Raw genomic sequence first — 115,343 nt, 5'->3', positions numbered from 1 at the left:
ATCTTCTTCCGCGGCCAACACCACCTCGACGACCAGCAGCAGCTGGCCTTCGCCGGCTTGCTGGGCACGCCGATCGGCCACCCCGCCGCGGCCATGCCGGCCGCCGAGAACGCGCCGATCATCACCCCGATCAACTTCCGAATACGGCAAGGCCAACCGCTGGCACACCGACGTCACCTTCGCCGCCAACTTGCCCTCGGCTTCGGTGCTGCGCGCGGTCACGCTGCCCGGCTACGGCGGGTCGACGCTGTGGGCCAATACCGCATCGACGACTACGACGACCAGCACCGGCTGATGCACCGGGTCACCCTGATGGGCGACGTGCCCGTCGACGTGCACGGCCGGCGCAGCCGCGTGGTCAGCGGCGCGCCGCTGGCTCTGGCCGGCCGACGAGCCGGCTGATCAGCCCGTCTTGCTGACCGGATCGACCGGCAGCCACCGCAGCGCCCCCGGCGCGCCGGCGGGCACCACCGGGTGCTCGGGCTCGATGGGCTGCAGCCGGCGATAGGCATCCCCCTGCAGCGGCCGCTGGTCGTTTTGGCCCTTGTTCGGCCAGAGCGACGCGGCGCGCTCGGCCTGGGCGGCGATGGACAGCGACGGGTTCACACCGAGGTTCGCCGAGATCGCGGCACCGTCGACCACGAACAGTGTCGGATAGCCGTAGACCCGGTGATAGGGGTCGATGACGCCGTTCTCCGGGCTGTCCCCGATCACCGCGCCGCCGAGGAAGTGGGCCGTCAGCGGGATGTTGAACAGCTCACCCCAGGTGCCGCCGGCCACGCCGTCGATCTTGGCGGCGATGCGGCGAGTGACCTCGTTGCCGATCGGGATCCAGGTCGGGTTGGGCTGGCCGTGTCCCTGCTTGCTGGAGTACCAGCGGATGCCCAGCTTCCCCCGCTTGGTGAACGTGGTGATCGAATTGTCCAGGTGCTGCATCACCAGCGCGATCACGGTCCGTTCGCTCCACTGCCGGGGATTGAGCAGCCGGATCATCTTGCGCGGATTCTCCCCGGCTTGCACCAGCAGCTGCTTCCAGCGCGGCACTGCGCTGCCCTCGGGACCGGTACCGTCGGTCATCAACGTCTGCAGCAGGCCCATCGCGTTGGACCCCTTGCCGTAGCGGACCGGCTCGATATGGGTGTCCGGCGTCGGATGGATCGACGACGTGATCGCCACCCCGTGCGTCAGGTCCAGGTCCGGGGAAACCTTCAGCCGCGCGGCGCCGACGATCGACTCGGAGTTGGTCCGGGTCAACACGCCCAGGCGCTTGGAAATTCGGGGCAACTTGCCCTTGTCGCGCATCTTGAACAGCAGATGCTGAGTGCCCCAGGTGCCCGCGGCCAAGATCAGGTGCGTGGCGGTGAAGGTGCGCCGGTCGCGGCGCGCCCAACTACCGGTGCGGACGGTGCGAACCTCCCACAGCCCGTCGGCCCGCTGTTCGAAGCCCTTCACTGTCGTCATCGGAATCACTTGCGCCCCTGCCGATTCCGCCAGCCCGAGGTAGTTCTTCAGCAACGTGTTCTTGGCGCCGTGACGGCAGCCGGTCATGCACTCACCGCATTCGATGCAGCCGGTCCGGGCCGGCCCCGCGCCGCCGAAATAGGGGTCGGGCACGGTTTTGCCCGGCGCCTTGGTGCCGTCGGGTCCGAAGAACACCCCGACCGGGGTGGGCACCCAAGTGTCGCCGAACCCCATCTCGTCGGCGACCTCCTTGACGATGCGGTCCGCGTCGGTGAAGGTCGGGTTTTTCACCACGCCCAGCATCCGCTGCGCCTGCTCGTAGTGCGGCATCAGCTCGTCGCGCCAGTCGCTGATGTGCTGCCACTGCTGGTCTTTGAAGAACGGCTCCGGCGGTACGTACAACGTGTTGGCGTAGTTCAGCGACCCGCCGCCCACCCCGGCGCCGGCCAGGATCATCACGTTGCGCAGCGGGTGGATGCGCTGGATGCCATAGCAACCCAATCGGGGTGCCCACAGGAACTTACGCAGATCCCAGGACGTCTTGGCGAACTCCTCGTCGGAGAACCGGCGGCCCGCCTCCAGCACGCCTACCCGGTAGCCCTTCTCCGTCAGCCGCAGCGCGCTGACGCTGCCCCCAAAACCTGAACCGATAATCAGGACGTCGTAATCCGGTTTCATCGATGCAGTATGACCTTCTTTACATCGGCCCGTTAACCCCACCCTGGTAAGTGACGGCCACGACAGCCGCAGCGGTGCCGGGGCGTGATGCGTTGATGCGCTATCATCAACCGGTGCGAACGACGCTGGACATCGACGACGATGTGGTCGCCGCGGCCCGGGAACTTGCGGCCAGTCAGCGCCGGTCGCTGGGCGCGGTCATTTCCGAGTTGGCGCGCCGCGGCCTCACCCCCGCGCGTGTCGAGACCGACGACAAGTTGCCCGTGATCCGGGTCCCGGCCGGCACGCCGCCGATCACCCCCGAGATGGTTCGGCGCGCCCTCGACGAGGACTGACCCGGCCGTGGCGCTGCTCGACGTCAATGCCCTGGTCGCGCTGGCATGGGATTCGCACATCCACCATGTGCGTATCCGGGAGTGGTTCGCCGCCAACGCGTCCCGGGGCTGGGCTACCTGCCCGATCACCGAAAGCGGCTTCGTCCGGGTGTCGACGAACCCGAAGGTGCTGCCCAGCCCGGTCGGCATCGCCGACGCACGCCGGGTGCTGGCGGCGTTGCGGGCCGTCGATGGTCACCGCTTCCTGGTCGACGACGTGTCGCCCGTCGACGGCGACGTGCCGGCGATCGTCGGTTACCGCCAGGTGACCGACGCGCACCTGCTGACGCTGGCCCGCCGCCGGGGAGTTCGCCTGGTCACCTTTGATGCCGCCCTCGTCGCCATGGCGGAAGGGCGCGACGTCGAGTTACTGACGCCGCTGTAGACCAGCTGCGCCAGCGATCAGCTGCCGACCGTCAGGCCGACCTTCTGGAATTCCTTGAGATCGCAATACCCGGCCTTGGCCATCGACCGGCGTAACCCGCCGACCAGGTTGAGGGTGCCGAACGGGTCGTCGGACGGCCCGTTGAGCAGCCGTTCCAGCGGCGGCCGCTCACCCACCGCGATCTGCAGCAACGCCCCGCGCGGCAACGACGGGTGCGCCGCTGCGGCCGGCCAGAACCAGCCCTGGCCCAGCGCCTCGGCGGCCTCGGCCAACGGCGTGCCGAGCACCACCGCGTCGGCCCCGCAGGCGATGGCCTTGGCCAGTTCACCGGAGGTGTGGATGTCGCCGTCGGCCAGCACGTGCACGTAGCGGCCGCCGGTCTCGTCGAGGTATTCGCGCCGTGCGGCCGCGGCGTCGGCGATCGCGGTGGCCATCGGGACGCTGATGCCCAGCACCTCGTCGGTCGTGGTCACTCCCTGCGTGGAGCCGTAGCCCACGATCACGCCGGCGGCGCCGGTGCGCATCAGGTGCAGCGCCGTGAGGTGATCCTGCACGCCGCCCGCTACCACCGGAATGTCGAGCTCGGCGATGAAGGTCTTCAGGTTCAGCGGCTCCCCGTCTCGTTCCTTATCCAAAGCCACCCGCTCGGCCGAGACGATCGTGCCCTGGATGACCAGCAGATCGATCCCGGCCTGCAGCAGCACCGGGGTCAGCGACTGGGCGTTTTGCGGACTGACCCGCACCGCGGTGATCACCCCGGCTTCCCGGATGCGGGCCACGGCGGTGCCGAGCAGCTCGGGGTTCAACGGGGCCGCATGCAGCTCCTGCAGCAGCCGAATCGCCGCCGAGGATTCGGGTTCCTTCTCGGCAGCTTCTACGAGTTGGGCGATCCTGGTTTCGACGTCGGCGTGCCGGCCGATCAGTCCCTCGCCGTTGAGCACGGCCAGCCCGCCCAGCCGGCCCAGCTCGATCGCGAACTCCGGCGAAACCAGGGCATCCGTCGGGTGTGCCAGCAGGGGGATCTCGAACCGGTAGGCGTCGAGCTGCCATGCCGTGGACACGTCTTTCGACGAGCGGGTACGCCGCGACGGGACGATGCTGATGTCACTGAGTTCGTAGGTGCGCCGCGCCGTGCGGCCCATGCCGATCTCGACCATGATGCGCCGTCAGCGTGCGTAGTAGTTGGGCGCTTCGACAGTCATGGCGACGTCGTGCGGGTGGCTCTCTTTGAGACCGGCCGCCGTGATCCGGACGAACTGCGCCTGCTGCAGCACTTCGATGGTGGGTGAGCCGGTGTAGCCCATCGCCGCGCGCAGGCCGCCGGTCAGCTGGTGGATCACCGAATTCAGCGGACCGCGGAACGGCACCCGGCCCTCGATCCCCTCGGGCACCAACTTGTCCTCGGAGAGCGCGTCGTCGGCGAAGTAGCGGTCCTTGGAATAGGACTTCGCCGCCGAGCCAGAACCCCTGCCCGCCATGGCTCCCAGCGATCCCATGCCGCGGTAGCTCTTGTATTGCTTGCCGTTGACGAAAATCAGCTCACCGGGTGCTTCGGCGGTGCCGGCCAGCAGCGAACCGAGCATGGTCGTCGACGCGCCCGCGGCCAGCGCCTTGGCGATATCGCCGGAATACTGCAGTCCCCCGTCGGCGATCACCGGCACACCCGCCGGCCGGCACACCGCGACGGCTTCCAGGATCGCGGTGATCTGGGGTGCGCCGACGCCGGCCACCACCCGGGTCGTGCAGATCGAGCCCGGACCCACGCCCACCTTCACCGCGTCGGCACCGGCGTCGACCAGGGCCGCGGCCGCCGACCTGGTGGCGACGTTGCCGCCGACCACATCGACCCGGTCGCCCACCTCGGCCTTGAGCTTGCGGACCATATCGAGCACCAGCCGGTTGTGGGCGTGCGCGGTGTCGACGACCAGCACGTCGACCCCGGCGTCCACCAGCATCATGGCGCGGACCCACGCATCACCGCCGACCCCGACGGCGGCACCGACCAGCAGCCGGCCGTCGCTGTCCTTGGTGGCCAGCGGATGTTGCTCGGTCTTGACGAAATCCTTCACGGTGATCAGGCCGGTCAGCCGGCCCCGCCCGTCCACGACGGGCAGCTTCTCGATCTTGTGCCGGCGCAACAGGCCCAGCGCCGCCGACGCACTGACCCCCTCCTGCGCGGTGATCAGCGGGGCTTTGGTCATCACCTCGGCGACCTGCTTGGCCTGATCGACCTCGAAGCGCATGTCCCGATTGGTGATGATGCCGACCAACGCTCCGTCGTCGTCGACCACCGGCAACCCGGAGATCCGGAACCGGGCGCACAGCGCATCGACCTGGGCCAAGGTGTTGTCCGGTCGGCAGGTGACGGGATCGGTGACCATGCCGGCCTCGGAGCGCTTGACCATTTCGACCTGGCCGGCCTGTTCGGCGACCGGCAGGTTGCGGTGCAGCACGCCCATGCCGCCGGCCCGGGCCATCGCGATCGCCATCCGAGATTCGGTGACGGTGTCCATCGCCGAGCTGACCAGCGGCACCCTCAGCCTGATCTTCTTGGTGAGCTGGCTGGAGGTGTCGGCGGCGGCCGGCACCACATCGGAAGCCGCCGGTAGCAGCAGCACGTCGTCGAAGGTCAGCCCCAGCATGGCAACCTTGTGCGGGTCGTCGCCACCGGTCGGCACCGGGTCACCGGTCAGGCCACCGACATGCGCGTCGCGCACATACGGGCTGCCGACCAGGTCGGAGCTTTCTTCCAGGCGAGACATGCCACGGGACATCGTGGGCCCTCCATACGCATGCGGAGTGAGAAACCCATCCTATCGGCTCCCGCCCAGGTGACGACGCAGGCCGCGAGGCGGGTGAGATGGGGTTGCGGCGCGGCCGGGTCCGACCCGTACGGCGCGCCCACTGAATTTCTGGCGCGATGGCTGCCTGGCTGCGTAGTGTAGAGGGGTGCGCGACCACCTGCCGCCGGGTTTGCCGCCCGATCCGTTTGCCGACGACCCCTGTGACCCGTCGGCGGCGTTGGAGGCCGTCGAGCCCGGTCAGCCCCTCGATCAGCAGGAGCGGCTGGCGGTAGAGGCTGACCTGGCCGACCTCGCCGTCTACGAAGCTCTACTGGCGCACAAGGGGATTCGCGGCCTGGTGGTCTGTTGCGACGAGTGCCAGCAGGACCACTACCACGACTGGGACATGCTGCGCGCCAACCTGCTGCAGCTGCTGATCGACGGCACCGTCCGCCCGCACGAGCCGGCCTACGATCCCGAGCCGGACGCCTACGTCACGTGGGATTACTGCCGCGGATACGCCGATGCGTCGCTCAACGAAGCGACGTCAGACGCGGACGGCTTCCGCCGCCATCACTAGGTGGTCCGCCCGCTGTAGCTCCTTCTAGCCGGGTTCCCCGGCAGGCGCTGGGGATGAGCCGGGGTCTGTTGTGCCCGCAGCCGCAGACACCGGCGTGCTGGTGGGCGGCGGCGACGACGGACTGGTCATCGGCTTCGACGTTGGTGCCGGGCTACCGGTCGACATCTCGGACGTGACCGGACTGGTCGGCGCCGTCGATTCCGGTGCCCCTGATGTCGCTGCCGCCTCGGTGTCGGGAGCCGGCGGGGCCGACGAGGTCACCGGGGAGTCACTCGGGGCAAGGACCCGGGAAAGCACGGACCGGGGCGACGGGGTCGGCGGCAGAGTCGCGTTGGGATCGCGTTTTTCCACCTTGGTGTTCAGCTGGTTCAACTCGTTCAGCAGGTTCTGCCGTCGGCTGCCGTCATTGACGGCCTGCAAGGTGCTGCTGACCTCGGCCAGCTGGGTTTCGGCCTGGTCCCACTGCCCCTGGGCGATCAATTGCTCGACCTTGGCCAGGTCGGCCTTGGCGGACAACACAATCGGGTCGTCGCTGACCCGCGGCTCGTTGAACATCATCGCGTGCAGCCCGTAGAGGGCATCGCCGGGTCGGGCATCGGCGACCAGCGCACCGAACCCACTCAGCGCGAGCAGCGTCGCAGCCACCGATCCTGCCGCTGCCAGCGCGCGGCGAGAGCGCCGGCGCTGCGCGATTCCTTCGATCAGCGCCTCGACGGCCTCATCGGGCGACACCAGTGCACTGGCCGGTGGCCACCGCAAATCGTCGCGCCACTGTCCCAGCAGGGCGGCCAGCGTGTCTTCGTGTGGATCGTCGAGGGTGACGTCGGTGCGGCTGGCGAGCGCGTCGAGGAGTAGCTCGGTGCCGGCCAGTTCGTCCAGGCCGGGCCGATCGAAACCGGAATCACGCATAGTCACCTGCCGCGACAATTTCGTCTTTGAGCCGCTGAAGTGCGCGATGCTGGGCCACCCGGACCGCTCCCGTGGTGCTGCCGACGGCGGCCGCGGTCTCCTCGGCGGATAGGCCGACGACAACACGCAGGATGAGGATCTCCCGTTGCTTGGCCGGCAAGATCTCGAGCAATTCGTTCATCCGGGTCACCGAATCGGCCTCGATGGCAAGCTGTTCGGGGCCGGCGTCGGCCGATCGGCGGTCTGGAACCGCCTCGGCGGGATACGCAAGGTCGCGGCCGGCCGCACGATGAGCGTCCGCGACCTTGTGCGCCGCGATGCCGTAGAGGAAGGCCAGGAACGGGCGCCCTCGGTCCCGATAGCGCGGAAGCGCCGTTATGGTGGCCAAGCACACCTCCTGTGCCACATCGTCTGCTGAGAGGCCACTGCGCTCGATCGTGCCGACTCGCGCCCGGCAATATCGCACCACGATCGGACGGATGGTCTCCAGCACCTCCCGAAGTGCGTTCCGGTCTCCTGCCACGGCCTCCGCAACCACAGCGTCGAGACGTTCCCCTTCAATTGTCATTGACGGCGATATCTCCAACGTTACGAACCGGACACATCCCGGGCTAACTCACGAATTGACAATAACGGTCGAGCGGCGAATCAAGCGGGACGCCAGGTCCCACCGGCGCGCCGTATTTGATCTGCGCAGATATCACGAATTTCGCGCAACTGGCGCGTCGAAAACGTGACACTCCCGATATCGATCAGCAAGCAGGCCAACGCCCAGCGCAGCGGAATCAGATCCAGCCGGCCGGTAGTTGCCATCGCCTCCTCACCCACGCCGCGAGCCCGCTCGGCAGTGCCGGCACTGCACAGCGCCGCCGCCAGCACCACCTCACTTTTGACCTGGTGCCTGGCCGACCCGCCGGCCCGCGCCAACTCGGCCGCTTCCTGCGCGCAGTCCACGGCGGTCGCCGCCTCACCTGAGAACATCGCCAACTCCGCGGCCACCCAGCCACGGCGTACCGCCAGCCGGTTCGCCACGTCGGCCGGCAACCCGGCCGCATCGAGCACCGCGTCCGCACGCGTCAGCAACGTCGCCGAGACGGCGAAGCGGCCGATGCCCAGCGCGTCGGCCGCCAGCCCGATCAGCGCATCGGCGCGGGCCTCCGGATCTGCCTCGGCCAGTGCCATGGCGTGTCCGTCCCAGCCCCGCGCCAGGGTGTGCCAGCCGAGCTGGCGCAGAAAGGACCCGTGGGTGCTGTGCGCCAGCGACGCCAAACGGCCCGCCGGGACGCGGCGTCGCAGCAACTCCAGGTCGGTGTACGCCGAGCCGTAACGACCTTGCCCCCCGGCGGCCACGGCGCGCAGCCACAGCTGGCGTGGCGTCGTCGCCGTCGGCAGCGGCCAACTGCCCGGGCTACTTCCGAAGGCTGCATCGGCCAACCGCGACTCAATCGATTCAATCGCCATGTCGGTCGACGAAGCGTGTCGAGTTTCCTGCATGGTGATAGCTGCACCCTAACCCGAATCCGCTGCTGCAATTGCCACGAGTGTCTCGTGGAGACAGGAGCGGCACCTGCCGGGCCCACGGCGCCGTGGCCGGCGAAATCCCGTGGTGGGTGAATTGAGAATGGGCGCGCACCACGCGCCGGCCACCGATCGCGGAGCGCGACATTAGTGTTTCACTCACCGTGAGCGGTAAAAAGTTTGTGGTTTCTGTGTTACGTACACATTACTCACAGCCATCTCTCGGCAAATTACAGCATGCTCACAGCAGCCCGCTGAGCTGCAAAGATGAGATTTTGAACCGGTTTCGATAGCACGCTTGTCCGTCGCCAAATGCGTGACAGATGAACACCGAGTTAATTCTCGTCCAACGCACAGGTATTTGGTCGCTCCGGCGGGCTATTGACGGAAATTCGGCAGTCCCCCTAGCGTTTAGCGTTGTCTGGTAGTCATCGGTGACTCCTCTGAAGTATCAGTTGCACACCTCGCGCGTTCGCGAACCTAACCTCCACTTGGATGTGCCGTGCAGAGAGGGAATGAGCAATGCCACAGCCGGAGCAGCTACCTGGGCCCAACGCCGACATCTGGAACTGGCAGTTGCAGGGTTTGTGCCGCGGAGTCGACTCATCGATGTTCTTCCATCCCGACGGCGAGCGCGGCCGCGCCCGCATGCTGCGCGAGCAGCGCGCCAAGGAAATGTGCCGCCGCTGCCCGGTGATCGAGCAGTGCCGCTCCCACGCACTCGACGTGGCCGAGCCCTACGGCGTATGGGGCGGCTTGTCCGAATCAGAGCGCGACCTGCTGCTCAAGGGCGGCATTGGGCGCAGCCGGGGGATCCGCCGCTCCGCGTGATGGGCCGCCCGGCTCTGCGGCGGTGATCAGGCGGCGACCGGTCTCCGATAGATCGTGCGCCCCTCTTTGATCGTCTCGACGATCTTGATGTCTTTGATGTCCATCGGGTCGACGGTCAGTGGATTGCTGTCCAGGATCACCAGATCGGCCAGTTTGCCGACCGTGATCGAGCCCTTGGACTGCTCCTCGCGGTACTGATATGCGGCGTTGATGGTGATCGCTTTGAGCGCCTCGAGGGCCGTGACACGCTGATCGGCGCCGATGACTTCGCCGCTGCGGGAGACGCGATTGACCGCCGTCCACACCACGAACAGCTGGTCGAGTGGCGAGACGTTGAAGTCGGTGTGGTTGGTCGGGCGCAGGCCCATGTCGATCGCTGTCCGCATCGGGCTGAGGAAATGCGCCTGTTCCCTGCCGCGCAGCCGGACATGGGTGTCGCCGAAGTAGAACGCGTGCTCGGTGAACAGCGACGGGATCAGGTTGTATTCGACGTACTTGTCGAGCTGGTCGCGCCGCACGAACTGGGAATGGATGACCGTGGTGTGGCGGTCTTTGGAAAGGTCGTCGGCGCCGGCGTATTCGTGCGCCTTGAGCAGGACGTCGATGGCGGCGTCACCGTTGGCGTGGATGTTCAGCGGCACACCGAGGTCGTAGACACGTTTGAACCAGGAGTCGACGGTTTCCTGCGGGAACGGGAGTTCGCCGGTCCAGTTCTGCTGCCCGTCGGGCCCGTCGACGAGGTAGGGGGTGGTGAAGAACGCCGTCCGGCCCTGCGGCGAGCCGTCGAGGGTGACTTTGACGCCACCGAGCTTGACGCGGTTGTGGTAGGTCCCGAATGTGTCGGGCGGATTGTCCTGCAGAACCGCGTCGAGGTCGAGGATGAACGGATAGGCGACGATGTCGATGAGGGTGGCGCCGCCGGCAGCCGCCCGCTGCATCACAGCGATGTCCGCCGCGTGCGTCGCCCCCTCGTGGGCAGTCGTGATACCGGCTGCGGCGTAAAGCATTTGGCCGGCGATGCTCCACTGCACCTCTTGCTCGCGGGTGGGTTTGGGCAGCGAGGCGAAGATCGGCAGAAACGCGGTTTCCATGACCAGGCCGTCGGGTTCGTCCGAGCCGTCCTTGCGCACGATCACCCCGCCCGGCGGCGTGACGGTGCTCGCTGAAATGCCGTACCTGTCCATGGCCGCGGAATTGAGCACGGCGCCGTGCAACGACACGTGCCCAACCATCACCGGGTTGTTCGGGAACTCCTTGTCGAGGTCTTCTCGGTGCAGGGTGCGGCCCTCAGGCATGACCGTCTCGTCGTAGCCGTAGCCCATGATGAGTTCGCCCTCACCGATGTTGCGCGCGTCACGGAAGCGCTTCAGCTCCGCGACGATGGCGTCGACGTCGGCGCCGGGGCCTGCCGGTGGTGCGAACACATTGACCTGGTTGGCCACCGTGAGCGCATTGATGTAGTGACTGTGCGGGTCGATGAAGCCCGGCAGCAGTGTTTTGCCGGCGAGATCGACGGTGCGCGTTCGCGGGCCTTGGTGTTGTTGTACAACGTCGTCGCAAGCCCCGACGGCGACGATGCGACCGTCCTTGATGGCGACTGCTTCGGCCGTCGGCTGCCCGTCGTCAATCGTGACGATGTCACCGTTCAGATAGATGGCGTCAGCTTCGCCAATCATGTTGACCTCCTTCTGATCGTCAGCCATCTTAGTGCGGCATTCACCAATCCGCGCAACTCCGGTTGTCGATGCCGGCTACGCTGATCCGTGAATCATGTTGCGCCACAACATGTTAACTAGGTACTGGCGGCACGCCTGAACGCCGGGCCGGTCGAGCGACTCGGCCGAGGCGGTCTTGTCACCTGCTCCGATCAGCGAATCGCTCCGGTCTGAATTCTGCCAAAAAACCAATATTTGCGTTGCAGTCGGCGTAGCCTGCGTGGCGAGTTACTCGATCCCACGTCGGCACCAGGTCGCTTCGAGAGCTCCGCGTGATATTGACAGGGGGACTGTCGTGTCCAATTTCATGGTGTTGCCGCCGGAGATAAATTCTTTGCTGATGTTCACCGGTGCCGGGTCGGCGCCGATGCTGGACGCGGCAGCGGCCTGGGACGGGCTGGCCTCGGAGTTGGGAACGGCGTCGTCGTCATTCTCGTGGGTGACCTCAGGGTTAGCCATTGAGTCCTGGCAGGGTGCGGCCTCGGCGGCGATGGCGGCTGCGGCCGCCCCGTATGCGAAGCTGCTGAGCGCGGCCTCGGCCCAGGCCGCGGGGGCGGCCGAGCAGGCGCGGACGGTGGCCGGTGCGTTCGAGGCCGCGCGCGCGGCAACCATCCATCCGTTGGCGGTAGCGGCCAACCGCTCGGCGTTCTTACAGCTGATCCGGTCGAACTGGTTGGGGCTCAATGCGCCGGCGATCATGGCCGCCGAGGGCCAGTACGAGCAGATGTGGGCCGCGGATGTGGCCGCGATGGCCGGCTATCACACCGGGGCGTCGGCTGCGGCAGCGCAGTTGCCGAGCGGTCTACAGCAGTTCCTGCAGAACCTGCCCAATTTGGGCGTCGGCAACAAGGGCAACGCCAATGTCGGCAATGGCAACACCGGCAGCGGAAACATCGGCTTCGGAAACAGCGGCGTTGGAAACAGCCAGCTGGTCCCCCCGAAGCCGGGCAACAATAACATCGGCAGCGGAAACAACGGCAACAACAACGTCGGCGCCGGAAACAGCGGCAATGGAAACTTCGGCTTCGGTAACTTCGGCAACGGGAACATCGGCTTCGGAAACGGCGGACCGACCGACTTGTCCAATCCAAACCTGTTCACGTTCTCCCCCACGCCGGGCAACAACAACGTGGGCATGGGTAACACCGGCAACGGCAACTTCGGCTTGGGGAACCTGGGCGTCGGAAACATCGGCGGCGGGAACTACGGCGATCACAACATCGGGTTCGGGCTCAAAGGCAGCAATTTGGTCGGTGTCGGGGGTGCGTATTACGACCTGGCAGCTGGCCAGTTGCATCTTGACGGCCTGAACTCGGGCAGCGGCAACATTGGCTTGTTCAATTCAGGAAACAACAACATCGGCTTCTTCAACTCCGGCAACGGCAATATCGGCCTCTTCAGTGCCGGCACCAATACCGTTTATCCAGGCCACCTCAACAGCTTCGGCTTTGCGAACTCGGGCACCGGCAACCTCGGCTTCGGGAACGCGGGCAGCGGAAACAGCGGCTTCTGGAACTCGGGCCTGCTCAATACCGGCTTCGCGAACGCGGGCTCGATCAATACCGGCGGCTGGAACGGGAACAACCTCAACACCGGCTTTTTCAACTCGGGCTCGGCAAACACCGGCTTTGGCAACTCGGGCCACGTAAACACGGGCTTTTGGAATGCGGGCAATCTGAACACCGGCTTCGGGAGCGCCATAGACCAGGGTCCGGTCGGCTTCGCCGCCACTAGCAACTCGGGATTCTCTAACATCGGTGTCGGAGTCTCGGGGCTTGGAAACACGGCCGCTAACGGCGGTCACGGTATCTCGGGCTTCTTCAACTCGGCCTCCGGCGGCTCGCTTGTCACCGGCGTCAGCTCTGGCTTTTTCAACACCGGTGTCACCGACGTCATTGGCCCCTTCCCAAGCGGCATGGTCAGTGGGTTCAACTCGGGCTTCTTCAACACCGGTCTCGCCAATTCGGGCCTGCTGAGCCTCGGCCGGCTGATCATGTTGGCTACCTGAACGGGTTGGCCCCAATGGCGGGGTAGGCCATAACGCGGCGTGGTCGCCGCAGTCGCGGACCGCACCGTGATCTCGGGTCGTTCGGCGTTCGCTGCCGGGAACCGGGACATCAGTCGTGCACACTTTTGCACCATCCGTTCGCACGAATTGGGACATTGTGACCTTTGGCGAGCGGTGCTGCGGCCTCGATGATGGAGAACACTTCGAGCACCTCAGCTCATTGCGCCCGGCGCTGACGTCGAGGTCCGGCCGAAAGGATCCAGCCGAATGAACACCACGGCAAGCGACGGCAAGTCCAATCCCCGAGTCTTGATTTCCCGCGGGCTGGTTTTCGACGGCAGCGGCACGCCAGGGGTGATCCGCGACATCGCGATCGCCGACGGGGTGGTGATCAACGTGTCCGCGCAGCCGCTGAATCCCGGCAGCTTCGACGAAGTTATCGACGCCGCCGGAAAATGGGTGATGCCAGGCTTTCTGGAGATCCACTCGCACTACGACGCCGAAATTGTCACCGCCCCTGGGCTGCCCGAGTCGGTACGGCACGGGGTGACCACCGTGGTCACCGGTAACTGCTCGTTGAGCATGGTGACCGTGGATGCCGACGATTCGGCGGACCTGTTCGCCCGGGTGGAGGCCATCCCGCATTCGGGCATCAAGACGATTCTGCAGCAGAGCAAGACTTGGAGCACGCCAGGCGAATACCGGCAATGGCTTCAACAGCAGCCACTGGGCCCCAACGTCGCGGCCATGCTGGGTCACAGTGATCTGCGGGTCGGTGTGCTGGGTTTAGAAGCGGCCACGGACAAGCACTTTCAGCCGAGTGACACCCAGATGGCTTCAATGGAGCGCATTCTCGACGACGCTCTGGACGAAGGCTTCCTGGGGTTGTCGACGATGACCACTCGTCGCGACAAGCTGGCCGGTGACCGGGCCTGGGCAGAACCGTTGCCGTCGACGTTCGCGAGGTGGCGCGAATACCGCAGGCTGCACAAGCGGCTGCGCCGACGGGGCCGGATCCTGCAGAGCGCCCCCAACGCCGAGACTCAGGTGAACGTGCTGGCGTTCGCATTGACCGCGTCCGGCATCGGTCGTCGGCCGCTGCGCACCAGCCTGCTGACCGCAATGGACTTCAAGTCCAACCCGATGCTGCACCGGGTGTCGCGCCTGCTGGCGTGGCTGACCAACCGAATTCTTGGCGGCAACTTGCGTTTTCAGGCGCTGCCCGGCCCGATGACGATTTTCGTCGACGGCGTGGATTTCGCGGCCTTCGAGGAGTTCAGCAGCGGTATCGCGCTACGCAAGCTGCGCACCGCCGACGATCAGTACGCGCTGCTGACCGATCCGGAGTTCCGGGCCCAATTCATCAAGGACATGGGCGGATTCATGATGAACGGCCTGTGGAACCGGCGATTCGACGATGCCGTCATCATCGATTGCCCCGATGTCTCGGTGGTGGGTCGCACCTTCCAAGACCTCAGCCGCGAGCGCGGCCAGCACCCCGCCGAGGTATTCCTGGATCTGGCCGCCACCTGGCGGGAGAAGTTGCGATGGTACACCGTCGTGGGCAATCACCGTCCCGACATCGTGCTCGACTTGCTGGCCAGCCCCGGCACCCACATTGGATTCGCCGATTCCGGCGCGCACCTGCGCAGCCTGGCGAACTACAACTTCGGAGTGCGTGCCCTGACGATGGCCAAGCGGGCCGAACAATCGCCGCTCCCCAAGATTACCGTCGGCGAGATGGTGCGCAAGCTGACCTCGGATCTGGCCGACTGGTGGGGCGTCGAGGCCGGTCGCCTGCGCATCGGCGCCCGCGCCGACGTGGTGGTGGTCGACCCCGACGGGCTCACCGACCAGGTCTTCGAGATCACCGAGGCACCCGCCCCCGACGCCTTCGGACTGGACCGCGTGGTCAACCGCAACGACGACGCCGTGCACGCCGTGCTCATCAATGGGCGCACCGCTTACACCCAAACATCTGGGTATGCAACGGATCTCGGCCAGTCTCAGGACTACGGGACGTTTCTGCCGTCCACCCACACCGCACTCAGGTAACGCAGGCCCCACCAGAAGCGACCATAAAAGACCAGAAAAGAGACGTGAGTCCTACGTGGCCGGTTTGCCGCGCCATTGCAGGAGTTCGAGCGCGACGGCGACGTGAACGCTGCTGTGCTCCAGGGGCCGCGGCAGGAGTTGCTCAGCACGCTCGAGTCGACGCAGCAAGGTGTTGCGGTGTGTGTACAGAAGCTTCGTGGTGCGCCCGACGCTGCACTGCTCGTTGATGTAGGTCAGCACCGTCTTGTGCAGCTCGGGGCCGGCCGACTCAAAGTCCCCCAGCGTGTTTTTGATGAATTCCTCTGCGGCTTCCCGGTTTTGGGTGATCAATGCGATCAACTGGACATCGGCGAAAAACGCTACCCGCTGCTGGGATTGCAGCCCGGCCACCATGCGCTGTGTGGTGAGCGCCTCAAGGTGGCTGCGCCGGAAGCCTTCGATTCCCTTCGCGGTGGTGCCGATGGCGATTCGCGCACCGGGTGTGCCCTCGACCGCCCGCCGAACCAGCTCGACATCGAGGACGGACTCGGGCACCCACACCCAACGGGTAGCCGCGCTCGCGATCACCGTCAGTGGCCGCGCAAAACCGGCGGCATCGCCGAAGGCGTCAGCGACGCGATCGAGCTGGCTGAGGTCGCCGTCGGGTTCGTCGCTCCAGATGACCGCGCCGATGTGGGCGCGGTTCAGGGCGTAGCCCAATCGCGCTTCGGCGCGCTGGCGGCTGATCGGTGCGCCGTCGAGGATCAGCGCGGTGACTTCCCGGCGCTCGGCGTGGGTGCCGCGCGCCAATTCGTCGCGCTCCCGTTGCACCTGAGCGGCGATACCGGCAGCCGTGGCATCGATGAAATTGCTGACGGACCGGAAGGACACGTCGAGCAGCTCGCGCAGCTCGTCGGGGTCGGAGGCGAGCGTGAAGGCGATATCCATCCAGAGCCGCCAGCCCACGGTCAGTGCCGGGCGGAAAGTGAACGGCTCCAGGCCACGGCGTGCCATGTCCCGGGCGATACTCAGCGGCTCGGGGCCCACATTGGGCGGCACCGGAGCGCCCGGGTTGCTGACATTCGCCGCGGCCCAATGCATCAGGCTGGAGCGAATGCTTCGTCGGGCGGCCGCTGCCAGAACGGGATCGTCGGCTATCGACGGGTTGGCCGCCATAGTTTGCCGGTCATATTCGTCAAACCATTCCGGGGGAGCGTTGAGGACGATCCGCGCTCCCTGCCGGATCATCTCGCACACCTGCGGCGACGGACTTTGCCATACCACCCATACACCCTAGACCGGAATGCACACTTTTGCACCATTCATAGGCCGAATTGGGAGGTTTAGCCCTTGGACGGCAACGGCCCGATAACGATGATGGATCACAGATCGTCGGCAGCCATAGCCGTCTGCGGCGGTGGTGAGCAACTTGCCGGGCACCGGCGCGGCGACGAGCGCGCATTGTGTGATGGCGGCCGCTCCGCCACCGAGGTCATTCCGACCGCCGCCGAGTATTCCAATATGGGGAAACATGAAAACCACATCACTTCCGCTGCACCATTCTGGCGGTGCGACGAAATCGCCGGACCAAGCCAAGCTACTCGGCCGCGTCCTTCCGGCCGGCCCACTCGGATACGGCTGGATCGGACTGCATTATCCGGTTAACCCGTACCCGTTAGCACCGCACATTCAAAATGCGGTGATCGAAGCGGTCAGAACTCAAATCGCAGCCATCAACAACTATCCCGACAGTGACACGAGTGTATTACGAACGAAGTTGGCGGGATACGTTGCCGACCACGCACGCATCGCCGTGACTCATGAAAACATCTGGGTAGCCAATGGCTGTAACGAAGTATTAAGGCAGATCTTTCGCACATTCGCCGGGCCGGGGGGAACCGTACTCGGTCTGGAACCGTCGTACAGATATTTCCCGGTCATCGCGGAAGCCGCCGGCACACAATGGAGTAGCGTACCGACACGCACTTTCCCGCAGCGAGACATAGACGCGGCCCTCACCGCTATAGGAAAATGCCAGCCCGACGTCGTGGTCATCGCAAGCCCGAACAATCCCAGCGGCGACAGTTTCAGCATAGACATGTTCGAGGAAGTACTTCACCGGTTGCGCTCAGGAATACTGGTTATCGATGAAACATACATCGAAATGTCAACGAAAGACAGCGCGGTCCAACTGATACACCGGTACCCGGAGAAGGTGGTGCTCTGCCGGACCCTGAGCAAGGCGTTCACTTTCGCCGGCGGCAGGTTAGGCTACATGATAGCTGGTCCCCAGATTATTAATGCGCTGCGTGCAACACAGCTTCCGTATCACGTGTCATCCATAACACAAGCCGCGGCGGCTGTGATCATAGATCGCGCCGACGAGATCCTGGCTAAGGTCCCCGAACTCCTGCTGGAGTGTGAGCGGATGGTCGCCTATCTACAACGCGAAGGGTTCGACATTCCCCACAGCGACGCCCACTTCTTTCTCATGGGGAAATTCAAAGACGCGCACGCGGTCTGGGAAGCCTATGCAGACATCGGCATCGTGCTCGGCGACGTAGGTTTACCGCACTATCTACGCGTTTCCGCCGGTTTGCCGCACGAAAACGACCAGTTTCTGGAGGCAACCAGCAATTTGCTCGATCTCGGCAAGATCGCTTTGTAGTTAGGAAGATGTCGTGAACGCTCCACAGTTGTTATTGACCCGCGGACCGGGTGACTATCACGGCGGACCGCTGCCGGCCTATCGACGTCCGAATATCCCGGAAATACGGCCCACCGCCATATCGCGGCGGCCGTCCGTAGCAATAGTTATCCCAGCCTATAACGAGGAGCGAATTATCGGCAGATGCCTGGAATCGTGCATCGCCCAGACATCCGCGCCGGACGAAATCATCGTGGTCAACAACAAATCGACCGACGACACCCTGGCAGTGGTACGCCGATATCAAAGACACCACCGGCAGCTAAACATCCGCCTGCTCGAGCAGAATGAGCATCAAGGACTCATCCCGACGCGCAACCACGGATTCGACCATGCGTGCAGCGATGTCATCGGCCGCATCGACGCCGATACCTTCATCGCCACTGACTGGGTGGAGACAATTCGGCGCCGATTTACCGACCCCACCGTGGACGCGGCGACCGGTCCGGTTTTCTATCACGACATGCCCCTGCGAAGGCTGGCTTTCTGGGGAGACCACCGGATTCGCAGCTACTTGCGGCGCCACTCAACGGATCAGCGGTTTCTTCTGGGCGCCAACATGGCAATCCGGGGCTCGGCGTGGCGGGCGGTCCGTCAGCTGGCCCATCGGGATCTCGAGGATCAACTGCACGAAGATATCGATCTTGCTCTGACGCTGTTCAAGAATGACTTCGAGATTGCCTACGAGCCGGCAATGATCGCAGGCATATCGGGCCGGCGGTTGGAATCTCCGGTACGCGACTTTTACCGATATATCACGCGTTATACCAGGACAACAAAAGCTCATGGCGTCAAGAGCTGGACCGCGCTGCTGACGATGGTCATTCTGCTGCTGGTGTATTTGACGTTCCGGCCGGTGCGGTTTTTCTACGACGTCGAAAACAATCGATTCACATTATCGAAGCTGCGCGCCAAGCTTGGCCGGACAGCCACGACGCCGCCGTTCGGGCGCAGGGACGCAGCGACGGCAGGGCACACTGCGGAACAACGCGTGGCCGACAGTGTCGGGACCGGCATTTGGGCGGGGCCGATAGTCCTAAGCAAGCCAACATATTTGGGGTCCTTGCCATGAGACCTGGGTAGTGGCACGGACTCCGGCATGAACCGGAAATCACCCTAGCGCCGCGCGGTAGGCGACGTAGCGGTAATGAATCGCAGTGGGGCGCAACGGGTTGGTAGCCGCGGCCGGACAGGCCACATCGAGCGTGACAACGAAGTCCGAGGATTCCTGCAACCGGACCAGACACCGCAGGGGCGTGGGCACAGGCCTGCGGCATCCGCGGGCGGCGACCACGTCGGCGCCGATCGCGCGGTGTGCGCACACTTTTGCACCATCCGTCGACTTGGGTTGGGTCATTTCACCCTTGGGCGGCGGTGCTGTGGTCTCGATCATAGAGAGCACTTGGCCTGTACACGGCCAGTTCAGGGACCAGCTCACAGGTCAACTCAGAGGGAGGTAAGCGCATGTCTTTCGTGACCACTCAGCCACCGGCGCTGGTGGCCGCAGCAGCCGATTTGCTGGGTATCGGCTCGGCGATGAACGCGCACAACGCGGCCGCGACAGCCACGACCACCGCGGTCGTGCCACCCGCTGCCGACGAGGTTTCCGCGCTGATCGCCGCTCAGTTCGCCGCGCACGCCGTCCTGTACCAGGAGATCAGCGCCCACGCCGCGGCCATTCACGACCAGTTGGTGACCACGTTGGGCACCAGCGCCGCCTCGTACGGCGCCGCCGAAGCCGCCAACACCGCTGCGTTCGGCTGAGCGGGGGGGCCGCGATGGACTACGCAGTTTTGCCGCCGGAGATCAACTCCGCGCGCATGTATGCCGGAGTAGGTTCCGGGCCGCTACTGGCTGCGGCGGCGGCCTGGGATGGCCTGTCCGCCGAGTTATACTCCACCGCCGCTCGGTGCTGGTCGGTGATCTCGGGGCTTGTTGGCGGGCCCTGGCAGGGTGCGGCATCGGTGGCGATGGCGACCGCGACCGCCCCCTACCTGGCGTGGCTGAACGTCACGGCCGGGCAGGCCGAGGCGACCGCCGGGCAGGCCACCGCAGCCGCAGCCGCCTACCATGCGGCGTTCGCGATGACGGTGCCGCCGGCGGAGGTCGCGGCCAACCGCGCGCTGCTGATGGCGCTGGTAGCGACCAACGTCCTGGGCCAGAACACTCCGGCGATCGCGGCCACCGAGGCCCACTACGCCACGATGTGGGCCCAAGACGCCGCCGCGATGTACGGCTACGCCGCCGCCGCGGCGGCCGCAACCCGATTGACCCCGTTCGCCGTAGCGCCGGAGGTCGCCCACGCGGCCGGCCGGACGGCCAGTCAAGCGGTCGCCAGCAACGCGGTGAAGTTGTCACAGTTGATCACCGCCGTGCCGTCGCTGCTGAAGTGGTTTACCCTCCGTCCGCTGGTCGCCGGCGCGGTGACGGTTGAAGAAGGAATGCTGACCCCGGTCGAGGTCGTCATGGGCAGTACGTCGGCGACGATGTCCATCACGTCGGTCCTGAGGTCGTTCATGTCGATGGGGCAGGTCGCCGCACAGGCCGCGGGACCGCTGGCGCAGGCGGTCACCAGCTTTCCGATCAAGATGCCGGGTCTGGGCCGGGCCGGTATGGTGTCGGCGGGTATGGGCCGGGCCGGTTCGATCGGGGCATTGTCGGTACCACACAGTTGGGGCGCCGCAGCCCCGAACATCAGCCACGCCGCCACGGCATTGCCGAACACCGGGCTTGCGTCCACTTCCCAGATTGCACCGGATGCAGCAGCCCCCATGCTGGGCGGTCTGCCAGCGGCGGGCAGAACCGCCAACACGAGCAGCGCTAGCGCATCCCGATACGGCCTTGCGCAGCGCTTCGTGATCGTCGGCTCGCCCGCCGCCGGTTAACCCGACTCGCCCCACACGTCAAAACGGAGGAACCCCCATGGCTGCGCTCTACACGCAAACCCCGTCGGCCCAGGACAAGCTGACGTTCGCCCAATGGATGACCGTGCTGGCCATGGGTCTGGGCTTCGCCATCACCGGCGTCGACCCGGCTATCTTCTCCAGCAGCCTGGTGCCGGTGCGCGAGGGCCTGCATATGAGTACCGCCGCCGCCGGATTCACCGCGAGTCTGGCCACGCTGACTCTGGCCGCGACCATCCTCGGCGCCGGCACGCTGGGCGACATCTACGGCAAACGCCGGATGTATCTACTGGGCCTGGCCGGCGTGATCGTCAGCGGTCTGCTCGCTGCGCTCTCGCCCAACGCGGTGATCCTGATGATCACCCGTGCGCTGACCGGTGTGGGTTTCGCCTTTCTGCTGGGGCTTTCCCTGGCAATCATCAACGCCGTCTTCCCGCCCGCACAGCGAGGCAAGGCCATCAGCCTCTTCCTCGGAACCGCATTCCTGGCCGGGGCGCCGCTACCACTGATCGGCGACATCCTGGTCGAGTCGCTGGGGTGGCGCTGGGCTTTGGTCGTCGCCCCGGCCGCGGCGTTGATCACCATCCCCATCACGCTGCGCTTCGTCCCCGAGACATTCCGCATCCAGGGCCGCCGGATCGACTACCCCGGCATCGGCGCGGCCGGCCTCATGATGGTCAGCCTCGTTTACGGACTGTCCCGCCTCGCTCATGGCCCCGGCGCGGCCATGCCGCCGCTGCTGATCGGGCTGGCCGCCGGAGTCTTCTTCGTCTGGTGGGAGCAGCACACCGACCAGCCGGCTCTGAACCTGCGGATCTTCCGGGCCGGCCCCTTCAACGCCGCGGTCATCACCGGATTGGCCTTCAACTTCCTGCTGGCCGGCCGGGTGCTCCTGCTGGGCTACTACACCACGGTGGTCCGCGGGTTTTCACCGACGGTGCTGGGCCTACTGCTGGTGCTGGCCGCCGCGGTGCAAGCGCCCGCGGCCGTCCTGGGCGGTCGCATGATGATCCGGACTTCGCCACGTACCACCATGCTGTGGGGTCTCGGACTGCTCACCCTGGCCAGCTGCATGTTCGCCACCTTCGGGGTGAGCACATCCCTGCCGGTGATCGGCGTGGGGGTGGTGACATTGAGCGTCGGGGTTGCCATGGTTGAGCCCCCGCAAGCCAGCATCATGATGAGCTATGCCCCGCCGGGGCTGGAGGGTTCGGTGTCGGCGGTCAAACCGGGGGCCGGCCAATCCTTCTACTCCCTGGGTCCCACCGTTGTCACCCTGCTCACGACCACGTTCTACGCCGCACGAGCCCGGGAGCGGCTCGCCGGCACGGGTGTCTCTCCCGCTCAAGCCGCCAACGCCTTGGAAGCGTCGCGCTCGAACGGCGGGGGTCACCTCGGCGGCCTCGCAACTCTCAATCCGGATTTGGTGCATCGGGTTTTGGCAGACACCCAGGAGCTCATTGCCTCGGCATTGCGCACCACCAGCCTGGCCATGGCACTGATACCGCTGGCCGCGGCGGTCGCCGTCTGGGTGCTGCTCCCACGGAATCGAGCAGATCAGAACGCATGACGGGTGATGCGTTGGGCGCACCGGTCGAATTCCACACCCGCGAGCAGATCCTGGCGCGGTTCGGCCCGGAGGGGCTCACCTCGTATGCGCCCGCCTACGGCGGCGTCGGCATGGTTACCGACGACACTCAAATGACGCTGTTCACCGCCGAAGGACTGCTGCGGTACTGGGTTCGCGGAAGTAGGCGGGGCGTGTCGACGTATACCGGTGTCACGGCCAACGCCTATCTGCGGTGGCTGCACACCCAGGGTGGATCTCCCGTGCACCGAGTCGGGATCGGCGAGCCATTCGGTGAAGGGCAGCCGGGCTGGCTCTACCAGCAGCGCAGGTTGCACAGCCAACACGCGCCGGGCAATACCTGCGTCTCGGCGCTTCGCGGGATGCGCCGCCTCGGCGACCCCGCGAACAACCACAGTAAGGGCTGCGGCGGTGTCATGCGGGTGGCTCCGGTAGGGCTGTTTGTCTCGCGGCGGCCCGAAGCGACCCTGCACCAGGCGTTCCAGATCGGTACCGAACTTGCCGCCCTGACTCATGGTCCCCACGGGCTCGTTGTCGGCCGGGGTCTTCTCGGCACTCATCTACCAGCTGGTCCGCGGAATACCGCTGGCGGAGGCACTGCCGGAGGCCAAACGCATCCTCGCCGAGTTCGGTGACCACGCCGAAACCCTCACCGCGGTCGAGGCCGCCCAGGCTGCCGCCGGTCGGGGCGGGCCCCGCCATGCGGCCCATGAGGCCATTGCCGGGTTGGGGCAGGGTTGGGTGGCCGAGGAGGCGACTAGACCCCTTCCATCGCTTCGCCGAGTTCCTCTAGCGCCACGTGTCACCGGTAGGCGTCGCTGCGCTTGGCCACGTTGAATACCGTCACCTCACCGGCGACGTCGTCGATGGAGTACACCACGCGATATTGCCCGAAGCGAGCACGCCAATCACGCTGACTCCCAACGAGTTTCTTCGCGTTGACGGGTCGCGGATCGTGGGACAGACCGATTATCAGCTGCAGAGCTGTTTCCAATTCAGCACGCGCAAGCCGCTGCAACTGCTTGAGTACATCAGGGTGGAACGAAATTCTCATCCGGCCGCGAACGCGTCCGCGCCGACACCGAGCTCGTCGAGCATCTCTGCCAGAGGCACCGCACGAAACGGGTTGGCCCGTAGCTCGCGCAGCCTAAGGGCGTCGACGACATCAGCGTGCTCATGCAGCCGCTCATAGTCGGCCAAGCTGATGATCACGGCCACCTCGGTACCACTGTCGGTGATAATGGCTTCTTCGCCTGTCGAGGCCACCGCCCGCACAACCGCTCCCAGGCTTTTGCGAAGATCCCGCAAGCTATGAGTACTCATGTGTACATATGTTACACACTGCTCCAGAATGTGGCAGCGGCCCTGATCAATGGGCAAGGCACGCGCGTCGCCGAAAAACACCCCCGGTCTGTGAGGACCGGGGGCGCTCCGCATTGCTTACTCAGTGATGGTGGTGGTGGCCATGACCGTGGCCGTGGTCGTGCTCCTCCGCATTGGCGGGCTTGTCGACAATTGCGGTCTCGGTGGTGAGCACCATCCGGGCCACCGATGCGGCGTTGAGCACCGCGGAGCGGGTCACCTTGACCGGGTCGACGACACCGTCGGCGGCCAGGTCGCCATAGGTCAGCGTGCTGGCGTTCAACCCGTGTCCGGCGGGCAACTCGCTGACCTTGCTGACGGCGACCGCGCCGTCCAGCCCGGCGTTGGTAGCGATCCAGTACAGCGGCGCGGCGAGGGCCTCGGAGAACACGTCGACGCCGATCGCCTCGTCGCCGGACAGTGACGCGCGCAGGTCCTTCAGCGCCTGGCGGGCCTGGATCAGCGCGGAGCCGCCCCCGGCCACGATGCCCTCCTCGAGGGCAGCCTTGGCGGCAGCGACCGCGTCCTCGACGCTTTCCTTGCGTTCCTTGAGCTCCGTCTCGGTGGCGGCACCCACCTTGATGACGGCCACCCCGCCGGCCAACTTGGCCAGCCGCTCGCCCAACTTCTCGCGATCCCAATCGGAGTCGCTTCGCTCGATCTCGCCGCGCAGCAGATTGACCCGGGCCGCGACCGCTTCCGGAGCGCCGCCGCCGTCGACGATGATGGTCTGGTCCTTGCTGACCACCACCCGACGGGCCGAGCCCAACACCTCCAGGCCCACTTCCCGCAGCACCAGGCCGGCGTCGGGATTGACCACCTCGGCGCCCGTCACCGCCGCCAGATCCTGCAGGAACGCCTTGCGCCGGTCGCCGAAGTACGGCGACTTCACCGCGACCGCTCGCAGCGTCTTGCGGATGGAGTTGACGACCAGCGTCGCCAGCGCCTCGCCCTCGACGTCCTCGGCGATGATCACCAGCGGCTTGCCGGCTTCGGCGACCTTCTCCAGCAGCGGCAGCAGGTCCGGCAGCGAGCTGATCTTCTCCTGGTGCAACAGGATCACCGCGTCTTCGAGGACGGCCTCCTGCGAGTCGAAGTCGGTGACGAAGTACGCCGACAAAAAGCCCTTGTCAAAGCCGACACCCTCGGTGAACTCCAGCTCGGTGGTCAGCGTCGAGGATTCCTCGACGCTGACCACGCCGTCGGCGCCGACCTTGGTCATCGCCTCGCCCACCAGCTCACCGATCTGCTCGTCGCGCGAGGACACCGTGGCCACCTGCGCGATGGCGTCCTTGCCCGATACCGGCGTGGCCGCCGCGAGCAGCGCCTCGGACACCGCGTCGGCAGCCTTGCCGATGCCGGCGCCGAGCGCGATCGGGTTGACACCCGCAGCGACCAGCCGCAGGCCGGCCTTGAGCAGAGCTTGGGCCAGCACGGTGGCGGTGGTGGTGCCGTCGCCGGCCACGTCGTTGGTCTTGGTGGCCACAGATTTCACCAGCTGGGCGCCCAGGTTCTCGAAGGGGTCCGCCAGGTCGATCTCACGCGCGACGGTGACGCCGTCGTTGGTGATGGTGGGTCCGCCGAAGGACTTGGCCAACACCACGTGCCGACCACGCGGGCCCAACGTCACCCTTACCGTGTCGGCGAGCTTGTCCGCGCCCGCCTCCATGGCGCGACGCGCGATTTCGTCGTACTCAATAAGCTTGCTCATCAGGTTCCTTCCGCCGGGCAATGTCCACTACGGCGTCCACTAAGGCGTCCACTACGGTCTCGGCTGCTAACGCGAGCCGCCCCGGAAATCACCCGTGGCCGAGCACGGGGATCGCCGGGGCGGAACACGGTTCTGCTACTTGGAAACGACAGCCAGCACGTCGCGTGCCGACAGGATCAGGTATTCCTCGCCGTTGTACTTGATCTCGGTGCCGCCGTACTTGCTGTAGATGACGGTGTCGCCCTCGGCGACGTCCAGCGGGATTCGCTTCTCGCCATCCTCGTCCCACCGGCCGGGGCCGACAGCGACGACGGTGCCCTCCTGGGGCTTCTCCTTAGCGGTGTCGGGAATGACCAGACCGGATGCGGTCGTGGTCTCGGCCTCGTTGGCCTGCACGAGAATCTTGTCCTCGAGTGGCTTGATGTTCACCTTCGCCACGATTGGAGCCCTCCACTATTGGGTCGGGTCCGGGTTCAGCCCCGGACCGGAGTTGGCGGTCGGTCCGGGGCTTGCCCCGGAACCGTCCGAATTACCAGGTGATTCGGCATTCTTCCGTGCCCTCGCGCCGTCGTCGCGGGTGCCGGCAACAGGGGTCGTCCGACTGCCACCTAGCACTCTATACATGAGAGTGCTAGCACTCAAGGGCACCCCGGTGCTTCTGCGTGTTGGCGTCGTGGAGGCTGCCGACACCGAGATTGCCGCCATGGTTGTGATCGGCGCACCAACCCCAGCCATGACGGCAATTTGGTGAAAAAGGGCTAGCTCTGGGCTAGCTCACCTGCCCTATTACCACGGGTAGGCCGGGATCGGTCGCCGCTTCCAGCGGTGACGGCGGCGCCCCCGCGGCCACCAGGTGCGCGGCGAACGCGGCGATCATGGCGCCGTTGTCGGTGCACAGCCGGGGCCTGGGGATTCGCAGACTCAGCCCCACCTCGGCGCAGCGCTGGGTGGCCAGCTCGCGCAGCCGGGAGTTGGCGGCCACACCGCCCGCGATCAGCAGGGTCGACACCCCCAGGTCGGTGGCCGCGCGCACCGCCTTCCTGGTCAACACGTCGGCGACGGACTCCTGGAATCCGGCCGCGACGTCGGCGGGCCGGAAGTACGGATGGCTTTCCAGATAGCGGGCCACCGCGGTCTTGAGCCCGGAGAAGCTGAACGCGTAGGGATCATCCGGCCCGGTCATGCCGCGCGGGAACACGGGGATCTCCGCGGCCTCGCGGCCGCAGGTGCGGGCCAGGTCGTCGAGCACCTTGCCGCCCGGATAGCCCAGCCCCAGTAGCCGCGCCACCTTGTCGTAGGCCTCACCGGCCGCGTCGTCGACGGTGCTGCCCAGCTCGACGATCGGTTCGCCGAGCGACCGCACGTGCAACAGGTGGGTGTGCCCGCCCGACACCAGCAGCGCCACGCACTCGGGCAGCGGGCCGTGTTCGTACACGTCGGCGGCCAGGTGCCCGCCCAGGTGGTTGACGGCGTAGAACGGCACTCCCCACGCCGCCGCATAGGCTTTGGCCGCGGCCACCCCCACCAACAGCGCACCGGCCAGGCCCGGGCCGATGGTGGTGGCGATGATGTCCGGTCGTTTCACACCGGCCGCCACCAGTGCCCGACGCATCGCGGGACCAAGCGCTTCCAGGTGCGCCCGGGAGGCGATCTCGGGAACGACGCCGCCGAACCGCACGTGCTCGTCGACGCTGGAGGCCACCTCGTCGGCCAGCAATGTCACCGTGGCCCCAACACCCGTGCCCTCCAGCCGTGCGATGCCGACTCCCGTTTCGTCGCACGAGGTTTCGATGGCCAGGATGATGGTCATCGGCGCGGCTCCCGTCGCATCGTGTAGGCGTCGGCGCCGCTGACCCGGTAGTAGCGCCGGCGCAGGCCGATCTGCTCGAAACCCACGCTGCGATACAGCGCGAGGGCGGCCTCGTTGTCGGTGCGGACCTCCAGGTATACGACGCCGCCATCGGCGAAGGCGAGCAGGTCGTTGAGCAGCCGGCGGCCGATGCCTTGTCCCTGGTAAGCCGGATCCACCCCGATGGTGTGCACCTCGTACTCGTAGGGCGCGGTGCTGCCCAATCGTGAAATGCCGGCATAGCCGACCAGGGCGTCGCCGCTGCGCGCGCCCACGTAGTGGTTGCGCGCGCTGGCCAGTTCTCGTTCGAACGCCACCGCCGGCCACGGGTCGTCGCCGTCGAACAGCTGCGCTTCCAGCTCGGCGCACCGCTTGGCGTCCGCGGGCGTCAGCGCACCGAGGATGACGGGTTCGGTGTGGGCGGTCATGCGCGAGCCGCCAACGGCTTGGCATCCGGCCTGCGCAGATACAGCGGCATCAGCGGCGGCGGGTTGTCGGACCATTCGCTCACCGCAGCCACCAGCCCGACTGGGGTCGGATACACCGGCTCACACCGTGGCAGGCCGAACAGCACCGCGTGCTCGGGCGAGCCGGCGACGGCGCGGGCCGGCCCGGGATCGACGTCGGCCGGCGCGTCGACGGCCGGCCCGGCAATGCGGACCCCGTCGCGGTAGCGCGCCCAGTACACCTCGCGCCGGCGTGCGTCGGTGACGACCAGCGTGTCACCGGTGGTATGGCCGCCGATGGCGTCCAGGCTGCACACGCCGTACACCGGGATCTGCAGCGCATGCCCGTAGGCGGCGGCCGTCGCCATCCCGGCCCGCAGACCGGTAAAGGGTCCAGGCCCGCAGCCGACCACCACGGCGTCCAGGTCGGTCATGCTCAGTGCCGCGTCGGCAAGTGCGGCCAGCACGTTAGGCGTCAGCCGTTCGGCGTGCGCCCGCGCGTCGACGGTGACCCGCTGGGCCACGGCGACAAAGCCATCGAGGCGCACCACGCCCGCGGTCACGGCCGGGGTCGCGGTGTCGATGGCAAGGACGAGGCTCATGAACACACCCACTGCCAGGTCGCGATCCGCACGTCGGAATGGCTGACTCGCTCCAACCGGACGTCGAGGTATCGCTGCGAAAGGCGTTCGGCCAGGCCCTCACCCCACTCGACCACCACCACCGCGTCGTCGAGTTCGGTGTCGAGGTCCAGTGAGTCGAGCTCGCCGAGCAGAGCGGCAGTTGTGTGATCGGGCCGGTCCAGCAAGCGGTACAGGTCGACGTGAATCATCGCCGGACGGCCGGGGCGGCGCGCCGGGTGTACCCGCGCCAGCACGTAGGTCGGCGAGGTGACCGGACCGTCGACATCCATGGTCGCGGCAATTCCCTTGGCCAGCACGGTCTTTCCAGCACCCAGCGGACCGGAGAGCACCACCACGTCGCCGGCCCGCAGCTGCTCACCCAGCCGGGCTCCCAGTGCGACGGTGTCCTCGACGCGCTCCAGTTTCTGCCGCTCAGCCATGACGCAACCGTTCCCGGAATCGCCGGTACCGCAACGTCATCGCGCCCGGGGTGGCTCGGTCGACCAGTCGAGCCAATCCCTCGTTGATGGCGTCGGGCTTCTCCAGCAGAGCCAGGTGACTTGCCCCGCCGACGATGACCAACTCCGACTGCGGCAGCGAAGCCGCCATCTTCTTCGAGTATTCGTCCGGGGTGAGCAGGTCGTGGTCGCCGCAGGCGATCAGGGTCGGGACCTTCAGCAACGTCCACAGCCCGGCGGTTTCGTCGTGGACTTCCAGGGCCTGCAGGAACTCCACCAGGGTGGCGATCGGGGTGTCGTTCATCATCCGCTGCGAGAACGCGTCCAGGCTCCGGCTGACCTGCAGGTCGCTGAAGGACGCGGCGCGCAGGATCGGGGCGATCAACGACCGGGACACGGTGCGGCCCCGGTGTACCAGCTTGGGCGCGGAGCGGGCGGTGAACCGCACGGCTTCCAACGCGGGGTTCTTCAGGAACTCGCCGAGCGGTGAGCGCGTCACCCCTTCGGCGGCCGAGGAGATCACCGCTGCCCCCACGATCCGTCGCCGGCGTCCATAGTGCTCGGGGAACTGGCGGGCATGCGACAACACCGTCATGCCGCCCATGGAATGACCGACCAGCACAATCGGCCCGCGCGGCGCGGTGGCCCGCAGCACCGTTTCCAGGTCCTGGCCCAGTTGGGTCAGTGTGTAGGTCTCGGGTGCGGCTTCGCCGGACTGGCCATGCCCACGCTGGTCGTAGAAGACCATCCGCACCCGCGGTCCCCAGTGTTCGCCCAGCCGCATCCGCTGAAAGTGGAAGGCGCCCATGCGGAGGCAAAAGCCATGGGCGAACACCACGGTCACCGGGGCGTCGGTCGGCCCGGCCTCTCGCACCGCCAGCGGCACCCTGTCGGGCGTGGTCACCACGTGGCCGCGATCGCTGTCCAGCCGCTCGAAATCCTCGTCGGCGTAAGGGTCTTCGACGACGCCGCTGCGTTCGGCCAGCGACCGGCGGGCAGCGGCTCCGACGATCGTGGCGACCGCGGTCAGCCCGGCGCCTCCCGCAAGCCACGCCCTACCCTGGTGGCTCTTATGGGATTCGTTGGGATTCAACGGCTTTCGGCCTCACGATAGGTCCTGGTGATCCGCCCGCGCGGGCTGGTGACCACTTCGTAGTGGATGGTGCCGACCAGATTGGCCCAGTCCTGTGCGGTAGGCTCGCCGCGGGTGCCGGGCCCGAACAGAATGGCCTCGTCACCTTCGGTCACGTCGACTCGGCCGGGGCCGAGGTCGACGACGAACTGGTCCATGCAGATCCGGCCGACGCCCGGTCGTCGCCGGCCGTTGATCAGTACCTCCAGACGCCCGCCCAGCGACCGGAACACGCCGTCGGCGTAGCCGATCGGCAGCAGCGCCACCGTGGTGTCGTGCGGCGCGATCCAGGTGTGCCCGTACGACACGCCTTCTCCTGCGGGGACCGACTTGACCAGGGCTACAGCGCATTTCACGGTCATCGCCGGCACCAGGCCCATCTCGCCCAGCTCAGGAACCGGGCTCAACCCGTACACCGCGATACCCGGCCGCACCAGGTCGAGGGTCAGGTCGGGACGGGCCATGGTCGCCGACGAATTCGACAGATGCGCCACCTCGAATCCGACGCCCTGTTCGCGGGCATATGCCAGCATGTCCCGGAACCGTTGGGCCTGAACGTCGTTGATGGGCCGGTCCGGGGCGTCGGCGTACACCAGGTGCGACATCAGCCCCCGCAGCCGGATCGCATCTTCGGCGACGGCCTGCCGCAACCTGGTCAGCATCTCCGGGTACAGCGGCGGCGCCACGCCGTTGCGGTTAAGCCCGGTGTCGACCTTGACGGTCACCGTCGCCGTCTTGCCGGTACGGGCCACCGCATCCAGCAGTTCGTCGACCTGACGTGCCGACGAGACCGCGATTTCGACGTCGGCCAGCAACGCGGGCGCGAAATCGATGCCGGGCGGATGGAGCCAGGCCAGCACCGGCGCGGTGATGCCGTCGGCGCGCAGCGCCAGCGCCTCGTCGACGGTGGCGACACCGAGTTCGGCCGCCCCCGCCGCCAGCGCCGCCCGGGCGACCCTGGTCGCGCCGTGGCCGTAGCCGTCTGCCTTGACGACCGCCATGACCTGTGCGTTCCCGGCGTGTTCGCGCAACACCCGCACGTTGTGCTCGACGGCGCCCAGGTCGATCACGGCCTGGGCCAGGACGCCCGGTGTCCGGGATATCGGCGTAACGGCCAACGAACTCGTGCTCCCACTCTCGTCTGTATGTCGGTTCGCAGCCATTCTCCCAGAACGGTTCGGATCACCGATGAGAGCTAGGCGGCGGTGGTCACATGCGTCACGCCCGTCTCTAGGTAGGCAGCACCCGATGTGCCCGTCTCACTCGAAAATTCATGGTGACCTGACCACGAATGCGGCTGGTCAACGATGTCCTCGTGCGCAGCCTGGCCGCCTGCGCATACCTTGGCTCGGTTTTCCGGTTTCGGCACACCCGATACCGCGCCTTCGCTCAAACCCGTATCGAGTGTGGGCAGCCGTTCGGGACTGTCTGACGTGCTCACCGCATCCGCGGTCATGCCACCGTTTCGAGTGTGCAGTGACGGCTTTGACTGTGTATGCAGGGCGGGATCCGCCGTGATCGGCCGCCCTGACGGCGCACTCGGCGCCATCAACGCGCACTCGGCGCCATCAGCCGCCGACCCAACCGCATCAGCACGCGATTTCCGTCTCCCCACAGCGGGGCGCAGCCCCATGAACGCTCGCAGCGACAACGCCGGCGTGTCGCGCATAGGTGGGCATAACGAACACCGTCCCCGGCAGAGGCCAATGTGACGGATGTGACATGAACGCCGCTGCGGCGCGGCCGCCTCCCGACACGCCGGCGCTAATGCGCAAAGTGCTGGGCGTCGTAATGCCCGCCAGGCTTGAGCTTGTCCAAGGTCCGCACCGCGGTAGAGATGTCGTCGTGCAATGCCCGCGCCAGGTCGGCGGAGAGCCCTTCGCGGACCACGATGCGCAGCACGGAGATGTCGGTGGCGTTGTCGGGCATGGTGTAGGCCGGGACCTGCCAGCCGAACGTTCGCAACTCGTGCGAGACGTCAAACTCGGTATAACCGCGGTCGCCGGCCAGCCGGAAAGCGACGACCGGAATCGCCGAACCGTCCGAGATCAGCTCGCAATGCTCGGCGTTCTGTAGCTGCTCGCCGAGCCACCGCGCCGTCTGCGACAGGGCCTGCATGATCTTGATGTAGCCCTCGCGGCCCAGCCGCAGGAAGTTGTAATACTGGCCGACAACCTGGTTGCCCGGACGGGAGAAGTTCAACGTGAACGTCGGCATGTCGCCGCCGAGGTAATTGACCCGGAACACCAGCTCCTCCGGCAGGTACTCGGGACCGCGCCACACCACGAACCCGACGCCGGGATAGGTCAGCCCGTACTTGTGGCCGCTGACATTGATCGACACCACCCGGGGCAGCCGGAAGTCCCACTGCAGGTCGGGATGCAGGAACGGCACCACAAAGCCGCCACTGGCGGCGTCGACGTGCACCGGGACGTCGACACCGCCGCCCGCCGCCAATGCGTCCAACGCTGCGCAGATCTCGGCAACCGGTTCCAGCTCACCGGTGTAAGTAGTGCCCAGAATCGCCACCACCCCGATGGTGTCCTCGTCGACGGCATCGATGACCTGCTCGGGAGTGATGACGTAGCGCCCTTTTTCCATCGGCAGATAACGGGGTTCGACGTCGAAGTAACGGCAGAACTTCTCCCACACCACCTGCACGTTGGAACCCATCACCAAGTTGGGCGTGCGATCCTTCCAGTCCCTGGTCTTTGCCCGCCAGCGCCACTTCATGGCCAGTCCCCCCAGCATTACCGCCTCGCTGGAGCCGATCGTCGACACCCCGGTGGCGCTGGTCGCGTCGTCGTCGCGCAGCCCCTCGGCGTGGAAGAGGTCGGCGACCATGGAGACACAGCGGGACTCGATGGCCGCGGTCGCCGGGTATTCGTCCTTGTCGATCATGTTCTTGTCGAACGTCTCGGCCATCAGCTGCCCGGCCTCGGGGTCCATCCAGGTGGTGACGAAGGTGGCCAGGTTCAGCCGCGAACTGCCGTCGAGCATCAGCTCGTCGTGGATGAACTGGTAGGCGGCTTCGGGTTCCATCGATTCCTCGGGTAGCCGCAGCGCCGGGACGGGAGTGGTGAACATCCGCCCGGTGTAGGCGGGAGCGATCGCATGCGAGGGCACGGACGGGTGGCTGCGCGACACGGCAGATCCTTTCGTCGGGAGTTGTTACAGAGCAGCCAGGGCGGCTCTGATGTGGTGCAGGATTCGTGATGCCGACGTCGGCGCGCCGCCGGGCCCCGGATCGACGGCCGACAGCCCCGCTGCTCGGGCATGCACGAAGGCAGCTGCCGCGGCGGCTTCGGCCGGCGCAAGCCCCGACGCCAGCAGCGCCCCGATCATCCCGGACAGCACGTCACCGGATCCGGCGGTGGCCGCCCAGGACTGTCCGGCCGGACTGAGATACACCGGGCCGTCGGGGTCGGCGATGACGGTGACGTTCCCCTTGAGCAGCACGGTGGCGCCGAAGGTGTCGGCCAGCTTGCGGCAGGCGCTGACCCGGTCGTGACCGGGCGGTGCGCCGGCCAGCCTGGCGAATTCACCGGCATGCGGCGTCAGCACCGTCGGCGCCCGGCGATTGACCACCAACTCCGGGTGGGCCGCCACCATGGTCAGCCCGTCGGCGTCGACGAGGACCGGCAGGTCGGTTTCCAGCGCGAACCACAACGCGGCCGCTCCGGCGGCCTCCTCGTCTGAGGTACCCAGGCCCGGCCCCACGACCCAGGCCTGCACCCGACCGGCCGCCGCCGGGGTGGTCGACGCGATCACCTCCGGCCAATGGGAGAGCACCTCGGCGTGGGCGCTGCCGGCGTAGCGGACCATCCCCGAGGTGGCCGCCACCGCCGCACCCGTGCACAGCACTGCCGCACCCGGATACGTCGACGAACCGGCCAGGACACCGGTGACGCCCTGGGTGTACTTGTCGTCGTTCGGGCCGGGCACCGGCCAGCGCGCGGCCACATCAGAGGCCGCCAAACCCAGCAGGTCGGTGCCGGGCAAATCGAGCCCGATATCGACCAGGACAACGCGGCCGCAGTCGGCCAGCGCGTGGACCGGTTTGAGCCCGCCGAAGGTGACGGTCAGCGCGGCGTGCACCGCGGGGCCGGTGATCGCCCCGGTCGCCACGTCGATGCCGCTGGGGATGTCGACGGCTACCACCGGGATCCCGGCGTCGTCCACGGCGGCGAACACCTCGGCCGCGCGGGGCCGCAGCGGCCCCGAACCGGAGATGCCCACCACCCCATCGATAACGAGATCGGTTGCCGCAGGCACCTTTTCGACGATGCGACCGCCGGCTCTGGTGAACGCCGCCAGCGCCTTAGGGTGGGTGCGTTCCGGATTGAGCAGCACCGCGCGGGCCGACGCGCCGCGGCGGCGCAGGAAGGTGGCCGCCCACAGCGCGTCACCGCCGTTGTCCCCGGATCCGACGACCGCGCACACCCGGTGGCCGGCAACCCCGCCGGTGCGGTCGGTCAGTTCCCGGATGATCTCAGTGGCCAAGCCGTAGGCCGCCCGCCGCATCAGTGCGCCGTCGGGCAGGCTGGCCAACAGCGGTGCTTCGGCGTCGCGGATCTCGTCTGCAGAGTAGTAATGCCGCATCGGTGTCAGCATTCCATGGGTGCGAGTGGCTTAGACCGGGGCCTCGCGTGAGCCGCGCCTACGGAAAATCTCCTTGAGTCTTGCCGGATTCCATGCCGGCTGCTTGCGTTCCCTGGCCATCGGATAGAAGGCCAGGCCAATGAGGATGGCCGTGAAGTGACCGATCGCGGTGAAGTTCAGTTCGATCTTGTCCATGGTGATCAGCGGGAAGCCGAAGATGACGAACAACACCCCCAGGTAGCCCCACCGCCACGGCTTGGCGATGCGGTAGGTCAGCACCGCCATCACCCCCACCAGGAAGTAGCTGACCCCGATGTCGCGCGATTGCACCATCCGTTCGGACGCGTCACGCATTTGGATCGCGAAGTAGAGCAAACCCTCGCTGAAATAGGTGGCGCCGATGTGGGCAGTCAATCCTACTGTGAGCCAACGCAAGTGGCCGAGCCAATGCTCGGCGGGAGCGAGAAACAGCGTGAACAGTAAAAGGTAGGGCTCCAGGTTCCGGCCGTCAATCCACAACAGGCTGGAGAACAGCACCTCCAGCGGATCTCGTCCCAGGTGCCGGATGTTGGTGGACCGGTGCAGCAGGACGGTGTGCAACTGCCGCCCGGTGAGCTGGTTCTGGATGACCGTCGTGATCGCCAGTACCAACAGCCAGGTGTACGTCAATGGCGCGTTGCTGACGAAATGCCACACCGCCAGCGCCCAGCCGCGCACTCGCGTCGACACCGATACATTCGTCACGGGTCAACTTTTACATGGTTGGTGTTACCGCGGGAAGGTTCACCAAACGCGTCCGCTACTCCACGGTGACGGACTTGGCCAGGTTGCGCGGCTTGTCCACGTCGTAACCCCGGGCCTGGGCAACCGCGGCGGCGAACACCTGAAGTGGGATGGTCGACAGCAACGGCTGCAAAAGCGTTGACACAGCAGGGATTTCGATCAAGTGATCGGCGTAGGGGCGCACGGTTTCGTCGCCCTCCTCGGCGATCACGATGGTCACCGCGCCGCGGGTCTGGATCTCGCGGATATTGGACAGCAGCTTTGCGTGCAGCGTGGCCGAGCCCTTAGGTGAGGGCATGATGACGATGACCGGCAGGTCGTCTTCGATCAGCGCGATCGGGCCGTGCTTGAGCTCACCGGCCGCGAAACCCTCGGCGTGCATGTAGGCCAGTTCCTTGAGTTTGAGCGCACCTTCCAACGCGACCGGGTAGCCGACATGGCGCCCCAGGAACAGCACCGTTGACGACTGCGCGAACCGGTAGGCCAGGTCGGCCACCGGCTTGACTCCGCAGATGACCCGGGCCACCAGATCGGGCATCGCCTCCAGCTCGCGGTACTCGCGTTCGACCTCGTCGGGGTATTTGGTGCCGCGGGCCTGCGCCAAGGCCAGACCGAGCAGGTAGTTGGCGGCGACCTGCGCCAGGAACGTCTTGGTGGACGCGACGCCGATCTCCGGGCCCGCGCGGGTGTACAACACCGCATCGCATTCGCGGGGGATCTGGGAGCCGTTGGTGTTGCAGATGGCCAGCACCTTGGCCTTCTGCTCCTTGGCGTGGCGGACGGCTTCCAAGGTGTCGGCCGTTTCCCCGGACTGCGAGACCGCCACGACTAGCGTGCTGCGGTCCAAAACCGGGTCGCGGTAGCGGAATTCGCTGGCCAGCTCCACTTCCACCGGCAGCCGCGTCCAGTGCTCGATGGCGTATTTGGCGAGTAGCCCGGAGTGATACGCCGTGCCGCAGGCGACCACGAACACCTTGTCGATGTCGCGCAGCTCCTGATCACTCAAGCGTTGTTCGTCGAGCACGATCCGGTTACCCACGAAATGCCCCAGCAGCGTGTCGGCCACCGCAGTGGGCTGTTCGGCGATCTCTTTGAGCATGAAGTACTCGTAGCCACCCTTTTCGGCGGCGGCCAGGTCCCAGTCGATATGAAACTCTCTCGCATTCGCGTCGTCCGGGTTGCCGTCGAAGTCGGTGATCCGGTAGCCGTCCGCGGTGATCACCACCGCCTGGTCCTGGCCGAGTTCGACCGCGTGGCGGGTGTGTTCGATGAACGCGGCCACGTCGGACCCGACGAACATCTCGCCGTCGCCGATACCGACCACCAACGGAGTTGAGCGGCGGGCAGCGACGATGGTGCCGGGGTCGTCGGCATTAGCGAAGACCAGGGTGAAGTGGCCGTCCAGCCGGCGCAGCACGGACAGCACAGAGGCAACGAAATCGCCGGCCGTGTCGCCCTGGTGATACGCCTGCGACACCAGGTGCACCGCGACCTCGGTGTCGGTGTCGCTGGCGAACTCCACGCCGGCCGTTTCCAGCTCCTGGCGCAGCATGGCGAAGTTCTCGATGATGCCGTTGTGGACGACGGCGATCCTGCCGGCGGTGTCGCGGTGCGGGTGCGCGTTGCGGTCGGTGGGACGACCGTGAGTGGCCCACCGGGTGTGGCCCAAGCCGGTGGTGCCGGTCAGCTCGGACGGCGTCATGTCGGCTACCGCCGCCTCCAGGTTGGCCAGCCGGCCGGCACGGCGACGCACCGTGAGCTTGCCCTCACCGTCGACCACGGCCATACCTGACGAGTCGTAGCCGCGGTACTCCATCCGGCGCAGCGCGTCCAGGACGACCTCGCAGGCAGGACGCTGCCCCACGTAGCCGACAATTCCGCACATAGCAGACCAGGGTAGTGCAGTTGGACGACTGGACCCATCCTCAGAGTCACCGCTAACGTCGACGGGTGGCCCGCACCCGCACGCTCTTCGGCGCCCTCAGCCGCCGTGGTCCCCACCGCGTTCTGCGCGGTGACCTCGCCTTTGCCGGCCTGCCGGGGGTGGTGTACACCCCCGAAGCCGGACTCAACCTGCCCGGCATCGCCTTCGGCCACGACTGGCTGACCGCCGCCGCCCGCTATTCGGGCCTGCTGGAACACCTCGCGTCCTGGGGCATCGTGGCCGGGGCTCCCGATACCCAACGGGGACTGGCGCCATCGGTGCTGACCCTGGCCTTCGACCTGGGCGTGGCCCTCGACATCGTGGCGGGGGTGCGGCTGGGTCCCGGCAAGATCAGCGTGCATCCCGCCAAGCTGGGGCTGGTGGGACACGGCTTCGGAGGATCGGCCGCGGTGTTCGCGGCTGCCGGCATGCCCGCCAAGCCGGCAGCCGTGGCGGCGATCTTTCCGACCGTCACAGCTCCCCCGCCGGAGCAGCCCGCAGCGACCCTCAAGGTCCCGGGCCTGATCATGAGTGCACCAGGAGATCCCAAGACGTTGACGTCCAACGCCCTCGAGCTGTCGCAGGTCTGGGACGCGGCCACGCTGCGCATCGTCAGCAAAGCCAAGGCCCGCGGCCTGGTCGAGGGCAGGCGGCTGACGAAGGTGGTCGGGCTGGCCGGCGCGGACCGCAAGACGCAGCGTTCGGTTCGGGCGCTGCTCACGGGGTATCTGCTGTACACCCTCGGCGGCGACAAGGCATACCGCGACTTCGCCGATCCCGATGCGCACCTGCCCGAGACGGACGCGCTGGATCCGGAAGCTCCCCCGGTGACCCCCGAAGAGAAGATCGTCACGCTGTTGAAGTAAGACCTGACTTTTGTCACTGTGCGCGTTCCCCTCCGCTGTAGCGCTCCGACCCTGGGGTTGGGTTCGCAGCTGGTGCGGACTTGCGGACGGGCGCCAACCCAGAGCGCGCCGGGGGCGTGCATGCGCGGCGCGGAACAGTGACGTGCCCGTTGGCCGGGAAGTTGGTCCGGGTGCGTGCTCGACGGCATCAGTAATCACATGAGCCACGTCAGTACCGTGGGCTGGCCATAAGGCGATTCCCAACTGCGCTAGCACCGGCGCTATCGCACTTGACAATCGCCTATTGGTTAGTCGCGCAGCGCCTTCCGCCGACCACCCCGATGCACATATCCGAGCCATGCCCGGGGATTCGTGCGCACCCTGCGTCGTCGCGCTCATCCCCGGCCTACCCCAAATCGACGACGTCACCAAAGCCATCGCCACAACCACGAACCGCGCAGTAGCCTGACAAAAGCCAGGTAAGACGTGTCGGGGGCGCACAACACCGACCCGAACCCGGTCAAACCGGGATTTCAGCCACCCGAAAACATCGCGGTTGGGAATCTATAGGAAAACCGGGCAGACCAGCGACATGGCCCGACTCCAGAATCAATATCAAGAATGCAAACACGCGGGCCCATCGGGGGATTCACGTTCCGCTGATGAGCGCCCGAATTTTCTCCCTTGGTTCTGATCTTCGGTAACGGCTTGGCCGTACGTCACCAACCGATCGAGGAAGGGCCGGAGATAGAATCGGAGCGGTTGGGAATCTGCGGGCAAAGTAATCCGCGGATCGATATCAAGGATGCCCTGGGCCAAGAAAAAGAACCAACTTTGTTTGATGTCGGAGTCGAGAATTTCCACACTCGCGTCCGGATGACTGCGTCATTGAATAGCAAGATATCGAGATCCAGGGTACGGGAGGAGTATTTATCGACGGTCCATACTCACTCGGCCCAGTTTGGCTTCGATGGATCGCACAACGCCGAACTTAAAAGCCGGGGCGTCGCAGCCCGTTTGCACCAGAGCAACGCAGTTAATGTAATGGGGAAAATCTTTGACAAGATCTTGGTCTGGGGCGGGAATCGCGTCCGTCCTAAAACAGCGCGACAATGTTCTGATGGAGCAGAACTTTTCCAATTCCGTCATGGCCCGAAAAATATTGACTTCCGGCTGAATACTAGAGGCGATGCTGAGATAAACACGATTATGGGCCATGTTTCTAACGCTCTCGATACATCGATACCGCCGGAGAGCTCGCAAAGCGGAGAGCGCCGGGCGAGATTGGCCCACATCACAACATTGATCACCACATCCTGCTTTTATGTGCCGCTCTTCCGGGAACGTGCCAATGATGCACCGCAACACTAGATCGCGGATATAGATTTTGTCGAGCCCATCGGACATAGGAATTGTCTCCTACCTGGCCGGCAACGAAATAGTTCTTGAGATGGAACAGCACCGTGATGTTATTTGGTCGACCGGGCCGCTGGAGGCGGTTTCCTGCGATGACGGCCCGCATCCGCTCATGCCCCCCCGGAATAGACTGGCGGCAAAATCGGGTCTGAAGCGGTCCCGTTAACACGCGCATCGGAAGCAAGCTCGGATGCCGACGTCTCCGATTCTTTCGCGATGAAAGCTTTGGTCGGTAGGAGGGCATGGACTTTGATGTTGTGCCACGGATCGTCTGGAGTCGGCTCGAAAACGGCTACCAACGGGCGAGCGATAACCGCCACGCTAAGTCCCTTCGATTCCAGGTCACAGACGTGTCTGGTGGGAACTGTATCGCGGCAGACGCCGGTCCGTGACTTGACCGGATTGTCGACGGCCGCTGAATTCAGTCCGACGCCCGAACGGTGCGGCCGGTCACTGAACGACCCGGAGTGGGTGGCGACGAGTCCACCGTAGTCGAAATAGCCAACGCAGCAACAACTTCTTCACGCGAGAATTCGGCCTGCACAGCTGATCTGCGGATTCATCGGCCGCCCCGTTGGCATCGAGCGAGGTACCGCAGCGCGGTGTGCCCGTGTCGCCCTGGTAAGTGTCATTGATGCGAATCGGCATCGCCTTGGACTACTCGGGCGCCTTTCACGAAGCCGTCGACCGAGTCGTCGAACTGGAGAAGTCCGGCATCGACATCGCGGTGGTGGCTGAGGCGTATGCCTTTGACGCCGTCAGCCACCTGGGATACCTGGCCGCCAGGACAACCCGCGTGGAATTGGCCTCCGGGGTACTTCCGATCTATGTCCGCACGCCGTCGCTGCTGGCGATGACCGCCGCCGGCCTGGACTTCGTATCCGACGGCCGTTTCCACCTCGGAATCGGCACGTCCGGTCCGCAAGTGATCGAGGGCTTCCATGGCGTCGAATTCGACGCTCCGATAGGCCGCACCCGCGAGGTGGTGGAAATCTGCCGGCGGGTCTGGCGTCGGGAGCGGCTGCACTACGCCGGCAAGCACTACCAGATCCCGCTACCGGCCGATCGCGGAACAGGTTTGGGTAAGGCCCTGCAGCTGATCAACCATCCTGTGCGGGAACGCATTCCGATATCGATCGCCGCGCTGGGACCGAAAAACGTCGAACTGACCGCGGAGATTGCCGAGGGCTGGCAGCCGGCCTTCTTCTATCCGGAGAAGGCTCGTGGGGTCTGGGGAGAAGCGCTGGCAGCCGGTACCGCCAACCGAGATCCCGCGATGGGCCCGCTGGACGTCATGGTCGGCGCTTCGTTGGCAATCGGGGAGGATGTCGAGGAACGGTTGGGCTGGACCAAACCGCAACTGGCCCTCTACATCGGCGGCATGGGCGCCAAAGGCCGCAACTTCTACCACAGCCTGGCCACCCGCTACGGCTTCGGGGCGGTCGCAGACCGGATCCAGGAGCTGTATCTGGCCGGCCGCAAACGAGAGGCGATCGACGCGGTTCCCGACGAGCTGGTGCGCGGGATTTCGCTGATCGGGCCGCGGGGCCACGTCGCCGAACGACTGGCCGCCTTCGCCGAAGCCGGTGTCACCACGCTGTTGGTCAGACCGGTGACCGGCGATTCCCGTGAGGCGGTGCGCTATGTCGAGGAACTGCTACGCCTGCGTCCCTCCTGACCCGGTCACTGCCCGGCCTTCGGAAGCTCGTCCGCGGCGATCTCGCAGGCGGTCGACCCCTTGGTAGCCGGCTGCGGTGGCAACCCGTTCACCGGACCCGACGCAGGCGGTGGTCCGCTGGGCGGCGGTTCGGCGACCGGCGACCCGGCAGCCGGCGGGTCGCCGACCGCCGGCGTATCGACGGCCCGCGGTTCGGCTCCGGACGGTTGTGGCGCGACCGGCATTGCCACGGCGGCGCCGTCGGTCGCCGTGCCAGACCCCGGCTCGCCGGGTTCGCCGGCCTCTTTGGCGTCGGCTACCTTTCCCGCCTCGGCGAGTCCGGCATCGTCGGCGACGCCGTTACCCATGGGATCGTCGGGCACGGTCGGACTCTCCGAAACCAAGGGGTCGTCGAGCGGTCCGGCCGCCGCCCCCAGCAGGTCTGCCATCGCGTCGACAATTCGGCTGGCGAGTTCACCCAGGCCGCCAGCTCCTCCGAGTCCGCCCGAGCCGTCGAGCGGAGCCGCCGCACCATCGCCCACCCCGGCTCCCAGTCCCGAGGGCGTCGGCGCGGTGGTCGGGGCCACGGGTGTCGCCGGCGCAACCGCAGCCTGAGCCGGTGCCGGGTGCGACGGCACGGTATCCAGCACGCCCGCCGCGGGTATGGCTGCCGCCCTCGGCGCGGTCGGCCATGCCGGCCGCCCGGGACGCCAGCCGGGGCGCCGGTCGGGGCCAAGGTCGCCGGCAATCTCGAAGCACGCCTGCGGCGCGGCGGCCAGCCGGTCGGTGACCATGTCGTAGGACGCCGTCACCCCGGCCAGCGTCGAACGCATCGCAGTCAGCCAGTCGCCGCGAATATCGTTGTCTACGTATGGCATTACCTGGCCGCGAAGCACCTCCTCGGCACCTGACCGGTCTCCCGCTCCGGTCAGCACCGTACCGGCAGCGGCCGACCACGGCGGCCGCTGCGCCAGAGTGCGATCGTCGATGGCGATGGCCGTCGCCACTTTGGAGTCGATCAGCTGCCACAGGTTGTCGCGCAGCGACTCGCAGCCCTGCGCGGCCGCGCGGACCTCGGTGGCCGACGTGGTTGCCCCATCGCAATGGCGCTGCAGAAAGCGGACGGCGGCGTCGGCTCCCGGGCCCGTCCATGCGGCCGCCAGCTCGACCACCTGCGCACGCTGTATCCGCAGCGCTTCGGTTATCGCTGTACCGGCAGCCCGCAGCTGCGCGCAGTCGGAGTCCAGCGCGTGCAGGTCGAGTCCCTCTTCGCTGTCGTACCAGTCGCTGATCTGGGCGGGACGTGAAGTCAAGTCCGGGTGGTGGTAGCCAAGCCGCTGACAGGCCAGCAGGTAGGTCTGGGTTCGCTCGACCGCCGGCCGGCCTTCCGCGAGGCGTTCGGCGACGTCTAGCCGATCGGCCACGATCAGGCGATCCGGCCGGCGGCGAACAGGTCCGCATCGGCATAGCGCTGGGCGCCGGCCCGCAGCGCGACGGCGATCTCGGCGGCAGCACGAGACCATTGCGACAACTCGGCGGCCAGCCGGTCCAGGCCGGCACGCAACGCCTCACCGCGCTGCGAGTGCGCCCGGCCGGCGTGAGCACCGCCAAAAGTCAACCGGGACAAAAGGTTTGCTGCTGCGTCGTCGACGAGTTCGGCTGCGGCGCTGATTCTGTCGGCCACCGCAAGCACCGCCGTCACGTCAATAGCGCTGCCGGCTTCAATAGCGCTGCCGGCGTAGTTTTTTCCATGATCGAGTCTCATGCTTGGTTGGACGCCGGACACGGCGCCCGGGTTCCCCGAAATTCAGCGCGCGGCGCTGACCGCATCGGCGACGCTGGCCGCCAATCGCCGTGCGACGTCCTCGTCGGCCGCCTCCACCATGACGCGAATCATCGGCTCAGTTCCGGAGGGACGCAACAGGATTCGGCCCGTGTCGCCAAGCTCTGCCGCAGCCCGGTCGACAGCCGTCTGGACCGACGGCGCGGCGGCGGCGGTGGCCTTGTCGGCAACCTCGACGTTGATCAGTACCTGCGGCAACGTCTGCATCGCCGACGCGAGGGAGGCGAGCGACGAGCCGGTCTGCACCATGCGGGTCATCAGCCGCAGCCCGGTGACGATCCCGTCTCCGGTCGATCCCAGCGCCGGCATCACGATATGACCGGATTGCTCACCGCCCAGGCTGTAGTCGCCGGCGCGCAATTCCTCGAGGACGTAGCGGTCACCGACTGCGGTGGTGCACACGGTGACGCCGGCGGCGCGCATGGCCAGATGCAGGCCGAGGTTGCTCATGACTGTGGTCACCAACGTATCGGCGGTCAGTTCGCCGGCTTCCCGCATCGCCAGCGCCAGCACCACCATGATGGCGTCGCCGTCGACGAGCTCACCATTGGCGTCGACGGCCAGGCAGCGGTCGGCATCTCCGTCGTGCGCCAGACCCAGGTCGGCACGATGCGCAATGACGGCCGCCCGCAAACAATCCAGGTCCGTCGATCCGCAGGCGTCGTTGATGTTGACTCCGTTGGGCTCGGCGTTGATCGCGATCACCCTGGCCCCGGCGGCCCGATACGCGCGCGGCGCCACCGCCGACGCGGCTCCGTGGGCACAATCGACGACCACGGTGAGACCGTCAAGCGGGGTGGTGCTGGCCTTGCTCACCTGACGCAGGTAGCGTTCCGCCGCATCCTCGGCGTCGATGACACGGCCGATCCCCGCGCCGACCGGACGCAACCCGGGGCCGGAGGCGACCAGGTTCTCGATCTGGTCCTCGGTGTCGTCGTCGAGTTTCTGTCCCCCGGCGCCGAAGATCTTGATGCCGTTGTCGGGCATCGGGTTGTGCGACGCCGAGATCATCACCCCGAAGTCAGCGTCGTAGGCACTGGTCAGGTAGGCCACCGCCGGTGTCGGAAGCACCCCGACCCGCAGCGCGTCCACACCTTGGCTGGTCAGCCCGGCGATCACGGCCGCCTCCAGCATTTCGCCGCTGGCCCGCGGATCACGCCCGACCACGGCGACCTGCCGGCCCGGTCCACCCGAACGCGCCAGGTGCCGCGCCGCGGCGGCGCCCAGCGCCAGGGCCAACTCTGCGGTCAGCTCGCGGTTGGCGACCCCGCGCACACCGTCGGTGCCAAATAGTCGACCCATGCGGACAAACCTCTCACAGTTGACGTCTTGCACCCAAAGGTGCCCATTTCTTTCTCGCCGAAACCGTGCCCGCGGGTGCGCCGACACGCCGCACACGATGCATAAAAGGCACGGTTGCGGCCAGAAAGTGATGTTTGATCAGCGCTTGCTGTACTGAGGCGCCTTGCGGGCCTTCTTCAGCCCGTACTTCTTGCGCTCGGTGGCACGCGGATCGCGGGTGAGAAACCCGGCCTTCTTCAGCGGGGGCCGGTCCCCCGGGTTGGCCAGGATTAACGCGCGGGCTATGCCCAGGCGCAACGCCCCGGCTTGGCCCGACGGGCCGCCGCCGTTGAGGTGGGCAAAGATGTCGTAGCTTTCCACCCGGTCGACCGTGACCAACGGAGCCTTGATGAGCTGCTGGTGCACCTTGTTGGGGAAGTAGTCCTCCAGAGTGCGGCCGTTGAGGTCGAACTTTCCGGTGCCGGGCACCAGACGCACCCGTACCACGGCTTCCTTACGGCGCCCGACGGTCTGGATGGGCCGTTCGAACACGAACGATTCGTGCTGGACTGGCTGGCTCTCGACGGCGGGAGCCTCGCTGACTTCGGTCACTGCGCCACCTGCTTGATCTCGAACGGAACCGGCTGCTGCGCGGTGTGGGGATGCTCCGGCCCGGCGTAGACGCGGAGCTTGCGCTGGATCTCACAGCTCAGCTTGTTCTTGGGCAGCATCCCGACGATCGCCTTTTCCACCACGCGATCCGGGTGCTTTTGCATCAGCTCGCCGATGGTGCGCTTGCGCAGGCCGCCGGGATATCCCGAGTGGCGGTAAGCCATTTTGTGACGCAGTTTGTCGCCGCTGATGGCGACCTTGTCGGCATTGACGATGATGACGAAGTCGCCACCGTCGACATTGGGCGCGAACGTCGGCTTGTGCTTGCCGCGCAGCAGGTTGGCCGCTGCGACGGCAAGGCGGCCAAGCACCACGTCCGTGGCGTCGATGACGTACCACGACCTCGTGGTGTCACCCGCCTTGGGCGCGTATGTAGGCACAGCGCTTACCACACTTTCTCTCGGGCGGATCCCGGTGCGACCCGGGTGCCGGTCAGGTGGACCTGGTGGGTCCAAGGGGGCTTGTCCTCGGCGACCGACATTGACCCGAGGCCCCGGCGTACCGCACGCCAACGGAGCAGCTTACCGACGGCCATCCCCGCAGGTCAAAATCGCCGCAGGTCAAAATCTTCGGTGACGATCACTGTGCGGTCCCGACGGCTCTCCTCCGTCGGGACCGCACAGAGCTTCGGGCGCCGTAACTTCGGCCTAGCGTGCCCACATGCCGGCTGCCCGGCGGTCGGCGTGCGCCACGTCCTCGGCGCCGTCGCGGACCGCATTTCCCAAGTCGACCAGGATCTCGTTAAGGGCGCTGGCCGCCTGATGCCACCTGAGCTGCTCGAGTTGGTATGCCGCCGCCGCTTCCCGAGTCCAGAGTTGCTGCAACGGCGCGATGTGGGATCTCAGCTCCTGCAGCGCGGCGTTGAAACGCGCCGAGGTGGTGTGGATCTCCTGACGAACGCAGTATTCGATGGCGTCGAAGTTGTACGACAAGGCGGGGTCTGTGGTCATATCGGAGGCTGATCCTGTCGATCACAAAGTTCCGCCGGCGGCGGCGATATGGTGGGCATGGTTTTGACCTGCCTCGTGCAGCATGGCCTCGTTGTGCCGGATGGTTTCGGCGATCGCATGCAACACGTGGTACAGCCTCGTCGACTCGGCGTTCCAGCGATCCACCACGTCTTTAAATCGCGCGGCGGCCATCCCGCCCCAGATCGACGCCGGAACGCTGCTCATGCGGCCGATGAAGGCCTGCAGCATCGCCCGGATTTCCTCGTTGCGCGCGTCGGTCGTGGCCGCGACCGACCGCATCAGGTCGAAATCGGCATTCAATGCGTTCGGGCTCACCTGTTTCCCTTCCAGTTGTTGACACCAAGTACGACTACGGGCGACGCGATTCGGTTCCCTTCAAATTTCCCCGGCTCAGCCGAGCGCATGCGCCGACCGCACGGCGCGTTCACAGACGTCGCGCACGGCGTCCTGCGCACCGGGCCTGCTCTGGCACCCGACGCTGATCCGGACCCCGCCGTCGAGCAACACCGTCCACCACACGTCATGTCGGGCGCGCAGCTCGCGGTAGGTCACCGCGGGCCGGCCGGCGCTCACGGCGGACGGGTTGAAGTCGACGAACACCCCGGCCGGTTCCGCGTCGACGGCCCGTCGCAACCGTTCGACGGTCTGCGTCAGCGTTTCCCCGGGCACCTGCGATTGGGTGATGTGCAACGCCACCTCCGGCTCTGTCGGCGACGTGAGCTGTACTCGAGCCGAACCCGGCCCGCCGATCACCCGCTGCGTGGGCCAGCCGGCGGGAACAGTGAGCGCGACGCGGCCCTCCACCAGAAACGTCGTCGGCGCCACCGGCACCGCCGTGGCACCGTGACGCGCCGTTGCGGCCACCACCAGCACCGACAGGACGACGCCGGCGGCCGCCAGCCCCGCGAACCTGCCGGCGCGGGCGCCACGCTCCACGCCCGGGGACCCCGTCGGCTCCTCCGGCGCGTCCTTCGCCAGCTGGGACAGTCGAGCATCGTCGACCTCGGCGACAACTTGGCGGCCCCGCAACGCACCCACGATCGCCGTCGCAAGCGCTGCCGCTCCCGCGACGGTGCCCGGCACATCGATGACCACCGCGGCGCCGGCGCCCCGGATCATGCCGGCGACGACCCCGACGACCTCCTCTGCCACCACCTGAGCCGTCGCCAGGCGCGGCACGGCGGTCATCACCTCGGAGTCGACGACAGCGACCAATCGATCCGCAATCTCCACCACAATGTTCTCCGCGGAGGCTTCCGCGGAGGCATCCGCGGCGGCTCGGGTGAGCAGCCACGACCGCGGCCGCACCACCAGGGCACCGCCACCCACCGCCCGGGCTGCCCTGGTGACCACACCCACCCGCGCCACCGGCCACCACGACGGATGCACGACGACCATGCCGTCGCCGTGGTCGCGCGCCAGCCTGCGCAACGTAGCCGACCACAGCGCCGCAACGGCTACCGGCCGCTCATCGACCAGCGCCACCGGGTCGTCGATCGCATCCAGGGCAGCCGCGCGCACTTCGGTGTCGGCAACAACGCCTGCGTCACAACACAGTCGGCGGATCGCGCCGGGGCCGGCCTCGATCACCACGGGATGCGTGCTCATGGCGGCGGACTCCACGCCACCTGAACCCGTCGCTCGTCGCCGGTTCGGCTGATCAGGACACCGCGGCCCGCGGGCAACGGGCCCGGGCGGCTCAAGCCGAACAACGCGCCTTCCTCGGGACGTCCGCTCATCATCAGCGCCAAGCAGCCGAAGTCACGCAGACCCGCCAGCAGTGGCTCGAACATGGCTCGTGCGGCTCCGCCGCTGCGCCGCGCAATCACCAGGTGCAGTCCGAGATCCGTTGCATACGGCAGGTATTCGAGTAGAGCCAGCAGTGGGTTACCCGCGGTTGTGGCGACCAGGTCATAGTCGTCGACCACCAGATAGATGTCCGGTCCGGCCCACCAGGACCTGGTACGCAACTGCGGCTGGCTCACCTCGGCGGGGGGCGTTCGGTGCTGCAGCAGCGATGCCACGCCCGGCAGCATCGCATCCAATGCCGGCACCGACATGGCATAGCCGCCAAGGTGTTCGGACTCGACAACACTGAGCAGGGCGCGCCGAAAGTCGACGATGAAGATCCGGGCCTGGGCAGGGGTTCTGGCCCGGACGATCTCCCGGCACAGCAGGCGGAGCGTGGCCGACTTCCCGCACTCGTTGTCGCCGAGAATCACCAGATGGGATTGGTGTTCGAAATCGACTGCAGCGGGCCGCAGTTCGCGCTCCTCGAGACCGATCAGGATGTGCTGGTCGTCCGCGAGGCACAGGACGCTGTCGTAGTCCACCCGCGCGGGCAACAATGGTATCGGCGGCGCTACCGCGTCACCGCGGTGACACAGATCGACTCCGTTCGGTCCGGGCAGGGCGACCATCATGTGCGAACCGTCGGGCGCTAGCCCGCGTCCCGGCCGGTCGCGGGGCACCTGCTGCGCCTGCCTGCGGTCCACGTCGGATTCGGCGGGCTCGCCGAGTCGCAGCTCGATCCGGGTGCCGATTTGGTCCTTGAGCGACGGCCTGATCTCCGCCCATCGCGACGCCGACACCATTACGTGAATCCCGAATGAAAGACCTTGTACCGCAAGCGCGGTGATCGGCTCCTCCAGTTCGCCGAATTCTTGGCGCACCGTTGCCCAACCGTCGACCACCAGAAACACGTCAGCGGGCCGGCCGCAGTTCCCGTCTTGCTCGCATGCCAATGACTCCCGCGACCGCAGCACCGACTCCAGCTCTGCCACGATGCGCCAGACCAACTCCGGCTCCGACCGTCCGGCAACCGCCCCCACATGCGGCAGCTCGCGGATCGCTGCCAGAGCACCGCCGCCGAAGTCCAGGCAGTAGAACTGGACCCGGCCCGCATCGTGGGTGGCCGCCAATGCGGTGATCAACGTGCACAAGGCGGTCGACTTGCCCGATCGGGTCGCCCCCACGACCCCGACATGGCCTGCGGCCGCGGACAAGTCGACAGTCAGCGGCGAGCGGGATTGGTGAAACGGCCGGTCCATGATCCCGATCGGCACCGTCAGTTCGCGCCGCGCATCGCCGGCCAACAGGGCATCCAGCGCCGGCGCCGCCTGCAGCGGCGGTAACCAGACCCGGTGTGCGGGTGGACCGTGACCGGCCAATCGGTCCAACACCGCATGCAACACGCTGCGCGCGGGCTCGGTACTCGCCTCGGCGGCACCCGTGACCGGCCCGGCATACTCCGACGTGAACAGCCGCACCCCCTGCGGCAGGGCCGTTCGAGCCGCAGGCCTGGGCGGCGGCAGCGGTCCCGAAACGAACGCGGTCTGGAACCGGGTCAGCTTCCCGGTGGCCGTGCGCAGCCAGCCGGCACCCGGAGTGTTGGGCAACTCGTAGGCGTCGAGTGTTCCCAAGACGGCACGTGAATCACTGGGGGACAATGTCTTCAGGCACACCCGGTAGGACAGGTGGGCTTCCAGTCCACGCAGCCTGCCCTCGTCGAGCCGCTGACTGGCGAGCAACAGATGCATCCCCAGCGAGCGTCCGAGCCGGCCGATCGCGACGAATACCTCGGCGAAATCGGGGTGCTGGCTCAGCAGTTCGGAGAACTCGTCGACGATGATGAACAGCGTCGGCAGGGCGGCCAGTCGAGCGCCGCCGCGGCGCGCATTCTCATAAGCGGCCACGCTGACAAAGTTGCCGGCCGTCCGCAGCAGCTGTTGCCGACGGTTCATCTCGCCGGCCAGGGCCTCTCGCATCCGGGCGACCAGCGGCGCCTCGTCGGCCAGATTGGTGATGACCGCAGCCACCTGCGGCGACCGAGCCAGGTCGAGAAACGTCGCGCCGCCTTTGAAATCGATGAGCAGCAGATTGAGCGCCCCGGGGCCATTGCGCGCCATCATGCCCAGCGCGACGGTTCGCAACAATTCCGACTTCCCCGATCCGGTGGCGCCGACACACAGGCCGTGCGGTCCCATACCGTTTTCGGCGGGTTCCTTGATGTCCAGTTCGACCGGGGTACCGTCGGCCCCGGTTCCGATCGGCGCGCGGAGCCGATCTCCGGCGTTCTGGTTACGCCACCGGGCGGCCGGGTCGAAAGCATCGACCTCAGCGATGCCGAGCAGGTTGGCCCATTCTGAGCCGACGGTATTGCGGTCGCCTCGGTCGCTGGCCCGGTACGCCGCCAGCAGGCGCGCGCATACCACCGCGTCGACGGGTTCCATCCGGTCCGCGCGCGCCGGTGTCTCGGACTCACCACCATGCCGGATCACCATGGCCGAACCGTCACCGCAGCGGCCGACCGCGAGGATCATCGCACCGGCGATCGAGGCGGCGGCGGGTTCGTCGGTGTCGACGATCACCACGGTCGGCAGCGCGGCACCGCTGAGCGAGGCGTGTGCAGCCGCCCAGGTGGTATACACCATCCGGGCCGGGCCCAGCGCGTCGATGCGACGTTGGTGTTGGTTGTGCGGCAACCACTTCAGCCAGTCCCAGTGTCGGCGATTCCGGTCGCTGGCCACCGCTGCGATCGCCACCTGATCTGGCGGGTGCAGCACCGCGAGTTGACAGACCATCGCTCGGATGAGCCCACGCACCCCGGCCGCGTCGCCCTCGATGGTGATGGTCTCGCGTAACGAGATCGCGACGGGTGCATCGGCAATCGTCGAGTGCACGCGCAGAAAACGACGCAGCGCGGTCACAGTGACCGGATCGGCTCGCTGGCCGGCCGGCAGCTGCTGAGCCACCAAACGGGTTGCCAGCGGCCGGGTACCACGGCCGACGCGCACATGGCAGAAATCGGCATCGGCCGGTCGGCGCTCCCACATCCGCGGTTCACCGACCAGGCTGCACAGCATGTCCGGCTCGGGATGCGTCCAATTCAGTGACGAGTGCTGTGCCACAGCGATTTCAGTGACCATAGCGCGCAGGCCGGTCAGATATCGAAGGTAGTCCAGACGCTCGTCGTCCAGGCCGCCATCGCGGCCGCGACCGAGGCCGGTTACCGCGGCGACGACCAGCGACACCACCGTCATCGCCGGGAACGCCAGAAACACCGGACTGCGGGTTGTCGACGATCCCGAAAGCAAGGCCACTGCCGTAATGCCGAGCATCACCCCCGATATCGCAAGCGGCGCAACGCGTACCAGAAGACCCGGTGATCCGGATCGCGGCACCTCCGGTGGCGCGGCGACCACCACTTCGGCTGTCACAGTTCGACGACGCTAGGTAGCGCGGCGACCGGCCGCAAGTCACCTGTGCACAGCCGGAAACGACTCCGGCGGAATCCAGTTAAGGTGCCGCTGGACCGAACCTGAGGGGAGCTCCGTTGTCTGCAACCGATCCGGGACTGCGCCGCGTCGCCGTTCATGTCGGCACCACGGTCGTCGATATGTCACTGCCCGCGGCGCTTCCGATCGCGGCGTTGATCCCGCCGATCATCGACGTCCTGGGCGATCGCATCCCGCAGGACGCCGCGACGGGCTACCACCTGTGCACGCCGGGCGGGCAGATACTCGCATCGGCGACGACGCTGGCGCAAAGCGATATCCGCGACGGTGCCCTGCTGTTGCTGAGCCGGTCCCTTCCCGAACCGCCCGCCCAACGCCACGACGACCTGGCCGAGGCGGTGTCGGCAACGCTGGGCACCGCGGCCCCCCGCCCTTGCCGCCGCACCGCCCGGCTCGCCGGTGCGCTGGCCGCCGGTGTTGTGACCGGCGCCGGGTCCGGGGTACTGATTCGGGACGCGTTGCGCGCCAGCGCTCAACATGGAGCGACGGCCGCTGTCGCGGCGGCAGCCGGCGTGATCGCCCTGCTGCTTGCGGGTGTTGCACGGCGGACCCTCCGTGACCCGATCGCCGCACTCACGTTGAGCGTGATCGCCACGGTCTTCGTCGCGGTCGCCGGTCTGCTGGCGGTGCCCGGCGCCCCGGCTGTTCCGCATGCCATGCTCGCCGCTACGGCGGCGGCCGTGACGGCAGCGCTGGCGATTCGCCTAACCGGTTACGGCGCAGTCACATTGACCGTCATGGGCGGCTGTGCGACCGTCATCGCGGTCGCCGCCTTGGCTGGGGTCATCACCGCGGCGCCGGTGTACGTGATCGGCTCGTGGGCCGCGCTGGCATCGTTGGGTCTGCTGGAAGCGTCGGTTCGGATGTCCATTGCGTTGGCGGGCCTATCGCCGCGGCTGCCACCAACGATCGACCACGACGAACTGCCGCCAGCCGATGTACTGGCCACCAAGTCGATGCGGGCCGACAACTGGCTGACCAGTCTGCTGGCCACCTTCTCCGGCTGTGCCGCCATCGGGGCAATCGTCGCCGCGCTGACCACCCAGCGCGCCGTCCCCCTGGCCGCGACCACCGCAGTGCTGATGCTGCTGCGCGCCCGCGCACACCGCCACCGGACCCGGTGGCTGCTGCTCGTCATCAGCGGAATCAGCACTGGCACAACGGCGTTTCTCATCGCGGCGGCGAACTGGATTCAGCATGGGGTCTGGGTCGCCGCGCTGACCGCGATACTGGCTGCCGCGGCGATGTTTCTGGGCTTCGTTGCTCCCGGGATGTCGCTCTCGCCGATCGCCAGGCGAGGTGTCGAGGCGCTGGAGTTGGCGGCATGGGTCGCCGTGGCGCCGCTGGTCTGCTGGACAAGCGGGGTCTTCGGCGCCGTTCGGCCCCTCGACCTGTTATGAACACCGCCACGGTGCGCGTCGCCCATCTGCTGGTGGCAGCGCTGACCACGGCGCCGCTGTACGCAACACCGGCCGCACACGCCGTGTCGCCGCCGCGGGTAGACGAAAGGTGGCTGCCCGCAGCGGCATCACCGGCCCCGCCACAACCCACCGTGCAACGCGAGGTCTGCGCCGCGGCGACCGCAGTACCCGGCCGCGACGGCGCCGCCGCACAACTCGCGGATCTCGAGTTGCCACAGCTCTGGCAGCTCAGCCGGGGGGCCGGCCAGCGGGTCGCCGTCATCGACACCGGCGTCGCCCGGCACCGACGACTGCCGCACCTCGTCGGCGGCGGCGACTACGTCTCCACCGGCGACGGCACCCGGGACTGCGACGCACACGGCACCGTTATCGCCGGAATCATCGCCGCCACAACGGATTCCAGCGCAGACGGGTTCAGTGGGGTAGCACCCGAGGCGACCGTGATCAGCATCCGGCAGTCCAGCGCCAAATTCGCTCCGGTCGCCGACCGCTCCGCCACCGGGGTCGGCGACGTCGACACGATGGCGCAAGCCGTCCGCACCGCAGCCGATCTCGGCGCGTCGGTGATCAACATCTCGTCGGTCGCCTGCGTGCCGGCCGCACCCTTGCTCGACGACCGCGCGCTGGGAGCCGCACTGGCGTATGCGGTCGATGTCAAGAATGCCGTCGTGGTGGCCGCGGCCGGCAACACCGACGGCGGCGCGCAATGTCCGGCCCAGCGGCCCGACGTATCCCGGGACACCGTTACGGTCGCGGTCAGTCCGGCCTGGTATGACGACTACGTGCTGACCGTCGGGTCGGTGAACCAGGCCGGTGCACCGTCGTCGTTCACTCTTGCCGGGCCATGGGTCGACGTCGCCGCCACCGGAGAAGGGGTGAGCTCGTTGAGCCCGGTCGGTGGCGGGGTGGTGAATGCCCTTGACGGACAACATGGCTCGGTGCCGCTGTCCGGCACCAGTTTTGCCGCGCCCGTCGTCAGCGGGCTGGCCGCCTTGATACGCGCCCGATTTCCGGCGTTGACCGCCCGGCAGGTGATGCGGCGGATCACCTCGACCGCCCATCATCCCCCGGCCGGATGGAATCCCCTGGTCGGCAACGGCACCATCGACGCCCTGGCCGCGCTGAGCACGGACTCCCCACCGCCGGCACCCGCGGCCAAGCCCGACGCCGCGGCCGCGCCGATCACCGCGCCGACGATGCCGGTGCCTGCCGACCACCACAGCCGCGACACGGCATTGGGCGGAACGGCCATCGGCGCAGTGGTGCTCGTGGCGGTTCTGGCCTCGTTCGGAGCCACCAGGCCCCGGCTAAGACGGTCCGGACGAGACGCTGTCATGGGCGACTGACGCCTGCTGCCTGCCGAGTTCGGGCCCCTGCGGCAGAGCCGCCAATACCGGCGACGGCGCCGGGACCGGGGCCGGCAGCCCGAGGTGACGTGCGGCCTCGTCGTCGCGGATTGGGAACCGCACGCCCGTGTCCGTGACGAGGTAGCGCCAAACCGTCCGGGTATCCGTGCCGGACAAGCTCCGCGCCGCCGCGTAGGCGCTGCGACCCGGCGGCAGATAGACCGCGTCCAGTGCGGGGCCGCGGCCATCGGCCTGCGCCAGCGTTACCGGGGCCGCCGCGGCCGGCAACGGCAGGCCGCTGCCGGTCAGGAACGCGAGGTCGGGTCGACCCGACTGCGCGGACAGCCACGTCACACACAACGTGGTGTCGCTGTCGTCACGAGAGGTCGGCACCTCATCGGGAAACGCGGAGAGTGGCAGGATGTTTGCGATCGGAGCGGAGCGGATCGCATCGGGTGCCACGGCGACGACGTGAACGTTGCCTTGCGAGTCGCTGAACCGCAGCAGGTCCGCGGCCACTCGGCCGATCCGTTGGACACCCGTTTTCAGCACCACGTAGAACTCTTCGTTCTCCTCGCGTGTGATGCTCAGCACAGTGCCGACGGGAAACCCGGCCGAACTCGGCTCGCCCGCGTGGCTGACCGGTGGAACCGTGATCGGCGGGACCTCCGGCACGGCGCTGAGCAAAGACTGCGAGACGACCTGCGGAGTCCGGCCCTCCAGCCGGAGCGCCCGCAGCACCGCGGAATCGGCAAGATCCACCGCGGCCCGCCGTCCGTGGTACAGCAGATATGCGGGCGCACCGGACCCGACGGTGACCAGGAGCGTCTGCTCAGCGGCCAGCCGGCGAACCGACGTCTCGGCAACAGGACCGACCAGCACCGTGGTTGCCGCACCCCGATCGGTGTCGCAGACGGTCCACCGCGACTCGGCGGCGGCCAGCGACGGGCCGATCAGCTGTGGTGCGCCCGGAATTCCCAGCAGCGGACCGCGTTTGGTGTGACGCAATTCGGCCTCGCGCACCCGCCGGGGATTGGCGTCCGACGCCGCGATCAACCGCGCCGAGGCCAAGTTCAGCACCGGATGCCAGGTATCGCCCACTCGCACGTACAGCGCCCCGGTGTCGCGGCCCATCACGATGCGTGCGTCACCGAGGCCCGGCTGCGGTTGCGCCACAGCGCCCATCGCGCAGGCCGCCGCCGCGACGGTCGCCAGCACGCAGCCGACCGCCAACGCCAGCGTCGGTGCCCGCAGCGCCCGATCACCATCCCGATCCAGCAACACACACTCGAGGCGCCGGAGCAGAAACCGGTAGGCATTGACGTGCCGCCGGGTGCTCGATTGGCCGGGCATTTACTCCCCACCGTCCATGCCCAAACAGTAGGCACTGAACAGGGGTTTCTTCAGTCACTCATCCACAGCCCGGAATTTGTCGCAGGTTTAGCAGCGGCCGGCAGCGGGTAAAATCTCGGCGTGAACACGCACCCCATGGGCCTGTTGGCCGGCGCTTTTGTCGCCGCGGCCGGCATGGTCCTCGCCCCGTCCACCGTTCCGTCCGCTATCCCGTCGGCCGCTGCCACCGACTGCCCGGACGCCGAGGTCATCTTCGCCCGCGGTACCAGCGAACCACCCGGGATCGGCCGGGTCGGCGAAGCATTCGTCGACTCACTGCGCCAGCAAACCGGCCAGAACATCGGCGTGTACGCGGTGAACTATGCCGCGAGCCGCCTACAACTACATACCGGTGACGGCGCCAACGACGCCATCGCACACATTAAATCCATGGCTTCGTCGTGCCCGAACACCAAGCTGGTTCTCGGTGGCTACTCGCAGGGCGCCGACGTGATCGATATCGTGGCAGGAGTTCCCTTGGCGGGCATCAGCTTTGGCAGCCCGCTGCCCGCCGAATACGCCGACAACATCGCGGCGGTCGCCGTCTTCGGCAATGTGGCCAACCGCTCCGGCGGGTCGCTGACGACCCAGAGTGCGTTGTTGGGCGCCAAGGCGATAGACCTGTGCAATCCCGGCGACCCGATCTGTCATGCCGGCCCGGGCAACGAGTGGAGCGACCACACCGACGGCTACGTCCCCACCTACACCACGCAGGCAGCGAGCTTCGTGGCGGCCAAGCTCGCGGCCGCCTCCATGGCACCGGTACTGCAGTTGCCCGGTCCGGTTCCGCCGGCGCCCGGCCCCGCTCCGCAGGCCCCCGGACCTGCGGCCGGCGTGCCCGGATCGGTGGTGGGAGCGCCCGGGTCGGTGGTGCAGGTCCACTGACGCCAGGAACGCATGTGCAATAAGCCCGTAAGATCGCGTCATGCGGCTTATCCCCACGGGCAGAGCAAGACTCATCACCCGCCTGGCGGCCGCCGCGCTCACGGCGGCCGCGTTGTCACTTGCCTGGCCACTGCCACCCAGGGCTTCCGCGTCCTGCCCGGACGTCGAGGTGGTGTTCGCCCGGGGAACCGGCGAGCCGCCTGGCCTGGGCCGGGTCGGCAACGCCATGCTCGCCTCGCTGCGCCAGCAGACCGGCAGGAACATCGGGGCGTACGGGGTGAATTACCCCGCCAATAAGGACTTCCTGGCGGCCGCGGACGGCGCCAACGACGCCAGCGACCATGTGCAGCAGATGGCGAACGCGTGCCCGAACACGAAACTGGTGCTCGGCGGGTACTCCCAGGGTGCGGCGGTCATCGACATCGTCACCGCCGCTCCACTGGCCGGTTTGGGCTTCACTCAGCCGCTCCCGGCCGAAGCGGCAGATCACGTCGCCGCGGTCACCCTCTTCGGTAACCCGTCCGGCCGCGCGGGCGGGCTCATGAGCGCCCTGAGCCCGCATTTCGAGGGCAAAATCCTCAACCTGTGCAACGAGGGCGACCCCATCTGCTCCGACGGCAACCAGTGGAAGGCCCACACCGGCTACGTGCCGGGACTGACCAACCAAGCAGCCAATTTCGTCGTGGGCAAGATCTGACTCGGCGCCCGGGTCACCGATCGCAACCGCCAGGGCGATCCGGTGGACCTTGTGAGGCGACTGAGCAACCGCTTGGGTATCGCTGTGCCGGACCGCTTTCAGCTGGCACGCTGCCGAAAGCCGGGGTTAGGATCACGCCGGACCGCAACGACGTTCACCGAACGCGTAGCCGCACGAGTTCACGTGCACACTTTCCACGAAGGCAAGTGCGTAGGCACACCATGGAATCTGATTGCCATTGACCGGCGAATGCGCGCAGGAGGGTTGATGTCGGGCACCGATATAGACGTCAAGCTTACGGCGCCAAGCGACTTCGATCACATCACGGCCACCGGGGAGACGCTCGAAGACTACACGCTGCGCTTCGCCCCGCGCGGCTACCGACGGTGGTCCCCGGCCGTGGTGGGAATCTCGGCCCTCGGCGGAATCGCCTACCTGGCCGACTTCGCGATCGGCGCCAATGTCGGCATCACCTGGGGTACCGCGAACGCCCTCTGGGGAATAGCAATTTTCGCCGTCGTGGTCTTCACCACCGGGCTGCCACTGGCCTACTACGCGGCGCGCTACAACATCGACTTGGACCTGATCACCCGCGGTAGCGGTTTCGGTTACTACGGGTCGGTGGTCACCAACGTGATCTTTGCCACCTTCACGTTCATCTTCTTTGCGCTCGAGGGCTCGATCATGGCGCAGGGTCTCAATCTGGGCCTGCATGTCCCGCTGTGGCTGGGTTACGCCGTCTCGACGCTGATGATCTTCCCATTGGTGATGTACGGCATGAAAGTCCTTTCGCAGCTGCAACTTTGGACTACCCCGCTGTGGCTGCTGCTGATGGTGGCCCCGTTCGGCTACCTGGTCGTCAGCCACCCGGAATCCATCGCAGAGTTCTTTTCCTACGCGGGCAGGGACGGTGGTGGCGGCGTCACCATCGGCTCGGTCCTGTTGGCAGCGGGTGTATGCCTGTCGCTGATCGCCCAGATCGCCGAACAGATCGACTATTTGCGCTTCATGCCGCCACGGACGCCGGAAAACTCGCGCAGGTGGTGGACCTGGATGCTGTTGGCCGGGCCCGGCTGGGTTGTCTTCGGTGCGCTCAAGCAGATCATCGGGTTGTTCCTGGCGGTGTATCTGATCTCCCACATCGCCGGCGCCACGGCGATCGCCAATCTTCCTGTGCACCAATTCATGCAGATTTACCGCAATGTCATGCCGGGCTGGCTGGCGCTGACGCTCGCCGTGATCTTGGTGGTCCTCAGTCAGGTCAAGATCAACGTAACCAACGCCTATTCGGGCTCGCTGGCATGGACCAATGCGTTTACCCGCGTCACCAAGCATTACCCCGGCCGCAACGTGTTCCTTGCCGTCAATCTGGCAATCGCGTTGATCCTGATGGAAGCCAACATGTTCGACTTCCTCAACACGATCCTCGGGTTCTACGCCAACTGCGGCATGGCATGGGTGGTGACCGTGGCTTCCGACATCGTCGTCAACAAGTACCTGCTGCGGCTGTCGCCGAAGACCCCGGAATTCCGCCGCGGCATGTTGTATGCCATCAACCCGGTCGGCTTCGGCTCACTGCTGTTGGCCGCGGGGCTCTCGATCGTCGCGTTCTTCGGCGGCCTCGGCGAGACCCTACGGCCCTATTCACCGCTGGTCGCAATCGGTATCGCGGTGGTGATGCCACCGGTCCTGGCGATCGCCACTCGCGGCAAGTATTACCTTCGGCGCGGGCACGACGGCATCGACCTGCCCATGTACGACGAACACGGCAACCCCTCGGCCGAGCAACTGAACTGTCATGTCTGCCGTCATGATTTCGAGCGGCCCGACATGCTGGCCTGTCATGCACACACCGCACACGTCTGCTCGTTGTGCGTCTCCACCGACAAGCGAGCCGAGCATGTGCTGGGAGCGGTGGTGCAGTAGTTAACCGTTACACTTATTTCTATAGTGTATAGTTGCAGTAGGATGTGTTTGCTATTGCGTGGTGACCGGGTATTCCCGCTGATCCTGACGACGGCGATGTCGCAGCAAGCTGACTTTACCGCTGTCCAGGAGGGTCGATGGCTCTTGAGATCCACCCGTCAGGGGGAGTGCCAGTGCTCATCGACTTCGGCGCATTGCCGCCGGAGATCAACTCCGGCCGCATGTATATCGGTCCGGGCTCGGGCCCGCTGATCGCCGCCGCGGGAGCCTGGGACGCGCTGGCCGCAGATATCGGCGTGGCGGCCAGTGGCTACCGCGCCGTCATCGCGGAATTGACCAGCTTGCAGTGGTTGGGTCCGGCATCGGCCGCCATGCTGGCCGCGGTCACCCCGTACGTGACGTGGTTATGCGCGACGGCGGCACGTGCGGAGCAGGCGGGCATGCAAACCCGGGCGGCCGCCGCCGCCTATGAAACCGCTTTCGCCATGACGGTGCCCCCACCGTTGATCGCCGCCAACCGGGTCCGGTTAACGGTGCTGGTTGCCACCAACTACTTCGGCCAGAACACGCCCTTGATCGCGGCCACCGAGGCAGAATACGCGGAGTTCTGGGCCCAAGACGCCACCGCGATGTACGCCTACGCCAGCTCCTCGGCAACCGCTTCGGTGTTAACGCCCTTTACTGCCCCGCCAAACACCACCAGCCCAGGCGGACTGGCCAAGCAGGCCCTGTCGGTCGGCAAAGCCGCAGGCCAGCAAGGCCTTTCAGCGCTGAAGCGGCCCTGGTTCCCCATCATCCCGACCCAGGACTGGAACGCGTTGATCAACACCTGGGGGTTGACCTATTTCGGGGCCGGGATCGTTCAACTGGTCACTTTGTTCGCCCAGCAGCTCATTCCCGAATCCGCCTCCGCCACAATGCCGATCGCCGGCGGAGCCGCGCCGGCGTCGGCTTTGACGCCCTCGCAGATGGCCGTCGCCCGACCGGTGTCGGCCGGGTTCGGCCAGGCGGACCGGTTGGGCTCGCTGTCGGTGCCGCCGAGTTGGGCAACGTCGCCGAATCCGGCAAAGGCCGGGGCCGCCGAGATTTCGCACAGCCTCAGCACCGTCGGCCGTACGAATGCGCCCCGGGGCCTATTCCCGAATACGCCGACGGGGAACGACCGCCGGGGCGCGACCTTCGCCCGGCGCCGATACGGGATACGCCTGACAGTGATGTCTCGCCCCCCGGCCGCTGGATAGCGGAAACCCCTGAGCCACTGCCCTATTGAGGAGGAACCGAGATGTCAATGGCAGCTACCCAGGTAAGGTGTTGATAACGATGGATTTCGGGGCGTTACCGCCGGAGATCAACTCCATTCGTCTGTATTCCGGGCCCGGGTCGACACCAATGGTGACCGCCGCATCGGCGTGGAGCGGATTGGCCGCCGAGTTGACCTCGGCCGCCAATGAATACCAGACGGTGATCACCGCACTGCACAGCGAAGGATGGGTGGGCCCTTCGGCTGTGACGATGGCCGCTGCTGTCGCGCCATACGTGGCATGGATGCGTGCCACCGCCGCGGCGGCTGAACAAGCCGCCGGCAAAGCACGTTTGGCGGCCGCAGCCTATGAGACCGCGTTCGCCGCCGTCGTACCGCCGCCGCAGATCGCGGCCAACCGCGCTCAATTGTCGACGCTGATCTCGACCAACGTCGTCGGCCAGAACACCGCCGCGATCGCTGCCACCGAGACTCAATACGGCCAGATGTGGGCACAAGACGCCGCCGCCATGTACGCCTACGCCGGCGCCTCGGCCACCGCGTCGGCGGTAACGCCGTTCGTTTCGCCGCCGCAGACCACCAGTCCAGCCGCGGCGGCCACTCAGGCCGCAGCGGTCACCAGTGCCGTCGCCACCGCGGCCGGTGCCACGCAGAGCACCCTATCGAGCCTGCTTTCGGAGCTGCCGGGCGTGCTGGAAGGCCTCGCCTCACCCTTGGCCTCTGCCGTCTCAGCGACAGCGGGTCCGATCGAGCGGTTCTTGGAATGGTGGGCGCCGTTTGCGAACTTCCTCTACGACACCGCCGGGTTGCCGTTCTTCGGCGCCGGGATCGCCAGCTTCTTTGCGTCGACGGCAAAGACGATGGGGCTGATCGGCCCGGCCGCCGCCGCGCCGGAGGCGGCCGCGGCCGCGGCCGGCGCGGCCGGACTGATGGGCAGCGGGCCGGTGTCGGCGAGTCTGGCTCAGGCCAGCACCATCGGCAAACTGTCGGTACCACCCACCTGGGCCGGAGCCAGCCCGGTGGCGACCCCGACCAGCACGTCGATGTTCGTCAGCGACGTGATCGAACCGGCGGACCTCGGGTCGTCCGGAAACGTGGTCGGCGGCATGCCGATCGGTGGTACGGGCCGGGGGTCGGCGGGTGCGGGTCCCCGATACGGATTCCGTCCCACCGTGGTGACCCGGCCACCGTCCGCCGGCTAACGCGTGCGCAGGTCTCGGGTGATCAATACTCGTGACCCCAGTTGGTCGTCGGGCGGATAATCCACCTGGACCAGCGTCAAACCGTGGGCCGGCGCGGCCGCGAAGTCGCTGGAACGCCCAGTGGCGGTGAGCAATTCGCGACACCAGGTCACGCTGCGCCGATGCTCGCCGACGGCCAGCACGGCCCCGACCAGCGACCGCACCATCGACCAGCAGAACGCGTCGGCGGTGACGTGCGCGGTGACCAGGTCGCCGTCGCGCAACCAGTCCAGCCGCTGTAGGTCGCGGATGGTGGTGGCACCGTCTCGGTGCCGGCAGAAGGCGGCGAAATCGTGCAACCCCAACAGCTCTCGCGACGCGACCGCCATAGCCTCCACATCCAGATCCCGCGGCCAGGCGGTGACGTAGCGCGCCAGCTGCGGCACCACCCCATAGGGCGCCGTCGACAGCCGGTAGACATAATGCCGCCGCAGTGCGGAAAACCTGGCGTCGAAATCCGCTGGGGCGCGGACGATCTCGAGAACTCGGACATCTGAGGGCAGGAAGCGGCCCAGCCGCCCTACCAAGGGCCGGAATTCCGGTTGGCCAGGGCGGGCCGAATGCGAATAGGCGTTGGGCAATGCGTCGACGGGCACATCGGCATGGGCCACTTGTCCGCTGGCATGGACCCCGGCATCGGTGCGCCCGGCCGCGCGCAGCCGCATCGGCGTGCGAAATATCGTCGTCAGTGCCGCATCGAGCACGCCGGCGACCGTACGCTGCCCCGGCTGCGTCGCCCAGCCCGCGAAGTCGGTTCCGTCGTAGGCGATGTCGAGCCGCAGCCGGACGTCCGCACTAATCCTCGGTGGCCCCTTCGGCGTCCTCGCCCGCCTCGCCGGCAGGCTCGTCCCCTGCGGCCTCGTCACCGGCGGCCTCTTCAGCGGCCTCTTGGGCGGCCTCTTCGGCGGCCTCTTCGGCGGTCGTACCGACCGCGGCCTCAGGCTCGACCGCCGCCTGCGGCGCCGCAGCCGCTGCCACCGGCGCTGCTACATCCTCAGGAGCCTTCCTGGACGCCATCACTCGCCGTGCCCGATCCGCCTCCGACGTCACCGTCTTCTCCCGAACCAGCTCGATCACGGCCATCGGAGCGTTGTCGCCTTTGCGCGGCTCGACCTTGATGATGCGGGTGTAGCCGCCATCGCGGTCAGAGAAGAACGGCCCGATCTCGGCGAACAAGGTGTGCACCACATCTTTGTCGCGGATCTTCTTGAGCACCTCACGCCGATTGTGCAGCGTGCCCTTCTTGGCGTGAGTGATCAGCTTCTCCGCGTACGGGCGCAACGCCCGAGCCTTGGGCTCGGTGGTCTTGATCCGGCCGTGCTCGAACAGGGACGTGGCCAGGTTGGCCAGGATCGCCTTCTGGTGCGACGATGACCCGCCGAGGCGTGGGCCCTTGGTGGGCTTGGGCATTGCTGACGCTCCTGTCTAGATCGGACGCGAATTAAAGCTGTTCGGTTTCGGCGTAGTCCTGGTCGTCGTAGGAACCTTCCGTGGACCAGGTGCCGGTGGCCACGTCGTAGCCGGCGACCTCCGACGGGTCGAAGGTGGGCGGACTGTCCTTGAGCGACAGACCCAGCTGATGCAGCTTGACCTTCACCTCGTCGATGGACTTCTGACCGAAGTTGCGGATGTCGAGCAGATCGGACTCGGTACGCGAGACCAATTCACCGACTGTGTGCACGCCCTCGCGCTTGAGGCAGTTGTAGGAGCGGACGGTCAGATCCAGGTCGTCGATGGGCAGCGCGAACGAGGCGATGTGGTCGGCCTCGGCCGGCGACGGCCCGATCTCGATGCCTTCGGCCTCCACGTTCAACTCCCGCGCAAGCCCGAACAACTCGACCAGCGTCTTGCCGGCGGACGCCAGCGCGTCGCGGGGAGTGATCGAGCTCTTGGTCTCCACGTCGAGAATCAGCTTGTCGAAGTCGGTACGCTGCTCGACCCGGGTGGCTTCCACCTTGTAGGTGACCTTGAGCACCGGTGAGTAGATGGAATCGACTGGGATACGGCCGATTTCGGCACCAGAAGCCCGGTTTTGGACCGCCGGGACGTAGCCGCGGCCGCGCTCGACGACGAGTTCCACTTCCAGCTTGCCCTTGTCGTTGAGCGTCGCGATGTGCATGCCGGGGTTGTGCACCGTGACACCGGCCGGGGGCACGATGTCGCCGGCGGTGACCCCACCGGGACCCTGCTTGCGCAGGTACATGGTGACCGGCTCGTCCTCCTCGGAGGACACGACCAGGCTCTTGAGGTTCAGGATGATGTCGGTGACGTCTTCTTTGACTCCGGGCACCGTGGTGAACTCGTGCAGCACGCCGTCGATGCGAATGCTGGTGACGGCCGCACCCGGGATAGATGACAACAGGGTGCGTCGCAGCGAATTGCCAAGGGTATAGCCGAATCCGGGCTCCAGCGGTTCGATGGTGAACTGGGACCGGTTGTCGGTGAGGACTTCCTCCGACAGGGTGGGGCGCTGAGAGATCAGCATGGTGTTTCTTCTTCTCCTTCTCGGCACCCGCTATTTGATGCCGTTGGGGGTTCTCGGGGGGCTCTGTTTTCGAGCCCCCCGAGGGTGCGGTTACTTCGAGTAGAACTCGACGATCAGCTGCTCGGTCAGGGGGACGTCGATCTGGGCGCGTTCGGGCAGTTGGTGGATCAGGATGCGTTGCCGCTCCCCCACGACCTGCAGCCAGCTCGGGATCGGCCGGTCACCCGCGGTCTCCCGGGCGATCTGGAACGGCACGGTGTTCAGGGACGTGTCCCGCACGTCGATGATGTCGTACTGCGACACCCGGTAGCTGGGGACGTTGACGTGCACGCCGTTGACGCTGAAGTGCCCATGGCTGACCAGCTGGCGGGCCATCCGGCGGGTGCGCGCCAGGCCGGCGCGATAGACGACGTTGTCCAGCCGGCTCTCCAGGATTCTCAGCAGTTCCTCACCGGTCTTGCCGGGCTGCCGCACCGCCTCTTGGTAATAGCGGCGGAACTGCTTTTCCATTACGCCGTAGGTGAAGCGGGCCTTCTGCTTCTCCTGCAGCTGCAGCAGGTATTCGCTTTCCTTGATCCGGGCGCGGCCGTGCTGGCCGGGTGGGTAGGGACGCTTTTCGAAGGCCTGGTCGCCGCCGACGAGGTCGGTGCGCAGCCGGCGCGATTTACGGGTGGCGGGTCCGGTGTAACGAGCCATGGTTGTGTGCTAGACCCTTCTGCGCTTGGGTGGGCGGACGCCGTTGTGCGGTTGGGGGGTGACATCGGAGATCGCGCCGACCTCCAGACCGGCGGCCTGCAGCGAGCGGATCGCGGTCTCACGGCCCGAGCCAGGCCCCTTGACGAACACGTCGACCTTGCGGACCCCGTGCTCCTGTGCCTTGCGCGCGGCGTTCTCCGCGGCCAGCTGCGCGGCGAACGGCGTCGACTTCCGAGAACCCTTGAACCCGACGTGACCCGACGACGCCCAGGCGATGACATTGCCCTGCGGATCGGTGATCGTCACGATCGTGTTGTTGAAGGTGCTCTTGATGTGGGCGGCGCCGTGCGGGACGTTCTTCTTTTCCCGCCTCCGGGTCTTCTGCCCCTTTTGACCCTTCTTGGCGGCGCCGCTTGCTGTTTTCTTGGCTGGTGGCATCGGTTACCTGGCCTTCTTCTTGCCTGCGATGGTGCGCTTGGGACCTTTACGGGTCCGCGCGTTGGTCTTGGTCCGCTGGCCACGCACCGGCAGCCCGCGGCGGTGCCGCAGACCCTGGTAGCAGCCGATTTCAATCTTGCGGCGAATGTCGGCCTGCACCTCGCGGCGCAGGTCACCCTCGACCTTCAGGTTCGCTTCGATGTAGTCACGCAGATGGGTGAGCTGGTCGTCGGTGAGATCCCTGGTTCGCAGGTCCCGGTCGATGCCGGTGGCGGCCAGAATTTCGTTCGAGCGGGTACGGCCGATGCCGTAGATGTAGGTCAGGGCGACCTCCATCCGCTTGTCGCGCGGCAGGTCGACGCCGACTAATCGAGCCATAGGTGGCGTTTCCTCTTTCTCGACGGAGGTGTGGTCCCAGTCCGTTCCCGCCAAACTTGCGGGGCCCGGCCTCCGTCCGGGCGTGGATGAGCTGGCCCATCTCTATAGATGCCAGCCGCTCATTGGTGCTGGGAGGTCTGCATTCAGTTGTCTGGCGCGCTCGGCCAGGTCCGGCGGCCTTGACTAACCCTGCCGCTGCTTGTGGCGCGGATCGGAGCAGATCACCATGACCCGCCCGTGCCGACGGATCACCCTGCACTTGTCACAGATCGGCTTGACGCTCGGGTTCACCTTCACGGCAGTCTCGGTCCTGTTCTCTGGGTCTTTGGTCTCAATGCCGGCGGGCTACTTGTACCGGTACACGATGCGGCCCCGGGACAGGTCGTAGGGAGACAACTCCACCACCACGCGGTCCTCGGGCAGGATGCGGATGTAGTGCTGCCGCATCTTGCCGCTGATGTGGGCGAGCACCTTGTGGCCGTTTTCCAGCTCAATGCGAAACATGGCATTGGGCAGGGGCTCGACCACGCGACCCTCGACCTCGATGGCGCCGTCCTTCTTGGCCATTGCGTTCTGGCGATCCTCACTTCTTGTCAGTGCACCGGGTTGGGCGCAGCACCTGCCCGGACTACAAACGTGAGCCGGTGGTAGAAATTCCGCGAAGCGTTTCCGAGAAATTTCGGGACTGGGCACACCAGAAGCCGGCACGGACGCCGCACCGTTGGTCCACAATACCCGCATCGCCACGTCCGACGCAAAACCCGGCAGGAGCCCGCAGGAATAGGCTGCCCGGACCGGCGGGTTGGACCAACCGTGACCGATTCTGATGCCAGTGCCCCCAGTGATCGCGATGCTCAAACCAGTGATCCCGATGCTCAAACCAGTTCTGCCGCCGGCAAGCCGGACCTCGGCCGGTTCGGCTCCTTCGGATGGGGCGTAAACCCCCAGCAAGCCAAAGAAATCGAAGCCCTGGGCTACGGGGCCGTCTGGGTGGGCGGCTCGCCGCCCGCAGAGCTGGCCTGGGTGGAACCGATTCTCGAGGCGACGGCCACCCTGCAGGTGGCCACCGGCATCGTCAACATCTGGTCGGCGGCCGCCAAGCCGGTCGCCGAGTCGTTCCATCGGATCGACAAGGCCTACCCGGGCCGTTTCCTGCTGGGTATCGGTGTCGGCCACCGCGAGGCGACCGCCGAGTACCGCAAGCCTTACAACGCGCTGGTGCAGTACCTGGACCAGCTGGACGAATACGGCGTCCCGGCCCACCGACGCGTGGTGGCGGCCCTGGGTCCCCGGGTGCTCAAGCTGTCGGCCGAACGCAGCGCCGGGGCCCACCCCTACCTGACCACCCCCGAGCACACCGCGCGGGCCCGCGAACTGATCGGCCCGTCGGCGTTCCTGGCGCCCGAACACAAGGTGGTGCTAACCACAGACGCCGAACAGGCCCGTTCGGTGGGCCGAAAGGCCCTCGACATCTATTTCAACCTCGCCAATTACCGCAACAACTGGAAGCGGCTGGGCTTCAGCGACGACGACGTCGCCCCGCCGGGCAGCGACCGCCTGGTCGACGCCGTGGTCGCCTACGGCACCCCCGAGGCGATCGCCGCACGGCTCAAGCAGCACCTCGACGCCGGCGCCGACCATGTCCCCGTTCAGGTCCTGACCAAAGCGGAAAACCTGGTCCCGGCGCTCGCCGAGTTGGCCGGTCCGCTCGGCCTCACCCCGTCCTGAAACGGGTATCGAGGCCTGATGACCCGAGCAGTTTCCCTCAACTGGGCCGGTCCGGTGTCCGGCCATGCCACGGGCCGACGTCTCCACCAACACTGCGGCTGGCAGACCGAGGAGGTGTTATTGCCGGCACCGACCGAACTGGCCGGGCCGCCGGGACTACCCGTTAGGGTTTGGCCATGCGGCTGCTAGTCACCGGTGGAGCGGGCTTCATCGGCGCCAACTTCGTGCACAGCACCGTGCGCGAACGTCCCGATGTTCGGGTCACGGTCCTCGATGCGTTTACTTATGCGGGCCGTCGTGATTCGCTGGCCGACGTCGCTGACGCGATCACGCTGGTCGAAGGCGATATCACCGACACCGAGCTGGTTTCCCGGCTGGTGGCCCAGTCGGATGCGGTCGTGCATTTTGCCGCCGAAACCCACGTCGACAACGCGCTGGACAACCCCGAGCCGTTCCTGCACACCAACGTCATCGGAACCTACGCGATCTTGGAAGCGGTCCGGCGCCACGGCGTGCGGCTACACCACATCTCCACCGACGAGGTCTACGGCGACTTGGAACTCGACAACCCGCAGCGGTTCACCGAGTCCACACCGTACAACCCGTCGAGCCCGTACTCGGCGTCCAAGGCGGCCGCTGACATGCTGGTCCGGGCCTGGGTGCGGTCCTACGGCGTATCCGCCACCATCTCCAACTGCTCCAACAACTACGGGCCGTATCAGCACGTCGAGAAGTTCATTCCGCGCCAGATCACCAATGTGCTCACCGGGCGGCGGCCCAAGCTCTACGGCAGCGGCGCCAACGTCCGCGACTGGATTCACGTCGACGACCACAACAGCGCGGTATGGCGAATCCTCGAAAAGGGCCAGATCGGCCGGACCTACCTGATCAGCGCCGAGGGCGAGCGCAACAATCTGACCGTGTTGCGCACCCTGCTGCGGATGATGGGCCGCGACCCCGACGATTTCGACCACGTCACCGACCGAGTCGGTCACGACCTGCGTTACGCCATCGACCCGTCCCCGCTCTACGATGAATTGGCCTGGGCACCAAAGCACACCGATTTCGAAGAGGGATTGCGCACCACCATCGACTGGTATCGCGACAACGAAGCGTGGTGGCGGCCGCTGAAAGACGCCGCGGAGGCACGCTACGAGCAGCGCGGCCAGTGACATGAAAGTACGCGAACTCGACATCGCCGGCGCGTGGGAGATCACCCCTACCATCCACGGCGATTCCCGCGGACTGTTCTTCGAATGGCTTACCGACCGCGGCTTCAGCGCTTTCGCGGGTCATCGTTTGGACGTCCGGCAAGCCAATTGCTCGGTATCGGCGGCCGGCGTCCTGCGCGGTCTGCATTTCGCAGAGCTGCCGCCAGGCCAGGCCAAGTATGTGACCTGTGTATCCGGCTCGGTGTTCGATGTGGTCGTCGATATCCGTTTGGGTTCACCGACATTCGGGCAATGGGACTCGGTGGTGCTCGACGACGTGGACCGCCGGTCGGTTTACATCTCCGAGGGCTTGGCGCATGGTTTCCTTGCGCTGCAAGATAATTCGACCGTGATGTATTTATGCTCGGCGGAGTACAACCCGCAGCGCGAGCACACGATCTGCGCGACAGATCCATCGTTGGCCATCGCCTGGCCGTTGGTCGACGGTGTGGCGGCGAGCCTATCCGACCGCGACGCGGCCGCCCCCGGCCTCGACCAGGTACGCGCCACGGGAGTCCTGCCGACCTGGGCAGCGACCCGGAAATTCATCAGCGCGCTGCGCGGCGAGTAATTCGCATCTGTACGCCGGCTGCGCCGCCAGACATACTGCTTCAGGACATCCGCCGGTATCGCGGGTGCACAGACCTATCCGAGGGAGAACGTGGTGAAACGTGAATTGCTGATCGCCGTCGGGGCGGCGACCATGGTCGCGGGTATGGCGGGGTGCTCCAACGACAACAAGTCGTCCGCGCCGTCGTCGGGCTCTGCGACGTCGTCGAGCGCAGCCACGAGTTCGACGTCCGCGCCCGCGTCGAGCACCACCCCGGCCGCAGCCGGACAGACCCGGGTCATCATCGGCGGCCAGCCGCAAAACGTCAGCGGCCCGGTGGTGTGCTCGACGAATGCCGGCAGGTTCTCCATCGCCGTCGGCGACTTGGCGACGGGAATCATCGTCGGCTTGGAGCCGGACGGGTCGGTGGTCCACAGCGCCGGGCTCGGCACCGTCGACGGAGTGGTCATGAGCTTCACCGAGGGTGTGCCCGACGAGAACGCCAGCGCCACCAAGACCGGCAACAGCTACCACATCACCGGCGTGGCCAGCGGCGTCGACAATGCCGGTCAGCAGGTCCACAAGCCGTTCGAGGTCGACGTCACCTGCCCCTAGCAGGCGCATCGGCTACGTCGATGCCTTCGCCGGACCAAGCCGGGGAAGGATCGCCGATGACAGCCCGCCGATCCGGGTCGCGACGTAAATTTTCCCGGAGCGCAGCCTCCAGGTTGCAGCGCGATTCGCCAGCTGTCGTTGTCTGGAGCTGCAACCGGCATGACCAACTCCGCCCCGAAGGCCGGATGAGCCGACCGGGTCGAACCGATCCGAGGTCCGTCTCGTGGTAACCCATATGGGTAACGGCGGTCGGGTGAGCAGTGGTTCGAACTCGCACAGGACCGCGGCGGCAGCGCTCGGTGCCGCCGGACCGCCCGCCCGCGAGCTGACCATCGAACTCCGTGATGTGGCCCGCCAGTACCGGGTCGGGGGTCAAACCGTGCGCGCACTCGACCACATCAGCCTGGACTTGACCGGCGGGCGGTTCGTGTCGGTCGTCGGGCCGTCGGGTGCGGGCAAGAGCACGTTGTTGCATCTGCTGGGCGCGTTGGACTGCCCCGACTCCGGGTCGATCATCTTCGACGGCGAGGAGATCGGCCGCCTCCGCGACGAGCAGCAGTCGCAATTCCGGCATCGTTGCGTGGGGTTCGTGTTTCAGTTCTTCAACCTATTGCCGACGTTGTCGGCGTGGGAGAACGTGGCGGTGCCCAAGCTGCTCGACGGTGTCCGACTGGGTAAGGCCAGGGCCGAAGCGGTTCAGCTGATGGACCGGGTGGGGCTGGGCAACCGCGCCGAGCACCGGCCGTCGGAACTGTCCGGGGGCCAGATGCAGCGGGTTGCGGTGGCACGGGCGCTGATGATGGACCCACCGCTGGTTCTTGCCGACGAGCCGACCGGCAACCTCGACTCCGCCACGGGCGCTTCGATTTTGGCGCTGCTCGCCGAGGTGGCGCACGAACCGGGCCGGGGTCGGCTGGTGGTGATGGTGACCCACAATTCGGATGCCGCGGCGACGACCGATCGGGTGATCACCCTGCAGGACGGCCGGGTCTGCCACGACGCAGCGATGGTGCCATGGTGAAACCGGGCTCGGCACTACCGGCTGCGGCGAGCCGGCTACGACTGTTCAGCCTGCGCGAGCTTGCCGTGCATCGCCGGCGCACCAGCGCCTCGATCGCCGTCATGGCAGTGGCGGCAATGTATCTGGTCGCGGTATTCGGCATCTTCGGTTCGATCACCGGATCGGTCGACCGGTTGGCCGACGGGGTCGCCGGCGTTGCCGCGCTCGAGGTGTCGGGCATTACTGACGCCGGTTTTCCCGACACGATCGCCGCCGACGTCGCGGCGGTCCCCGGTGTCGGCACTGCGGCGCCGATGATCCGGATGTCGGCGTCCACGGCTGCGGGGCCGGTACTGCTTTTCGGCGCCGACGCACGCAGCGCCGAGCTGAGCGGCGCACTGAAAGGGGCCTTCAAAAGTATTGGGGCACAACCGTTGGACGCGGCGTCGACGACTCCCGACGGAGTTCAGGTAGGGCCCGGTATCGGCTACGCGAAAGGCCAGACGTTCCGGCTGGGCTCGGGCTCGGTCACCGTCGTCGAGGTGCTCGGGGGGCGGCGACTCGCCGAGCTCAACGGCGGCCATTATGTCCTGGCGCCACTTGCCCTGGCGCAGAGCGTTACCGGGCGACAAGGCCGGCTGGACTCGATACTGGTCACGACCCAACCGGGTGCCGATCTGGCCGCGGTGCGCGCCGGTGTGGTCGCCGCCGTGAACGACCGCGCCATTGTCGCCAACCCGAGCATGCGGGCGACGCGGGCCGGGGACGGTGTGAAGCTGATGAACTACATGGCCCTGCTGGGCGCGGGGATTGCCTTGGTGGTCGGCGCATTCCTGATCTACACCACGACGACCATGACGATCACCCAGCGCCGGCCGGTCATCTCGTTGCTGCGTGCGATCGGCGGCCGGCGCGTCACCATCGTCGGCGACCTGCTCGCCGAGGCCGCGCTTGTCGGGCTGATCGGCGGTGCTCTCGGGTCGTGCGCCGGAATAGGCCTGGGCCGCATCGCGATTAGCCGGCTTCCGCCGGCAATGACCCAGGGGCTGGAAGCTCGCGTCCAGTACTGGCTGCCCGGCTACGCGATACCGGTTGCCCTGGCCACGACGATGCTCACCAGCGCGGCCGCGTCGGCGATGGCTGCCCGGCAGGTGTACCGGGTCTCGCCGATCGAGGCGCTGGCGCCGGTCGGGGTCTCGTCGGCAGATGTCGTGCCGCGCTGGCTGCGGGTCGCAACCGGGGCTGCAGCCCTCGCGATGTTCGGGGCGTCCACCCTGCTCGTCGTCGAGCACCGCGTCAGGTACGCCTTGGCCGCGCTGCTTGCCCTGTTCGGCGCCGAGATCGCGCTGGGGTTTGCGCTCACGGCGCCCGTCGTCGGGGCCGTAGCCGCGACGGCGCGAAAGTTCGGACGGATGGGCGCACTCGCGGCAGCGACCATCCAACGAGCGCCGCGGCGCGTCTGGGCAACCGTCATAACCGTGTCGATCGCGGTTGTCGCCACGGTGGTGATCACCGGCACCAACTCCGACATGATCTCGTCCGCGCGGGAAATCTTCGCTCCGGCGGCCGGCGTCGACGTGTGGGTGAGCGCAGATCCGCCGGACAGATACCCCACCGACCCACTGCCGCAAGGCCTTTCCGACCAGGTGGCCGCGGTACCCGGCGTCGCCCGCGTCACCGAGGGAGGGGCTGCGTTCGCCGTGGTGGGCGGAACGCGGGTGCTGCTCGACGGGTTTTCCCCCGGAACCGCCGATTCCCTCTACCGCGCGCTGGATGACCGGGTGCGCGACGAGGTGCTGGCCGGGCTGGGCGTGGTGCTCACCCGGAATCTGGGGGCGGCGCTGCGGATGCGGGTAGGCGACCGGCTGGCCTTGGACACACCGCACGGACGCCAACGGCCGACGGTGTTGGCGCTGGTGCCGTACTTCTCCACCGTCATCGGCACGGTGGGGATGAGCCTCGAGCAGCTGCGGTCCTGGTTCGGCCGGCCGGCGGCGACCACACTGCAGATCACCGCGGCCCCGGGCGTTGATCGACATCGCTTGTCGGACAACGTGCGACACGTGGTGCCGCCACCCAACTACGTGTACGACGGTCGCACTGCACTGGCCGGCGCCGAAGCCCCGCTGCATCAGAGCATGTTCATCGCCGATGCCGTCTGGATCATCGTGGTCTTCGTGGCCGCGGTGGCGCTGCTCAACACTTTGACGCTGTCGGTGCTGGAACGGCGCCGGGAGATCGGGGTGCTGCGGGCGATGGGCTGTAGCCGGCGGTTCACGGTGCAGATGGTGTTGGCCGAGGCTGCGGGCATCGGTGTTGTCGGTGGTGTCGCCGGGCTCGCGTTCGGACTGACCGACCAGTGGCTGTACAGCCTCGTCAGTGCAGACGTCATGAATTTCGCGGTCGCTTTCCGGCCGGGCCCCATGGCGCTGGTGTTGACGGTCGGCGCGGTGGCGGTCAGCCTGCTCGGCTCGTTGCCGCCCGCAGCGCGCGCCTCGCGACTCAACATCATCGACGCCGTCGGGCTCGAATAGTCTCGAACAATCTCGAATAGTCTCGAATAGTCAGAAACCCAGCGGAAGAAGCGCGGTAAACAAAGGCGCCAGAGGATCCGTGACGGGAAGGGCGATCGAACTGTTCAAGAACGGCAAGACCGGACTTTGGAATGTGTTTATCGTCTGCCCGGGCGCACCCAACCCCAAGGTGGACTCAAACCCGGAGGTCAACGTATCGGTGAAGAGCGGACTTGAAATAACCAGCCCGACGAAATTATTGTCGTCAGGGTCAGCAAGAGCGGTGCTGGTGAACAAGCCGAAATTGGTGGTTTGACTCATCAAATCGGGGTCGCTGGCCACGGGATTGGTGACCGGGCTGAGGCCCAGCGTCGCCGCGAGCCGGCTTGCCAGGTCGTGCAGCGCTTGCAGCCACGGTTCCAGCTGTGCTGCTGCCGCCGAGGCCCCGGCATGATAGCCCGCCATCGCGGCCACATCTTGAGCCCACATCTGTTCGTACTCGGCCTCGACGGCCGCGATCGACGGAGCGTTCTGCCCGAAGAAATTCGACAAAATCAATTGCACCAACCCGTCCCGGTTGGCCGCTACGGCCAGCGGATGGATCGTCGCCGCCCGCGCAGCCTCGAACGCGTCGGCCACCGCCTGCGACTGCACGGCCGCTCCCGTCGCCCGACCCGCCGCCGCGCTCAGCAACTCGGTATAGGGAGCCGCCGCGGCCGCCATCGCCGCCGAGGCGGGGCCCTGCCACGCCTGACCCAGCAACCCCGACGTCACCGACGAAAATGACGACGCCGCATCAGCCAACTCGTCCGCCAAGCCATTCCAGGCCGCGGCGGCCGCCGCCATGGGAGCCGAACCCGCACCGGAAAACAATCGCGCCGAATTGACCTCCGGCGGCAATACCGAGAAATTCATGATCACCGACCCCCTTTTGTCGATGCATATTCCGGCGGCTACCCCCGCGCCAAGAAATTAGAAATTGATTTTATACCCCGGCCAGTGAAATGTTCAAGATGCCGACAATAAATTTGCGGCATTATTCGTCAACCAGGGTGGCGAATCCTTGCAGATGAGGTGTGCAGGGCGGCGGCACCAGAGTCCGGGGAATGCTGCGCAGTCCGCTGGTGTCGAATCCGGCCTTGGCAATGGCATCGATCGTTCGGCGGTTCGGCTCGCATCCGGACGCCAGCCGAGACCAGGGCCTTGCGATCAGGTCCTGGAACCGGCCCATCGTGCCCTCACCGCGAACGTGCTCGAGGACGACCAACCTGCCCGCGGGCACCAGCACCCGCCGGATTTCGGCGAGGGTGGCGGCCACGTCGTCGACCGAGCACAGCACCAGGCCGACGTGTGCCGAGTCGAAACTGTTGTCCGGGAAGGGAATCGACTCGCCGGCCCCGTCGACTACGTCGACCGCGATGCCGTGACGGCGCGCCAGCGCGGCAGCCATCCGCCGAAACGCCGCCACCGGCTCAACGGCGGCGACCGATGTCACCGCGGGCGGAATAAACCGCAAATCGGTTCCGGGACCAACACCGACCATCAGCAACCGGCCGGTCGCGTGGCTCATCGCCTCTCGTCGATACCGGTTGTAGAACGTCCGGTCGAAGAGTGGCATCCCGAATCGATACACATACGGAAACAACGAATTACCGTGCGTCAGCCACCACCTTGGTCCAGTCGGAACGGTGGATACTCGTCTCGCATCAACGAAACGTACACCGCCACCCGGTAACGCCAACGGACGATGCCCATCAGGAGGTCGAACATGCCCGGATGGATCGTGCCGGTGCACAGCAACCACATCGCGGAAACCACGCACAGCACCTGCAGCAGCGGCTCCATCGCCCAGCACAGCAGTATCTGCGGAAGCCCCAGCAGCCACCACTTCGCCAGCACCCGCCATTTCCCCAGCCGCTGCGGATAATCCACCTCGAGATCCCCCGGGTACTCGGGCCGAGACGCGAGCGTGAAGGGCGGGTATTTGTCGGTGCTGTTCATCGGGAATCGGTAGTTCATGACTCGCCAGGACCAGCGCAGCACTCCGACGTTGAAGTCGAAGATGCGGCGCGGATACCGTCCGGTGAATGCGATCACGACCCCGGCCGCGACGGTCAGCAGCGGATACACAGCGTAGAGCAGTATCAAAATCGGGTAGTGGGGGACGGCAAGAACGCACCACTTGAACAGCCACAGCCAGCGCGAGGGCGTTTCGATCGCACCTCGTACCCGTACCTGATCGGCCGCGTTCATCGCATCGCACCCGACGCGGCGGCCGGCACGGCGCCGAGGTCCCTGTTGATCTGCACGGACATCCGACGGTGGCTCGTCCTACTCAAAAATGTTGTCAGCGCCCAGGTGTGGAGCCTGTCGGAGATCATTGCCGCCGGCCTGAGCACGGACTCACGGTGCGACACCGGTAGCGAGGCCAGCCGCGACACCGCCATGAGCTTGCGGCGCCTGGTCTTCTCGTACCAGCGCAGCGCGGCTGACACGTCGCTGGTGCCGAAGTCCCACAACGCTTTGCGCAACACCATCGTGTCGAGCAGCGCCTGATTGGCCCCCTGCGCGAGGGTGGGCGGCATCGTGTGGGCGGCGTCGCCGAGCAACGTCACCGCGCCGCGACCCGGAGGCGGAATGGGATGGCGGAAATGCGGGTAGGGCGAATGGACCAGGTCCGCATCGGTCAGCGCCGCCAATACCCGATCGACCGATCCGGACCATCCGGCGAACGTGGCACGGATCATCTCGATCGGACGTTGCGGCCTGATGAAGTCGTACGACCACGGCAGGTCGAACCACCACTGCACATCGCAGCCTCCGGCGGGCCACAGGCCGGTGTTTCCGCGGTCGCCGATGATGACCTGCGCGACCTGCTTGTCGGCGAGATCCGGCAGGTTGACCAGCCCCTGCCAGCTACACCAACCGGTCGGCTGCGCATGCTGCGCGCCGACGATGTCTCTGATCGTCGAGTGCAGGCCGTCGGCGCCGATCAGCAGATCCGCTTCGGCCGGGTTGCCGTCGCGGAATTCGACCCGCACGCCGTCGCCCCCGCCGGCCACCCCTACCACCCAGGCGTTGCAGCAGATGCGTTCGGCCGGAAAGCCTTTCAGCAGCCGTTCCACCAGGATTCGGCGCGGGACCATCCGGACCGGCGCGCCCAGCCGGCGCACCATCGCGGCCACGTCCAGCGTGGCAAGCGGACGACCCGTGGACGTCAGTACCCTTACGGCAGAAAGCAATTGGCCGGCGCCGTCCATGTCGACGCCCAGCTGCCCCAGCACCGTAGCTCCGTTGGACCAGATGGTGACGGCGCCGCCACCTGCCCGCGCATCGGGCCGCCGTTCGAACACGGTGACGTCATGCCCGTCGCGCAGCAGCCCCCGCGCGATGGATAGACCGCCGACACCGGCCCCGACGACAAAGATGCGAAGCCTCACCGAACCCCCCTTGCCCAGATTCGTCGGCGGCGCCCAAAGAGTCATCGGCATGCGTCCGTTTCAACCGGCGGAGTTCCCTCACTCCGAACGACGAATCCGCACGCGATTCGGTTCACTCGGGGTGCCGAGGGCCAAGTTGCGACCCCCCGCCACGGTTTACTAGGATATGCAAGTATCGGACGCCGCAGCCGCTAATCCGCCGCTCACAACCAGGACAGCCATGACCACACATATTCCGCATTTCATCGACGGGCAACGCGCCACTGGCCAGTCCACCCGCACCGCCGATATCTTCGACCCCAACACCGGTCAGGTCCAGGCGAAAGTGCCGATGGCCTGCCTGGCCGACGTCGACGCCGCGGTGGCATCGGCTGTCGAGGCCCAAAAGGGCTGGGCCGCATGGAATCCGCAACGCCGCGCCCGGGTGCTGATGCGGTTCATCGAGTTGGTCAACGACAACAACGACGAACTTGCCGAGCTGCTTTCCCGCGAGCACGGCAAGACGCTGGCCGACGCCGCGGGCGACATTCAGCGCGGCATCGAGGTAATCGAGTTCTGCCTCGGGATCCCGCATCTGCTCAAAGGTGAGTACACCGAGGGCGCCGGTCCGGGCATCGACGTCTATTCGCTACGGCAGCCCCTCGGCGTCGTCGCCGGGATCACCCCGTTCAACTTCCCGGCGATGATCCCGCTGTGGAAGGCCGGCCCGGCCCTCGCCTGCGGAAATGCGTTCCTGCTCAAGCCGAGTGAGCGTGACCCGTCGGTTCCGGTACGGCTGGCCGAACTATTCGTCGAAGCCGGCCTGCCCCCCGGCGTATTCCAGGTCGTGCACGGCGACAAGGAAGCCGTCGACGCCATCCTGAATCACCCCGACATCAAGGCGGTCGGCTTCGTCGGCAGCTCCGACATCGCCCAGTACATCTACGCCGGGGCCGCCGCGACCGGCAAGCGCTCGCAATGCTTCGGCGGCGCCAAGAACCACATGATCGTGATGCCCGACGCGGACCTCGACCAGGCGGTCGACGCGCTGATCGGCGCCGGCTACGGCAGCGCCGGCGAACGCTGCATGGCGATCAGCGTCGCGGTCCCAGTGGGCGAGCAGACGGCGGAACGGTTGCGCGCCAGGCTGATCGAGCGGATCAACAACCTGCGGGTCGGCCACAGCCTGGACCCCAAGGCCGACTACGGCCCGCTGGTCACCGAGGCCGCGCTGACCCGGGTGCGCGACTACATCAACCAGGGTGTGGCGGCCGGCGCCGAGATCGTCGTCGACGGCCGCGAACGGGCCAGCGACGACCTGACTTTCGGTGATGCCAATTTGGAAGGCGGCTTCTTCATCGGACCGACGCTGTTCGACCACGTCACCCCGGACATGTCGATCTACACCAACGAGATCTTCGGACCGGTGCTCTGCATGGTCCGCGCCCACAACTACGAGGAAGCCCTGCGGCTGCCGTCGGAGCACGAGTACGGCAACGGCGTGGCGATCTTCACCCGCGACGGGGACACCGCCCGCGATTTCGTCTCGCGGGTTCAGGTGGGCATGGTCGGTGTCAATGTCCCGATCCCGGTCCCGGTGGCCTACCACACCTTTGGCGGCTGGAAGCGCTCCGGGTTCGGCGACCTCAACCAGCACGGCCCGACGTCGATCCAGTTCTACACCAAGGTCAAGACCGTCACCTCGCGCTGGCCATCCGGCATCAAGGACGGTGCCGAATTCGTCATCCCGACAATGCAGTAACCACTCATGTTTACCCTCAACGACGACGAGCGGGTGATCACCGAGACGGCGGCCGCCTTCGCCGAAAAGCGGCTCGCCCCACACGCTCTGGAATGGGATGCCAGCCACCACTTTCCGGTTGACGTGCTGCGTGAGGCCGCCGAACTCGGGATGGCCGCCATCTACTGCCGCGACGACGTGGGCGGCAGCGGGCTGCGCCGGCTGGACGGGGTACGCATCTTCGAGCAGTTGGCGATCGCCGACCCGGTCACCGCAGCATTCTTGTCCATCCACAACATGTGCGCGTGGATGATCGACAGCTTCGGCACCGCCGAACAACGCAAGATCTGGGTACCGCGGCTGGCCACAATGGACGTCATCGCCAGCTACTGCCTGACCGAGCCGGACGCCGGATCGGACGCCAGTGCCCTGAGCACCCGAGCTGTCAAGCACGGTCCCGGAAAAAACGCAGACTATGTGCTCGACGGCGTCAAGCAGTTCATTTCCGGGGCGGGCGCCTCTGACGTCTACGTGGTGATGGCCCGCACCGGTTCGGACGGCCCGCGCGGCATATCGGCCTTCGTCATCGAAAAGGGCACTGCCGGACTCAGTTTCGGCGCGCCCGAACAGAAGATGGGCTGGCATGCGCAACCAACAGCGCAGGTGATCCTCGACGGGGTCCGGGTGCCCGCCGATGCCATGCTGGGTGGCTCCGACGGCGAGGGCGCCGGCTTCGGCATCGCGATGAACGGCCTCAACGGCGGCCGGCTCAACATCGCGGCATGCTCGCTCGGCGGCGCGCAGGCCGCCTTCGACAAAGCGGGCGCCTATGTTCGCGAGCGACACGCGTTCGGCGCCAGCCTGCTCGACGAACCCACCGTCCGGTTCACCCTGGCCGACATGGCCACCGGACTGGAAACGTCACGAATGCTGTTGTGGCGGGCCGCGAGTGCGCTCGACGACAATTCCGCCGACAAGGTCGAGCTGTGCGCGATGGCCAAGCGCTATGTCACCGACACCTGCTTCGAGGTCGCCGACCAGGCGTTGCAATTGCACGGCGGGTACGGCTACCTGCGCGAGTATGGTCTGGAGAAGATCGTCCGCGACTTGCGGGTGCATCGAATTCTGGAAGGGACCAACGAAATCATGCGGGTGGTCATCGGCCGGGCCGAGGCCGCGCGGTTTCGCGCCACCGTTTAGGAGGGCTGCACCACGTGACAGAGACGATCGCGTTCCTGGGTCTGGGCAACATGGGCGCACCCATGTCGTCGAATCTGGTTGCCGCCGGCCACGTCGTGCGCGGCTATGACCCCGTGCCCGCGGCAGCGGCGGCCGGGGCCGCAACCGGCTGCGCGGTGTTCGACAGCGCAGCCGCCGCGGTGGCCGAGGCCGACGTGGTCATCACCATGCTGCCCAACGGTGGCGTGGTCAAAAGCTGCTATGCCGAGGTGCTGCCCGCCGCGCATCCGGGTGCACTGTTCATCGACAGCTCAACGATCTCGGTCGGCGACGCCCGGGAGGTGCATTCGCTGGCCGCATCGCACGGGCTGGCCCAACTCGACGCGCCGGTTTCCGGCGGTGTCAAGGGTGCCGCGGCCGGGACGCTGGCGTTCATGGTCGGCGGCGACACGGATGTCTTGGAACGGGCCCGTCCGGTGCTGGAACCCATGGCGGGCAAGATCATTCACTGCGGTGCGGCCGGGGCGGGCCAGGCCGCCAAGCTGTGCAACAACATGGTGCTGGCGGTACAGCAGATCGCGATCGGAGAGGCGTTCGTGCTGGCCGAGAAGCTCGGGCTGTCGGCCCAATCCCTATTCGACGTCATCACCGGCGCGACCGGCAACTGCTGGGCGGTGCACACCAATTGCCCGGTGCCGGGCCCGGTTCCGACATCGCCGGCCAACAATGACTTCAAGCCGGGCTTCGCGACGGCGCTGATGAACAAGGATTTGGGCTTGGCGATGGACGCGGTGACCGCCACCGGATCCGCGGCGCCGCTGGGCCGCCACGCCGCCGAGATCTACGCCAAGTTCGCCGCCGACCACGCCGATTTAGACTTCAGCGCAGTGATCGAAACGTTGCGCGGCAACTGAATTCGCGGGTTCATTGCACCTCCGGCCCAGGGATGCCGCAAGCTGATCGGCCCGTTGCCCGCCGGCTAGGTCAACCTAGGTCAACCCTAGGTCAACCCGTCCAGGCCGAGCAGCAGCCCCCCAGCGCCGGCAGCGCCTGGCGCACCCGGCGGCGCGCCAAGCCCGCCCTTGCCGCTGTTACCACCGTTGCCGATCAGCACGGCGGCGCCGCCGTTGCCGAACAGCCCGGCGGCCCCGCCGGCACCACCCGCCTTGCCGGGCGCGCCGGACCCGCCCGCGGCGCCATTGCCGAACAGCGGGCGCCCGGTCAGCGCCAAGAAGGGCGCGTTGATCGCGCTGAGCAGCGGACTGGTTATTGACGCGGCGCTGGCGGCCTCGGCGGCCGCATACGAGCCCGCACCCGCGGGCAGCGCCTGCACAAACTGGGCATGAAACGCCGCCGCCTGCGCACTGAGCGCCTGATAAGCCTGGCCGTGCGCCTCAAACAGCGCTGCGATGGCCGCCGACACCTCATCGGCGCCCGCGACCAGCACCACCTCGGTGTTGGCCGCCGCCGTGGCGTTGGCCGCGCTAATCGCCGAACCGATACCAGCCACATCCGTGGCCGCTGCCGTGATGGCCTGCGGCGCCGCGATCACAAACGACATGTGATACCTCCCAGTAGGTCATGACCCCAGTAAGCCAGGACAACCCGGGAGATGCCCGGGTCATCGTCGACCCATGGGCAGGAGCCGATCATGGCGCCGAACGGGCGGCCAAATCCCAGGTTTTCCCATGATTTATCGCCGGGCCGCTCAAGACCGCGCCGCCCGCCGCGGCGGCAGTGCCTGGCGCACCCGCCACCCCACGGCAGGCCTTGCGCCTAGGCGTCTGGTGCCTGAGGTGCTGGCGCATGTGCTAGCACGTTTGCAACTCGCATCATGGTTGCTCGGCGGGTACTCGTGTGGCGATTGAGGCTGTTGAGGGTCAGGTGGTGCATCTCACCGTTATCGGCAGGGTCATAGCTCAACAAATCGGCCCAGGAATGCGGCGAGCTGGTCTGCCGGCGCACTCTCCGGTGAGCACGGCTGCTCCTCGGCGAAGGGCTTGCCCGGCCCCCGGAACTCCGGCCCCACGAACGCCCGCACGGCGGCGAGCTGTTCGGTCGCCAATTCGGGGTCAAGATCGGTGGGTTGGCCGGTGGCGGCCGCCAGATCCCACGCATGGGTCAGCACATCGCTGGTGCGGATCCCGACGAAGACCTGGCCGGGCAGCTCACCGAACGGCAGCTTGAAGGTGGCGGACATCCCGTTCGGCGCGGCGAAGACCTCCTGGGCGGCCGCGGCGGCGGTCCGATGGGCGGCCAGGATGTCGTCGGGCCGTACGGGCGGCTCGACCGGGTGTTGCGCCCATTGCCCGACGTGCTCGTTGCCGCTGATGACATGCTCGATCAGATCCCGCACGGTCCACTGCGAGCAGGGTGTCGGAGTGCTGTGCTGGTCGGGACTGACGTTGGCGAGGACGCCGGCGAACGCGTCCTGAGCGCGCTGGTGAGCAACTAATCCGTAGTTCCCCCTGGTTTGGTGACGGGTTGGGGTGTGACCTGCAGTTTTGCGGTCTGGTTGTGGGTGTACTGCCTACGTGTAGCCGAAGCGGTGGGAGACGTCGAGGAGTTCGAAGGCTCGCCGTTGCAGCGGGGTGGGGGTGGTGAGTTTGGTGAATGCCGGCATGTCGTCGATGGGTTGGATGTAGTTGATGCACAGGGTGCCCAGATCTTTGAGCAGGCTGGTGAAACTGTGCACTGGGTAGTCGTCTTGGGTGCGTTTGCGGGCGGCTTTGGCCAGGGCGACATCGGAGCGCTCGGCGGCGGCGACTGGGTCGATGCGTTTGGCCGCTGCGGCGGGTTTGTTGTTGTCATGAAACAGGATTGGGGCCAGGGCTTGTTTCATGTGCCAGCTGATGTAGTAGGACAGCATCCGCAAAAACACGTGGGCGCGTACCCGGTGGGCCAGACGGTGGCGGATCGGCCGCACATCAAGCTCGGTGTTGAGGGTGCGAAAGAACCGTTCAACGTCTTCAAGTCCCTTGTAGCGCAACACCACATCGCCGTTGGGGAGAGTCTTTTCGGGCAGGCTGGTGCGCAGCACGTAGATGCCGTCCAGGGCGGCCTCGGCGTTGATCTGATCGGTCTTGCGTGAGAACGTCAACGCCTCGTCGGTGATCTCGATGGTGAAGTGCTTGGCCATCTTGTAGTGGTTGATGATCTTGCCCACCCGCATGCCGATCTGGTCGCGCCCGCGCAAGGGACGCCGGGCGCGGCCGGTGGCCGCGGCGATTTTCGCCAGTTCTTCTTCGGTGGCCGCCAGCAGCTCGTCGCGTGTGCGGGTGCGTTGGGCGGCCAAGATCGGGTTGCGGCAGCACACCAGCCGCTCGCCGGGGTAATCGGGATGGGTGATCTCGATCAGATTCTGTTCATCGAACAGCGACAGCTGCAAAGCATCGGCCTCGACCAGGGCCTTGATCTGCGGAGCCCGCAGCGCGGTGATCCAGTCCAGTTGGGCCGGACGAAGTTGGGACTCGATGCGCGCGCTGGTGAGCATGCCCCGATCACCCACCAGACAGACCTGTGTTAACCCGAATCGCGTTTTGAGCTTGTCGATCTGGGTGGCCAGGGTTTTCGGGTCGCCGGTATTGCCGTCGAACACCTCGATGGCCACCGGTGTCCCCGCAGTGCTGCATAACAGCCCATAGACGATCTGCAGCCGGCCTTTGACCCCGTCGCGGGCGTGCCCGATCTTGGCTATCGGGCACGTGCGTCCCTCAAACGCCGCCGAGGAAACGTCGTAGAGCACCAACGTGCCGTTGACTAAATGCCGGGCGGCTAACGCCTTTTCGATCGCATCCTTACGCTTGAGCGCCCAGTCCATGGCCGCATACAGGTCGTCCTCGTCAGCACCGCCAACGCCCAACACCTCGCCCAGCGAGCTGGTCGCGGTCTCAGAGCGCAGCCCACGCGCGGTCGCCAGCTTCGAGCCAGGATCGATCACGTGAGCGACCAGCATGGCCAGCACCAGATCGCGGTTGCGCGAGCGCACCGGGTCGATCAGCTCGGCGATCTCAAGCCGCGCCGCGCTGCCCAAGACCGCGGCCACGTGCCCGTGCTGCAGGCTGCGGGTGATCTCAAACGCCTTGGCCAGGTCCACCTTCGGTGGTAGCCCTTTGAGCACCTGGGAAAGCGCGTCGACTTTGTCCACGGGCCAGCGTGACAGATTGGCTAACGTACGGTTCTTCACCTTGCCGTCCTCGCGGTAGCTTTCCCGCAACAGGATCGCCGGCGGCGACCCTCGGTTCGGCACCCGCGCCACATACATGCCTATAACAGTAGGCCATCCGTGTGTCTATTTCTCGCAGGCACACCGATATGCATCTAGATTATTCTCCAATACATGTCTACGTAATCGGCAGCCATCGGACGCGAAACACCTGCTCATAACGATGCAGACCCCTCAGGACCGCCCCGCAGGGGGGAACTTCGGACTAATGGGTCCACTGCCCTGCCTTTCTCTCGGTGACTCTCGGTGTCTCTCGGTGTCAGACGGTGTGAGACGGTGTCAGACGGTGAAGTCTCCGGCGTTGCGCCGCAACGTTTCGATGGCGGACACCAGCGCCTCCGACTCGCCGGCGCCCATGCCGATATCGGCGAACACCTGCTCGTTGAGGGTCAGGGTGGCGTCCTCGACGGTGGCCCGCCCCAACTCGGTGATCCGCACCAACGTGGTCCGCCCGTCGGTAGGGTGCGGCACCCGTTGCACCAGCCCGTCGGCTTCCAGCCGGCGGATCGCGTGCGTGACGCTGGTGACATGAACCTGAAGGCGGTCGGAGGCCTTGGTGATCGGCAACGCACCGGTACGGCTGAACGCCAATAACCGCAGCAGCTCGAAACGGGAGAAACTCAGATCGTAGGGACGCAGCGCGGTCTCGACTCGGGCCAGCAGGATCTGGTGGGCACGCATCACCGATGTCACCGCGACCATGCCCGGCGCCACGTCACTCCACCCGGCTTTCTCCCAGTTGGCCCGGGCCACGGCGATCGGGTCGGGCCTGTCCGGTCGTGATGCAGCCACGCCCTTTCTTACCGCACCGGCGGGGTCATCGGGTCAACACGCGAGATTCATGCCGCAGATTTTCCCACCGCGGACAACACCGCCAGAGTCGACGCACGGCTGCCCACGGTTATCCGGGCACCGCCGTCCGGGTACAGCCGCACCTGCAGGCCCGCCCGGACGAAAACGTCATGCCACAACCGACCCCTCGACAGCAGGTACATGAAGTTCGCGTGCGCATCGGTGGTGGCTATCCCCATGGCGCTCAATTGCCGCTGCAGGTAACGCCGTTCGGCCGTAATCAGCCGAACCCTGTGCAGCAACTGGTCTTCGGCTTCGTAGGAGGCCGCCACCGCAGGCAAGCCGCTGCCGGCTATGCCGAACGGAAGCTGCTGGGCCCACAACGCCGCGGCCAGTTCCGCTGCGGCCAGGCCGTAACCGATCCGCAGCCCGGCCAGCCCGTAGGCCTTGGAAAAGGTCCGCACCACCAGCACGTTGGGGAACCGAGCAAGCAACGCCGAAACATCGATCCGATGCTCGGGCGCGGCGAATTCGACGTATGCCTCGTCGAGCAACACCACGGTGTCAGGCGGCACCCGGCTCAGGAACCGCACCACCGCCGGCACCGGCTCCAGCGTGCCGGTCGGATTGTGCGGCCGGCACAGCACCGCCACTCGGGCGTGGGCGGCGGCGTCGGCCAGCGCCCCCAGATCGTGATGGCCATATGCGTCGAGCGGGATGGTCACCACCGTCAATCCCGCCAGCTGCGCGACGATCGGATACCCGTCGAAGGTCGGCTCGGCCATGGCGATCGCGTCGCCCGGAACGGTCACTGCCCGCAGCGCCTGCATCACCACGCCGGTCGCACCCGCGCCCAGCACCACCCGGTGGGCGGGCATACCGATATTGCCGGCAATCAAGTCGCGCAGGCGTTCCGGCAGGAACTCCGGATACCGGTTCACTGCATCGATCGAGCGGATCAGCGCCGAGCGCACCGCGGGCAGCGGTGGGAACGGATTCTCGTTGAGCGACAACGCAAAAGGATCGATCGCGCTCGGGCTCGTGACGGTGGGCATCAGGGCCGCCCGCCCCAGCGCACCGCGGCGGCCCCGGCGAAATCGCCGGCGTGCGCGAACCCTGCCATCATGACCGTGTCGCCGGTCGCCACCCGCCCGGTCGAGATGGCGCGATCCAGGTTGACCGGAATCCCCGCGCCGAACAGGTTTCCGCATGCGTCGAAGGTGTCCAGGTGCCGTTCGGCGGGCAGTTCGAGTGCTTCTCGCCAGTTGCGCAGGAACACCCGGTTGGGCTGGTTGGTGACCAGCAGGTCAATGTCTTTGGACGGCAGGCCAATCCGATCGCAGACTGCCAGCGCCACTTCCGGGACCTGTCGGTTGCCGCGGGCCAGCACCTTGGTGATCTTGCTTTCGGTGAAACCGATGCAGAGCTCGCCGGTTCCGGGCTGCCACCACTTGCGCGGCGGGTCCGGGGCAAGCGTCATTTCGCCGGCGTATTCGCCGTAGGTGCGGCATTCGATGCCGAGCACGGGCGACCGGTCGGACAGCGTGACCAGGCCCACCGCGGCCCCGTCGCCGGGCACCGCCGCTTGCGCCTTGCGACGGACTCCGGGTTGGTCGAACACCTGGCCGGCCGAATTCTGCGCGACGGCGATCAACGCCGTGCGCCCGGCGCCCGAGGCCAGCAGTTGGCGAGCCACGTTGAGCGCCAGCACGAATACCGCGCAGCCACCGTTGTGCAAGTCCAGCACCCACGAGGGCCGCATGCCCAGGCGGTGGGCGATCCCGCCACCGGCCCCGTAGAACGGCACATCCGGCGCCTGAGTATGGGTGATCAGCACGTCGACGGCCTCGATCGCCTCCTCGCCGTGGCGTTCGATCAACCCTCGTGTGGCACGCTCGACCATGTCGACGGCGGTCTCGTCCGGGGCGACGTGATGGCGCAACGCCGGCGCGCGGAACATCAGGCTGTCACGCAGGTCGTCGGATTCGGCGAATTGTGCGTAGTAATCCGCGCCGACCGGCTCACCGGGCAGGTAGCTGGAAACGTCAATGAGGCTGACGGATTGGCCCACCATGCATCTCACCGCATCCACACGGGTACGACGGGTAAGCCGTTGCGGTGCCGGTATTCCGCGATGGCCTTGAGGTTCTTCAGTTCCAGCAGGTGGCCGGCACCGAACATGTCCCAGAAATCCCCTACCCAGACCGAGCGGTCGCCCGGCGCGGTCTCCGGGTAGGGATTGTGGTCGTAGAACGGGTGGTGGCAATTCGTCCACAGCACAACCGAACCCGGTCTGTCCAGTACCACCTGCGCGTCGACGACGCGCATCAGGTAGACCATCCACAGATGCTTGCCCTGATCCCAGGCGCAGTGGTAGTCGACCGTGCGGGCCTGTTCGTTGGCAATGGTGCGGGTGTAGATCTTGGTCTGCGAACCGAGCTGATCGTGAGCCAACCACAGCCCCGGCTCGTCAGTCGTCGTGAAGCCGCGCAGGCTGTACGTCCACTCCTCGAGGCTGCGGGTGTCGGCCATATAGGCGAACAACTCGTCAGGGGGACAATCGATGAAATCGTTGACGGTACAGTACTCCCCGAAAACCTGATCATGCGGATACACCGACCGCATCATCTCCATGATGATGGGGGTGGCCTGCTCCCGAGGGCTGGTTTCGATACGGATCAGCCCGTCGATGGGTGCCACGGCGCCGCTACGGGCGCGGGTGTGGGTCAATATATCGTCAAGCGCTGGCAGCGACATCGGTACGATTCTCCTTCGAGGTGTTTCCAATGAGAAAAGGTGCAAACGGCGGAATTTCGTCGGCAGCGCATTCGACACTGACCACTGCCGGCCCGTCGGCATCCAATGCGGATCGCAATGCGGTGGCTAACCGGCCGACGTCGGTGACGTCGACAGACATCAGGCCCGGAAACATCGCCGCCAGGCCAGATCCCAACCGGCTGCGGCGAAACCTGTTGTAGCTGTAAAGATCTCCGTAGAACAGCTGCTCGCGGGTCACACACATGGCATGGGCGTTGTTGTTGAACAAGACGAACGTCATCGGGAGCCGGTACTGAACGGCGGTGTGCACCTCCATGCCGTGCATGAAAAAAGCCCCATCTCCGGCGATCACCACGGTGCGTCCGGCGGGCCGTCCGGTGTTGGCGCGCCCCAAGGCCATTCCGATGCCGGCACCGAAGCTGTAGCCCATGCCGCCCATGCCGAGCGCGACGGCGAACCTGCCGCCCCGGCGGGCCGACAGGTAGTGGATCGCCGCGGCGCCGGTGTTGCCGGCGTCGACCACGATGTCGGCGCCGTCGGGCAGCTCATCGTTGAGTACCGCCATGGCGTCGCGGTACCGCACACCCACGCCCGTCCAGGACGGCGGCCGCAGCTCGGTGCGCTGCACCACGTCAGGCACGCGCAGCCCGGTGGGCCGCCCGGGTCCCGAGAGCGCCTGGATGAGGATGCGAAGTGAGCCGCGCAGGTCGTCGGTATGCACATGGGTGCACGGAAAGTAGGGCGGCGCCGAACCGAGCGACACCGTTCGCACCGCGGCCAGTGCGTCTTCCAGGCCGGCACGGGCGGTCATGGGCATTCGGGTGCCGACGACGAGGCACACCGCGCTGCCGGCCACCGCTTCGGCCACGTGCGGGTGGCCCATCACTCCGGTCACTCCCAGCGCTGACGACGACCCCAGGCCCGGTGTCCCGGCGACATCCTTGGCCTCCGGCACGGTCGCCACGCGGGCCCGCAACAGCGCTCGCAGCTGCTCGAGCTCCAGCCGGGCGTTGTCGCGCGCCACCTGCTCGCCGACGATGATCGTGACCGGGCCGTTCGCCAGGCGCAGAAGCTGCGCTATGGGATACGGGTTGCCGATAGGCCGCACGTCCCCCGGCGGCCGGCTGCGCTCTTCGACCGCCACGTATCCCTGCTGAATGTCCTTGGGCAGCAACAACACTGCCGGACCACCGGTGCGCGCCGTGGCGATGGCACGCGGCAAGGCCGAGGCGATGTCGGCCGGCGCGAGCAGCCGCTGGCACGATAGCGACACCGCCGAGAACACCGCTTGGGCATCCAGTGATCCGTTGCGCCCACTGGTGTCCTGAAAGGCGCCCCGGCCGTCCAGGGTGGTGGCGGGTTGCCCGACCAGGGCGAGCACCGGAACCCGGCTGGCCAGCGCCTCTCCCAATCCCGCGACGAGATTGAGAGCACCGCCGCCGGAAGTCGCCGCCACCACTCCTAACCCAGATCCCAGCCCGGCCCCGCTGCGGCTGTACCCGTCAGCCATTGCGGCGGCGGAGAATTCGTGCTTGGCCAGGACGGCGCACAGCGACGGGTGGAAATGCGCGGCGTCGTAGAGATCTTCGATGTTGGCTCCGTCCACACCGAAGACGTGGTCGACTCCGATCGCCGCGAGGTGGTCCACGATGTAGTCGACCACCCGGTGCTTCCTGGGCATGTCGGTAACACGACCCGCGGCGAACTTCAGTTCACCGCGGGCCGGGCGAATTCAGAGCGAACGCTGCAGCAGCACCTGGCCGGTATCGGCGGAAACCACTTGCACGGCGGCGATTCGATCGACCGGTATCGAGATGCTGCCGGCTGGTGTCGCAGTGTGGCCGGGTTCGGCCACCCACGTCGCCAGCCGGGTCTGGGTGCCATCACGACCCACCACGACCATCGCCAGCGTGTCGTGGGGCGCATCCGGCGGAGCCAGGCAAACGCACCGCAAGTTGATGAACGTCCCCCAGTGCTCGGGGCGAAGCGACACCGTCGAAGCCAGCAGGTGGGTCCCGACCTGTGCCATCGGCTGCGCCGACACGGTCGCCGGCTGCGGCGAACCGGAAGGACCCTGGACACCGATGAGCACACAAATTACCAATAACACCGCCGCAGCGGCCGAGGCCACCCACGTCGTCAGCCGGGCGCGGCGACGGCGCCAGCGCACCGTGGCCAGCAACGACGGCAACAACTGCGGCGAGAGCGGCGGCGCCGGCTGCGGAGGAGCCGCGCCCGGGCCGGACTCGTTCATCGTCGCCACCTCGTCGCGGTCGAGCTGCGAAAGCAAGGCGGGCACACCGGAGAGCTCGGCGACGGCCTGCCGGCAGGCGAGGCAGCGGCTCATGTGCTCTTCGTATTCGCGGCGATCGGTCGCCGACAGCGAACCCAATACGTAAGCGGCGTCCCACATCCCATAGGGGTGGTTGTGACCGGTCGCCAGGTCATACCCCTTGTTGTCACCGGGGGGGCCAAGCCCCCGAAGCGACGTGACCATGTCATCCATCTCCTGTCACCCCCAAGTATTCGGAGCGGACGGCCGCCTGGATGGGTCCGTGAACAGTCCCTCGAACCAGGCCTGCCGTCATCGTGTCACCCCAAGTTCCTGCAGACCGAGACGCAGCGCCCGCACCGCGTAGTGAAGTCGCGACTTGACGGTCCCTTCGGCGATTCCGAGGTCGCCGGCAATCTGCGCGGTGGTCCAACCACGATAGTAGGACCGCTCGATCACGGCCCGGTGCTCGACGGACAAGTGAGCCATCGCCTCGGCGATCAGCAACCGGTCCAGCGCCGCGTTCACCTCGTCGGGCACGGACTGCTCGGGCGCGCCCGATTCGTCGGTGGAGCCGACGACATTGCGGGACCGTGCGCTGCGCCGATCGTCAATGATCATGTTGCGCGCGACGGTGAACAACCACGCGCGCGCCGACCGTTCGGTATCACCTATCACTTCCGGGTGCTGCCATGCCCGCAACAACGTCTCCTGGACGACGTCCTCGGCCTGGCTCGCGTCGCCGGTCAACCGCAACGCGTAGCGCCACAACACCGCGGCATGCTCGTCGTAGAGCGACTTCATCAGCGCGGCCTCGGTAGCCCCGGGCGCCGCCCGAGTGCCGGGCACCCGACCCACTCGATCACCTCCCGCTTCTGACACGAGTCGAGTAGGTGTTTGGTTCAGCCGTCTAACCAAAGGTCAGGATTCGGGGCCCGTCCTCGGTTACCGCAACGGTGTGTTCCCAGTGTGCCGCACGCGACCCGTCGGCAGTAGTGACCGTCCAATTGTCGTCGAGCACCACGGTCCTGCCAGTGCCCAGGGTCAACATCGGTTCGATGGCCAGCACCGAACCCGCGACCAGCACTGGGCCGCGCCCGGGAGCGCCCTCGTTGGGCAAGAACGGATCCATGTGCATCTGCCGGCCGATCCCGTGGCCGCCGTACCCGTCGACGATTCCGAACGAGTGGCCGTAGCGGGTCTCGGCGGTACGGGTACCTTGCTCGATGGCATGGGAGACGTCGGTCAGCCGATTACCGACCACCATTGCCTTGATTCCGGCCTCCAGTGATTCCCGGGTCGCTTCCGACAGGGCTTCGTCGGCCGGACCGAGCGGTCCGACCCCGAAGGTTATTGCCGCGTCGCCGTGCCAGCCGTCCAGGACGGCGCCACAGTCGACCGAAACCAGGTCGCCGGCGGCCAGGATTTCCGCTGCGGACGGAATGCCGTGGACCACCCGGTCATTGACCGAGACGCAGATCGACGCCGGGTAGCCGTGATAGCCCAGGAACGACGGGGTAGCGCCGGCTTCGCGGATCACTGTCTCGGCGATGTCGTCGAGGCTCAGGCTCGACGCTCCGGCGACCGCCGCCGCGCGGACGGCTCGCAGGGCCGCGGCCACGACGGAGCCCGCCGCGGCCATTGCGTCAAGCTCGCCGGCAGTGCGTTGTGGCACGACTTTGCGGCCCCGCAACCGTGCCAGGGCACACATGGCTACTTCCCCAGGGCCTGCAACGCGCGAGCGAACACTTCGTCCATGGTGCCGACCGCGTCGACGGTCTTCAGTTGGCTGCTGTAGTACTCCAGCAGCGGTGCGGTCTCGTCGCGATATACCTTCATCCGGTTGAGGATCACCTCGTCGGTGTCGTCGGCGCGGCCACGGCCTCTGAGCCGCTCCAGCAACACCTCCTCCGACACCCGGAACTCCAGCACGGCATCGATGTCGGTCCCCCGGCGTTCGAGCATCTCGTGCAGCGCCTTGGCCTGTTCCACCGACCGTGGATACCCGTCCAGGATAAAACCGTTGGCCGCGTCGGGGTTGTTCAACCGATCGTCGACGAGTTCGTTGGTCAGATCGGACGGCACCAGGTCACCGGCGCTCAGGTACCGCTTGGCCTCGATGCCCAGCTTGGTGCCGTCTTCGATGTTTCGCCGGAACAGCTCGCCGGTGGAGATCTGCGGGATCCCCAGCTTCTCGGCCAGCTTTTGGGCTTGCGTCCCCTTGCCCGCCCCGGGCGGTCCCAGCAAAACGACTCTCACTTGAGGAACCCTTCATAGTTGCGCTGCATGAGCTGACTCTCGATCTGTTTGACCGTATCCAAACCGACGCCGATCATGATCAGAACCGCGGTACCCCCGAAGGGTAGGTTCTGAACTCCGCCGCTGGCGCCGATCTGGAGGAACAGATTGGGCAACACGGCGATCACGCCGAGGTAGATCGAACCCGGCAGGGTAATCCGGCTCAGCACATAACGCAGGTAATCAGCGGTCGGGCGGCCCGGACGAATGCCTGGAATGAAGCCGCCGAACTTTTTCATCTCATCGGCACGCTCGTCGGGATTGAACGTGATCGACACGTAGAAGTAGGTGAAGAAGATGATCAGGCTGAAGTAGATGGCGATATAGCCGATGTTGCTGGGGTCGGACAGGTAGGTGGCGACGAACTTGTCCCACCAGCCGCGGCCGAGACCCCCGGTGCCGCTGCGGACCAGCTGAGTGATCAGGTGCGGAATGTAGATCAGCGACGAAGCGAAGATCACCGGGATGACGCCGGCCTGGTTGACCTTGAGCGGCAGATACGTCGACGTTCCGCCGTACATCCGCCGGCCCACCATCCGTTTGGCGTATTGCACCGGGATGCGGCGCTGGCCCTGCTCGACGAAAACCACGCCGACGATGATGATCAGCGTGGCCACGCAGACCGCGGCGAAGACCGCGCCGCCGCGGCTTTCCAGGATGTCATGTCCTTCGGGATAGATGCGGGCGGCAATGCCGACGAAGATCAGCAGCGACATGCCGTTGCCGATGCCGCGTTCGGTGATCAACTCACCCATCCACATCACTAGCGCCGCGCCACTGGTCATCACCAGCACGATGACGACCAGGGTGAAAATGCTGTCGTCGGCGATGATTTTCTCGCGGCAGCCTTGCAGCAGCTGGTCGTTGGCCGCCAGCGCCACGATGCTGGTGGCCTGCAGAATCGCCAGCGCGATCGCCAGATAACGGGTGTACTGCGTCATCTTGGCCTGGCCGGACTGACCTTCCTTACGCAGTTCCTCAAACCTGGGGATCACGACGGTCAGCAGCTGCACGATGATGCTGGCCGTGATGTAGGGCATCACCCCGACCGCGAACACCGTGAGCTTGAGCAGCGCACCGCCGGAGAACAGGTTGATCAGCGAGTAGATCTGTCCGGCTTCGCCGCTGCTGGCCTGTTTGATGCACTGCTGAACGTGCGGAAAGTCGACGCCCGGAGAGGGCAGTGAGGCCCCCGCCCGGTACAGCACCACAATGCCCAGCGTGAAGAGGATCTTCCGTCTCAGGTCGACTGTACGCAGCGATGAGATGAAAGCCGAAAGCACTACTTCCTCCTGCGCAGCGGGGGGTCATCCTGCATTACGCGCCCAACACTCGCAGGCCAGGACGTACGGCCGCATTATCTACAGCGCGTCAAACCGTTACGAGATTAACAGCTGATGTGGGCGGGACTTGCCTGGGTGGCCGTGGCGGCGCCGGGCGAGCGTACAGTCTTGCTAGTTCGTTATATTTGCTAAGTATCAATAAGTGGCCGGCGGAGGGCAAACGGATGACGCAATTGGGTAGCGCGCGCTTCGAGGGCGACACCTGGGATTTGGCTTCCAGCGTGGGTTTGACGGCCACCATGGTGGCGGCCGCACGCGCGGCGGCCTGCCGGGACGCCAACGGCGCCGGAGCCATTGCCAGCGACCACTTCGCCGAGCCGCTGGTCAAAGCGGTCGGCGTCGACTTCTTCAGCCGCGTCGCCAGTGGCGAGCTAAGTACCGCCGACGTCGATGACGACACGGCCAACGGCATCCGGCACTTCGCCAACGCTATGACCGTGCGCACCCGGTTCTTCGACGACTTCTTCACCGACGCAACCCGGGCCGGTATCCGCCAAGCCGTCATCCTGGCGTCCGGCCTGGATTCCCGCGCTTACCGGTTGCCCTGGCCGGCCGGTACCACCGTGTTCGAAGTCGACCAGCCGCGGGTGATCGAGTTCAAGACCGCGACGCTGGCCGGCCTGGGTGCGCAGCCGACGGCCGATCGGCGCCCGGTAGCGGTCGACTTGCGTGACGACTGGCCGGCGGCATTGCGCGAAGCCGGCTTCGACCCGGCCCAGCCAACCGCCTGGTCCGCAGAAGGGCTGCTGGGTTACCTGCCGGCGCAGGCCCAGGACCGGCTGCTGGACCAGGTCACCGCCCACAGCGCACCGGGCAGCCGGTTCGCCACCGAGGGTCTGCTCGACGTCAACGATCTCAACCGAGAAGAGCTGCGACGGCGCATGCGGCGCCAGAACGAGCGGTGGAATCGCCACGGCTTCGATCTCGACATGGCGGCTCTGCTGTATTTCGACGACCGCACCGACGCGGGCACATATCTGGCTGCCCATGGTTGGCGGATCGCCGGGGTGAGCAACACCGACCTGTTCGCCCGACACGGACTGCCACCCGTCGACGGCGACGACGCTCCCTTCGGCGAGGTGGTCTACATCTCGGCCGAATTCAGTGGCTGAGGCAAAGCCGGCGCGAACTCGAGGTGCAAGCCGGTCAGCGCGCGCAGGGTGTACGCCGGCTCATAGCTGAATCGCCGGTTATCAGGCGCACCATGCTCGGCGGTGCTGAGCCGGATTGCGGTTAACCGGTCCAGGATGCATTCGATCGAAATGCGGGCCTCGACGCGGGCCAGCGCCGCTCCGGGACACGAATGCGCGCCGCGACCGAACGCCATATGGTCGCGGGCGTTGCTTCGGTCCAGGCGAAACTCATTGGGCCTGACGAACTTTCGGGGATCACGGTTGCTTGCCCCGGGACAGAGCATCACGGTGGTGCCGGCCGGGATCACGACATCACCCACCCGGGTGGTCTTGCGGGCCAGCCGGAAGTCGCTCTTTACCGGGCTTTCCATGCGCAGGACCTCCTCGACGAACTGCGGAATCCGGCTGCGGTTGGCACGCAGTTGCTCCGCCAGATCGGGACGCTCGGCTAGCAGCCGAACCGACCAGCTCAGCATGAACGCGGTGGCCCCCCGTCCGGCGGTGAAGAGCAGGGTGGCGCTCCTGGCGAGGTCGGCGACCTCGGGTGTCGTCCCGTCGGGATAGCGCGCGGTGGCCAGTTGCGTCAGCACATCCGCGCGGGGTTCGCGTCGCCGCTCCACCAGATAGCGGACGAATATGTCGTCCAGCCAGCGCAGCGGATCCTCCGGTAGCGGCGCATGGTCCAGCGCACCGACCGGCACCGGCGGCCGCGGCACGTCGAATAGCCGGCGGTCGTGGCCGGGCACACCGAGCAGGTCTGCAATCACCCTGTACGAGAAGGGCTTTGCATATTCGGACACGAACTCGCAGTGGCCGGTGGCGATGAATTGGTCGATGAGATCACCGGCCAGGCGCCGCATCGACTCCGTAGCGCATGCGCGGCGCTCGGGGGTGAGCAGACGACCCAGCAGCGCCCGCGCCCGGGAGTGTTGGGGCGGGTCCATCGTGGTCAGGTAGTTGCTCATCGGCATCCGATGGCGGTGCCGTTCGATTTGCTCGCCGATGTCGTCGCCCCGCGGTTCGAACGGCAGCGGCGGAAACGGTCCGCCAACGGCGACGAGCGAGGAGAAATTGCCGGAGTCCCGGTAAACGGCATTGCCCTCGGGATAGCCGGTAATTGCCATCACCTGGTGGGGCGGCAGCCGCAAAACGGGGCTTTTCGCCCTGAGGTGGTCGAAGTAGGGATATGGGTTCGGCAACAGCGACTCGTCGCTGAAAAAGTCGACCGAGTCGTAAGCATCGGCGTGAATGCGCACCATCGCCTCGTACCGTAAATGCTCAATGGCTTGCAAGCTACAGTTCGCACGCGGCCAGCACGAGTGCTAACGTCTACCATGCGCCGGTCACAGAAGGGGTTTCGTCAATGTCCAACGTCATTATCGCCACCAGTGCAGAACTGAGCTCCACCGAATTATCCGCGGCTGACTTGAAGACCCTGCGCGACGTCAACGAGAAAATCGCCATCGCCCGCACCGACCCAACCCGGATCGCCGACGACGCCTGGCTCTGCCCCAACGCCGTCGTCTGAGCCGCGAATTTCGCGCTCCCCGCGCCCGCTCGGAAAAGGGGCGCGGGGAGATCTGTGTTTGCACGTCCGACCGATGGGAAGTCATTGATGGGTGCTGGAACTCGGTCCACTGATTCATCCGTAATCGACGGCATGGACACGCTCTGCACCAGCTATCTCGAGTTGCAACCCGACGATCGGGTGCTCGTACTTTATTCCGACGAACTGCACGGCGACGATGACCAACGCTTGCTCGAAACGCTGGGGCAACGCATCCGGGCGGGTTCGGCCGAAGTCCGGGTTGAGCCCGCTGACCGCTTCGACAAGCGCCGGGTCGGCGGCTTCGAGGTGCTGCTGCTGGTCAGCATGGTGTCCAGCATCCATCGCGCCGCTGTACTCGAGTATCTGCAAACGACCGAAAAACCGAAACATACCCGCATCTTTCGGCTATTCAACTTCTCCCCCGCGTTGTTCTCCCTGCCGCTGGCCGTCGACCGCGCATCACTTGACTCCTTGAACAATTCGGTGATCGCGGCCGCCAAGCGGGCGCACGACATTCACGTCACCAATCCGGCCGGGACGGACGTCCATATCAGGCCCGTGCCGGATGGCGGCTGGACAAACAGCTGCGGCTATTTCAACGGCCAGTTCCCGGCCATCCTGCCGCCCGGCGAGGTCAATACGTATACACCGCATGTGACCGGAATCGTGGTGGTCGACGGAGCGATAAACTCGAGCTTCGGTTTTCCCGGCGATCCCAGACTGGCCCGCAACCCCGTCACCCTGGAAATAACGGACTCGGTCGTGCAACGGGCCGGATGTTGCGATCCAGTGGTGTCGGGTGTTCTGAGCAACTTCTTCGAAGTCGAAAACGCCGACAGGGTAGGCGAAGTCGGCTTCGGCACAAACGAAGGCATAACCGAATGGGTCGGTTTCCTGTCGCACATCAATGAGCGCCATCCGGGTTTGCACCTCGGGCTGGGCACCCCGACCCAGTCGAGAACAAAGGTCGGTTGGACCGCACCGCTACACCTCGACATGATCCTCGACGGATGCAGCATCTGGTTCGACGAGGCGCTCGTCTTCTCCGACGGCCGGTGGGACCGCGCCGCACTCGACGGTCAGAGCCAGGGGCACACCGTAGGGGAAGTCCTACACATCGACGCGGTCTGAGACCCAAACACATGGCAGTCGACTCATCCCGATCCCCCGGCGACAGCTGGGATTTGGCATCCAGTGTCGGGGCCACGGCGACGATGGTCGCCGCCGCCCGCGCGCTGGCGTCCACAGCGGCCGACCCGATCATCGACGACCCGTTCGCCGCACCGCTGGTGCGCGAACGGTCAGCGTCGACCTACGCGACGACTGGCCGAATGCCTTGCGCCACAATGGATTCGACGACACGAAACCGACAGCCTGGAGCGCGGAGGGCTTGCTGATGTACCTGCCGCCCGACGCCCAGGACCGCCTGTTCGACAACATCACCGAACTGAGCGCGCCCGGAAGCAGGCTGGCCACCGAATACCATCCCGACACCGGATCGACGATGGCGCAACGTGCCCAGGAGTTCAACCAGCGGTGGGCCACATTGGGTTGCGATATCGACCTGTCGGGACTGTTCTACGACGGCGAGCGCAGCAACGTCGTGGAGTATCTGACCGGCCGGGGCTGGCAGGTGGGCACCCGGCCACGCCGGGAGTTGTTCACCGATTACGGTCGCGTCCTACCCGACGGCGACATGTCGCAGCTCGGCGACATCGTTGCCGTCACCGCAACCCTGTAACCGCTAGGCCGGATGGGCCGCCGGCGCGCGGACGACCATCGGAACGGCAGGGAACGCCCACGCCATCTCCGAGCGCGACTTGCGCAATGCCGCTGTGCCGTAACCCTTCTTGCGATGCTCGGGATGTATCCAGATCCGCACGTCTACCTCGCCGTGGACGAGCTCGCCGAACACCATGCCGACCTTCTGCCCGGAATCGACGGCGACGAACCAGGCCGCCTCCTCGTCGTCGACTCTGCGCAGCGCTGCCTTGATCTCGTCGTCGAGGTTGCCGGCTGGCCCGCCGGACCCGTCGCCCGCCGCAGCCATTTCCTCGGTGCGCGCGGCGAAGATGTCGCGGTCCTCCTCGGCGGAGAAGGGCCGCAGCTCAAGGCTTTCGCCGAAGCTCGCGGGACGATCTTTCGCGGCAAAGCTCAGCTGTTGGTTCAGGTCTTCGAGTTCGGCCAGGATCTGCTTGCGAGCATCCTGGGTGAGCTGGTCGAAGGACATGCTCATCACCGCTTCGGCGGCCACGTGCGAGGTGCCCAGCAGCGTCACGATCGCCTCGACCGCGGCCGCTTTGTTCTCGGCCTCGACGATGGCGTCGGCGACCTCGTGCCGACGTTCAAGTGCGGCGTACAAGGCATCTGCGATCTCGCGGCGGACGGCAGTCTGGTCGTGGTCTGTCATTGCATAAGCGTAGAACGACATACCCGGTATCGCGCCACCCGCTAGGCCAACTTTGATCCACTGAGCTCCAGGAACCGCCGATAGCGCTCTTTGGTCGGACCGATCCACTCCGGACGGGGTTCCACGACCCGCTCGACCGAGGCCCAGCGGGCGGCGTCGGCGATCGACGACTCCAGACCGGCCGCCATGCGCCCGAGGAAAGCCGCACCCAGGGCAGCTCCCTCGGCCACGCGGGACACCTGCACCACCCGGCCGGTCGCCTCGGCGATGGCCTGCAGCCAGGGATGGACGCGGGTGCCGCCACCGGATGCGACGAGACGCAAGGCCGGCGCCCCGCTCAACTCGATGAGCTGGCGAACCACGAAGCCCGATGCCTCGAATGCCGCCCGCCTTACCGACGCGGGGTCCTGGGTGAGGTCCAGGCCGTCGAGCAGCGCCCGGCGGTCGGGATCATGGAACGGCGTCCGTTCGCCACGAATGTAAGGCAGCCAGACCGGTACCCGCCGCGGGTCGGCGGCAGCCGGATCGCCCGGTGCCACAACGCGATCCACCCAGCCGAGGAACAAGCCCCCCGCGTTGCTGGCCCCGCCGATCTGGCTTTTCCCGGCGGCCGTGTGCGGAATGGTCCACAAGCCCGGCACCTGCCGGGGCGCGGCGATGGTCGTCCACACGATCAGCGTGGTGCCACACAGCACCAGCACATCGCCGTCGTGGTCGGCGCCCGCCACGATCTGCTCACACAGGGCGTCGATGGCGCCGGCCCCCAGCACCGCGTCGGTGCCGTGTACCTGAGCGATCGCCGAGCCGAACGTTTCGACCCGAGGCATCTGCGCGACACTGGCCCCGCGGTCGGCGCACGCCGCCGGGTTCCAACCGGACCCGTCGAACAACGGCAAACTCGTTACGGCCGTGGCGAAGTCGATCACCGGCTCACCCGCCAACGCGTAGTTGGCCACCGCCGGCGCCGGCCAGTAGCCGGTCGCGTCGGGCGCCTCGGCGGCCGTCCAGCGCAGGAATTCGGCGGCTTCACCCACCGACGGCAGCGGCTGTTGGGCGGCACCGGGTACCCGGCCCCTGCTGTCGCCGTACAGCAGTCCCGGGGTGATGGGCCGGCCGTCGGAATCGACGGCGGTCAGCGACGGCACCATCGCCGAAACGGCCACTGCTTTCGCAGCCGCCGGGGCCAGCTGGCCCAGGGCCGCCAACGGTCCGCGCCGCCATGCCTCGTCGGCATCGTGCTCGAGCCGGTCGGGGGCCGGCACCCGCAGCTGATGCGGGATCCGCACCCGCGCTTTGACAGTGCCGTTCTCGTCGGCGACCACCGCTTTGACCGCTGTGCTGCCGATGTCGATGCCCATTGTGACGGCTTCACGTGACACGGGCGCCACGGTACGCCAGCATTGGCATACGTGACGTCTCGACCGCGCGCCCTGGTGACGGCCCCGCTGCGGGGACCGGGGCTGGCCAAACTACGGCACCTGGCCGATGTCGTATACGACCCCTGGATAGACCAGACCCCGCTGCGCATCTACAACGCCGAGCAGCTGGCCCAACGGATCGTCGCCGAAGCCGCCGATATCGTTGTGGTGGAATCTGATTCGGTCAGTGGGCCGGTGTTCGAGCCTGGGTCGCGGGCCCTGATTGCCATAGCCGCCACCCGCGGCGATCCCAACAACGTCGATATCCGTGGCGCCACCGCGGCCGGCATCCCGGTGCTGAACACTCCGGCGCGCAATGCCGACGCGGTTGCCGAACTGACGGTGGCGCTGTTGCTGGCCGCCACCCGTCACGTGCTGGCTGCGGACGCAGATGTGCGCTCCGGCAACATGTTTCGCGATGGCCTGATTCCCTATCAGCGGTTCCGCGGCTGGGAGATCGCCGGGCTCACCGCGGGCCTGGTGGGTCTGGGTGCGGTGGGCAGCGCTGTGCGTTGGCGGTTGTCCGGGCTAGGGTTGCGGGTCATCGCCCACGACCCGTACAACGACGAAGCTCGCCACAGCCTTGCCGAGCTGTTGGGTGAGGCCGACGTCGTCTCCCTGCATGCACCGGTCACCGACGACACCGTGGGCATGATCGGCGCCGAGCAGTTCGCGGCCATGCGCGATGGCGTCGTCTTCCTCAACACCGCGCGGGCCCAGCTGCACGACACCGACGCGCTGGTGGAGGCTTTGCGCGGCGGCAAGGTGGCCGCAGCCGGCCTGGACCACTTCGCCGGCGAATGGCTGCCGCCCGATCATCCACTGACGGGCCTGCCCAACGTCGTGCTGACCCCACACATCGGCGGGGCGACCTGGAACACTGAGGCCCGGCAGGCGCAGCTGGTGGCCGACGACCTGGAAGCGCTGCTGTCCGGCAACCGGCCCACCCATATCGTCAACCCGGAGGTGCTCGGCTCATGACATCGGTGAAATCCGTTGATAACGCGGAGGCCGCGGTGCTGGCGGCGGCCAAGGACATGCTGCGCCGCGGCCTGGTCGAAGGAACGGCGGGCAATATCTCCGCGCGGCGCCGCGACGGGACCATCGTCATCACGGCGTCGTCGGTCGATTACAGCGACATGACGCTCGACGACTTGGTGCTCGTCGACTCGGAAGGCGCTGTGCTGCAAGCTAAGCCGGGACGTTCGCCGTCGACGGAGATGAAGCTGCACCTGGCGTGTTACCAGGCGTTCGACGACATCGGCAGCGTCATCCACAGCCATCCGGTGTGGGCGACCATGTTCGCCATCGCCCATCAGCCGATTCCGGCCTGCATCGACGAGTTTGCGGTTTACTGCGGCGGGGACGTTCGCTGCACCGAATACGCCGCGTCCGGCACTCCCGAGGTGGGGGACAATGCGGTGCGGGCTTTGCAAGACCGCGCCGCAGCCCTGATCGCCAACCACGGCCTGGTGGCCGTCGGGCCCCGACCGGACAAGGTTCTGCATGTCACCGCGCTCGTCGAACGGACCGCCCAAATCGTTTGGGGTGCACGCGCTCTCGGTGGTCCAGTGCCCATTCCCGAGGACGTGAACCGCAATTTCGCCGGCGTCTACGGTTATCTGCGCGCCAACACTTGAGCTCGGGCTTGAGACGGCGCCTACTGTGAACCGTACGACGCGACACGCCGAGATTCACGCTCGCCGGATCCGGCTGCTCTTGCCGAGCTGGCCCGTCCGTACGGCACCGAGATCCTGGGTCCGCCCCCCACGCCATAACGACGCCTAACGCTGATCTATGGCCACCTTGACGGCCCCGCTCGCGCCCTGATCGGCGATCGCGAGGAAGGCATCCCGCCATTGCTCCAGCCCGAAGGTGTGGGTCAGCAGGGGACGCAGGTCCACCCGGCCCGCGACTACCAGGTCAAGGTAGTGGGCAATGGCGTGCCGGCGGACACCGTCGACCTCCTCGACGCCGAAGGCGTTGGACCCGACCCAGCTGATCTCTTTGAAGTAGAGCGGACTCCACTCCCAATGGCCGGGTGTGTGGACACCGGCCTTGACCAGCGTCCCGCGCGAGGTCAGCACTCGCACCCCTACCTCGAACGTCTCCGGCTTGCCGACGGTGTCGTAGACCACGTCGACCGCGCCGGGGTGGGCCATCGGCAGGCCCAGCAACGGCTGGCGCAGCCGGCCGCCGCCCCAGGACACCAGTTCCTCGATGATGGCCAGACGTGGTTCGTGCGCAACGACTTTGGCGGCGCCGAACCGCCGGGCAAGCTCGGCCTGGGCCGGGAATCGGGCGACGACGGCCACCGCCACGTCCGGATACAGCGCCCGCAGGATCACCAGCGCACACAACCCCAGCGAGCCGGCGCCGTACACCAGCACCCGGCCGCAGCGCGGCGGCGGATGGCGGGTGATCGCATGCAGCGACACCGAGAACGGGTCGGCGAACACGGCTGCTTCGTCGGGAACCGAGTCGGGAACGGCGAACAGCATGCTGTGGTGGGCGGGCATCAGCTCTGCGTAGCCGCCGGTCACGTCGGCCGACACCCCGGTGTGGATTCCGGGTTTGATGTCGCCGTCGGCGAAGCTCCAGCACAGGCTGTAGTCGCCGGCTTCGCAGGCCGGACACGGCGGTTCGATGCCACGTGGCCCGCAGGAGAGCCACGGATTGAGCACGACCCGCTGGCCCACCTCAACCCCGCGGGCCTCCGGTCCCATCTCGACCACGTCGGCGATCACCTCGTGGCCCATGACCTGCGGGAAGGAACAGAATGCGGCCATGGCGTTGTCGGCGTCGTGCTCGCCGAAGTCCATCAGGATCTGCTTGGAATCAGACCCGCAGATGCCCGTCAGCCGCGGTCGGGTGATCACCCAGTCCGGGCGCAGCAACCGCGGGTCGGGCAGTAACCGCAGCCCTGTCGGGCTGTGGGCCAGGTTCTGGGTAAGGGCGTTGGCATCATCGGGAACCTCGAACGGCTCGGGCGGCACGCCGTAAACCAGTGCCCTCATTGCCAGGTCATGGCCGCCGCGCCGGCGATGAACGCGTCCAGGTCGGCGTTCTTGGCGTCGACGACGTCTTTGAGGGCCATCAACTCTGGCAGATAGTGCTCGAACCGGTCGCTGCCGATGGCCGCGACGATGCCCTCGGCCACCAGGTCGGCGCTAACCTTGGGCCCCCGATAGAGAGGTTCGTCGTTGTCGGGCCGGTCCCAGATCTCGGTGTCCACCGGACCCGGCTGGATCAGCTTCACCGATACTCCGGTGCCCGCCAGGTCGACCGCCATCGCCTCGCTCCAGCCACATAGCGCGAATTTGCTTGCGCAATAGGCAGCTTCGTGGATGATGCCGAGTCGTCCGCCAACGCTCGACACATTGACGATGACGCCGGACCGCCTCGCCAGCATCCGCGGCAGCAGCGCCAGCGTCATCCGCATCGGGGCGAAGAAGTTGACCCGCATCACCTCCTCCACGTCAGCCGGCTTCAGCGCGGTCACGGCCCGGCGTCTGGGTACCGCCGCGTTGTTCACCAGCACGTCGATGCCACCCAGGGCGTGCCAGGCTTGTAGTGCCAGCCGGGCGGCCGCGGGGGTGTCGCCCAGGTCGGCGACCCACATCGCCGACTCCGGCGACGTCCTGCGGCATTCGGCCAGCACCTCACCCAGCCGGTCTCGCCGCCGGGCGATCAACCCGACCACCGCCTCCTGGGCGGCCAACTGCCTGGCCAGGGCCGCTCCGACCCCCGAGGATGCACCCGTGATCAACACCCGTTTGCCGGCCATCGCGTACGACCCGGCCATCGCGTACGACATAGTTCAAGGTTGCCGTGCGGGGCTGCTCAAAGCCAGGGCTTTATCCTGGCTTTCGTGGCCCACGATCATCTACATGGCTTCGTCAGCAAGCTCGGACAACGCCATGACTACTTCCCGGCCGCAGGCCATGATGCGCTGTTGCCGTTCTACGACCTACTGACCCGGCTGCTCGGTTTCACCCGGGTCTACCAGAAGCTCATCGCGCAGGCCGATATCGGCGACGACCATCGTGTCCTGGAAATCGGTTGTGGCACCGGGAATCTGGCGATCAGGGTCAAGCGTGCCCACCCCATGGCGCAGGTGGTCGGGTGTGATCCCGACCCGCTGGCATTGCATCGGGCGCAGCGAAAGGCAGCGTGGCTGACCGGGATTCGTTTCGAACGTTGTTATGCCCAGCAGCTGCCCTACCCCGACGGCGAATTCGACCGGGTGCTGTCGTCGATGATGCTGCACCACTTGGACGATGCGGCGAAAACCGCTGCGGCGGCAGAGGCATTCCGGGTCCTACAGCCCGGCGGCCGACTCCACCTGGTCGACATGGGGGGTGACCTGACCGATCGCGACGGCCTGGCCGTGCGACGCATTGTGCGCGGCCACCACGGCGCCGGCAACCTCGGCGATGCCATTCCGCGGCTCTTGACGGCGGCCGGGTTCGACTGCGCCGAGGTCGATACTCAACGGCATCGTGTCTTCGGGCGGCTCACCTACTACCGCGCCACCCGTACCCCGACACCCGGACAGGAACAGAACCGATGACACGTAACGAGTCACAACGCAGCGACGATGACAGCTGGGATCTGGCCTCCAGCGTCGGCGTCACCGCGACCATGGTCGCCGCGGGGCGCGCGATGGCGACCAAGGATCCCCGCGGGTTGATCAACGATCCCTTCGCCGAACCACTGGTGCGGGCCGTCGGCGTCGACTTCTTCATCAAGATGATGGACGGCGACCTCGATATGGCGGCCATCCAGGACGTGTCGCCGGCCCGGGCACAGGCAATGGTCGACGGAATGGCGGTGCGCACCAAGTACTTCGACGACTACTTCATCAACGCCACCGGCGGCGGAATCCGGCAGGCGGTGATCCTGGCATCCGGCTTGGACGCGCGCGCCTACCGGTTGCCGTGGCCCGCCGGGACGGTGGTCTATGAACTCGACCAGCCCCGGGTGGCCGAGTTCAAGACAACCGCGTTGGCCCGGTTGGGTGCCGAGCCGACGGCGTCTCGGCGGGTGATTCCGATCGATCTGCGCGGCGATTGGCCGACTGCGCTGCAGGCGGCGGGCCTGGACGCGGCCGCACCGACGGCGTGGTTGGCCGAAGGCCTGCTGATCTACTTACCACCGGAAGCCCAGGACCGGCTGTTCGACAACATCGCTGCACTCAGCGCCCCGGGTAGCGCCATCGCCACCGAATTCGTGCCGGGCATAGTGGATTTCGATGCCGACCGGATCCGGGAGAGGTCGGCGGCCTTCCGGGAGCACGGCATCGACATCGACATGGCGTCGCTGGTGTACCCCGGCGACCGCAACCACGTCGTCGACTACCTGAGTGCCAAGGGCTGGGACGTCGATGGTGTGACCCGAGCCGAACTGTTCCGGCGCGCCGGCATTCCCGTGCCCGATCCCGACGACGACGACCCGCTCGGCGAGATCATCTTCATCAGCGCCGTCTTATCCGCCTAGAGGCGCGACTGCCCCAGCCATAACGCGCTGGCACCGCTGAGCGTCTGCTCGATACCCTCGACGACACCGGCGATCGAGCGAATCAGCAGCGTCCCGACGGCATCGGGTACCGAAGCCGCCGCCGGTCGCGATGACATGCGCGGCAGTAGCAGGTCCAACAGCGACGAGCCCGGATAACTGACCAGTCGAACCTCGGTGTCCTCGTCCAGGCCCGCCAGGATTTTCGCACGGCGTACCGCCGTGCGGAAGCCGCCGAGTTCGTCGACCAGGCCACGCTCGAGCGCATCGGCACCGGTCCAGACCCGGCCACGGGCCACCACGTCGACGGCTTCGGTGCTGAGGTTGCGGCCCTCGGCGACGCGCGCCACGAAGTCGCCGTAGAACAGATCGGCCTCCGCCTCCCGGCGGGCCCGCTGTTCCGGCGTGAACGGCTCGTCTATCGACCAGGCGTCGGCGTTGGCGTTGGTGCGCAACGTTTCCGACCCGACTCCCAGCCGGTCCTTCAGATCGCGAACCACCAGTTTCCCGGTGATCACCCCGATGGAACCGGTGATGGTGCCGGGATTGGCGACGATCGCATCTGCGGCCATCGAAACGTAGTAGCCGCCGGAGGCGGCGACCGCACCCATCGAGGCGACGACGGGCTTGCCGCGGCGACGGGCCCGTTTCACCTCACGCCAGATGGTCTCCGACGCGGTGACCGATCCCCCGGGACTGTCCACCCGCAGCACGATCGCCGTAATCGAATCGTCGGCGGCCACCTCCCGCAGCGCCGCCGCGATGGTGTCGCCACCGGCGCTGGACGGGCCGAACGGCAGACCCTGCGGGCCACCGCGTCCGTTGACGATCGGGCCTTCCACGGTGACCACCGCGATCGTCGGCTTGGCTCGGCGGCCGGGTATCGACGGTACCGGCGGCGCCAGTCGCGACCGCGCGGTGCCCGCGTAGCGGGCCAGGTACATTCGCGGCGGCTTCTCGTCGGTGTCGACGGACTCCGGCGAAACATCTTCTATCCCAATCATTTCCGCCATGCGAGCGTAGACCTCGTCGCGGAATCCGATCCGGTCGATCAGGCCGGAGGCCACCGCCTCGTCACGCAGCAGCGGAGCCCGGTCGGCCAGCTCGTTGAGCACGTCGGCGTCGATGCCGCGCGATTCGGCGACCGCGTGCCACACCTGACTCTGCAAGCTTTCCAACATCCGGGTGACAGCCTCGCGATGGGCTTCGGTGTAACCGTCTTCGGTGAAAAGGTTTGCCGCCGACTTGTATTCACCTCGCGTGACGATCTCGGCTTCGATACCGGCCTTGTCCAAGGCGTCGCGCAAGAACATCGCGTTGCTGGCAAAGCCGATCAGCCCGACACTTCCCGAGGGCTGCAGCCAGACCTCGCGGAATGCCGAAGCCAGGTAATAGGACAGCGTGCCCGGATAGGTTTCGGCCCAGGCCACCGAGGGCTTGACGGCACTGAAGGCCGCGATGGCCTCCCGAAGTTCCTGAACGGCGCCGGCGGGCGACGGCGGAAGCTGGACGCGGGCAATCATTCCGGCGACCCGTGGGTCCTCGGCAGCCCGGTGGATCGCGGCGACGGCGTCGCGCAGGGCCAGCGGCCGGCCGCCTCCGGACAGGATTGTCAGCGGGTCGAAACCCGTCGTCTCCACCGGCATGTTGCGCAGATTGAATTCGAGCACGCAGCCGTTGGGCACGCCGTGATGGCGCGCGGTGTCGACCCGGTCAGCCAGGGCGCGCACGTCGTCGACGCCGGGCAGAAAAGACAGTAAGGCGAACATGTTTGCCAGCCTACCGATAGCCGTCGGGCGCCCACCGTACGGTGAAGGTGTGCGGTTTTGCATCGCGATCCCCCAATTGGACTACGACAACTTCGACACCGCCGGGCTGCGCTCGTATCTGGGTCGCGCCGAGGAGTTGGGGTTCGAAGGCGGATGGGTGCTCGAGCAGATTGTCGGCGAGTCACCGCTGCTGGCACCGTTGGAGCTGCTGGCATATTCGGCTGCCTGTACCGAGCGGCTACGGCTGGGGGTCGGCGTTCTCGTGACCTCGCTGCATGATCCGTTGCAGCTGGCCTCGGCGGTGACCGCCGTCGACCGGCTCAGCCACGGCCGCCTCGATCTCGGTATTGCGGCCGGCGGCGGTTCCCGCAGATTCGCGGCTTTCGGCGTCGACAAGGCCACCCACGTCCGATATTTCACCGAGGGCCTGGCCTTGATGAAAGCGGCGTGGTCCGACGAGCCGCGGGTGACGTTCCACGGCCGGTTCCGCGACGTCGATGACCTGCCAGTCGCGCCCAAACCGGTGCAGCGACCACACCCGCCGATCTGGTTCGGCGGCCGGGCGCCCACGGCGCTGGCCCGAGCAGTGCGCCACGGTGACGCGTTCCTGGGCGCGGGTTCGTCGACAACGGCCGACTTTGCCCAGGCCGTCAGGGTCGTGCGCGGTGAGCTCGCCGAACAACACCAGGATCCGGCAACCTTCACCATCGGCAAGCGGGTCTATCTGATGGTGGACGACGACGGCGACCGCGCCCGCGAGCGGGTGCTCGACGGGTTACGCGCCATCTACGGCCGGATGTCCGGCATCGATTCGGTGGCGGTGGCGGGCACGCCCGATGACGTCGTCCGCGGGCTGAGCGAGGTGATCGACGCCGGCGCCGCGATGCTGCTGCTCAACCCGGTGGGCGCCGATGTGGCACAAAACCGCGATCAGATGGAACGTCTTGCCGCGGAGGTGATTCCGCGGCTGGACTGATCACGCCGCAGGATTAGTGCCGCGACCCTAGAGTTCGGTGGCGGACCCGCCCGCGGCGGTGATCTTCTCGCGGGCGCTGCCGCTGAACTTGTGCGCGGTGAGGTCGACCTTGACGGTCAGCTTGCCGTCACCGAGCACCTTGACCAGAGCGTTCTTGCGAACCGCTCCCTTAGCGACCAGGTCATCGATGCCGATGGCGCCGCCCTGCGGGAACAGCCGGTTGATGTCGCCGACGTTGACGATCTCGTACTCGGTGCGGAACCGGTTACGGAATCCCTTGAGCTTGGGCAACCGCATGTGGATGGGCATCTGCCCACCCTCGAAGGTCACCGGTACCTGTTTGCGGGCCTTGGTGCCCTTGGTGCCACGCCCGGCCGACTTGCCCTTTGAGCCCTCACCGCGACCGACGCGGGTCCGTGCGGTCTTCGATCCGGGCGCCGGCCGCAGATCGTGCAGCTTGATGGTCACTTGGTGTTACCTCCGGTCGCCTCTACGTTTGCGGGCTCCACCTCGACGAGGTGCCGCACCACCGCGATCAGCCCGCGGGTCTGCGGGTTGTCCTCGCGAATCACCGAGTGGCGAATCCGCCGCAAACCCAGGGTGCGCAGGCTTTCGCGCTGCTTCCAACGGGCCCCGATGGTGCTGCGCACCTGGGTGATCTTCAGCTGAGTGCTCATGGTTGTGCCCCTGACGTCTGGGCCTCTCGCACCGCGGCGGCGGCAAGCGCGTCACTTTCGCGCCGCGCCTTGAGCATGCCGGCCGGAGCGACGTCCTCGATCGGCAGACCGCGCCGGGCGGCCACCTCCTCGGGACGCTGCAACATCTTCAGCGCAGCGACGGTGGCGTGCACCACGTTGATCGCGTTGTCGCTGCCCAGCGATTTCGCCAGAATGTCGTGCACGCCAGCGCATTCCAGCACCGCGCGGGCGGCGCCCCCGGCGATCACACCGGTACCGGGGCTGGCCGGGCGCAACAACACCACGCCGGCGGCCGCCTCACCCTGCACCGGGTGGGTGATCGTGCCGCGGATCAACGGGACCCGGAAAAAGCCCTTGCGAGCCTCCTCGACACCCTTGGCGATGGCGGCCGGAACTTCCTTGGCCTTGCCGTAGCCGACACCAACCATCCCGTTGCCGTCGCCAACGATGACCAGTGCGGTGAAGCTGAATCGCCGACCACCCTTGACCACCTTGGAAACCCGGTTGATGGCCACGACACGCTCCAAGTAATTGCTCTTGTCGCTGTCGCGGCCGCCGCGGCCGCTGTCGCGCCGGCCCCGGCCGTCACGCGAGTCGCGGCTGTCTGGGGCGCCTTGCCCGCCAGCCGACTGTTCCGCCATTATGCGGTCCTCCCGTTCATCAGAAGTTCAATCCGTTCTCGCGTGCGGCATCGGCCAGCGCCGCAATCCGCCCGCCGTAGCTGTAGCCGCCGCGGTCGAATACCACGGTGTCAATGCCGGCCGCCTTGGCTCGTTCGGCGATCAACTGGCCGACCCGCACGCTGCGGGCTTTCTTGTCCCCGTCGACACCACGCACATCGGCTTCGATCGAGGACGCGGCGGCCAGGGTGGTGCCGTTGAGGTCGTTCACCAGTTGCACGTGAATGTGCCGCGCGGACCGGTGCACCACCAGCCGGGGACGCTGCGGGGTGCCGGCGATCTTCTTGCGCAGCCGGGCGTGCCTGCGCAGCCGGGAGACGCGCCGGGTCGCGGATACGTTCTGCCCCACCGGCTTTCGCGCAGCGGTTTCAGCCTGTGATTGCGCCATGACTACTTACCTGTCTTCCCGACCTTGCGGCGGATCTGCTCGCCTTCGTAGCGCACGCCCTTGCCCTTGTAAGGGTCGGGACGACGCAGCCGGCGGATATTCGCCGAAATCTGGCCGACCTTCTGCTTGTCGATCCCGGACACCGTGAACTTCGTCGGCGCCTGGACCGCGAACGTGATGCCTTCGGGTGCTTCAATCACCACCGGGTGGCTGTAACCGAGCGCGAACTCGAGATTGGCGCCCTTCAACTGGACGCGGTAACCGACACCGTAGATCTCCATTTTGGTGGTGTATCCCTGCGTCACGCCGGTGACCAGGTTGGACACCAGGGTGCGCGACAGCCCGTGCAGGGAGCGGTTGCGCCGCTCGTCGTTGGGACGCGTGACGACGATGGCGCCGTCATCGTTGCGGGACACCGTGATTGGCTCGGCGACCGTCATGTCCAGGGCGCCTTTCGGCCCCTTGACGGAGACGTTCTGGCCGTCGATCGTGACGTCTACTCCGGGCGGTACCGGAATCGGCTGCTTACCAATGCGCGACATCTCTATATCCCTCTCACCAGACGTAGGCGAGCACTTCGCCGCCCACGCCCTGTCTGGCTGCCTGACGGTCGGTGAGCAGGCCCGAGGAGGTCGAAATGATCGCCACACCCAGGCCGCCCAGCACCCGCGGCAGATTGGTGGATTTCGCGTAGACCCGCAACCCCGGCTTGGACACCCGGCGTAAACCGGCGATGCTGCGCTCCCGGCTGGGCCCGTATTTGAGCTGCACGATCAGCGATTTGCCGACCCGGGCATCCTCGGTGCGGAAGTCGCTGATGTAGCCCTCGTTCTTGAGGATCTGGGCGATGTTGGCCTTGATCTTGGAGTGCGGCAAAGCCACTTCATCGTGATACGCCGAATTGGCGTTGCGCAGACGGGTCAAGAAGTCTGCGATCGGGTCCGTCATCGTCATAACAGCGTCTGCCCTTCCTCGCCGTTACCAGCTGCTCTTCTGCACGCCGGGTAACTCACCCGCATGCGCCATCTCCCGCAAGCAGATCCTGCATAACCCGAACTTGCGGAACACCGCGCGCGGGCGGCCACATTTGCTGCATCGGGTGTAGCCGCGCACCGCGAACTTGGGTTTGCGTGCGGCCTTGTTGACCAGTGCCTTCTTCGCCATCTGCTCAGTTCTCCTTGAAGGGAAAGCCGAGGGCCCGCAACAGCACTCGCCCTTCCTCGTCGGTTGTCGCCGAGGTGACGACGTTGATGTCCATGCCGCGGACCCGGTCGATCTTGTCCACGTCGACCTCGTGGAACACCGATTGCTCGGCCAGCCCGAAGGTGTAGTTGCCCACCCCGTCGAATTGCTTGGGCGACAACCCGCGGAAGTCGCGGATACGCGGCAGCGCGATCGAGGTGAGCCGGTCGAGGAACTCCCACATCCGGTCGCCGCGCAGCGTGACGCGTACGCCGACCGGCATGCCCTCACGCAATTTGAACTGCGCGATGGACTTACGTGCCCGGCGAATTTCCGGCCGCTGCCCGGTGATCAGCGCCAGGTCGTTGACCGCGCCGTTGATCAGCTTGGCGTCCCGGGCAGCCTCGCCGACGCCCATGTTGACCACGACCTTCGTCACGGTCGGGATCTGCATGACGTTGCGGTAGCCGAACTCCTTTTGCAGCGTGTCCCGGATCTCGTTGCGGTAGCGCTCTTTTAGACGCGGCTGAACCTTCTCGGCAGTAGTCATCAAATGTCCTTGCCGTTGCGCTTCGAGATACGGACCCGTTTGCCGGTTTCCTCGTCGACCCGGTAGCCGATTCGGGTGGGATTGCCGTCGGAGTCGACGACCATCACGTTGGAGACGTGGATCGGGGCCTCCTGGGTGACGATCCCGCCCGACCTGGCGCCACGCTGGTTGGTGGAGACCGCGGTGTGCTTCTTGATCCGGTTGACGCCCTCGACCAGGACCCGGTTACGGTCCGGGTACGCCTGCAAAACCTTGCCCTTGGCCCCTTTGTCTTTCCCGGCAATCACCAGCACGGTGTCGCCCTTGTGGACCTTCATCTACAACACCTCCGGGGCCAGCGAGATGATCTTCATGAATCGCTTCTCCCGCAGTTCGCGCCCGACCGGCCCGAAGATGCGGGTTCCGCGCGGGTCGTTGTCGGGCTTGATGATCACTGCGGCATTCTCGTCGAACTTGATGTAGCTGCCGTCCGGGCGCCGGCGCTCCTTGGCGGTGCGCACCACGACGGCCTTGACGACGTCTCCGCGCTTGACGTTGCCGCCGGGAATCGCGTCCTTGACGGTGGCGACGATGACGTCACCGATGCCGGCATAGCGTCGCGACGATCCGCCGAGCACGCGGATGCACAAGATCTCCTTGGCGCCGGTGTTGTCGGCGACCTTGAGCCGCGATTCCTGCTGAATCACTAGATCTCCTGACCTGGTTGACGTGTGCACGGCAGGGCTCACCAAACACCAGACGTGCGCGGTCTTGTAACGCTTGCGCCGCCCAAGGGCACGCAGGGCCGATAACGCTTACGCGCACCAGCCGAGGTCTGCCCAAGGCAACCCCAAGAGTCTAGGGGACGGCCAGCTCAGAGCCAAATTTCCCGGGGCCAAATTTCCCGGGGCCAAATTTCGCCCATCGGGGCACCTACCGGGTCGGGTTTGATCGACGGCTCCCGGCCGGCACCGAGCGCGGGCGTGGCCGGGATTCTGTCTTGCTAACCAATCCGACGAAGTCCCTCCACACCGCTGCCAGGCGACCTAGCTAGGCTCGTCACGCGATCCCGATCGGTAACTAGACCACGATGAAAGATATGAGGGCACGCGATGAATTTCCAAGTGCTATCACCAGAGGTCAACTCGGCACGGATGTTCGGCGGTGTGGGGTCGGGGTCGCTGACCGCTGCGGCGGCGGCCTGGAAGGAGTTGGCCACCGAGCTGGGTGCGGCGGCAAACTCGTTTTCGTCGGTGACTGCAGGTCTGGCGGACGCGGCCTGGCAGGGCCCGGCCTCGGCGGCAATGGTTGCCGCGGCCGCCCCTTACGCGGGCTGGTTGAGCGCGACGGGGACGCAGGCCGAGCAGGCCAGCATTCAGGCCCGAGCCGCGGCGGCGCTGTTTGAAGCGGCGCGGGCGGCGACGGTTCATCCCGCGCTGGTAGTGGGCAACCGTACCCAGCTGGTATCGCTTGCGGTCTCGAACCTGCTGGGACTAAACACCCCGGCGATCGCGGCCGTCGAGGCCGAATACGAGCAGATGTGGGCTCAGGACGTGGCGGCGATGTCGGATTATTACGCCGCCTCGTCGGCGGTCGTCTCGACGCTGCCGCCATTCGTCCAGCCGCTGCGGAACCTCGCGGACCTGCCCACCCAGGCGGCCGGGGCCGCCGCACAGGCGGCCAATGCCGCGGCGGCCGGGGTTGGTGCGGCGCTCACGCAACCGGCCGTCGTCGCTTCCCCGGCCAGCGCGGCCGGCTTTAGCCTGCTGCCCTTCAGCACGCCTGCCATTACGCTCCCAATTACGCTTGGGCTACCCCAAATAACCATACCCCAGATATCCATACCCGGCTTTAAGCTGCCCGAAATCACGACGCCCGCCATAAACATACCGGCGTTTACGACGCCCCATATTCTGATCGGCAGTCCCACTGGTGTAATGGTGGGCAATTTTAGCCTACCCGCGCTAACAATACCCGTGACAATATCGGGCACGACTATATCGTCGTTGAATACGCCAGGATTTTCAACGCCGACCGGTATCACCATAGAGCCGTTTACGCTGCCCGCAATCAGCATGCCTCCGCTGGAAACGCCCAAGATATCTATACCACCAATAATCTATATACCTCCGAACGGGTACAACGCAAACTTCAACAACCCGAGCAGCTGGACCCCCGATCAATATATCGGGGTGACGATACATAACAACATACAAGTTGCCAATCTCTCACTCCCTGACCCCATAAACCTCAAGATCATTCTCACGGCAGGGAACGCCACATTACCGCAAATAACCATTGGAAATACACAAACGCATGTCGGCTTCAGCTCACCGACGATCTCCACCGGCGGCCAGTTCACCCTCCCGTCGATCACCGCCCCGCCATGGACCTGGTCCGGTGGCGATCTGAGCATCTCGCAAACCGGGCTAACGATCACCGTTCCCCCCATCGACGTCACCGGCTTCCTCGTACCTCCGTTGGACGTCTCGCCCATCACCATTGGAGGAGTCCAGGTACCCTCGATCACCGTCGGCGGCATCGACATCGGGAGCTTCTCCACTCCCGGTCCCATCACCATCGGCGGCAGCTCCGCCGGCCCCATCGAGCTCAGCGGCTTCCCCCTAATCCCCAGCTTCACCGTGACCGCGCCGCCGTTGGGCTTAGGCAACACCGGCACAGGTGGTCTCAGCCTCGGGCCCATCACCACGCCCGCTCTCACCGCCACCGTCGGCCTGCCGCAAATAACCGTGCCTCAGGTGTCTGTACCCGGGTTTACCATGCCCACCATTATGACCCCCGCCATACATTCCGGGCCGGTTTCAGTGGGCGAAATTGCCACACAACTCATAAATTTTGGCCCCAATCAACTACCCGAGATCTCGATACCGTCAATCGGAGTAACCGCGACGACGCCCACTGTCGACATACCCGCGCTTGAGACCCCGCCCGTAACCGTAGGTGGATTTTCCACGCCCCCCGTTTCGGTGGGCGCATTTAGCCTACCCCAGCTCACGGTGAGTAGTTTTTCGATTCACTCCGACATGTGGGTAGCAAATAACATTTCGATGAATGTCGGCCCCTTTGGGCTGATCACCATCACCATGCCGAACCCCATCGTTATGAGTTTCGACATCAACGCTCCCGCCGATGCCACTGCTCCACTTATCCAAATTCCCACAAACATCTACACCGGCGGTCCAATCACGATCGACGCATTCACTATCCCCGCAATATCGGTATCGTCGTTCACCCTGCCACAGATCGTTACTCCGCCGATGAGCATCCCGTCGACCACGGCACACTTCGATCTGCCACCGATCACCATAAACAACCTAAATGTGGGACAGTTCGGCCTGCCGCCGATCAGCGTCCCCGCGGTGCTTATCGGACCCGGCGGCATCGATTTACCGCCGCTGAGCATTGGCGGCGTTCAGGTTGGGAGCTTCGCCACTCCCGGCCCCATCATCATCCCGCCCGTCCAGCTCACGCAGACGATCATCCCCAGCTTTACCCTCCTGCCCCAGATCACCTTGCCGAGCACCGGCTCGGCCCTGCCGGGTGCGTTCGACTTCACCCGTTTGGCACTGCTCAACGGTTGAGCTCGGGCGACTTCGGCGCCGACGTTTCGGCCTGGTCAAAGAGTCGAGCTGCTCAAAAGCATGGTGTCGCCCGGGCCGCACTTATCGCCGAGCGGCGCTCCCGGTTCGATCACCTGGTCGTCGGTGTGACAACCCCGAGTGGCGGTGCCTAGAGTTCAGGGCCATCACGTTTGGTGTGGAGGGGCTTGAGTGGCAAGTGGCAGCAAGACGTTGGATGTGGTTGCGGCAGCGTTGCGGGCCGCCTGAGTTAGGACATTACCGGTCGGTAACTTGGGGTGTGTCGGTGTGACCTGCGTGTTCGTCTGCTGGTTTGGCG

At 66.5% G+C, this 115,343-nt stretch carries 112 protein-coding genes and 5 pseudogenes (1 of these 117 running past the window's edge); 42 read left to right on the top strand and 75 right to left on the bottom strand.

The features are described from left to right. Positions 1-268, top strand: a pseudogene (locus AWC07_RS00665) (TauD/TfdA dioxygenase family protein); its annotated part reaches 132 nt to the left of the window's first position; the annotation flags it as partial. A 134-nt stretch (positions 269-402) separates the two neighbouring features. Here the strand turns inward: AWC07_RS00665 and AWC07_RS00660 are convergent. After that, on the bottom strand, positions 403-2,139 hold the full coding sequence (locus AWC07_RS00660) for a GMC oxidoreductase (RefSeq protein WP_036411077.1): 1,737 nt from the start codon (positions 2,137-2,139) through the stop codon (positions 403-405). 113 nt (positions 2,140-2,252) lie between these two features. Between AWC07_RS00660 and AWC07_RS00655 the strand changes: the two genes are divergently transcribed. Beyond that, positions 2,253-2,474 (top strand): hypothetical protein, encoded by a 222-nt coding sequence (locus AWC07_RS00655; protein WP_036411107.1) that lies wholly within the window; start codon positions 2,253-2,255, stop codon positions 2,472-2,474. A 7-nt stretch (positions 2,475-2,481) separates the two neighbouring features. Then, positions 2,482-2,898, top strand: a complete 417-nt coding sequence (locus AWC07_RS00650) for a type II toxin-antitoxin system VapC family toxin (RefSeq protein WP_036411075.1) — start codon at positions 2,482-2,484, stop codon at positions 2,896-2,898. A 17-nt stretch (positions 2,899-2,915) separates the two neighbouring features. Here the strand turns inward: AWC07_RS00650 and AWC07_RS00645 are convergent, their stop codons facing one another. Together AWC07_RS00645 and guaB are read right to left on the bottom strand one after the other, a co-directional pair. Further along, complete coding sequence (locus AWC07_RS00645; RefSeq protein ID WP_036411074.1) at positions 2,916-4,055, bottom strand: GuaB3 family IMP dehydrogenase-related protein; 1,140 nt, start codon at positions 4,053-4,055, stop codon at positions 2,916-2,918. Positions 4,056-4,064: 9 nt separating this feature from the next. Beyond that, on the bottom strand, positions 4,065-5,672 hold the full coding sequence (gene guaB, locus AWC07_RS00640; RefSeq protein ID WP_036411073.1) for an IMP dehydrogenase: 1,608 nt from the start codon (positions 5,670-5,672) through the stop codon (positions 4,065-4,067). A gap of 175 nt (positions 5,673-5,847) precedes the next feature. On the opposite strand from guaB, the gene AWC07_RS00635 reads away from it, so the two are divergent. Beyond that, complete coding sequence (locus AWC07_RS00635; RefSeq protein WP_036411072.1) at positions 5,848-6,261, top strand: DUF5319 domain-containing protein; 414 nt, start codon at positions 5,848-5,850, stop codon at positions 6,259-6,261. 24 nt (positions 6,262-6,285) lie between these two features. On the opposite strand, the gene AWC07_RS00630 is transcribed toward AWC07_RS00635, so the two are convergent. The 3 genes from AWC07_RS00630 to AWC07_RS00620 form a co-directional block, all read right to left on the bottom strand. After that, positions 6,286-7,170 carry an anti-sigma-D factor RsdA gene (locus tag AWC07_RS00630; protein WP_085104906.1) on the bottom strand — a complete coding sequence of 295 codons (885 nt, stop codon included), beginning with the start codon at positions 7,168-7,170 and terminating at the stop codon, positions 6,286-6,288. Continuing rightward, entirely contained in the window at positions 7,163-7,738 is a 576-nt protein-coding gene (gene sigD / locus AWC07_RS00625; protein ID WP_084293636.1) for an ECF RNA polymerase sigma factor SigD, read from the bottom strand. Before sigD ends, AWC07_RS00630 begins: the two co-directional genes overlap by 8 nt. A gap of 80 nt (positions 7,739-7,818) precedes the next feature. Further along, entirely contained in the window at positions 7,819-8,664 is an 846-nt protein-coding gene (locus AWC07_RS00620; protein ID WP_051508127.1) for a hypothetical protein, read from the bottom strand. 546 nt (positions 8,665-9,210) lie between these two features. Between AWC07_RS00620 and AWC07_RS00615 the strand changes: the two genes are divergently transcribed. Beyond that, a complete protein-coding gene (locus tag AWC07_RS00615) occupies positions 9,211-9,519 on the top strand; it encodes a WhiB family transcriptional regulator (protein WP_036416346.1) in 309 nt (102 codons plus the stop codon). A gap of 26 nt (positions 9,520-9,545) precedes the next feature. Here the strand turns inward: AWC07_RS00615 and AWC07_RS00610 are convergent, their stop codons facing one another. Continuing rightward, on the bottom strand, positions 9,546-11,195 hold the full coding sequence (locus AWC07_RS00610) for an amidohydrolase (RefSeq protein WP_036419120.1): 1,650 nt from the start codon (positions 11,193-11,195) through the stop codon (positions 9,546-9,548). Positions 11,196-11,529: 334 nt separating this feature from the next. On the opposite strand from AWC07_RS00610, the gene AWC07_RS00605 reads away from it, so the two are divergent. After that, entirely contained in the window at positions 11,530-13,242 is a 1,713-nt protein-coding gene (locus AWC07_RS00605; RefSeq protein WP_036419113.1) for a PPE family protein, read from the top strand. A gap of 267 nt (positions 13,243-13,509) precedes the next feature. Beyond that, on the top strand, positions 13,510-15,297 hold the full coding sequence (locus AWC07_RS00600) for an N-acyl-D-amino-acid deacylase family protein (RefSeq protein WP_051508251.1): 1,788 nt from the start codon (positions 13,510-13,512) through the stop codon (positions 15,295-15,297). Positions 15,298-15,348: 51 nt separating this feature from the next. Here AWC07_RS00600 and AWC07_RS00595 read toward each other — a convergent pair whose 3' ends face one another. Then, positions 15,349-16,560 carry an Rv1453 family transcriptional regulator gene (locus AWC07_RS00595; protein ID WP_085104905.1) on the bottom strand — a complete coding sequence of 404 codons (1,212 nt, stop codon included), beginning with the start codon at positions 16,558-16,560 and terminating at the stop codon, positions 15,349-15,351. 247 nt (positions 16,561-16,807) lie between these two features. On the opposite strand from AWC07_RS00595, the gene AWC07_RS00590 reads away from it, so the two are divergent. Both AWC07_RS00590 and AWC07_RS00585 read left to right on the top strand, forming a co-directional pair. Beyond that, entirely contained in the window at positions 16,808-17,944 is a 1,137-nt protein-coding gene (locus tag AWC07_RS00590) for an aminotransferase class I/II-fold pyridoxal phosphate-dependent enzyme (RefSeq protein ID WP_167379989.1), read from the top strand. A 13-nt stretch (positions 17,945-17,957) separates the two neighbouring features. Continuing rightward, positions 17,958-19,055, top strand: coding sequence for a glycosyltransferase family 2 protein (locus AWC07_RS00585; RefSeq protein ID WP_051508302.1), 1,098 nt, complete (start codon positions 17,958-17,960; stop codon positions 19,053-19,055). 39 nt (positions 19,056-19,094) lie between these two features. Here AWC07_RS00585 and AWC07_RS00580 read toward each other — a convergent pair whose 3' ends face one another. Beyond that, complete coding sequence (locus AWC07_RS00580; RefSeq protein WP_036420087.1) at positions 19,095-19,376, bottom strand: hypothetical protein; 282 nt, start codon at positions 19,374-19,376, stop codon at positions 19,095-19,097. A 71-nt stretch (positions 19,377-19,447) separates the two neighbouring features. Here AWC07_RS00580 and AWC07_RS00575 point away from each other — a divergent pair, with 71 nt between their 5' ends. Genes AWC07_RS00575 through AWC07_RS00560 form a run of 4 tightly spaced genes read left to right on the top strand, consistent with a single transcriptional unit; the run spans position 19,448 to position 23,109 of the window. After that, complete coding sequence (locus tag AWC07_RS00575; RefSeq protein ID WP_036420086.1) at positions 19,448-19,747, top strand: PE family protein; 300 nt, start codon at positions 19,448-19,450, stop codon at positions 19,745-19,747. Between the two features lie 14 nt (positions 19,748-19,761). Beyond that, positions 19,762-20,868 (top strand): PPE family protein, encoded by a 1,107-nt coding sequence (locus tag AWC07_RS00570; protein ID WP_036420085.1) that lies wholly within the window; start codon positions 19,762-19,764, stop codon positions 20,866-20,868. Positions 20,869-20,905: 37 nt separating this feature from the next. Next, positions 20,906-22,456: an MFS transporter gene (locus AWC07_RS00565; protein ID WP_051508301.1), complete on the top strand. Its 1,551-nt coding sequence runs from the start codon at positions 20,906-20,908 to the stop codon at positions 22,454-22,456. Then, positions 22,453-23,109, top strand: coding sequence for an ADP-ribosylglycohydrolase family protein (locus AWC07_RS00560; RefSeq protein ID WP_051508300.1), 657 nt, complete (start codon positions 22,453-22,455; stop codon positions 23,107-23,109). The genes AWC07_RS00565 and AWC07_RS00560 overlap by 4 nt, the downstream gene beginning before the upstream one ends. Before the next feature lie 167 nt (positions 23,110-23,276). Here the strand turns inward: AWC07_RS00560 and AWC07_RS00555 are convergent, their stop codons facing one another. From AWC07_RS00555 to glmS, 15 genes are all read right to left on the bottom strand, one after another. Next, positions 23,277-23,528 carry a type II toxin-antitoxin system RelE family toxin gene (locus AWC07_RS00555; RefSeq protein ID WP_036420084.1) on the bottom strand — a complete coding sequence of 84 codons (252 nt, stop codon included), beginning with the start codon at positions 23,526-23,528 and terminating at the stop codon, positions 23,277-23,279. Beyond that, positions 23,525-23,797 (bottom strand): type II toxin-antitoxin system Phd/YefM family antitoxin, encoded by a 273-nt coding sequence (locus AWC07_RS00550; RefSeq protein ID WP_036420083.1) that lies wholly within the window; start codon positions 23,795-23,797, stop codon positions 23,525-23,527. The genes AWC07_RS00555 and AWC07_RS00550 overlap by 4 nt, the downstream gene beginning before the upstream one ends. A gap of 121 nt (positions 23,798-23,918) precedes the next feature. After that, complete coding sequence (groL, locus tag AWC07_RS00545; protein WP_036420082.1) at positions 23,919-25,547, bottom strand: chaperonin GroEL; 1,629 nt, start codon at positions 25,545-25,547, stop codon at positions 23,919-23,921. 135 nt (positions 25,548-25,682) lie between these two features. Then, complete coding sequence (groES, locus tag AWC07_RS00540; protein WP_003418028.1) at positions 25,683-25,985, bottom strand: co-chaperone GroES; 303 nt, start codon at positions 25,983-25,985, stop codon at positions 25,683-25,685. Between the two features lie 331 nt (positions 25,986-26,316). Further along, entirely contained in the window at positions 26,317-27,357 is a 1,041-nt protein-coding gene (gene tsaD, locus AWC07_RS00535; RefSeq protein ID WP_036420081.1) for a tRNA (adenosine(37)-N6)-threonylcarbamoyltransferase complex transferase subunit TsaD, read from the bottom strand. After that, positions 27,354-27,824 carry a ribosomal protein S18-alanine N-acetyltransferase gene (rimI, locus tag AWC07_RS00530; protein ID WP_036420080.1) on the bottom strand — a complete coding sequence of 157 codons (471 nt, stop codon included), beginning with the start codon at positions 27,822-27,824 and terminating at the stop codon, positions 27,354-27,356. Before rimI ends, tsaD begins: the two co-directional genes overlap by 4 nt. Further along, positions 27,821-28,444, bottom strand: coding sequence for a tRNA (adenosine(37)-N6)-threonylcarbamoyltransferase complex dimerization subunit type 1 TsaB (gene tsaB / locus AWC07_RS00525; RefSeq protein WP_036420079.1), 624 nt, complete (start codon positions 28,442-28,444; stop codon positions 27,821-27,823). Before tsaB ends, rimI begins: the two co-directional genes overlap by 4 nt. Then, a complete protein-coding gene (tsaE, locus tag AWC07_RS00520) occupies positions 28,441-28,905 on the bottom strand; it encodes a tRNA (adenosine(37)-N6)-threonylcarbamoyltransferase complex ATPase subunit type 1 TsaE (protein WP_036420078.1) in 465 nt (154 codons plus the stop codon). The genes tsaB and tsaE overlap by 4 nt, the downstream gene beginning before the upstream one ends. Continuing rightward, the gene (locus AWC07_RS00515) at positions 28,898-29,953 is read right to left on the bottom strand and encodes an alpha/beta fold hydrolase (protein WP_425271201.1); all 1,056 of its coding nucleotides are present in this window, start codon (positions 29,951-29,953) and stop codon (positions 28,898-28,900) included. Before AWC07_RS00515 ends, tsaE begins: the two co-directional genes overlap by 8 nt. 59 nt (positions 29,954-30,012) lie before the next feature. Beyond that, positions 30,013-31,173: an alanine racemase gene (gene alr / locus AWC07_RS00510; RefSeq protein WP_139829454.1), complete on the bottom strand. Its 1,161-nt coding sequence runs from the start codon at positions 31,171-31,173 to the stop codon at positions 30,013-30,015. A 77-nt stretch (positions 31,174-31,250) separates the two neighbouring features. Further along, positions 31,251-31,511 (bottom strand): hypothetical protein, encoded by a 261-nt coding sequence (locus AWC07_RS26380; RefSeq protein WP_139829453.1) that lies wholly within the window; start codon positions 31,509-31,511, stop codon positions 31,251-31,253. A gap of 308 nt (positions 31,512-31,819) precedes the next feature. After that, a complete protein-coding gene (gad, locus tag AWC07_RS00500) occupies positions 31,820-33,202 on the bottom strand; it encodes a glutamate decarboxylase (protein ID WP_036410035.1) in 1,383 nt (460 codons plus the stop codon). Positions 33,203-33,226: 24 nt separating this feature from the next. Further along, a complete protein-coding gene (locus AWC07_RS00495) occupies positions 33,227-34,657 on the bottom strand; it encodes a bifunctional ADP-dependent NAD(P)H-hydrate dehydratase/NAD(P)H-hydrate epimerase (RefSeq protein WP_036410036.1) in 1,431 nt (476 codons plus the stop codon). Positions 34,658-34,687: 30 nt separating this feature from the next. Next, positions 34,688-35,401, bottom strand: coding sequence for a rhomboid-like protein (locus AWC07_RS00490; protein WP_139829452.1), 714 nt, complete (start codon positions 35,399-35,401; stop codon positions 34,688-34,690). Between the two features lie 55 nt (positions 35,402-35,456). Next, positions 35,457-37,325: a glutamine--fructose-6-phosphate transaminase (isomerizing) gene (gene glmS, locus AWC07_RS00485; protein WP_036410038.1), complete on the bottom strand. Its 1,869-nt coding sequence runs from the start codon at positions 37,323-37,325 to the stop codon at positions 35,457-35,459. 65 nt (positions 37,326-37,390) lie between these two features. On the opposite strand from glmS, the gene AWC07_RS00480 reads away from it, so the two are divergent. From AWC07_RS00480 to AWC07_RS00470, 3 genes are all read left to right on the top strand, one after another. Beyond that, on the top strand, positions 37,391-38,230 hold the full coding sequence (locus AWC07_RS00480) for a dienelactone hydrolase family protein (RefSeq protein WP_036410039.1): 840 nt from the start codon (positions 37,391-37,393) through the stop codon (positions 38,228-38,230). Between the two features lie 663 nt (positions 38,231-38,893). Beyond that, positions 38,894-39,580 carry a hypothetical protein gene (locus AWC07_RS28260; protein WP_244187381.1) on the top strand — a complete coding sequence of 229 codons (687 nt, stop codon included), beginning with the start codon at positions 38,894-38,896 and terminating at the stop codon, positions 39,578-39,580. 679 nt (positions 39,581-40,259) lie between these two features. Continuing rightward, positions 40,260-41,303, top strand: coding sequence for an LLM class F420-dependent oxidoreductase (locus AWC07_RS00470; protein WP_036410040.1), 1,044 nt, complete (start codon positions 40,260-40,262; stop codon positions 41,301-41,303). 5 nt (positions 41,304-41,308) lie between these two features. On the opposite strand, the gene AWC07_RS00465 is transcribed toward AWC07_RS00470, so the two are convergent. The 9 genes from AWC07_RS00465 to eccCb form a co-directional block, all read right to left on the bottom strand. Next, on the bottom strand, positions 41,309-42,706 hold the full coding sequence (locus AWC07_RS00465; RefSeq protein WP_085104902.1) for a hypothetical protein: 1,398 nt from the start codon (positions 42,704-42,706) through the stop codon (positions 41,309-41,311). A gap of 2 nt (positions 42,707-42,708) precedes the next feature. Further along, the gene (locus AWC07_RS00460; protein ID WP_051508282.1) at positions 42,709-43,047 is read right to left on the bottom strand and encodes a hypothetical protein; all 339 of its coding nucleotides are present in this window, start codon (positions 43,045-43,047) and stop codon (positions 42,709-42,711) included. Positions 43,048-43,089: 42 nt separating this feature from the next. Further along, positions 43,090-44,427, bottom strand: a complete 1,338-nt coding sequence (gene glmM, locus AWC07_RS00455; RefSeq protein WP_036419852.1) for a phosphoglucosamine mutase — start codon at positions 44,425-44,427, stop codon at positions 43,090-43,092. 138 nt (positions 44,428-44,565) lie between these two features. Next, positions 44,566-45,018: a 30S ribosomal protein S9 gene (gene rpsI / locus AWC07_RS00450; protein ID WP_036419850.1), complete on the bottom strand. Its 453-nt coding sequence runs from the start codon at positions 45,016-45,018 to the stop codon at positions 44,566-44,568. Next, the gene (gene rplM / locus AWC07_RS00445; protein WP_036419849.1) at positions 45,015-45,458 is read right to left on the bottom strand and encodes a 50S ribosomal protein L13; all 444 of its coding nucleotides are present in this window, start codon (positions 45,456-45,458) and stop codon (positions 45,015-45,017) included. Before rplM ends, rpsI begins: the two co-directional genes overlap by 4 nt. A gap of 267 nt (positions 45,459-45,725) precedes the next feature. Beyond that, entirely contained in the window at positions 45,726-46,028 is a 303-nt protein-coding gene (locus AWC07_RS00440) for a WXG100 family type VII secretion target (protein WP_036414212.1), read from the bottom strand. Positions 46,029-46,049: 21 nt separating this feature from the next. Further along, complete coding sequence (locus tag AWC07_RS00435; RefSeq protein ID WP_279628842.1) at positions 46,050-46,364, bottom strand: WXG100 family type VII secretion target; 315 nt, start codon at positions 46,362-46,364, stop codon at positions 46,050-46,052. A gap of 75 nt (positions 46,365-46,439) precedes the next feature. Next, a complete protein-coding gene (locus AWC07_RS00430; RefSeq protein WP_036414238.1) occupies positions 46,440-47,657 on the bottom strand; it encodes a type VII secretion-associated protein in 1,218 nt (405 codons plus the stop codon). Then, a complete protein-coding gene (gene eccCb, locus AWC07_RS00425) occupies positions 47,654-51,268 on the bottom strand; it encodes a type VII secretion protein EccCb (RefSeq protein ID WP_036414213.1) in 3,615 nt (1,204 codons plus the stop codon). The genes AWC07_RS00430 and eccCb overlap by 4 nt, the downstream gene beginning before the upstream one ends. Before the next feature lie 116 nt (positions 51,269-51,384). Between eccCb and eccD the strand changes: the two genes are divergently transcribed. Continuing rightward, positions 51,385-52,746 (top strand): type VII secretion integral membrane protein EccD, encoded by a 1,362-nt coding sequence (eccD, locus tag AWC07_RS00420; protein ID WP_051508022.1) that lies wholly within the window; start codon positions 51,385-51,387, stop codon positions 52,744-52,746. Then, complete coding sequence (mycP, locus tag AWC07_RS00415) at positions 52,743-54,113, top strand: type VII secretion-associated serine protease mycosin (RefSeq protein ID WP_036414215.1); 1,371 nt, start codon at positions 52,743-52,745, stop codon at positions 54,111-54,113. The genes eccD and mycP overlap by 4 nt, the downstream gene beginning before the upstream one ends. On the opposite strand, the gene eccB is transcribed toward mycP, so the two are convergent. After that, positions 54,075-55,466 carry a type VII secretion protein EccB gene (eccB, locus tag AWC07_RS00410; protein ID WP_036414216.1) on the bottom strand — a complete coding sequence of 464 codons (1,392 nt, stop codon included), beginning with the start codon at positions 55,464-55,466 and terminating at the stop codon, positions 54,075-54,077. The genes mycP and eccB overlap by 39 nt on opposite strands. A gap of 120 nt (positions 55,467-55,586) precedes the next feature. On the opposite strand from eccB, the gene AWC07_RS00405 reads away from it, so the two are divergent. The 5 genes from AWC07_RS00405 to AWC07_RS00385 all read left to right on the top strand — a co-directional run bounded on the left by AWC07_RS00405 (position 55,587) and on the right by AWC07_RS00385 (position 61,476). Beyond that, on the top strand, positions 55,587-56,390 hold the full coding sequence (locus AWC07_RS00405; protein ID WP_036414217.1) for a cutinase family protein: 804 nt from the start codon (positions 55,587-55,589) through the stop codon (positions 56,388-56,390). Positions 56,391-56,430: 40 nt separating this feature from the next. After that, positions 56,431-57,087 carry a cutinase family protein gene (locus AWC07_RS00400; RefSeq protein ID WP_036414219.1) on the top strand — a complete coding sequence of 219 codons (657 nt, stop codon included), beginning with the start codon at positions 56,431-56,433 and terminating at the stop codon, positions 57,085-57,087. A 267-nt stretch (positions 57,088-57,354) separates the two neighbouring features. Beyond that, positions 57,355-59,013 carry a purine-cytosine permease family protein gene (locus tag AWC07_RS00395; protein WP_036414221.1) on the top strand — a complete coding sequence of 553 codons (1,659 nt, stop codon included), beginning with the start codon at positions 57,355-57,357 and terminating at the stop codon, positions 59,011-59,013. A 137-nt stretch (positions 59,014-59,150) separates the two neighbouring features. Beyond that, positions 59,151-60,254: a PPE family protein gene (locus AWC07_RS00390; RefSeq protein ID WP_036414223.1), complete on the top strand. Its 1,104-nt coding sequence runs from the start codon at positions 59,151-59,153 to the stop codon at positions 60,252-60,254. Between the two features lie 79 nt (positions 60,255-60,333). Beyond that, positions 60,334-61,476, top strand: coding sequence for a PPE family protein (locus tag AWC07_RS00385; protein ID WP_036414226.1), 1,143 nt, complete (start codon positions 60,334-60,336; stop codon positions 61,474-61,476). On the opposite strand, the gene truA is transcribed toward AWC07_RS00385, so the two are convergent. The 8 genes from truA to infA form a co-directional block, all read right to left on the bottom strand. Beyond that, the gene (gene truA / locus AWC07_RS00380; protein WP_084293554.1) at positions 61,473-62,357 is read right to left on the bottom strand and encodes a tRNA pseudouridine(38-40) synthase TruA; all 885 of its coding nucleotides are present in this window, start codon (positions 62,355-62,357) and stop codon (positions 61,473-61,475) included. The genes AWC07_RS00385 and truA overlap by 4 nt on opposite strands. Continuing rightward, a complete protein-coding gene (gene rplQ / locus AWC07_RS00375; protein ID WP_036414230.1) occupies positions 62,311-62,925 on the bottom strand; it encodes a 50S ribosomal protein L17 in 615 nt (204 codons plus the stop codon). Before rplQ ends, truA begins: the two co-directional genes overlap by 47 nt. Before the next feature lie 31 nt (positions 62,926-62,956). After that, a complete protein-coding gene (locus AWC07_RS00370) occupies positions 62,957-64,000 on the bottom strand; it encodes a DNA-directed RNA polymerase subunit alpha (protein ID WP_036412099.1) in 1,044 nt (347 codons plus the stop codon). Between the two features lie 90 nt (positions 64,001-64,090). Then, a complete protein-coding gene (gene rpsD, locus AWC07_RS00365; protein WP_036412101.1) occupies positions 64,091-64,696 on the bottom strand; it encodes a 30S ribosomal protein S4 in 606 nt (201 codons plus the stop codon). A 9-nt stretch (positions 64,697-64,705) separates the two neighbouring features. Next, a complete protein-coding gene (gene rpsK / locus AWC07_RS00360) occupies positions 64,706-65,134 on the bottom strand; it encodes a 30S ribosomal protein S11 (RefSeq protein ID WP_023371066.1) in 429 nt (142 codons plus the stop codon). Between the two features lie 3 nt (positions 65,135-65,137). Beyond that, positions 65,138-65,512: a 30S ribosomal protein S13 gene (gene rpsM / locus AWC07_RS00355; RefSeq protein WP_036390976.1), complete on the bottom strand. Its 375-nt coding sequence runs from the start codon at positions 65,510-65,512 to the stop codon at positions 65,138-65,140. 183 nt (positions 65,513-65,695) lie between these two features. Beyond that, positions 65,696-65,809, bottom strand: coding sequence for a 50S ribosomal protein L36 (gene rpmJ, locus AWC07_RS00350; protein ID WP_003879483.1), 114 nt, complete (start codon positions 65,807-65,809; stop codon positions 65,696-65,698). A gap of 48 nt (positions 65,810-65,857) precedes the next feature. After that, positions 65,858-66,079 carry a translation initiation factor IF-1 gene (infA, locus tag AWC07_RS00345; protein ID WP_003418601.1) on the bottom strand — a complete coding sequence of 74 codons (222 nt, stop codon included), beginning with the start codon at positions 66,077-66,079 and terminating at the stop codon, positions 65,858-65,860. Between the two features lie 246 nt (positions 66,080-66,325). On the opposite strand from infA, the gene AWC07_RS00340 reads away from it, so the two are divergent. From AWC07_RS00340 to AWC07_RS00315, 6 genes are all read left to right on the top strand, one after another. Then, complete coding sequence (locus tag AWC07_RS00340; RefSeq protein WP_051507919.1) at positions 66,326-67,240, top strand: LLM class F420-dependent oxidoreductase; 915 nt, start codon at positions 66,326-66,328, stop codon at positions 67,238-67,240. Positions 67,241-67,416: 176 nt separating this feature from the next. After that, positions 67,417-68,412, top strand: a complete 996-nt coding sequence (gene rfbB / locus AWC07_RS00335; protein WP_036412102.1) for a dTDP-glucose 4,6-dehydratase — start codon at positions 67,417-67,419, stop codon at positions 68,410-68,412. A gap of 1 nt (position 68,413) precedes the next feature. After that, complete coding sequence (gene rfbC / locus AWC07_RS00330; RefSeq protein WP_036412104.1) at positions 68,414-69,022, top strand: dTDP-4-dehydrorhamnose 3,5-epimerase; 609 nt, start codon at positions 68,414-68,416, stop codon at positions 69,020-69,022. Positions 69,023-69,115: 93 nt separating this feature from the next. Then, positions 69,116-69,616: a lipoprotein LpqH gene (locus tag AWC07_RS00325; protein ID WP_036412105.1), complete on the top strand. Its 501-nt coding sequence runs from the start codon at positions 69,116-69,118 to the stop codon at positions 69,614-69,616. 325 nt (positions 69,617-69,941) lie between these two features. Further along, positions 69,942-70,637 (top strand): ABC transporter ATP-binding protein, encoded by a 696-nt coding sequence (locus tag AWC07_RS00320; RefSeq protein ID WP_036412109.1) that lies wholly within the window; start codon positions 69,942-69,944, stop codon positions 70,635-70,637. After that, positions 70,631-73,150 carry an FtsX-like permease family protein gene (locus AWC07_RS00315; protein WP_425271200.1) on the top strand — a complete coding sequence of 840 codons (2,520 nt, stop codon included), beginning with the start codon at positions 70,631-70,633 and terminating at the stop codon, positions 73,148-73,150. The genes AWC07_RS00320 and AWC07_RS00315 overlap by 7 nt, the downstream gene beginning before the upstream one ends. A gap of 366 nt (positions 73,151-73,516) precedes the next feature. Here the strand turns inward: AWC07_RS00315 and AWC07_RS28255 are convergent. The 4 genes and pseudogenes from AWC07_RS28255 to AWC07_RS00295 form a co-directional block, all read right to left on the bottom strand. Next, positions 73,517-74,044: pseudogene (locus AWC07_RS28255) on the bottom strand (PPE family protein); the annotation flags it as partial. A gap of 121 nt (positions 74,045-74,165) precedes the next feature. Then, positions 74,166-74,747 (bottom strand): class I SAM-dependent methyltransferase, encoded by a 582-nt coding sequence (locus AWC07_RS00305; RefSeq protein WP_084293313.1) that lies wholly within the window; start codon positions 74,745-74,747, stop codon positions 74,166-74,168. A gap of 41 nt (positions 74,748-74,788) precedes the next feature. Then, positions 74,789-75,382, bottom strand: a complete 594-nt coding sequence (locus AWC07_RS00300) for a DUF4389 domain-containing protein (protein WP_036409543.1) — start codon at positions 75,380-75,382, stop codon at positions 74,789-74,791. Continuing rightward, on the bottom strand, positions 75,379-76,614 hold the full coding sequence (locus AWC07_RS00295) for an FAD-dependent oxidoreductase (protein ID WP_051507786.1): 1,236 nt from the start codon (positions 76,612-76,614) through the stop codon (positions 75,379-75,381). Before AWC07_RS00295 ends, AWC07_RS00300 begins: the two co-directional genes overlap by 4 nt. Positions 76,615-76,789: 175 nt before the next feature. Between AWC07_RS00295 and AWC07_RS00290 the strand changes: the two genes are divergently transcribed. The 3 genes from AWC07_RS00290 to mmsB are packed head-to-tail and all read left to right on the top strand — an operon-like array spanning position 76,790 to position 80,382. Further along, positions 76,790-78,310 (top strand): CoA-acylating methylmalonate-semialdehyde dehydrogenase, encoded by a 1,521-nt coding sequence (locus tag AWC07_RS00290; protein WP_036409542.1) that lies wholly within the window; start codon positions 76,790-76,792, stop codon positions 78,308-78,310. A gap of 6 nt (positions 78,311-78,316) precedes the next feature. After that, positions 78,317-79,489, top strand: a complete 1,173-nt coding sequence (locus AWC07_RS00285; protein ID WP_036409537.1) for an isobutyryl-CoA dehydrogenase — start codon at positions 78,317-78,319, stop codon at positions 79,487-79,489. 14 nt (positions 79,490-79,503) lie between these two features. Next, positions 79,504-80,382 (top strand): 3-hydroxyisobutyrate dehydrogenase, encoded by an 879-nt coding sequence (gene mmsB / locus AWC07_RS00280; RefSeq protein ID WP_036409533.1) that lies wholly within the window; start codon positions 79,504-79,506, stop codon positions 80,380-80,382. 95 nt (positions 80,383-80,477) lie between these two features. On the opposite strand, the pseudogene AWC07_RS00275 reads toward mmsB, so the two are convergent. The 13 genes and pseudogenes from AWC07_RS00275 to secY all read right to left on the bottom strand — a co-directional run. Next, positions 80,478-81,029, bottom strand: a pseudogene (locus AWC07_RS00275) (PE family protein); the annotation flags it as partial. A gap of 351 nt (positions 81,030-81,380) precedes the next feature. Continuing rightward, positions 81,381-81,923, bottom strand: a pseudogene (locus AWC07_RS00270) (TIGR03086 family metal-binding protein); the annotation flags it as partial. A gap of 75 nt (positions 81,924-81,998) precedes the next feature. Further along, positions 81,999-83,732, bottom strand: coding sequence for an IS1634 family transposase (locus AWC07_RS00265; protein ID WP_036409530.1), 1,734 nt, complete (start codon positions 83,730-83,732; stop codon positions 81,999-82,001). Between the two features lie 240 nt (positions 83,733-83,972). Next, a complete protein-coding gene (locus AWC07_RS00260; protein WP_036409529.1) occupies positions 83,973-84,485 on the bottom strand; it encodes a MarR family winged helix-turn-helix transcriptional regulator in 513 nt (170 codons plus the stop codon). Between the two features lie 47 nt (positions 84,486-84,532). Next, positions 84,533-85,540, bottom strand: coding sequence for a pyridoxal phosphate-dependent aminotransferase (locus AWC07_RS00255; protein WP_036409528.1), 1,008 nt, complete (start codon positions 85,538-85,540; stop codon positions 84,533-84,535). Then, the gene (locus AWC07_RS00250) at positions 85,540-86,559 is read right to left on the bottom strand and encodes a 3-oxoacyl-ACP synthase III family protein (RefSeq protein WP_036409525.1); all 1,020 of its coding nucleotides are present in this window, start codon (positions 86,557-86,559) and stop codon (positions 85,540-85,542) included. The genes AWC07_RS00255 and AWC07_RS00250 overlap by 1 nt, the downstream gene beginning before the upstream one ends. 5 nt (positions 86,560-86,564) lie before the next feature. Beyond that, a complete protein-coding gene (locus AWC07_RS00245; RefSeq protein WP_036409523.1) occupies positions 86,565-87,242 on the bottom strand; it encodes a hypothetical protein in 678 nt (225 codons plus the stop codon). Continuing rightward, on the bottom strand, positions 87,223-88,944 hold the full coding sequence (locus tag AWC07_RS00240) for a thiamine pyrophosphate-binding protein (protein ID WP_036409521.1): 1,722 nt from the start codon (positions 88,942-88,944) through the stop codon (positions 87,223-87,225). Before AWC07_RS00240 ends, AWC07_RS00245 begins: the two co-directional genes overlap by 20 nt. 51 nt (positions 88,945-88,995) lie before the next feature. Continuing rightward, complete coding sequence (locus AWC07_RS00235; protein ID WP_036409519.1) at positions 88,996-89,769, bottom strand: anti-sigma factor family protein; 774 nt, start codon at positions 89,767-89,769, stop codon at positions 88,996-88,998. Positions 89,770-89,847: 78 nt separating this feature from the next. Next, positions 89,848-90,393, bottom strand: a complete 546-nt coding sequence (locus AWC07_RS00230) for a sigma-70 family RNA polymerase sigma factor (RefSeq protein ID WP_036409510.1) — start codon at positions 90,391-90,393, stop codon at positions 89,848-89,850. Between the two features lie 52 nt (positions 90,394-90,445). After that, positions 90,446-91,246: a type I methionyl aminopeptidase gene (map, locus tag AWC07_RS00225; protein ID WP_036409508.1), complete on the bottom strand. Its 801-nt coding sequence runs from the start codon at positions 91,244-91,246 to the stop codon at positions 90,446-90,448. 2 nt (positions 91,247-91,248) lie between these two features. Further along, complete coding sequence (locus AWC07_RS00220) at positions 91,249-91,794, bottom strand: adenylate kinase (RefSeq protein ID WP_036409506.1); 546 nt, start codon at positions 91,792-91,794, stop codon at positions 91,249-91,251. Next, a complete protein-coding gene (secY, locus tag AWC07_RS00215) occupies positions 91,791-93,116 on the bottom strand; it encodes a preprotein translocase subunit SecY (protein WP_036409503.1) in 1,326 nt (441 codons plus the stop codon). The genes AWC07_RS00220 and secY overlap by 4 nt, the downstream gene beginning before the upstream one ends. Positions 93,117-93,340: 224 nt before the next feature. On the opposite strand from secY, the gene AWC07_RS00210 reads away from it, so the two are divergent. Then, positions 93,341-94,288 carry an SAM-dependent methyltransferase gene (locus AWC07_RS00210; protein ID WP_139829451.1) on the top strand — a complete coding sequence of 316 codons (948 nt, stop codon included), beginning with the start codon at positions 93,341-93,343 and terminating at the stop codon, positions 94,286-94,288. On the opposite strand, the gene AWC07_RS00205 is transcribed toward AWC07_RS00210, so the two are convergent. Further along, positions 94,261-95,568: a cytochrome P450 gene (locus tag AWC07_RS00205; protein ID WP_036409500.1), complete on the bottom strand. Its 1,308-nt coding sequence runs from the start codon at positions 95,566-95,568 to the stop codon at positions 94,261-94,263. The two genes, AWC07_RS00210 and AWC07_RS00205, sit on opposite strands and share 28 nt — an antisense overlap. Positions 95,569-95,672: 104 nt before the next feature. Here AWC07_RS00205 and AWC07_RS27315 point away from each other — a divergent pair, with 104 nt between their 5' ends. The 3 genes and pseudogenes from AWC07_RS27315 (at position 95,673) to AWC07_RS00195 (ending at position 97,599) form a co-directional block, all read left to right on the top strand. Then, positions 95,673-95,837 (top strand): hypothetical protein, encoded by a 165-nt coding sequence (locus AWC07_RS27315; protein WP_167379988.1) that lies wholly within the window; start codon positions 95,673-95,675, stop codon positions 95,835-95,837. Positions 95,838-95,969: 132 nt separating this feature from the next. Beyond that, positions 95,970-96,989: a 2,5-dihydroxypyridine 5,6-dioxygenase NicX family protein gene (locus AWC07_RS00200; protein ID WP_036409498.1), complete on the top strand. Its 1,020-nt coding sequence runs from the start codon at positions 95,970-95,972 to the stop codon at positions 96,987-96,989. Between the two features lie 11 nt (positions 96,990-97,000). Next, positions 97,001-97,599: pseudogene (locus AWC07_RS00195) on the top strand (SAM-dependent methyltransferase). Between the two features lie 3 nt (positions 97,600-97,602). Here the strand turns inward: AWC07_RS00195 and AWC07_RS00190 are convergent. Continuing rightward, the gene (locus AWC07_RS00190; protein WP_036409550.1) at positions 97,603-98,268 is read right to left on the bottom strand and encodes a GNAT family N-acetyltransferase; all 666 of its coding nucleotides are present in this window, start codon (positions 98,266-98,268) and stop codon (positions 97,603-97,605) included. A gap of 41 nt (positions 98,269-98,309) precedes the next feature. Then, on the bottom strand, positions 98,310-99,647 hold the full coding sequence (locus AWC07_RS00185; RefSeq protein ID WP_036409546.1) for a xylulokinase: 1,338 nt from the start codon (positions 99,645-99,647) through the stop codon (positions 98,310-98,312). 30 nt (positions 99,648-99,677) lie between these two features. On the opposite strand from AWC07_RS00185, the gene AWC07_RS00180 reads away from it, so the two are divergent. Further along, a complete protein-coding gene (locus AWC07_RS00180; protein WP_036418363.1) occupies positions 99,678-100,667 on the top strand; it encodes an NAD(P)-dependent oxidoreductase in 990 nt (329 codons plus the stop codon). Then, positions 100,664-101,326, top strand: coding sequence for an L-fuculose-phosphate aldolase (locus AWC07_RS00175; RefSeq protein WP_167379987.1), 663 nt, complete (start codon positions 100,664-100,666; stop codon positions 101,324-101,326). The genes AWC07_RS00180 and AWC07_RS00175 overlap by 4 nt, the downstream gene beginning before the upstream one ends. 144 nt (positions 101,327-101,470) lie before the next feature. Here AWC07_RS00175 and AWC07_RS00170 read toward each other — a convergent pair whose 3' ends face one another. Next, complete coding sequence (locus AWC07_RS00170) at positions 101,471-102,703, bottom strand: zinc-dependent alcohol dehydrogenase (protein WP_036411903.1); 1,233 nt, start codon at positions 102,701-102,703, stop codon at positions 101,471-101,473. Continuing rightward, positions 102,700-103,473, bottom strand: a complete 774-nt coding sequence (locus AWC07_RS00165; RefSeq protein WP_036411905.1) for an SDR family NAD(P)-dependent oxidoreductase — start codon at positions 103,471-103,473, stop codon at positions 102,700-102,702. Before AWC07_RS00165 ends, AWC07_RS00170 begins: the two co-directional genes overlap by 4 nt. Positions 103,474-103,557: 84 nt before the next feature. Here AWC07_RS00165 and AWC07_RS00160 point away from each other — a divergent pair, with 84 nt between their 5' ends. Together AWC07_RS00160 and AWC07_RS00155 are read left to right on the top strand one after the other, a co-directional pair. Then, entirely contained in the window at positions 103,558-104,259 is a 702-nt protein-coding gene (locus tag AWC07_RS00160) for a class I SAM-dependent methyltransferase (protein WP_036411902.1), read from the top strand. Continuing rightward, complete coding sequence (locus AWC07_RS00155; RefSeq protein WP_036411900.1) at positions 104,256-105,185, top strand: class I SAM-dependent methyltransferase; 930 nt, start codon at positions 104,256-104,258, stop codon at positions 105,183-105,185. Before AWC07_RS00160 ends, AWC07_RS00155 begins: the two co-directional genes overlap by 4 nt. Here the strand turns inward: AWC07_RS00155 and sppA are convergent. Further along, complete coding sequence (sppA, locus tag AWC07_RS00150) at positions 105,182-106,972, bottom strand: signal peptide peptidase SppA (protein WP_036411899.1); 1,791 nt, start codon at positions 106,970-106,972, stop codon at positions 105,182-105,184. The genes AWC07_RS00155 and sppA overlap by 4 nt on opposite strands. Before the next feature lie 49 nt (positions 106,973-107,021). Here sppA and AWC07_RS00145 point away from each other — a divergent pair, with 49 nt between their 5' ends. Further along, the gene (locus AWC07_RS00145; protein WP_036399442.1) at positions 107,022-107,948 is read left to right on the top strand and encodes an LLM class flavin-dependent oxidoreductase; all 927 of its coding nucleotides are present in this window, start codon (positions 107,022-107,024) and stop codon (positions 107,946-107,948) included. 27 nt (positions 107,949-107,975) lie between these two features. On the opposite strand, the gene rplO is transcribed toward AWC07_RS00145, so the two are convergent. The 10 genes from rplO to rplN are packed head-to-tail and all read right to left on the bottom strand — an operon-like array spanning position 107,976 to position 112,132. Beyond that, on the bottom strand, positions 107,976-108,416 hold the full coding sequence (rplO, locus tag AWC07_RS00140) for a 50S ribosomal protein L15 (protein WP_036398361.1): 441 nt from the start codon (positions 108,414-108,416) through the stop codon (positions 107,976-107,978). Beyond that, positions 108,413-108,625: a 50S ribosomal protein L30 gene (gene rpmD / locus AWC07_RS00135; RefSeq protein ID WP_036398363.1), complete on the bottom strand. Its 213-nt coding sequence runs from the start codon at positions 108,623-108,625 to the stop codon at positions 108,413-108,415. Before rpmD ends, rplO begins: the two co-directional genes overlap by 4 nt. Then, positions 108,622-109,287 (bottom strand): 30S ribosomal protein S5, encoded by a 666-nt coding sequence (gene rpsE, locus AWC07_RS00130; protein ID WP_036398365.1) that lies wholly within the window; start codon positions 109,285-109,287, stop codon positions 108,622-108,624. The genes rpmD and rpsE overlap by 4 nt, the downstream gene beginning before the upstream one ends. Before the next feature lie 19 nt (positions 109,288-109,306). Continuing rightward, positions 109,307-109,675, bottom strand: a complete 369-nt coding sequence (rplR, locus tag AWC07_RS00125; protein WP_139829459.1) for a 50S ribosomal protein L18 — start codon at positions 109,673-109,675, stop codon at positions 109,307-109,309. Between the two features lie 41 nt (positions 109,676-109,716). After that, positions 109,717-110,256, bottom strand: coding sequence for a 50S ribosomal protein L6 (rplF, locus tag AWC07_RS00120; protein WP_036398367.1), 540 nt, complete (start codon positions 110,254-110,256; stop codon positions 109,717-109,719). 13 nt (positions 110,257-110,269) lie between these two features. Further along, on the bottom strand, positions 110,270-110,668 hold the full coding sequence (gene rpsH, locus AWC07_RS00115) for a 30S ribosomal protein S8 (RefSeq protein WP_036398368.1): 399 nt from the start codon (positions 110,666-110,668) through the stop codon (positions 110,270-110,272). Positions 110,669-110,692: 24 nt separating this feature from the next. Beyond that, the gene (locus tag AWC07_RS00110; protein ID WP_011739072.1) at positions 110,693-110,878 is read right to left on the bottom strand and encodes a type Z 30S ribosomal protein S14; all 186 of its coding nucleotides are present in this window, start codon (positions 110,876-110,878) and stop codon (positions 110,693-110,695) included. 4 nt (positions 110,879-110,882) lie between these two features. Further along, positions 110,883-111,446, bottom strand: a complete 564-nt coding sequence (gene rplE / locus AWC07_RS00105) for a 50S ribosomal protein L5 (RefSeq protein WP_036411897.1) — start codon at positions 111,444-111,446, stop codon at positions 110,883-110,885. After that, positions 111,446-111,763: a 50S ribosomal protein L24 gene (gene rplX / locus AWC07_RS00100; protein ID WP_036398370.1), complete on the bottom strand. Its 318-nt coding sequence runs from the start codon at positions 111,761-111,763 to the stop codon at positions 111,446-111,448. The genes rplE and rplX overlap by 1 nt, the downstream gene beginning before the upstream one ends. Beyond that, positions 111,764-112,132, bottom strand: coding sequence for a 50S ribosomal protein L14 (rplN, locus tag AWC07_RS00095; protein WP_023370951.1), 369 nt, complete (start codon positions 112,130-112,132; stop codon positions 111,764-111,766). 405 nt (positions 112,133-112,537) lie between these two features. On the opposite strand from rplN, the gene AWC07_RS00090 reads away from it, so the two are divergent. Beyond that, positions 112,538-115,027: a PPE family protein gene (locus tag AWC07_RS00090; RefSeq protein WP_084293456.1), complete on the top strand. Its 2,490-nt coding sequence runs from the start codon at positions 112,538-112,540 to the stop codon at positions 115,025-115,027. Positions 115,028-115,343: the final 316 nt, after the last annotated feature.

The organism is Mycobacterium gastri (assembly GCF_002102175.1).
Lineage (GTDB): Bacteria > Actinomycetota > Actinomycetes > Mycobacteriales > Mycobacteriaceae > Mycobacterium > Mycobacterium gastri.
This window is presented reverse-complemented; position numbering and strand designations above follow the sequence as displayed.

Coding starts and splice junctions, on each gene's coding strand:
- AWC07_RS00555 (WP_036420084.1), bottom strand. CDS start 23,528: ATGAGAATTTCGTTCCACCCTGATGTACTCAAGCAGTTGCAGCGGCTT.
- AWC07_RS00575 (WP_036420086.1), top strand. CDS start 19,448: ATGTCTTTCGTGACCACTCAGCCACCGGCGCTGGTGGCCGCAGCAGCC.
- tsaE (WP_036420078.1), bottom strand. CDS start 28,905: ATGGCTGAGCGGCAGAAACTGGAGCGCGTCGAGGACACCGTCGCACTG.
- AWC07_RS00620 (WP_051508127.1), bottom strand. CDS start 8,664: ATGCAGGAAACTCGACACGCTTCGTCGACCGACATGGCGATTGAATCG.
- tsaB (WP_036420079.1), bottom strand. CDS start 28,444: ATGAGCCTCGTCCTTGCCATCGACACCGCGACCCCGGCCGTGACCGCG.
- mycP (WP_036414215.1), top strand. CDS start 52,743: ATGAACACCGCCACGGTGCGCGTCGCCCATCTGCTGGTGGCAGCGCTG.
- sppA (WP_036411899.1), bottom strand. CDS start 106,972: ATGTTCGCCTTACTGTCTTTTCTGCCCGGCGTCGACGACGTGCGCGCC.
- glmM (WP_036419852.1), bottom strand. CDS start 44,427: ATGGGTCGACTATTTGGCACCGACGGTGTGCGCGGGGTCGCCAACCGC.
- AWC07_RS00255 (WP_036409528.1), bottom strand. CDS start 85,540: ATGCCCACCGTCACGAGCCCGAGCGCGATCGATCCTTTTGCGTTGTCG.
- rplF (WP_036398367.1), bottom strand. CDS start 110,256: ATGTCGCGCATTGGTAAGCAGCCGATTCCGGTACCGCCCGGAGTAGAC.
- AWC07_RS00440 (WP_036414212.1), bottom strand. CDS start 46,028: ATGACCACAGACCCCGCCTTGTCGTACAACTTCGACGCCATCGAATAC.
- AWC07_RS00470 (WP_036410040.1), top strand. CDS start 40,260: ATGCGAATCGGCATCGCCTTGGACTACTCGGGCGCCTTTCACGAAGCC.
- rpsH (WP_036398368.1), bottom strand. CDS start 110,668: ATGACGATGACGGACCCGATCGCAGACTTCTTGACCCGTCTGCGCAAC.
- AWC07_RS00170 (WP_036411903.1), bottom strand. CDS start 102,703: ATGAGGGCACTGGTTTACGGCGTGCCGCCCGAGCCGTTCGAGGTTCCC.
- AWC07_RS00590 (WP_167379989.1), top strand. CDS start 16,808: ATGAAAACCACATCACTTCCGCTGCACCATTCTGGCGGTGCGACGAAA.
- AWC07_RS00460 (WP_051508282.1), bottom strand. CDS start 43,047: ATGAGACTCGATCATGGAAAAAACTACGCCGGCAGCGCTATTGAAGCC.
- AWC07_RS00155 (WP_036411900.1), top strand. CDS start 104,256: ATGACACGTAACGAGTCACAACGCAGCGACGATGACAGCTGGGATCTG.
- AWC07_RS00175 (WP_167379987.1), top strand. CDS start 100,664: ATGACATCGGTGAAATCCGTTGATAACGCGGAGGCCGCGGTGCTGGCG.
- AWC07_RS00570 (WP_036420085.1), top strand. CDS start 19,762: ATGGACTACGCAGTTTTGCCGCCGGAGATCAACTCCGCGCGCATGTAT.
- rpsM (WP_036390976.1), bottom strand. CDS start 65,512: ATGGCTCGATTAGTCGGCGTCGACCTGCCGCGCGACAAGCGGATGGAG.
- AWC07_RS00290 (WP_036409542.1), top strand. CDS start 76,790: ATGACCACACATATTCCGCATTTCATCGACGGGCAACGCGCCACTGGC.
- guaB (WP_036411073.1), bottom strand. CDS start 5,672: ATGTCCCGTGGCATGTCTCGCCTGGAAGAAAGCTCCGACCTGGTCGGC.
- AWC07_RS00235 (WP_036409519.1), bottom strand. CDS start 89,769: ATGGATGACATGGTCACGTCGCTTCGGGGGCTTGGCCCCCCCGGTGAC.
- tsaD (WP_036420081.1), bottom strand. CDS start 27,357: ATGACCATCATCCTGGCCATCGAAACCTCGTGCGACGAAACGGGAGTC.
- AWC07_RS00305 (WP_084293313.1), bottom strand. CDS start 74,747: ATGCCACTCTTCGACCGGACGTTCTACAACCGGTATCGACGAGAGGCG.
- groL (WP_036420082.1), bottom strand. CDS start 25,547: ATGAGCAAGCTTATTGAGTACGACGAAATCGCGCGTCGCGCCATGGAG.
- AWC07_RS00240 (WP_036409521.1), bottom strand. CDS start 88,944: ATGCCCAGGAAGCACCGGGTGGTCGACTACATCGTGGACCACCTCGCG.
- infA (WP_003418601.1), bottom strand. CDS start 66,079: ATGGCCAAGAAGGACGGCGCCATCGAGGTCGAGGGTCGCGTGGTCGAG.
- AWC07_RS27315 (WP_167379988.1), top strand. CDS start 95,673: ATGTCCAACGTCATTATCGCCACCAGTGCAGAACTGAGCTCCACCGAA.
- AWC07_RS00245 (WP_036409523.1), bottom strand. CDS start 87,242: ATGTCGCTGCCAGCGCTTGACGATATATTGACCCACACCCGCGCCCGT.
- AWC07_RS00550 (WP_036420083.1), bottom strand. CDS start 23,797: ATGAGTACTCATAGCTTGCGGGATCTTCGCAAAAGCCTGGGAGCGGTT.
- rplX (WP_036398370.1), bottom strand. CDS start 111,763: ATGAAGGTCCACAAGGGCGACACCGTGCTGGTGATTGCCGGGAAAGAC.
- rimI (WP_036420080.1), bottom strand. CDS start 27,824: ATGACCGCCCACACCGAACCCGTCATCCTCGGTGCGCTGACGCCCGCG.
- AWC07_RS00250 (WP_036409525.1), bottom strand. CDS start 86,559: ATGGTGGGCCAATCCGTCAGCCTCATTGACGTTTCCAGCTACCTGCCC.
- AWC07_RS26380 (WP_139829453.1), bottom strand. CDS start 31,511: ATGACCGCGGATGCGGTGAGCACGTCAGACAGTCCCGAACGGCTGCCC.
- AWC07_RS00645 (WP_036411074.1), bottom strand. CDS start 4,055: ATGGTCGAGATCGGCATGGGCCGCACGGCGCGGCGCACCTACGAACTC.
- rplQ (WP_036414230.1), bottom strand. CDS start 62,925: ATGCCCAAGCCCACCAAGGGCCCACGCCTCGGCGGGTCATCGTCGCAC.
- AWC07_RS00430 (WP_036414238.1), bottom strand. CDS start 47,657: ATGAGCACGCATCCCGTGGTGATCGAGGCCGGCCCCGGCGCGATCCGC.
- AWC07_RS00370 (WP_036412099.1), bottom strand. CDS start 64,000: ATGCTGATCTCTCAGCGCCCCACCCTGTCGGAGGAAGTCCTCACCGAC.
- AWC07_RS00400 (WP_036414219.1), top strand. CDS start 56,431: ATGCGGCTTATCCCCACGGGCAGAGCAAGACTCATCACCCGCCTGGCG.
- AWC07_RS00495 (WP_036410036.1), bottom strand. CDS start 34,657: ATGCGGCATTACTACTCTGCAGACGAGATCCGCGACGCCGAAGCACCG.
- AWC07_RS00190 (WP_036409550.1), bottom strand. CDS start 98,268: ATGACAGACCACGACCAGACTGCCGTCCGCCGCGAGATCGCAGATGCC.
- rpsE (WP_036398365.1), bottom strand. CDS start 109,287: ATGGCGGAACAGTCGGCTGGCGGGCAAGGCGCCCCAGACAGCCGCGAC.
- AWC07_RS00265 (WP_036409530.1), bottom strand. CDS start 83,732: ATGTATGTGGCGCGGGTGCCGAACCGAGGGTCGCCGCCGGCGATCCTG.
- rfbC (WP_036412104.1), top strand. CDS start 68,414: ATGAAAGTACGCGAACTCGACATCGCCGGCGCGTGGGAGATCACCCCT.
- AWC07_RS00165 (WP_036411905.1), bottom strand. CDS start 103,473: ATGGCCGGCAAACGGGTGTTGATCACGGGTGCATCCTCGGGGGTCGGA.
- eccB (WP_036414216.1), bottom strand. CDS start 55,466: ATGCCCGGCCAATCGAGCACCCGGCGGCACGTCAATGCCTACCGGTTT.
- map (WP_036409508.1), bottom strand. CDS start 91,246: ATGTGTGCCCTGGCACGGTTGCGGGGCCGCAAAGTCGTGCCACAACGC.
- AWC07_RS00560 (WP_051508300.1), top strand. CDS start 22,453: ATGACGGGTGATGCGTTGGGCGCACCGGTCGAATTCCACACCCGCGAG.
- AWC07_RS00090 (WP_084293456.1), top strand. CDS start 112,538: ATGAATTTCCAAGTGCTATCACCAGAGGTCAACTCGGCACGGATGTTC.
- rfbB (WP_036412102.1), top strand. CDS start 67,417: ATGCGGCTGCTAGTCACCGGTGGAGCGGGCTTCATCGGCGCCAACTTC.
- rpsK (WP_023371066.1), bottom strand. CDS start 65,134: ATGCCACCAGCCAAGAAAACAGCAAGCGGCGCCGCCAAGAAGGGTCAA.
- rplE (WP_036411897.1), bottom strand. CDS start 111,446: ATGACTACTGCCGAGAAGGTTCAGCCGCGTCTAAAAGAGCGCTACCGC.
- AWC07_RS00285 (WP_036409537.1), top strand. CDS start 78,317: ATGTTTACCCTCAACGACGACGAGCGGGTGATCACCGAGACGGCGGCC.
- rpmD (WP_036398363.1), bottom strand. CDS start 108,625: ATGAGCACTCAGCTGAAGATCACCCAGGTGCGCAGCACCATCGGGGCC.
- AWC07_RS00395 (WP_036414221.1), top strand. CDS start 57,355: ATGTCGGGCACCGATATAGACGTCAAGCTTACGGCGCCAAGCGACTTC.
- AWC07_RS00580 (WP_036420087.1), bottom strand. CDS start 19,376: ATGATCGAGACCACAGCACCGCCGCCCAAGGGTGAAATGACCCAACCC.
- AWC07_RS00315 (WP_425271200.1), top strand. CDS start 70,631: ATGGTGAAACCGGGCTCGGCACTACCGGCTGCGGCGAGCCGGCTACGA.
- AWC07_RS00200 (WP_036409498.1), top strand. CDS start 95,970: ATGGACACGCTCTGCACCAGCTATCTCGAGTTGCAACCCGACGATCGG.
- AWC07_RS00390 (WP_036414223.1), top strand. CDS start 59,151: ATGGCTCTTGAGATCCACCCGTCAGGGGGAGTGCCAGTGCTCATCGAC.
- glmS (WP_036410038.1), bottom strand. CDS start 37,325: ATGTGCGGAATTGTCGGCTACGTGGGGCAGCGTCCTGCCTGCGAGGTC.
- AWC07_RS00630 (WP_085104906.1), bottom strand. CDS start 7,170: ATGCGTGATTCCGGTTTCGATCGGCCCGGCCTGGACGAACTGGCCGGC.
- AWC07_RS00600 (WP_051508251.1), top strand. CDS start 13,510: ATGAACACCACGGCAAGCGACGGCAAGTCCAATCCCCGAGTCTTGATT.
- AWC07_RS00615 (WP_036416346.1), top strand. CDS start 9,211: ATGCCACAGCCGGAGCAGCTACCTGGGCCCAACGCCGACATCTGGAAC.
- AWC07_RS00610 (WP_036419120.1), bottom strand. CDS start 11,195: ATGATTGGCGAAGCTGACGCCATCTATCTGAACGGTGACATCGTCACG.
- AWC07_RS00205 (WP_036409500.1), bottom strand. CDS start 95,568: ATGGTGCGCATTCACGCCGATGCTTACGACTCGGTCGACTTTTTCAGC.
- AWC07_RS00660 (WP_036411077.1), bottom strand. CDS start 2,139: ATGAAACCGGATTACGACGTCCTGATTATCGGTTCAGGTTTTGGGGGC.
- rpsD (WP_036412101.1), bottom strand. CDS start 64,696: ATGGCTCGTTACACCGGACCCGCCACCCGTAAATCGCGCCGGCTGCGC.
- AWC07_RS00565 (WP_051508301.1), top strand. CDS start 20,906: ATGGCTGCGCTCTACACGCAAACCCCGTCGGCCCAGGACAAGCTGACG.
- AWC07_RS00385 (WP_036414226.1), top strand. CDS start 60,334: ATGGATTTCGGGGCGTTACCGCCGGAGATCAACTCCATTCGTCTGTAT.
- AWC07_RS00110 (WP_011739072.1), bottom strand. CDS start 110,878: ATGGCGAAGAAGGCACTGGTCAACAAGGCCGCACGCAAACCCAAGTTC.
- AWC07_RS00210 (WP_139829451.1), top strand. CDS start 93,341: ATGACGCAATTGGGTAGCGCGCGCTTCGAGGGCGACACCTGGGATTTG.
- AWC07_RS00300 (WP_036409543.1), bottom strand. CDS start 75,382: ATGAACGCGGCCGATCAGGTACGGGTACGAGGTGCGATCGAAACGCCC.
- sigD (WP_084293636.1), bottom strand. CDS start 7,738: ATGACAATTGAAGGGGAACGTCTCGACGCTGTGGTTGCGGAGGCCGTG.
- AWC07_RS00295 (WP_051507786.1), bottom strand. CDS start 76,614: ATGACTCTTTGGGCGCCGCCGACGAATCTGGGCAAGGGGGGTTCGGTG.